Below are 114,439 nucleotides of genomic sequence, written 5' to 3' on the forward strand. Positions count from 1 at the left end.
GCAGGGCCTGCAGGAAGCGGTCGAACGCCATCACGGCGGCGTCCGGATCCTCGGCCTTGGCGAGCCCGGCGATCAGCGACGGCACGAACGCCTCGAACGCCTGCCGCGTGGTCTCGACCCGCAGCGCGCGATAGTCGCCCTTGAACCACTCCTGCAGCGTACCCGCGACCATCTTCGGGGTCTTGAAGCCAAGCGCGAGCAAGCGCTCCAGCAGCCGCGCGTCCTCCGCGCCCGCGCCGTAGTCGACCGTGGGCTCGGTGACCGAGTTGGCGGGATCGCCCTCGAACAGCTTGCTGTAGTGCCCCTGCACGCAATTGAGCTGCGCCAGCAGGTCCTGCGAGAAGTGATCGCGGCTCTCATAGCCGAAGAAGCGGGCAAAGCGCGCGATCGCTTCCGGCTCTTCCGGCAGCGTGTGGGTCTGCTCGTCCGCGATCATCTGCAGGCGGTGCTCGACCCGGCGCAGGAAGTCATAGGCCGCGGTCAGCTCGTCGCGGGCCTCGGTGGTGATCCAGCCGGTCTCGGCGAGGATGGCGAGGGCCTCCAGCGTCGGCCGCACACGCAGCTCGGGATGGCGGCCGCCGGCGATGAGCTGCTGGGTCTGGGCGAAGAACTCGATCTCGCGGATGCCGCCGCGGCCGACCTTGACGTTATGGCCCTCGACCGCGATCTCGGCATGGCCCTTGAACGCCTGCATCTGCCGCTTCATGTCGTGGACGTCGGCGAGCGCGGCGAAGTCGAGATGCTTGCGCCACACGAACGGCGCAATCTCCGCCACCAGCGCGTCGCCGGCGACGAGGTCGCCGGCGCAGGGCCGCGCCTTGATCATCGCCGCGCGCTCCCAGGTGCGCCCTTCCCGCTCATAGTAATGCAGCGCCGCCGCGGTCGAGATCGCGACCGGCGTCGAGGCGGGGTCGGGCCGCAGCCGCAGGTCGACCCGGAAGACATAGCCGTCGGCGGTGCGCTGCTGCAGGATGCGCGCCATCGCCTGGGTCGCGCGCACGAAGAACGGCTGCGGCTCGATGTCCGGCACCAGGGTCGGCGCCTCCAGATCGAAGAACACGATCAGGTCGATGTCGCTGGAGTAGTTGAGTTCCCCCGCCCCCATCTTGCCCATGGCGAGCACCACGAGGCCGCTGCCTTCCTCGGCATGGTCGGCGACCGGCGGCAGCAGGCGTCCCCGCGCTGCCTCCTGGGTGAGAACGAAGCGCAGCGCGGATTGCACCGATGTGACGGCGATGTCGGTGAGCGCCTGGGTCACCTGCATCACCGGCCACACGCCGCCGATATCACACAGCGCGATCAGCAGCGCGGCCTCGGACTTCATCCGGCGCAGCAGCTGCATCACGCCGGCCTCGTCCTCGGCGATCGGCGCGGCCGCAGCGGTGCGGGTGATCAGGGCGGCGAGGTGGTCTTGCGGCTCGCACTGCAGGAGCCGCAGTACGCGGGCCGCATCGGCACGGGCCAGATCGAACAGGTAGGGCGAAGCCTCGGCAATGCTCTCGAAAATAGTCCGCGCCGACGGACGGGCGGAAAACACCTGTCCGATCTCGGCCGCTGTCTCCGGCGCAACCTCCGCCAGCCAGTCGTCGAGACGCTGCCGCGCCGCCTCCGCATCGGAGAGGTGCGGCACGCTGACAAAACACGCTGCGAGACTGATCATCTCCGCGTCGGCCTTCGCGGCTGAAATCATGCCGTCTTTTGTTCCAGCGGCGACGGAATTGCAAGCTTGGCGACAGCCGCCGCCGGGATCACCAAGGTGGCGCGCAGGCCAGGCTCACTGTCGCCGAGCCTGAGTACGCCGCCGTGCAAGGTGGCGACCGCCGACGCAAGGCTGAGGCCCAGTCCCGAGCCAGGTTGGGTGCGGCTGGCCTCGAGGCGCACAAAGCGCTCCACCGCCCGCGCCCGGTCGGCTGGCGGAATGCCAGGGCCATGGTCGGTCACGCTGAGCAGCACGTCATCGCCCTGACGCGATGCCGAGATCACGATGTCGGGGCATGCCGGTGTCGCAGCGGACGAGGACTGCGCCGCTGCGGCGGGAGCGCCATACTTGATCGCGTTCTCGACCAGGTTCGCCAGTGCCTGGCTGACCAGCTCGCGGTTGCCGTGCAACGGCGCGGTTTCCGCCTCCACCGCCAGCGTCAGCCCCTTGTCCTCCGCCAGCGGCTCGTAAAGCTCGTGAATTCCGTGCACGACCTCGGCAGCATCGAAATCCACCATGCCGCCGCGGGCCTGGCCGGATTCGGCGCGCGCGATCATCAGCAGCGCGTTGAAGGTGCGGATCAGCCCGTCCGACTCCTCGATGGTGCGCTCCAGCGCCGCGCGATACTCGGCCTCGTTGCTGGCACGCGCCAGTGCCTCCTCGGCGCGGTTGCGCAGCCGCGTCAGCGGTGTCTTGAGGTCGTGGGCGATGTTGTCGGAAACTTCCTTGAGGCCCGCCATTAGCATCTCGATGCGCTCGAGCATGGCATTGAGATTTTCAGCAAGGCGATCGATTTCGTCGCCACTGCGCCCGACCGGGAGGCGTTCGCTGAGATCGCCGGCCATGATGCGTTGCGTGGTGCCGGTCATTGCGTCGATACGCCGCAGCACCCGCCGCGCGACGAAGATGCCGCCGGCAAGGCCGAGCACCACCACGATCAGTACCGACCACTGCGCGGCTGAGGCCACGATGCCGAAGATCCGCCGCCGCTCCTCGAGGTCGCGCCCGATCAGCAGGCGGAACCCGCCCGACATCTCGGACACCCGCACCAAGGCGCGGTGGTCGAAATTATCCTGCTCGTCGAGGCGGCGGTACATCGTCTCGGACCAGCCGAGATGGCTCATCACGCCGGGCGCCAGCGAGCCGACATTGCCGGCGAGCGCCTGCCCCGTCGACGTGGTGATCAGGTAGAGGTTGGCGCCCGGCCGCAGGGCGCGGTTTTCAATGGCGTAGATCAGCCCGCGCAGGCCTCCTCGCGTGTACTCGTCGTTCATCTCGATGAAATCGGAGTTCACCGTGCTGGTGATCTGCTCGGTGACCAGGCGGCGCGTATTCCAGGCGAAGTATCCGAGCAGCGACGCTGCGAACACTGCGAACAGCAGCAGATAGACCAGCGTCAACCGGAATGCGGTCGTCCTGATCAGCTTGCCGAAGGCAGTCACCGCAGCCCGTCGCGGATCATGTATCCCGCGCCGCGGATGGTGTGCAGCAGCGGCCGGCTGAAACCCTTGTCGATCTTGGAGCGCAGCCGCGAGATGTGCACGTCGATCACGTTGGTCTGCGGATCGAAGTGATAGTCCCAGACATTCTCGAGCAGCATGGTGCGGGTCACGACCTGCCCTGCATGCTTCATCAGGTACTCGAGCAGCCGGAACTCGCGCGGCTGCAGCGTCAGTTCGTCCTGCCCGCGCGTCACGCGGTGCGACAGGCGGTCGAGCTCGAGGTCCCCGACGCGATAGACCGTGTCCTCTGACGGCCCGCTGTTGCGGCGTGACAGCACCTCGACGCGGGCGAGCAGCTCGGCGAACGAATAGGGCTTGGGCAGATAGTCGTCGCCGCCGGCGCGCAAGCCTTTGACTCGATCGTCGACCTGCCCCAGCGCGGACAGAATCAGCGCCGGCGTGCGATTGCCCTTGCCGCGCAACGTACCGATCACCGACAGGCCATCGCGCTTGGGCAGCATGCGATCCACGATCAGGACGTCGTAGTCGCCGCTCTCGGCGAGCGAAAGCCCCTCCTCGCCATCGCCTGCGAGCTCGGCGACATGCCCGACCTCGCGAAACGCCTTCACGAGATAGTCCGCCGACTCGCGGTCATCTTCAATAATCAGCAGACGCATATGGGGTTCGGTCACGGTCAACAACGGTTCGCCTTCCTCACCATGGCGCGCGGATCGGCCTCATGCAAGACCGCGCCGCCCGACACCAGGACAACACATGCTGCGACAGGCAACGGGCGGCGAAGCTTGGGGGAACCTCACCGCCCGTCCCGGAGCTTCCGACGGAGGGGGGCAAGGTCCACCGGAAGGAATGTCGGTGGGGGACGGACTTGCGGCCCGTCCCCCGGGAAAGGACCGTCGGCGGGGGCGACTTTGCCGGCGATTCTCCCCAACTCGTTTCGCGTCGGCCCGACGCGAGCAGCTATTGGCGGCAGGATCAGCCGCGGCCGATCGGCAGGGCCACGAAGCGCGATCCGTCGCCCGAACGCACCCGGATCAGCACGCTGCTCTTGTTGTCCTTGCGGGCCTCGGCCAGGGCGTCGCGCACCTCGTTGGGGTTCGCCACCGCCTTGCCCGCCACCTCGAGGATGACGTCGCCTTCCTTGAAGCCGCGCTCGGCCGCGATCCCGCCCGGCTCGACGCCGGTGACCACGACACCTTCCTTGCCGGCGCCCGCCACCGAACTCGCCGGGGCGACGTTGAGGCCGAGCTTCGGCACCTCGATGCCGCGGGTGGCGCCGCCGCGATCCTGGTCCTGGTCCGCCGGACCACGGGCTTCCTTGCTGTTCGGCAATTCGCCGAGCGTCAGGTTGATGGTCTTGTCCTGCCCCTTGTGCAGGACGCTGAGCTTCACCGCGCTGCCCGGCGCAAGGCCGCCGACGGTGCGGGCGAGTTCGCGCGCGTCATGCACCGGCTTGTCGTTGACGGCCGTGATGATGTCACCGGATTCGACGCCGGCCTTCGCCGCCGGGCCGTTGGCCTGGGGCTCGGCGACCAGCGCGCCTTCCGCCTTCTTCAGGCCGAGGCTGTCGGCGATCTCGGCCGTCACCGGCTGGATCTGGACGCCGATCCAGCCGCGGCTGACCGAGCCCTTGTCCTGCAGCTGCTTGACCACCGACTTGACGGTCGCGGCCGGGATCGAGAACGCAATGCCGACGCTGCCGCCCGACGGCGAATAGATCGCAGTGTTGACGCCGACCACCTCACCGTCGACGTTGAAGGCCGGACCGCCGGAGTTGCCCTTGTTGACCGGCGCGTCGATCTGGATGAAATCGTCGTAGGGGCCATTGCCGATGTCGCGGCCGCGCGCCGACACGATGCCGGCGGTCACGGTGCCGCCCAGGCCGAACGGATTGCCGACCGCGAGCACCCAGTCGCCGATGCGCGGCTGCGCCTCGGACAGCTTGGCGAACGGGAAGTCGCTGCGGCCATCCACCTTGATCAGCGCGAGATCGGTACGCGCATCGGTGCCGATCACCTTGGCGGCGTAGGTCTTGCCGTCATCGGTGGTCACCTCGACCTTGTCGGCGCCGGACACGACGTGGTTGTTGGTCACGGCAAAGCCATCGGCCGAGATGAAGAAGCCCGAGCCCTGGCCGGTCACCATGCCACGACCGCCGCGCGGGCCACGGCCGCCAGGAATGCCATCAGGACCACCAAAGCGGCGGAAGAAGCGCTCCATCGGCGAGCCCGGCGGGAACGGCGAGTCGTCGCTGTCGTTCGAGGTGACCTTCTCGTTGATCTTGACGCTGACCGAGATCACCGACGGCTTCACATGCTCGACGATGTCGGCGAATCCCACCGGCTGCTGGGTATTGCGCAGGGTGTTGTTGACCTGCGCGTGTGCGGCGGTGGTCAGGATATCGACGTTACCCAACGCCGGGCCGAAGCCATAGGCGGCAACACCGAGGCCGGCGACCACCGAAGCCATCAGCGCAAGCTTGCGCACCGACAGCAACGAGCGGCGCGGCGGCGTGTAGGACGGCAGCGACGAAAAATCGACGGGACGATCAGTCATGAAAATCTCCAGGCCCTCGGCTGTGCGTGGTGCGGCTGCACCTTGGATGGCCTGAAGATGGCGGATGCGCCCTTACGGCGCTCTGTCGGCGGGATTAATCTTTGGTAATGAACAGCGGCGCCTTGTCGCGGGTGCCGGCGGCAGCGAGCGGGACGCGGCCAAAACGGCCGTTTCGCTGCGGCGGAGCAAGCTCCGGCAGCGCGCTGAAAACGTTCAGGACGACGGCGTCTCGGGCGATCCGTCGGCCGCCATCAACTGCTTGAGCCGCGCTTCCTCCGCCACGGTCAGGCCATCCACGGCGACCGGAGCCGCCTTGCCGGTGCCGACGGCTGGTTTACGGCGCACGTGCCACCACAGACCGAGACCACCGCCGAGCAGCACCAGCGGCGGCAGCAGCCACAGCAGCAGCGTCTCGTTGTTGAATTGCGGCTTCAGCAGGACGAATGCGCCGTAGCGCGCAACCAGGAAATCGATCACCTGGGCGTCGCTGTCGCCCGCGGCGATGCGCTCGCGCACCAACAGCCGCAGGTCGCGCGCCAGCGAGGCGTCGGAATCGTCGATCGACTGGTTCTGGCAGACCATGCAGCGCAGCTCGCGCGACAGCGCCCGCGCCCGCGCCTCCTGCGCCGGATCGGCCATGATCTCGTCGGGTTGCACGGCACGGGCAGCGCCCGTCACGACGAGCACGATCGCCACTACCAGCCCGCACATGGTCGCTGCCACCCGCACGCCGCCTACTCCGCCGCCTGCAGGGCCTGCGCGGTCTTGCGCGCCGCACGCGGCGCGCCGACCCGCAGCCGCCGGTCGGACAGCGACAGCACGCCGCCGGCCGCCATCACCGCGGCGCCAAGCCAGATCAGCAGCACCAGCGGCTTGTGATAGATGCGCACCGCCAGCGAGCCGTCGGTGTTGGAATCGCCGAGCGAGATATAGAGCTGGCTGACGCCGCGGGTCAGCAGCGCCGCCTCGGTCGTGGACATCCCGCGGGTGGTGAAGCTGCGCTTCGACGGTGTCATCACGCCGACGCTGCGGCCGTCGACGTCGATGATGAAGCGGCCGACCATCTCACGGAAGTTCGGCCCCTGCCGCTGGCCGAAGTCCGCGAGCGTCGCGTGGTAGCCACTGATCGCGACGCTGTCGCCCGGCTTCATCGCCACGATGCGCTCGCTGCTCCAGGTGGTCTCGCAGACGATGCCGATGAGGGCGACGCCGAGGCCGGCATGGGCCACGGCGGTGCCCCACGCCGCACGCGGCAGGCCGCGCGCGCGCCGCAGCGCAATCGAGAGCGGCGCGGAGAACAATGCGGTGCGCTCGGCAATGTCCGTGAGCGCGCCGAGAATGACGAACACCGCAAGCCCGATCGCAAGCGGCGCCAGCACCGCGCCCCCCCGCGTCCACGCCAGCAGCACCGCCGCCGCGACGAGCCCGACGCAACCGGCGGCGATCAGGCGCTGCGCCGCGCCGAGCAGGTCGCCGCGCTTCCAGGCCAGCAGCGGTCCGAACGGCACCGCGACCAGCAGCGGCAGGATCAGCGGCGCGAAGGTGAGGTTGTAGAACGGCGCGCCGACGGAGATCTTGTCGCCGGTCACCACCTCCAGCACCAGCGGGTAGAGCGTGCCCACGAACACCGTGGCGCAGGCCGTGGTCAGCAGCAGGTTGTTCAGCACCAGCGCGCCCTCGCGCGAGATCGGCGCAAACAGCCCGCCCTGCCGCAACGCCGGAGCCCGCCAGGCGTAGAGCGACAGGCTGCCGCCAATGAACGCACACAGGATCAGCAGGATGAACACGCCGCGCGTCGGGTCGGTGGCGAAGGCGTGCACCGAGGTCAGGACCCCGGAGCGCACCAGGAAGGTGCCAAGCAGCGACAGCGAAAAGGTGAGGATCGCGAGCAGGATGGTCCACACCTTCAGGGCGTCGCGCTTCTCCATCACCAGCGCCGAGTGCAACAGCGCGGTGCCGGCAAGCCAGGGCATCAGCGAGGCGTTCTCGACCGGATCCCAGAACCACCAGCCGCCCCAGCCGAGCTCGTAATAGGCCCAGTACGACCCCATGGCGATGCCGAGGGTCAGGAAGATCCAGGCCATCAGCGTCCACGGCCGCACCCAGCGCGCCCACGCCGCATCGATGCGGCCTTCGATCAGTGCCGCGACGGCGAAGGAGAACGAGATCGAGAAGCCGACATAGCCGAGATAGAGCATCGGCGGATGCACCGCGAGGCCGATGTCCTGCAGCACCGGATTGAGGTCGCGGCCCTCGATCGGCGGATTGGCGATGCGCGCGAACGGGTTCGAGGTGATCAGGATGAAGAGATAGAATGCGCTCGCCACCCACGACTGCACCGCCAGCACCAGCGCCCGGAGCGACAGCGGCAGGTTGCCGCCGAAGGCGGCGACGAGGCCGCCGAACAGCGCCAGGATCAGCACCCACAGCAGCATCGAGCCTTCGTGGCTGCCCCACACGCCGCTGATCTTGTAGAGCAGCGGTTTCAGCGAATGCGAATTCTCATAGACGTTGACGACCGAGAAGTCGGAGGTCATGTGCAGCGCGGTCAGCGCCGCAAACGAGGCGATCACGAAGATCATCTGAGCGAGCGCGGTGGAGCGCGCCACGCCCATCAGCACCGGGTCGCGCAACCGCGCGCCGAGCACCGGCACGCTCGCCTGGATCAACGCCAGCGCCAGCGCCAGCACCAGTGCATAATGGCCGGCCTCGGCGATCATTTCGCAGCTCCCTCGGCGTGCCCCGGCTTGCCGTAGTCGTCCTTCCAGTGGCCCTGCTTCTTCAGGGCATCGGCGACGTCCTTGGGCATGTAGGTCTCGTCATGCTTGGCAAGCACGGTGTCGGCGCGGAACACGCCGGTCGCGTCGATCGCGCCCTCGGCCACCACGCCCTGCCCTTCGCGGAACAGGTCCGGCAGGATGCCCTGATAAGTGACGGGCAGCGTCGCATTGCCATCAGTCACCTCGAAGCGGGCGGTTAGCTGGTCGCCGCGCACCACCGATCCCGGCTGCACCATGCCGCCGAGGCGAAAACGCCTGCCGGGCGGGATGTGCTTTTCCGCGGCCATGGACGGGGTCGAGAAGAACACGATGGAGTCGCGCAGCGCATTGAGCACCAGCGCCGTCGCCACGATGAGCACGGCCGCCGCCGCGCCGATCATCGTCAGTCGCCGCTGCTTGCGCGTCATGGCCGGCCTCCCGACCGGAGGCCGAAGGCGATGCGGTCAGCCATCAAGTCCGAGCCCCTTCAATGCGTCGTTCAACTGCTTCAGCCGTTCGGCATTCTGCCCGAGCGCCGCACGGGCATCGGCGAGCGCCGCGCGCGCCTTGTCGGGCTCGCCGAGCACCATATAGGCGCGCACCAGGCGCAGCCAGCCCTCGACGTCGTCGCCGTTCTGCTGCAGCCGTGTGGCGAGACGATCGACCATGCCGCGGATCATGGCGGTGCGGTCGCCTTCCGTCATGTCCTTCGCGGCGGCCATCGCGTCACCAGACAGCGCCGGCGCTACGGCGCCGCCGCCGACGCGCGCGAGCGCCGACTGCACCAGCGGCCGCCACGGCGCATCGGCCGGCGCGGCCGCCAGCATCGCACGCCAGATCGCCGCGGCATCCGCCGCTCGGCCGTCCTGCTCGGCGGCGAGGCCGAGGAAGTAGCGCGCCTTGGCTTCGTCGGCGCGCAGCGCCACCGCGCGCTCGAACTCCGCCTTCGCTTCCGCCGTGACCACGCCATTGGCTGCCGTCGCCAGTGCCTCGCCGAGGTCGGCATGGCGGCCGGCACTCTCGCCGTTGGTCGCCAGCGACTTGCGGAACGCCTGCACCGCCTCGTCGAAGCGCCCGAGCTTCATCAGCACCGGCGCCAGCACCTCCCAGCCGCGGCCGTCGGCCGGGTTCTTTTCGAGATGCGCCTCGACCTGGGCGACCAGAGTGTCGAGCGAGGCGGTCGCCACTGGCTGACGCGCGCGCTCGGCCAGCGGGAAATCCGGCAGCTGTGGCGAGCCGAGCCGCAGATAAAGCGTAACCGCGAGCAGCGGCAAGCCGACCAGCGCCAGCAGCGCGGTCGCGCGCCGCAGCGCCGGGCGCGGCGACACCGCAGCCTCCGCATCGGCATCGGACGCCGCGATCAGCCGCCGGCCGATCTCTACCCGCGCGGCTTCCGCCTCCGTGGCGCCGATCAGCCCGGCGGCGCGGTCACGCTCAATTTCCGCCAGTTGATCCCTGTAGACGACGCTTTCGCGGCCCCCTTGCGTGGAGCCGGTCCGACGCCCCAACGGCCACAGCACGGCAAGCACTGCCGCCGCAGTCATCAGGGCCAGAACAAACCAGAGCGACATCAACAAGGGTTCCAGAACACGCGCCGTCGGGCATCCGGGCGGGTTACATCATGACTGGAACCCACGTGCAATTGACATTTCCGGTAGAAAAAATCCCGCCACCGGCGCAGCCTCCGCAAGCGGAATCAGCAGCGGATCTCAGCCGGTGCGGGAACTCTTGCGTTCGCCGGACAGCGCGACGTCCGCGGCCTTGCGCATCAGCGAGGCATAGTCGTTGCCGAACAGCAGGTCGCAGAAGCGGATGGCGGTGTCCATCTGCATCTTGCGGAACGGACGCGTCTTGCTGTCGCTGGCGCGCAGCGATTCCACCAGCGCCTCGGTGGAGGCCTCGGTGTAGTGCTGCAGATCGGAGAAGGTGCGCAGCGTCACTTCGTTGATCGCAAGCTCGCTGGCATAGGTGCGGCAGATCGCGACGAAATCGATCAGCGCCGCGGTCTCGTCGATTTCGGTCGGGTCGAGCTTCGAGCCGGCATGAATGTCCTTGTCCGGACGCGGCCGCAACAGCCGCCGCACCCGCCCCGGCACACCTTCGATTTCCGACTTCAAGGTGTTGGAGATGTCGACCCGGATCGCCGACAAGCGCTTGCCCCACGACGACTCGGTGCGGATGTCGAGCTCGGCGCGCAGGCCGCGCAGACCGTCATGGATGGTCTTGAGATGGTGCGACAGGCTGTCCATCCGCCCCTGCTTGATGTCCTGGCGCAGGTCCGCGACCATCTCCGAGAGGTCGTGGATCACCATGCTGACGGCGACCCCGTAGGTGGTCGCCGCGACGCGGATTTCGTCGTCGGAACCGGCGACCGCGACCGCAAGACGGATCACCTGCCACGGCGACGCCAGGCGCTGCATCAGCAGCGACAGGGTGAATGGCAACGTCTGCGGCGTCTGTAGCGACGGCAGATTGATCACCGACTGCACGGCCGCGAGCTGGGTGTCGTTGAGGTTGCGGATGCTGCTGGACGTCCGTGTTCCGAACGCTTCCAGCGGCTCCCGGTTCTTGAGCACGGCGGCGATCGACACCAGGTCCTCGACCACGCTGGGGCCGCCGATCCGGCTCAGGGCGCGCTGGTCGCCGCGGCCCGCCGGCGACACGATCTGGTCCATCGCCGCGGTCGCCGCGATCTGGACTTTCCGGACGGCCTGGTCGACCGCCGGCCCTCCCGTGCGCAACGCTTCCAGCGCCTGGATTTCTGCGACGGCGCCCTCGCGCGCCAGCCACGCCCAGACCGGCCCGAGCGAAGACCGCCGGATCTGGCCCGGGCGCAACGCAGCGCTGCCCTCCACCAGGAACGACTCCAGCGGCCGGAACACCAGACGTGACGGTTCGTCGGTCCGCGCGCGCTCGTTGTCGTCGGACGTCCGCACGATCAGGCGCAACTGTTCCAGCACGAGCGAGGCCACAGCCATGTTCTCGCCGCGCTCCAGCGCCCGTTCGAATTCCCGCATCAGCAGCGCCTGGGATTTCAGCGGCAGCTGAGCCAAATACTCCCTCAAGCGCTCGGTGGACTGTGTCGATAGACCCATAAGCCGATGGTCCGGTCGAAAAGCATCATTTCCACGGGCAAGCAGCCGCTTTCCCGGCGGTTTTCACCCTTTGCCGACTCATACCAGCGTCGTTCTTAAGAACGCGTTGAGGAACAACGGTTTGGGAGCGGGATTCGAGCGCTTTGGACGCCCCCTGTCCTAGCCTTTCCGGCGCTGGCGGAAGGCCGCCACCTTGTGGCGGTTGCCGCAGGCCGCCATGCTGCACCAGCGCCGCCGGTGGGACTTGGTCCTGTCATAGAACCACAGGGAACAGGTCGGATCCTCGCATTTGCGGATCAGATCGAAGTCGCCGGTCGCCAGCAGCTCGGCCGCCGCTTCTGCCACCGGCGCCAGGAGGTCGGCCGGGGTCCGCACGCTGCGCCGCCGCAGCAGCCGGATCTCCCCACCATCCGCCACCAGCTCGAGATGGCTCGCCGCATGAGCCAGCAGAACATTGAGCTCCGCCGCATCGATCGCGGCGCCCTGCTTGCGCCGCACAACCAGCGCGCGGACGACCTCGCGCAGGGATCGCGCTGCCGTCACCAAACCGGTGCAATCCGCCGCGGCCACGGTTGCCGCGTCATGCCACCCCTGCCCGACGAGCCAGCCGGCCACGTCCACATCCGAGCGCCACAGCTCCAGCGGCTGGCCGTTCACCTGAGAAACAGTGTTCAGAAACTCCAGCACCGGGTGGTCCGCCGGGATCTGCAGGCGGAGCACCTGCTGGCGGAGCTGCTCGAAATCCAGGGAAGCGGATGCTGTCATCTCATGGATGTAACCTTTTAAATGCCGGTTGACAAGTTACTCGCTCGATGTAACCAATAAAAGTACATTTAGCGGTTTCATTGGAGCTAACCATCATGCCCGCCACGTCGCGCCTGCCCGCCATCCCCCGCACCACATTCCATTCCGTCGGCGCCGACGGCGTCGAGGTCTTCTATCGGGAGGCGGGGCCCCGCGACGCACCTGTGATCCTGCTGCTGCACGGCTTCCCGACCTCGTCGCACATGTTCCGCGATCTGATCCCGCGGCTTGCCGGACGCTACCGCGTGATCGCGCCCGACCTGCCCGGCTTCGGTTTCACCACCGTCCCGGCCGAGCGCGGTTACGTCTATTCGTTCGATGCGCTGGCACGCACGGTCGGCGCCTTCGTCGACACGCTCGGCCTCGATCGCTTTGCGATTTATGTGTTCGACTATGGCGCGCCGGTGGGGCTGCGGCTCGCGCTGGCGCGGCCGGCACAGATCACCGCGATCGTGTCCCAGAACGGCAATGCCTATGAGGAGGGCCTCAGCGATGTCTGGAATCCCCTCCGCGCCTACTGGAGCGAGCCGACACCGGCGAACCGCGATGCGCTGCGCGGTTTCCTCACCCTCGATGGCTTTCGCTTCCAGTACCTGACCGGGGTCGCCGACGAGGCAGCCGTCGCCCCGGAATCCTACACCCTCGACGTCGCGCTGCTGGAGCGTCCGGGCAACGCCGAGATCCAGCTCGACCTGATGCTGGACTACGCTTCGAACGTTCGCCTCTACCCCTCGTTCCAGGCCTATTTCCGCTCGGCCAAGCCGCCGCTGCTGGCGATCTGGGGGCGGCACGATCCGTTCTTCATCCCACCCGGCGCCGAGGCCTATCGCCGCGACAATCCGAATGCGCGGGTCGAGCTGCTCGACACCGGGCACTTTGCGCTGGAGACCCATGTCGAGGAGATCGCCGCGGCGATCGACGACCTCCTGAGCGCTGCGACAACGCGCTGAGCAGCCCGCAAACGCCTACGACCGGCACCGTATTCACGGTGCCGGTCGCAGAGCGTCGATCAGCAGAGCAAAGACGCGCTGGCGTCAGGACACCGGGGTCCAGGTACCGTCGGGATTGCGACAGGCCGTGCCGCGCGCAATCTCCGGGCTGCCGTTGATATAAATCGTGTGGGTATAGGAGCGGCACTTGGTGCCGCGCTGGTCATAGGCCGGCCCGGGCACGATGTTGCCGTAGCGACCGCTGTCGGGGTTGCGCCACGCCACCGCGGCGCCGGAACGGCCGCGCTCCAGCGCATTCATCTCCGCCTCATAGGCGTAGCGCTTGTCCTGGTCGTCGAGCGAGGCGCCGATGCGGTTGCCGATCAGGCCGCCGATCGCGGCGCCGGCAAGCGCAGCGCCCACCCGTTCACCAGTTCCGCCGCCGATGGTCGATCCGATCAGCGCGCCCGCCAGGGCGCCTCCGACCGTGCCGGCATTCTCCTTCGGCCCGCCGTCCGAGGCGCAGCCCGCCAGGGCAAGCGCCATGACCGAGGCCAGAACGATCTTCGTCTTCGACATAAGTCCCCCTTGTACAGCGCCCCTGCGGCCCGAAGTCTCGCAGGAACAGGAAGCCTTGCAGGAACAGAACGAATGCGGCGGAAAGTCGGCCGCGGCCAGCGGCAAGCTCAAGCGGCTGGCAGCACCAGCTCGGCCCGCAGCCCGCCGATCGGCGCACTGTCGAGGGCCAGGCGGCCGTGGTAGAGCGCCGCGAGGTCGATGACGATCGAGAGCCCGAGGCCCGATCCCGGCTTCGACTCGTCCAGCCGCTGTCCGCGCCGCGCCACCTGCGCCCGCTCCGCCGGCGCCAGCCCAGGCCCGTCATCGTCGACCACGATGCGGAACATCGGCGGCCGGTCGGACGTCGCAGCCTCCGTCAGAATTTCGATCGACACCCGCGAGTGCGCCCACTTGCAGGCGTTGTCGACGAGGTTGCCGACCATCTCCTCGAGATCCTGCCGTTCGCCTCGAAACTTCGGCTGCGCATCGCCCTCCACGTCGATGGCGATGTCGCGATCGCGATGGATCTTCTCCATGGTGCGGCGCAGGCCATCGATCACCGGCGCGACCTCGGTCACCGTGCCGACAACCGTGACGCGGGCCGCAATGCGCGCCCGCTCCAGATGATGGGCGACCTGGCTGCGCATCACTTCAGCCTGCTCCAGCACCTTGGCCGCGAACAGATCGTCACCATGGACATTGGCCTCGTTGACGATCACCGACAGCGGCGTCTTGATCGCATGGGCGAGATTGCCGACATGGGTGCGGGCGCGCTCGACGATCTCGCGGTTGGCCTCGATCAGTGCATTGGTCTCGCGCGCCAGCGGCGCGATCTCGACAGGAAACCGCCCCTCGAGCCGCTCCGCACGGCCGGAGCGGATCGCAGCCAGCGATTCCGAGATGCGCTTGAGTGGCGCGAGGCCGAACCGCACCTGAAAGATGGTGGTGAAGACCAGGACCAGCGTCAGCGTGAGGAAGGTGCCGCCGAGATAATAGTCGAAGGTACGGGTCTCGTCGAAGATCTCGGTGGCGTCGCCGGCCACGGTGACCAGGAACTTGCCGTCGCTGCCGAAGTCGACCTGCCGCTCGACGATGCGCAGCCGCTGCTCCTCCGGCCCATTGACATAGCCGAGGCGCACGCCGGCCGCGGTCAGGGTGCCGGTGGCATCGTCAAGCTTCGGCAACTGCTTGTCCCACAGCGAGCGCGACGAGCGCACGTCGGGCTTGTCACCATCGACCCGGCCGATCTGCCAATACCAGCCCGACAGCGGAATCTCGAACAGCGGCTCACCCAGCGACTGGAACTGGCGCTCGCCGGTGCTGTCCTCAGGCGTCGCCGCTTCCGCGATCAGGGTGCGCAGATAGAGATTGAGGCGACGGTCGAACGAACGTTCGACCGCCTGGCGATACACCGACGACAACACGAAGCCGGTGATCACCAGGATCACCACCACCCACGCGGTCGCCGACAGGAACAGGCGGGTGGCGAGCGAACTACCGCGCATCGACCGGAGGCGTCAGCATGTAGCCCAGCCCGCGCACGGTCTGGATGATGTCGACATCGAGCTTCTTGCGGATGCGGCCGACGAACACTTCGATGGTGTTGGAGTCGCGATCGAAGTCCTGGTCGTAGAGATGCTCGACCAGCTCGGTGCGGGAGACCACGCGGCCGGCGTGGTGCATCAGGTAGGCCAGCAGGCGATACTCGTGCGAGGTCATCTTGATCGGATTGCCGTCGACACTGACGCGGCCGGTCCGGGTATCGAGACGCACCGGACCGCAGGTCAGCTCGCTCTGCGCGTGCCCGGTGGCGCGGCGCAGCAGCGCGCGGATGCGCGCCAGCACTTCCTCGAGATGGAAGGGCTTCGGCACATAGTCGTCGGCGCCGGCATCGAAACCCTGCACCTTGTCGCTCCAGCGATCGCGCGCCGTCAGGATCAGCACCGGCATGGTCCGGCTGTTGCGGCGCCAGGCTTCCAGCACCGAGATGCCGTCCATCTTCGGCAGGCCGATGTCGAGCACGACCGCATCATAGGGCTCGGTGTCACCGAGGAAATGTCCCTCCTCGCCGTCGAAGGCGCGGTCGACCACATAGCCTGCATCGGTCAGCGCGGTGGTGAGCTGACGATTGAGATCGGGATCATCCTCAACGACAAGAAGGCGCAAGATCGTCTCCGCAACATTCGACCGGCGAGATTGCCGTATCCAACAAGACCCTTTCCGGGGTGAATGCCCGATGAACGGCGAATTGCACGCAACCTTACATTTTTGTCACGCAACGCTCTGTCGCGCGGCCGGCTTGTCAACGCGATCGCTTCGACCACGTCTGATCGAATCCCACCCTATCACGTCATCGGCGCCTGCGTCGTGCCAAGCGGCACGTTGACAGGCGGCAGCGGCGATGCTCTGTCCCCCAGTCATGCTTCGCCGCCTGCCGTTGCTCCTCGCCGCCGTCCTGTCGATCGCCTCGCCTGCCGCCGCCATGGTCGGCGGCGCCCCTGCCGACGCTGCCGCGACGGCGGTGGTCACCATCGTCGGTTCCCGCGGCAACTTCTGTACGGGCGCATTGATTGCGCCTGATCTCGTGATGTCGGCAGCGCACTGCACACTGCCGGGCGCGACCTACAAGATCGTCGACTACGATACCGGCAAGCAGCCGCGGCTGCGCGACGTCAGGCGCGTCGCGGCCCATCCGGACTTCAATGTGCAGGGGATTTTGGCACACCGCGCCAGTGCCGACGTCGCCTTGCTGCAGCTCGCCGCCCCGATGACCGGGCGCACTGCCGCCCCCTTCGGCGCACCTCGCCCGCCGCTCGCCGCCGGCAACGGCTTTACCGTCTCCGGCATCGGCGTCACCGTGCAGGGTGATGGCCGCAGCGGCGGCGTGGTGCGCAGCGCGGCACTGGTCGCCACCGGCCAGCCGGGCACACTGCAGATCCGCCTGGTCGATCCGGCCACCAACAATGCACGTCCGGGACTCGGTGCCTGCACCGGGGATTCCGGAGCACCGGTGTTCGAAAACCACAACGGACGCCCGACGATCGTCGGCGTGGTCAGTTCGTCGACGGGCGCCGACAATGTTGCCGGCTGCGGCGGCCTCACCGGGGTGACGCCGCTGACGCTCTACCGGGACTGGATTCAGCAGACCGCGCGCGGCTGGAACATCAGCCTGCCGGCGGTCCCCTGACCGGAACCGGCCGCCCTAGCCCTGCGGCTTCTGCGACGGCATGGAGGCCGCCTTGGCACGGAAAGCCTTGGCCAGCGTTTCCAGGATCTCGCGGTTGGCCACGAACATGTAGGGCCCCTGCTCGGTCTCGAACGCGATGCCGACCACGGTCGGATCCAGGGTGTTGTCCACCAGCTGGTAGCCCTTCAACGGCAGGGCCAGCCTGTCCTTCGGATTGTCCTGCACCTGTTCGCTCCCGCTTGGCTGGATGGATGATGGCGCGGACTTAGACAAGAAAGCCGCCGACGCCAAGCCCCTTGAGGACCGGCAGCGGCTGAAACGGGCCCGGCGGGGCCTATTCAGCCATATCGACCGACGGCTTCGGCGCATCGCCGAGCGGCCGCTCGAACATCAGCGCGATCGCCAGCGCACCGGTACCGAGCATCACGGCTGCGGCAATGAAAACGTAGCGGAACGCGGCGATCATCTCCGGTCGCGAGGTCGCACCGAGATCGGGATGCTCCAGCATCCCGGACGAGGCGCCACCGAGTGCGGCAAGCAGGATCGCGGTGAACAGCGCCACCGTCACCGCGGCCATCAGCGAACGGAAGAAGTTCATCGCGCCGGTCACGGTCCCTACCAGATGACGGGCGACTGCTGCCTGCACCGAAACCACCGCCACGGGGAATGTGGTGCCAAGACCGAGCGCGAGCACCGCCAGCAGCGTCAGCAACGCCCATAACGGCAGCGGCGTGATGATCGCCAGCAGCGCCGCCATCACCGCGCCGACCGAGAGGCCGAGCAGCGACACCCACTTGTAGTGCTTCATGTACATCATCACCCGGCCGGCGGCGGTGGCGCCGGGCACCGACAGCGCGACGATCGGGATCAGTGCCAGCCCCGCCTCGCTCGCGGTCAGGTGATAAACGGACTCGTAGTACATCGGCATGTGCACGGTGAGCCCGACCAGCACCCCGATGGCACACGCCGCCGCGGTGATCGCGTAGGGCACGATCGGCCCTGTCAGGAGCGGCAGCGGCAGGAACGGCTCGTCGGCGCGCCGCGCGTGCCAGACGAACACGCCCGACAGGCTGAGCACGGCGCCCATCAGCGCCAGCAGCGTCGGCGACAGCCATGCATACTTGTTGCCGCCCCAGGTCAGCACCAGCAGGAAGGTGATCGCCGCCGCCATCAGCAGCAGGCCGCCGACAAGGTCGAGCTTGCGCGGCCGATGGTGGATCGGCAGCTTCCTCATCTTCGGCAGCAGGATGCCGGCGGCGAGCAGCACCAGCGGCACGTTGATCCAGAAGATCACCGACCAGTGCAGATGCTCGGCGATGACGCCCCCCAGCACCGGGCCGCCGATGCCGGCGGACACCCACACCATGCTGAAGAACGCCTGATACTGCGCGCGCTGGCGCGGGGTGATGATGTCGGCGAGCACGGTCTGCACCAATGGCAGGATGCCGCCGCCGCCCAGCCCCTGCAGGAAGCGGGCGAGCACGAGAATCAGTAGGTTCGGCGCCAGCGCGCACAGCACCGACCCGACCAGGAACAGCCCGAGCGCCGTCATCATCATGGCGCGGCGGCCGTAGATGTCGCTGAGCGAGCCGAACACGGGGGCAACCGAGGTCGACGACAACAGGTAGGCGGTGATCACCCAGGACAGGTTGGTGACATCGAGGAACTGGCGCCCGATGGTCGGCAGCGCGGTGGCGACGATGGTCTGGTCGAGCGCCGTCAGGAACATCGCCACCATCAGGCTGATGACGATGGTGCGGACCTCGGCGTGAGAGAGCGAATGCAGCGCCGGCGCGGCGGCGCCGACGGACGGCGCGACCGCGAGCCTCGCCTCGCGCGAAGCTGCGCCGGCGGTGGGTGCGGCAATGCCGTCATCGTCCGCGGAAACGCGGTGGGCCCGAGCAAGATTGTCCATGGAACTCCGCGGCACACAGGGGCCGCAAACCACGTGAGAATACGTGCCCGATATCTAGCAAAGCCGTGCCTGGCCCATAAGGCGGTTTGCAGCATGGCCCTACCCGCCAGCCGCATCCCGGACACCGGATTGTGATCCCGTCCTACCTTCTGGGCGGCAGCTTGCGCGGCCGCCTGACGCCGCGGGCCCCCCTCGGCAGCAGGCCGGGCCAGCTCACGATATGGTCCTCGAGGTCGGCGTCGTCGACCTCGTCCTCGCTGGCCGGCACCCGTCCCCGCACCGAGACGCCGGCCTCGTGCACCGTGCCGGGATCGCCGGACACCAGGGGATGCCACCAGTACAGGTCACGCCCTTCGGCCACCAGACGATAGGCGCAGCTCGGCGGCAGCCAATTCAGGGCGCGCACATTCTCGGCCGTCAGGCGAACGCAATCGGGGACCCGGGCGGAGCGATTCGCGTAGTCCTTGCAAGCGCAGGTGTTCGCATCCAGCAGGGTGCAGCCGACATGGGTGAAGTAGATCCTGCCGGTGTCCTCGTCTTCCAGCTTCGACAGGCAGCAGCGCGCGCAGCCGTCGCACAACGACTCCCATTCGGCGTCGGACATCTCTTCCAACGTCTTGGTTTTCCAGAAGAAATTTTCCTGCCCCGAAACCGGGCCGGAGTCGTCCGCCATGGCCGTCGAAAATCCGTGCTGATGCGCTGTCCGCCTGTTCTAGGCAGCCCCGCGGCGAAGGGAAAGCGGCAACTGTCACGGCCTTCCAAAAACCGGGGACGGCGTGAACCGTATCCGCAGAATCTTCAAGTCGAGCATTGGTTTATGCCCGGCGCTCGGCTAGAAGGTGACGGCTTCCCGGCGGCGGGCGGTGCCGCCTTAGGGTTGCCTCATCGCATCCGCATCGTCTCACAGCGCCGTCGCCCGTGAGCGGCGCGAAGCTGATCGAAGGTTCCGGTGCGCGATCGTCAACGGAAGAACTGGAAGACGTGGATCCGGCATTTCCTGCTGGACCTCGACGCGCGCATCGATTCCACCCTGTTCTCCTCCGGCGCGGGCATCCGCGAGCTCTTCGAGCGGTTCTCGACCTTCATGGACCGCTTCTATGTCGGACGCTGGAAGCGCTGGGTGATCGTCGAGCCGCTGTCGGAGATGGCGACCATCGGCCTCGGCGGCCTGATCCTGATGCTGGCCCTCGCCGTGCCCGCCTTCCGCGAGACCGCCGACGAGGACTGGCTGAAGAAGTCCGACCTCGCCGTCACCTTCCTCGACCGCTACGGCAACGTCATCGGCAGCCGCGGCATCAAGCACAACGACTCGATCCCGCTGGAAGAGTTTCCCGACCACCTGATCAAGGCGACACTGGCGACCGAGGACCGCCGCTTCTACGACCATTTCGGCATCGACATCGCCGGCACCGCCCGCGCCCTCGTCACCAACGCCCAGGCCGGCGGCGTGCGCCAGGGCGGCTCCTCGATCACCCAGCAGCTCGCCAAGAATCTGTTCCTGTCGAACGAGCGCACCATCGAGCGCAAGGTCAACGAGGCGTTCCTCGCGATCTGGCTTGAGACCCGCCTGACCAAGAACGAGATCCTCAAGCTCTATCTCGACCGCGCCTATATGGGCGGCGGCACCTTCGGCGTCGATGGCGCGGCGCACTTCTACTTCAACAAGTCGGCGCGCGACGTGAACCTCGCGGAAGCGGCGATGCTCTCCGGCCTGTTCAAGGCGCCGACCAAGTATGCCCCGCACATCAACCTGCCGGCCGCCCGTGCCCGCGCCAACGTCGTGCTCGACAACCTCGTCGAGGCCGGCTTCATGAGCGAGGGCCAGGTGTTCGGCGCCCGGCGCAATCCCGCCACCGCCGTCGACCGCCGCGACGAGAACTCGCCGAACTACTACCTCGACTGGGCGTTCGACGAGATGCGCCGGCTGGTTGCGACCTTCCCGAAATCCTACACCGAGCGCGTGTTCGTGGTGCGCACCGCCATCGACATGAACGTGCAGCGCGCGGCGGAGGGCGCGATCGAGAACCAGTTGCGCCAGTTCGGCCGCGACTATCACGCCACCCAGGCCGCCACCGTGGTCGGCGATCTCGACGGCGGCGTGCGGGCCATGGTCGGTGGCCGCGACTATGGCGCCAGCCAGTTCAACCGCGCCGTCGACGCCATGCGGCAGCCCGGCTCGTCGTTCAAGCCCTACGTCTACACCACCGCACTGTTGAACGGCTTCAAGCCGACATCGACCATCGTCGACGGCCCGGTGTGCATCGGCAACTGGTGCCCGCAGAACTACGGCCGCTCGTACTCCGGCACGGTGACGCTGACCCAGGCGATCACCCGTTCGATCAACGTGGTGCCGGTGAAGCTGTCGATCGCGCTCGGCGGCAAGGACGGCCCGAAGGCCGGCCGCGCCAAGATCGTCGAGACCGCGCGCAAGTTCGGCATCAAGGCGCCGCTGCCCGACACGCCGTCGCTGCCGATCGGCTCGGACGAGGTCAGCGTGGTCGAGCACGCGATCGCCTACGCGACCTTCCCCAACAAGGGCAAGGCGGTGGCGCCGCATGCGGTGCTCGAGGTCCGCACCGGCGCCGGCGACCTGGTGTGGCGCTGGGATCGCGACGGCAAGAAGCCGTCGCAGGCGATTCCCGCCTCGGTCGCCGCCGACATGGCCGGCATGATGAGCCACGTGGTCGAGGAAGGCACGGCGCGGCGCGCCCAGCTCGACGGCATTCCCGCCGCCGGCAAGACCGGCACCACCAACAATTTCCGTGACGCCTGGTTCGTCGGCTACACCGGCAACTTCACCTGCGCGGTGTGGTACGGCAACGACGACTATTCGCCGACCAACCGCATGACTGGCGGCTCGCTGCCGGCGCAGACCTGGCACGACATCATGGTGGTGGCGCACCAGGGCGTCGAGATCCGTGATCTGACCGGCGTCGGCGCAGGCAAGAAGCTGCCGCCGGACGCGGCGAGCGCCTCCGCGAAGGCGCCCGAGGTCATGCCGGGGCCACCGCCGGTGCTGACCCGGCGCGGCGCCGACATCCTGGTGCGGGTCGAGAAGATGATGGACGATGCGGCGAAAACCGCCGCCCGGACATCGGAGAACGATCAGGCCAAACCGGCTGCCCCGCCCAGGCCATCGACGTCGAGCGCGCTGCCGTTCCCCGACAGCTTCGCCTCCGCAGCGCCGCCGACGCCACAGATCGGTGGCGGCGCGCCGCCTGCGGCGCGCAAGAACTGACCCGCCGATGACAACGGTGTGACGTGCGGCTGATCCTGTCCTCCCTGCTGGCCTTGATGCTCGCGACCGCGGTTGGCCTCGGCGCGACCTGGGTGACCGCGACGCGCGGCGTCAATGTCGGCACCCTGACCATCGGCGCATGGACCGCGAGACCGCGCACCGGCTCGAGCGATATCGACCCCTATGCTCGCGCCAGCATCGCGCGCAGCGGTGAGCTGCCGGTCGGCACCGGTGACGGCATCGCCTTCACCGCCCGCGCCGACGATGGCAAACGACCGCTCGACGGCCGCTGCGACGTGGTGGTCAGCGGCGTCACCCCGGCCGCCCGGTTCTGGACGCTGACGCTGTACGATCCCAAGGGCCAGCTCGTCGCCAACGGGATGAATCGCTACGGCTTCACCAGCCAGGAGATCGTGCGCGGCTCGGACGGTGCATTCGAAATCCGCATCACCTCCCGCGCCCGCGCCGGCAACTGGCTGCCGACCGGCGGCATCGACCGCTACGTGCTGATGCTGCGGCTGTACGACACCCCTGTGGGGGTCGCCACCCGCACCCAGCGCGACGCCCCGATGCCAGCGATCACCACCGTGGGGTGCCCATGATCCGCCTGCTGTTCACGCTGGTGGCCGGCCTGCTGCTTGGCGCTCTCGTGCATCTCGTCAGCGTGCTGGCTCTGCCGCGCATCGCCAGCCTCGATGCCTATTCGCGCCTCACTCCGATCACAGCGGTGAACAGCGTCACCCAGCTCCCCGCCGCCGAGCCGGGCAGCACCTTGATGCCCTACATGGATCCGGCGTTCGCCGTCGCGGCTTGCCGCTACGACCTGTCGAAGGGGTCGATCAAGCTCACCGTGCCGGTGAGCCAGGCCTACACCTCGGTGTCGTTCTACACCCGCAGCGACGTCGCCTATTACGCCATCAACGACCGCTCCGCCGGCCGCAAGGTGATCGAGCTCGACCTCATGACCGAGGCGCAGCATGCCGAAGTGCCGGAGGACGAGGAAGTCACCGCCGCCGACCGGCTGATCATCGATTCCCCGACCACCACCGGCCTGATCGTGCTGAAGGCCCTCGCACCCGAACCCGGCCTGATGACCCAGGCCCAGGCATCCCTCGCCGCCGCGACCTGCAAGCTGCAGACCACGCCCGTCGCCGCGCGCTGACCACGCCGCAATCAGGGCCGTCCACAGAGGCAGCGCTCATAATCCTCGGGATCATGGCTGTTGAAAATCACCACCTCGGCGTGATGTGACGCGTTGAGCTGGCGCAGCCGCTCCTGGTTGGCCACCCGCGCCGCACGATCGATGTCGGCCTTGCGCTGAAAAAATCCCAGCACCAGCGGCGTCGACAGCGGCGGATTTTGGATCTGGCCATGGAAGAAGTAGCTGTCGCCGGCGTGCAGCAGCCATTTGTCCTTGGCGCGCACCGCGATGCCGCAGTGACCCGGCGTATGCCCCGGCAGCGGAATCATCAGGATGTCCGGCTCGCGGTCGCCGAGCGCCCGGACGCCCTTGAAGCCGAACCAGTCCTCGCCGCCCTCGCCATAGAACAGCCAGTCCGGACCGTGCTGCCACTGGCCGGCGATGTATCGCCCCTTCGGCGCACCACGCTGCCGCACCGCCATCTCGTGCTCGGCGCGGTGGACATGCACTTTGGCGTGGGGAAAATCCGGCACCCCACCGGCGTGATCGCGATCGAGATGGGTCAACAGCAGGTGGCGGACATCCCGCGGCGCATACCCCAGCGCCTGCACCTGCCGCACCGCGGTTTCCGCCGGATCGAGCCGCGGCCGCGTCTGCCGTACCCAGCGCCGGCCGAGCCGATCGGCATCCGCGATGTCGTCGAGGCCGATGCCGGTATCGACCAGCGCGAGGCCGTCGGCGGTCTCGATCAGCAGGCAGTGGCACACCATTCGCGCGCGCTGGAAGATGCTGCCGGTGCCGTTGATCAGCCGCTGGCCGATAGGGCACATGGTGCCGGTATTGAGATGATGGATGCGCATGCCCTACCCTTTCCTGAACAGGCCGGCCCTGGCTTGCCATCCGCGGAACCATAGGTAAATTATTGTTATTCGATATCTGTCATAGGTATGGGCTATGGATATCCGCGAGTTACGCTATTTCGCGGCGGTCTTCCTCGAACGCAATCTCACCGCGGCAGCGCGGCGCTGCTTCGTGTCGCAGCCGTCGATCTCCACCGCGGTCGCCAGCCTCGAGGCGGAGCTCGGCACCACTCTCTTCATCCGTCACAAAAAGGGCGTCTCGCCGACCGCGGCGGCCGAGCAATTCTACGCCGTCGCACGGCGCATCATCGACGACACCGATGCCGCACGGCGGCTGTTCCAGGCGCCGGTGCCGCGGCCGACGCTGACACTCGGCCTGATGCGCACGCTCGACATCCCGCGCGTCGTCGCCCTGATCAAGCCGATCACCGCGGACGGCCGCATCCATCTGCGCCTCGTCGGCGCGGGTGACCGTGCGGATGCCCGCATCGTCACGCGCACCATGGTGAAGCCGCGCGAACACTTCCTGGCGCTGTGGTCGGAGCGCTATGTCGCCGCGCTGCCGCCGTCACATCCGCTGGCTCTGAAGGAGCGGTTGCGCACCACCGATCTCGCCGGCGTGCCGCTGATCGACCGTTGTCATTGCGAGCAGAGCGCATTCTTCCGCCGTCGCGGACGCCGGCAGCCGGCTGCCGCGATCGCGGAGTCCGAGGATTGGGCCATGGCGCTGGTCGCCGCGGGCATTGGCGTCGCCATCGTGCCCGAAGGTGTCGCGCGGGCCCAGCCGAACGTGGCGGTCCGTGACATCGCCGATGTCGACGTCACACGACAGGTTGGCCTCGCCTATGGCGCGGCGCGCGCGCCCACCGCCGCGCTGCAGACCCTGATCGGCCTGATCGCGCCGGCACGCAGGACGACACGGCGGCGCGCGGCCGCCTGACGTCACCAGCCGTCGCCGCCACCGCCGCCTCCGCCACCGCCCGACGAGCCACCGCCGTCGGAGCCGCCGCTGCTCGATGGATCGCTGCCGCTCGATCCCGGCGGCGTCGATGCGGATGAAATGGTCTGGGACAGATTATGGCCGAGATAGCTGGCGAAGCTGGCCGGATCGTGCGCGTGGTCGCTGCGCCCCTCGTACCAGTCGCGGGTAGTGGCGGCGAGCGCGGCGGCGGCCAGCACGCCGGCAAAACGCTTCGCCCAGGCGTTCTCGACGTCGAGTGCGACCGCATACGGCAGGAAGCGCTCGAACAGCTCCGGTGTCTTGCCCGGCGGATTGAGCGCGTTGAGGCGATCCTCCTCAGCGACGCCGAGATACTGGCGAAAACCTTCGATCTGATCGGTGATCGCCTGCCCTTCGGCGGTGTGCGCCTTCATCCAGCTGAACGCCGACGACGACAGCGGCACCAGCACCAGCGGCAGCGCCGCCGGCAACGCCTGCGTCCAGCCATGCACATTTTCAGTGATGAGCTGATAGCCGCCGCTGCCGACCAGGAACGAGAACACGCACCCGAAGATGAGCAGTGCGAACGCACCGATGCTGCGCGGCAGACCGGCAACCATCAGCAGCGTCAGCACGATCAGGGCCGGCACGAACGACAGCATGCCGACCAATGTCGCCGCGCCCTGGTCGATACCCCAGCCGATGAACACCGAGACCAGCACCGCCGCGATCACCGCCAGCGACGCCAGCAGGCCGCGGATCGACCAGCCGCGGTTGTCATGGAACATGCGCCCTTCGAACTGCGCCGTCAGTGCGCTCTTCAAGGCATCCCGCGCCGTCTGCAGGATGACGCAACTCGACTGATCGAGATCGACCGGAGAGGTCCGGTTGCCGAACATCGACGTCACGATCGCTTGCTCATCGGGAGACAGAGGTTTGCCCCCCGCGCGCGGCACAATTTGCAGATCCTTGTTCCTCTCCGCCAGCTTGATGTGGCCCTGCACGCCAAGATCGATCAGCGCCGCGGTGAAGGCCTTGTCGTCCATTGCCATGCGCGCGACATAGCGCACGGCCGCTGGCGACAAGCCTCTGGGCGGTCCGAACAGCGGCACGATGGTGCCGTGCCGCGGACCGCGCCCGACCTGTCGCCAGGCCGAGAGATAGTAGCCGGCGATCAGCAGAAAACCGAGCACGGTGGCGCCGAGCGGCAGGTTGTCGAGCAGCCAGTTCGTGGCTTTCGACGCCGTGCCCGGCGGAGTGACGATGCCCTTCTGCCAGCCGGCCGCGACCGTCAGGCCATTGCGCGGCGGCAGCGGCTGCGTGGTGCGAAACACGATCAGCCCCGGCTGCTGCTCGAGCACGAACGCATCCTTGCCGGTGGCGCCCTGCGGCCCGGTGTAGAACGCCGACTGCCGGATCGGCACCGCTTCAGGGAGGTGGATACGCGCTTCCGCCGCATCGATCGTAAAGCTCCAGCCGTTGCCGGTCGCATTCCAGTACAGTTCGTCGAAATCGCCGAAGAAGCCGACCTGCCGGGTGGTGCGATAGGTGATGACATAGGTGTGGCTGCCGTTCGCCAGCAGCGTGTCGGCACGGCCGATCCGCACCCGCATGCCGTTGCCGAACCGCTCGCTGCTATAGGGCTCCACCGCACCGTCCCGCGTCACCGCGCGGACGTCGAACCCGACCTCCACCCTGGTGCCGTCGCGGTTGGCATAGCTGGTCGGGAAGTCGCGCAGGATGCCGCGCTTGATCGACTGTCCCTCGGCCTCGACCGTGATGGTCTCGGTAACGTCGAGGTCGCCATTGCGCTGCACCGTGACATCGCTGACGAAACGGGTGATCCGCTCGCCGGCGGCCGCCGGCACGAGCGCCGCCGTCAGCCAGAGCGCAACGGCGATGACCGCCGACCTGCAGAGATGCGTCATCGTTCAGGCTCCCGACAAACTGACTTGCGGCACCGCCGCGGAGGCCGCATCAATCTCGAAGAAGTGCTCCTCGTGCCAGCCCAGCAGCCGTGCGATCACGACATCGGGAAACGACTGAACCGCGATGTTGAAGTCACGGACGGTGCCATTGAAATAGCGGCGGGCCATTTGCAGCTGGTCCTCGATCTCGGCCAGTTGCTCCTGCAGCGCCCGGAAGGTCTGGTCGGCCTTGAGCTGCGGATAACCTTCGGCGACCGCCAGCAGCCGGCCGAGCGATCCCTGCAGGGCGTGCTCGGCGGCAGCCTTCTGCACCGTGCCATCGGCGGCGAAACTCGACGCCCGCCTGGCGGTGATATCCTCGAACACGCCGCGTTCGTGAGCGGCGTAAGCCTTCACCACCTCGACGAGGTTGGGAATGAGGTCGCTGCGCCGGCGCAGTTGCACATCGATGCCGCTCCAGCCCTCGCGCATCAGATTGCGCTGGCGCACCAGGCGGTTGAAGATGACGACGGCGACGCCGGCAAGCGCCACCAGCGCAGCCAGCACGATCCACTCGGTTCGCATCGGAAAACTCTCGCCAGTGATCGTCCGTCGAAACCGCGCGGCGGCGGTCCGGCAGAACGGGTGTGCGAGCGTTAGTTGTCGCGGGCGGCTGCGAGGTTCAGCAGGATTTCGCTCTGCCGCTCAGCCCTTGACGGTGAGCACCTGGCCGATGACAGGGGTTGCGCCAAGGCCGGCGGCTGAGCGGGCCGCAAGCTCCGTGATCAGGCGATCGGCTTCCGCTGCCAGGCCGTCCGGCGCATGGATCACGAGGCGCTCCAGCGCCCAGCGGTAGGAGGCGACGCGCTGCTGAATACAGATCCCGACCCATTGCACGACCAGCGCATTCTCCTTCATCCGCGCCAGCGCGTCGGCGCGCTCGCGCGCCTCGAGGTCGGTGATGTAACGCAGGCTGGCGCCGCGCTTCTGGTCGAAGTCGGCGACACGCCCCGCAGTGGTGAAGAAGGGATCGAGCCGGGTCAGGTCGTTACGCACGTCGTTGATCAGCTGGCCATAGCGCGACGCGTGTGAGCGGTGCGGCTCGTCGATCAGCTGGCGGCCATAAAAGGTGGGATCGAAATGCACCTTGCGGCGCCAGGGCGCCGGAATCGGCTCATAGTCGCCGAACACGCCCTTCCAGTACGGGCGCGAGTGCGGCGGCTCGATGAAGGCATAGGCCTGATCGCGCAGCGTGCGCTCATAGTCGGTGAGCTGGAAGTCCGACGGCCGCCGCCCGATGCTGCCGGTGGCTTCCGCACCGACCCAGCGATGCATGTCATCATTGAGAGCGGAATCGCGGGTGCGCCCGAAATCACCGGTCGCGCAGCCACCCAGCATCATTGCCAGCACGACAACCGGCGCCAGCGGCGCACGCCTCACAGCGCGCGGGGGGCAGGGCCGAAGCCGCACAAAGCTCCTGGTTCGACAGGCACGCATGGCAGGAAATATCAGGACCGTGCGCGCCTGCGGCGGCGGCGGCCGGCGGTTGCCCCGTCGGCAGGATCACTACCACCGGAGGTCTCGTCGGCGTGTCGCTCGATCCGAACGACAGGAAGGATCAGCACCGTTCCCGTGCCTTCACGCGGCGCCTCATCCAACCAGGACCCCAGGCGACGCATGACCGCGTCTGCAGGGAAATCGATGATGGTGCCCATAGTCTGGTCTCCCCGCCCGCCGTCCTCACTCGCGCGACCCGAAGCGTGCAATGATTAAGAGCGGCTTATAGTTAATGACCTGTTAACATCCTGAATGATGTCAACAGGGTGCGGCAGGTGTGGCGCCGGGAGCGCAGTCGTGCCCGCCGAGCCGTGACGCGCCGGACAGAAGCGTGGCGATGACGGATTGAACCTCGGCATCCGTCTCGCCGTCTCATGGTGCATGGAACACGAACCACGGACGCGATCCGTCGCGATCCACGCGATGTGTGATGTGCGATCGAACGGAGACCTGTCATGGCGATCCTCGGCCTGTCCCAGTTCAAGTACACCACGGACTGGACCTACGAGACCTCCGAAGACACATCGGTCGGCCTGATCGGCACCTACTCCACCGGAACCGTGGTCCTCAGCAACAATGCCACAGGCGACGAGATGCGGATCAGCTACAAGGCGCTGTCCTGCTCGCTGAGCAAAGGCCTGCCCTTCGGCATCACGAAATCGCACTTCACCGATCCGAGCGGCGGCGTCGGGCCGGTCTGCAGCAACCGCTATTTCGATTCGATGTGCTTCCCCTGCCGCGGCTATATCCTGTCCGCGGGCGCCACCTTCGGCGAATCCGGTGAGGTTCTCGCCAAGATCTTCGACATGCCGCCGCCCAAACCCGGGCCGAACGGCGGCGGCGCAAGCATCTTCTATTTCGGCGCCTGGCCGTTCGCGGGCTTCCGCTGCTGGGGCCAGTTCACCGCGACCACTCCGGGCGGTGGCCTGAGCGCGGCGCTGGCGGGCTTCGGCATTGCCGATTGAGCCCCCTTTCCATTCGACCGCATTTGAACGAAATCGGTCAGGATCCCTTAGGGTTAAGTGCCTGTTAAAATGACGTCGCTAGTGTTGGCGGCCGGGAGGCCCTCTCGAGCGAATCGGGGATTCGGGAGACGGCTGCATATGAGCGATGACCACGTTTCCACCGATTCCAGGCCTTGACGGGCTGATCACACTCTCCCGCCGCGAAGGCGTCGACATCCGTCCGACGCTGCTGCGGGTGCTCACCGATCTCTATGTCCAGACCCCGTCGCACACGCCCGACGAGGAGCAACATTTCGTTGCGCTCACCTCCCGCCTGATCGACGAGGTCGACGATGCCACCCGTGCCGCCGTGCACGCCCGGCTGTCGATCTACCCGCGCACACCACGGGCGATCATGGACAAGCTCACCGCTCCCCCGCCAGCCGCACCGGCATGGACGATCCCGCAGGCACGCCGCGATGAGACCGGCGACCTCCAGGAGGCGCCAGCACTGGCGATGCAGCCTTCTGAGGCGTCCGAGCTGAACGAGATGTTCTTCAGGGCCGGCGCCGCCGAGCGCCTGCAGATCCTGCGCAGCCTCGAGGAAGCACCGCTGAAAGCCGCGCCGCGGATCGACGCGCGGCGCGCGGCGCGTGCGGTGACGGCGCTCGATCAGATGGCGCGGGAAGCGGACCTCATCGGCGTTACCGCAGAACTCACCGAAGTGCTGGTTCTGCCGAGCCGGCTCGCCCAGCGCATCGTCGAGGACCAGGGCGGCGAGCCGCTCGCCTGCGCGCTGAAGGCCATCGACATGCCCAGCGAGGCGTTTCAGCGCGTGCTGCTGTTTCTCGATCCTGAACTCGGCGCTTCGGTGACGCGGGTCTACACGCTGGCACGGCTGTACGACAAACTGAGCGAGCGCATGGCCCTGGTGATGCTGGCTGCCTGGCGTGGCACCTCGCTGGCGGGCCGCGCCAAACACCGCCCGATGCTCTATGATGACGAGCGTCAGCGCGCTCGCGCCACAGCCCAGCCGCGCGCCACCGTGCAGCCTGCGTCCACGCCGCTGCCGTCGCGGCAGCCGACGCGCGGCTGATATCCGCTATTTCGCGGCAAGCTCGAGGAAGTGCCGCCCTTCGCGGTCCTCGATCTCGACGATCCAGACGTCGGGATCGAACCGGATCTCCTTGGCGAGACGCTCCTCCACCGTGGCCTCCGGAACCGGCGCGGCCGAAAGCGGGGTGAAGACGCGCTCCACCGGGCGGCTGTTGTCATAGGCGGTCTGCGGCGCGGGGGTGAACAGCATGGCACTGCCGTCGAGCAGCGCCACCTTGACGAACACGGCCCCCGCCTCTTCGGCGCCGCGCCGGCGCACCGCGCCGAACACGCCATTGACCTGGCAGCGGCGCAGATACGCGGCCACCCAGATATTGGATTTCAGTCTCATGCCGCGACGATAAAGGAGCCCACCGATCGGACAAAGCCGTTTCTGCGACGCGACGGGCGCATGCCGTACATGCGCCGACGCCACGGTGGTGGACGGCTAGTCGATGGCGCGGCCGGTGACCGTGCCGAGCTCGCGCACCAGACGATCCGAGATCTGCCCCGTGACCGGGAGCCGACGCTCGCGCTCGAACTTCTGGATCGCCGTCTGGGTGTCGGTGCCGACGATGCCGGTCGGCTTGAGCTGGCCATAGCCGAAATCGGTCAGGGCGCGCTGCACGGCGGCGACACGGCGGGTCGAGACGATCAGGTCGCCGACCGGATCGCTGCGGGTGGCTGCGGGAATCGCAGCTGGCGGCCGCGCCACATTGGCGGCCGCAACCGGATGCGCAGCCGTCTTGATCGGCGCGGTGGTCGGCGCGGCCTCGGCCTCGACCGGCCGCGGCCGAGGCATCGGGCTCGCCGCCGGGACAGACGCGGTCTGCGCAACCGGCGCAGGGATGGACTGGGCTGCTGGCGCCGCCATTGCTGTCGGCGCGGCGGCCGGCGCATTCGCCGGCAATGCAAACGCGGTGTGGAACATCGGCGCAGGATGGCGGCCCGGCTGCAGGAACATGGCGTTGACGACAATTGCGCCGATCGCGACCGCCGCCACGCCGCCCGCCACCGTGTCCTTGGGGCTATGCAGCAGGACGCGCATCAGCAGATTGCGCTCGACCTCGACCTCCTCCACCACAGCCGGCTTGGCGCGGCCACGGCGGCGCGGCTGGATGTCGTCGTCGTCGATCACGAGGGCTTTAGGCACTTTTCTTCACCTGAATGTCTTGGCGTTCGGAACGTTGGGCCGGCGCGAGCGCCGTCACGTTGGAAGGTCTCGGCGTGGCCGCGGTGGCCTGGAGCGGCAGCAGGATGGTGACGGTCGTCCCCTCGCCCAGCCGGCTCGCAACCGTCATGTTGCCACCGTGCAGCTCCGCAAGGCTCTTGACGATCGACAGTCCAAGACCCGTGCCTTCGTGACGCCGCTGATAGGTCGTGCCGGCCTGGAAGAACGGCGCGCCGATCCGCTTGAGGTCGTCGCTGCTGATGCCGACGCCGGTGTCGGCCACCGACAGCACGAGGCGGGCGCCCTCGACCCAGGACGACACCGTCACGGCACCGCCGCGCTCGGTGAACTTGATGGCGTTCGACACCAGATTGAGCATGATCTGCTTGAACGCCCGCACGTCGCCGACGACCTCGGGCAGGTCGTCCGGCACCCGCGTGCGCAGTTCGAGCCCGCTCTCCCGGGCCTTCAGCGCCATCAGGTTGCAGCAGCTCACGATCGCCTCGCGCGGCATGAACGGATGCAGCGCGATCTCGAAATTGCCGGCCTCCATCTTCGAGATGTCGAGGATGCCGTTGACCACCGACAGCAGGTGCTGGCCTGACTCGTTGATCAGCGCAGCATATTCCTTGCGGCGCTCAGGCGTGATCATCAGGTCGTCCTCACGGACGATCATCTCGGAGAAGCCGATGATGGCGTTGAGCGGCGTACGCAACTCGTGGCTCATGGTGGCGAGGAAGCGGCTCTTTGCCGCATCGGCCCGCTCGGCCTCGACACGTGCCGCCTGCAGGGCCTCTTCCTGCAGCTTGCGCTCGGTGACGTCGCGCATCACGGCGACCACCTCGCCCTCCGCGTCGTCGGGCGCCACTTGCGAGCGCTCCATCGGACGGCAGCGCATTTCCACCCAAATCCAGCTTGCGCCGCCGGTGTCGCCGCGCGGCGCTTCGCGGCGCAGCCGGAACTCGACGCTGCGCGCTTCGCCGCCGCGCGCGGCATCCGACAGCGCCTTCAGATAGGCCGGGCGGTCGGCGACGTGAACGCGATCGAACAGCCCGTGCCCGTAGAGGCCGGCCAGTGGCCCGCCCAGCATCGCCTCGGCGGCCGGCGAGATGAACTGCACCGCGCCATTGCGGCGATGGCGGGAAATGACGTCGCTCATGTTGAGGGCAAGCAGGCGGAAGCGCTCCTCCTCCACCATCAACAGCTTGCTGCTGGTGCGCGCCAGCGATTCGGCGCCGAAAGCCAGCACCGCGGCGAACAGCGTCGCAGCCGCGATGCCGGCGGCCTCGAACGCCATGCCGGTGTGCGGCTGGACCTGCGAGGGCGGCAGCATGCCGGCGACTTCGACCAGCACCAGAACAGCCACGCAGGCGAGCGCGAGGCTGACAGCAAACCCGACCACGCGGCGTGACGCCGACAACGCCGCCTCGAGCGGCACCACGACCAGCCATGCCGCCGCGAACGACGAAATGCCGCCCGTCACCAGCGACACCGCCACCACCATGGTGGCGAGCGCGATCGACGACAGCACATGAGCGCTCTCGTAGCGGCCGGTGCGTGACAGAAAATAGGCGACGAGAATCGGAGCGATCAGCCAGGCATAGACCGCGACCTCGATCTCGGCCGGCGCGCCGCGTACGGCGAGGTAGATCGGCAGCGACGCAAGCGCCGCAAGGCTGCCCAGCAGGCGCGGCGCGATGAACGCGCGGTGCCGCGCGCTGGTCATCGCATCAAAGCGCGCCGACGGATGCAGCAGAGCGTCCAGATGCTCGCGAATTTTGTTCAGAACCGTCACGTTGTTCTCGCGCTTCGGCGTGGTCGTCACATGACGCGCCGGACCGCCCCCGTTATCGTTGCGCGATCGTGTCAGAGCGAGCTTAAGCGAACGCTAAAGCAGCGCTGCGCGGGTAGCAGGGCCGCGCCGCAAACGGACGTTGGCGGCGGAAAGCGGCGTCATTCGGCGCGAATGGTGAACGCAAGGTTTCCGCCCGTGGTCCGGTATGGTTTCGAAACCATGTACGCCCCGCGCGCGCATAGCGGCGCGCGCGGCGCAGGCCACGGCTGATGCCGGCGAATCGTTGTCGACAGATCGAATCGGATGCGCGGCAAAACAGCCGCGGACCATCAATCAAAAATTTACGGCGAACCAAATCATTCAAATTTTCGACAATTTGAACGGATCACCAAAACGCGGAATTTATCGACGGCTGGTACTGCTCGCCACAGATTGCGAGACCAATCGCAACGGGGTGAACGACAGTACGGGTGGCGAAATGTTTTTCCTGCTTCGCATGGCATTCTGGCTCGGGCTCGTGCTCGTGCTGCTGCCGACGGACAAATCTCAGGAGACTGCTGACATCAAGGCGCCGCAGCCGCAGGTGGGAGCCGCGGATGCGATCTCGGCGGCGACCGCAGCGGTGTCGGACATGAGCCAGTTCTGCACGCGCCAGCCCGGCGCCTGTGCGGTCGGCGGTCAGGCGGCGGCCGTGATCGGCCAACGCGCGCAAAACGGCGCCAAGAAGCTCTACAACATCATCACCGAGAAACGCGGCGACCACACCGGCTCGATCGGTCCGATGGAAGCGGCGCGCGGTGGTAGCGACACCCTCACCAGCGAAGACCTGCAGGCGGAATGGCGCGCGCCGGAGCCCGGCTCGACGCCCTCAGGCTAGGCGGAACCCGCTGCCCGCCCGCCGCCGCTGCGTTCCCGGCCTGGCCGAAAACGGCCCGGCGAGCGATCTTTTGCGTCGCCGAATATCGCTTTCGAGCGCCGGCGAACTCATATAAGTCTCGGATAAACGGATCCGGGACACGATGACGATCGACGAGATCAAGGACAATTTCGCCCTGCTGGACGAGTGGGATGACCGCTATCGCTATGTGATCGAGCTGGGACGCTCGCTCGCGCCGATGAGCGAACAGGATCATTCCGCCGAGAACAAGGTCCAGGGCTGCGCCAGCCAGGTCTGGCTCGCCCGCACCGTGCAGGCGGATGCGGCCGGCGGAACGCGGCTGCATTATGTCGGCGACAGCGACGCCCATATCGTTCGCGGTCTGATCGCGATCCTGCTGGCGCTGTATTCCGATCAGCCGGCGAAAGCCATTCTCGAAACCGATGCGGTCGCGCTGTTCGAGGAGCTGGGCCTTCGCGAGCACCTGACGCCGCAGCGCTCCAACGGTTTCCGCGCCATGGTCGAGCGCATCCGCCGCGATGCGCGTGAGGTGCTGGCGGCGGCCTGAGGCACATCCCGCCGGCCAGCCGCCGATCGCCTATCTTCGCCGCCGCCGCTGCTGGCCAAGCCCCATCTTCTTGGCAAGTTGGGAACGAGCCACCGCATAGCTCGGCGCCACCATCGGGTAGTCCGGCGGCAGCCCCCATTTCTCGCGATACTGCTCAGGGGACATGTTGTAGCGCGTGCGCAGATGGCGTTTCAGCGACTTGAACTTCTTGCCATCCTCCAGGCAGACCAGATAGTCCGAGGTCATCGACTTCTTGACCGGCACCGCCGGTTTTGCCGGCTCGGGCGCGGCCTCAGCATGGCCGGCCGCGACCCGCACCAGCGCCGCATGCACCTGATTGATCAGCGCCGGCAGCTCCGACGCCGACGTGGTGTTGTTGCTGACATAGGCCGAGACGATGCCGGCCGTCAGATCGATGAAGGTCTTGGCGGGGGCGTCGCTCATCGCTTGCATCTTCCATCACCAGCGGCCAATGCCGCGGCATTGCGAGATCAACCCGCGCGCGCGCTGGCCGAATACCTTCGATTATGTGCGTATGACTAAACGGGTGACAAGAACAACGCTGGCAACTGCGGGTTTTATTTGGAAACCCGCAGCGTTCGCCCGCCCCGCCGTGCGTCAGCCGCCTCGCTGCTCGAGATGCCTGCGCAGATCCTCGATCGACGCGAACCGCACCATGCCTTCTGGCATCTGCGCCTCGATCGAACCGTCCGAGTAGAGCGAGTAGGCCATGCCGTCGACCACGCCGGACTTCAGGACAGTCACCGGCGGCGCTTCGGCCGGGCGGCGGATCGGCGGCGGCATCGGGGCCGGCTTCACCTCCTCGGGCTCACGGCCGGTCCGGCGCGCCGCCCGCCCACGGTCGGGAACGGGCCAGGCATCGTCAAATGACGGATGCGGTTCCGTACTCTCCACCGGTTCCTCTGCGCTGGTCGCCTCGGCGTCCCCTTCGGGCGCCTCCCGCTCCCGTCGGGTCGACGTGAACAGCAGGTTCCGCCGCTTGCGTGCCGGCTCCTGGGCCGGCGGAGCCGGAACCGGCTCCGGAGCAGGCGCAGGTTCCGCAGCAGGCGTGGCACGGTCACGGACCGCGCGCTCGGCCTGCCAGGGCGGCAGGGCATCGGACGGACGGGATGGTTCAGGTCCGCGCGTCTCGGCGGCGGGGCGTGGAACGTTCGCGACAGGCGGTGCAGGGAACGGGTCTTGCCGGAGATCTGCGGGGGCGGCGGACGCCAGCGCCCGGGCGATCGACCGCAGTTCGCGCACCACGAGCCCGATCGCGATCAGCAGCGCGCCGGTGCAGGCCCCGAGTGCCCCCGTGACAATCAAGGTGTTGCCGAAACTGAACTCCTTCACCGGAATGCCGAAGCCGATCCCCAGAAGTCCAACAACAAGAATAACCAGTCCGGCTACAAAGAGCCCAAGCATTTGCAACTCCACGCCTACCGCCGCGGCAGCGCCCCTTGCCACGATAGCGTCATAATGTCGGAGGGAACAACCGACAATTGCGGACAATGCCTCTTTCTCAACACCGAGGGTTGTCCTCTCGTGTCAGTGAAAGACAACGCCGGCACACCGTGAGCGCGAGGTGGAACCGGACGCCTGCGACATTTCACCATGCCGCAAATGTTGCGCCGCATCAGGCCAATTGCGCCACAATTAGCAATTACTTGACGCGAATAGCGCGCTATATATGGCCCACTGGGGAAGATGAAGGCCTAAAATGGCAGAACGCTAAGGCCTCCGGGGGTCGCTGGGTTCAACAACTAATCATGTCATCGATAACGACTTCGGTCATTGAGTCGTCGCAGCGGCGCTCAATGGAACAGATTTGCGATGATCTGGCGTGGATCGCGCTCGGCATCGTCGCCATCATCGCCGGCCTGACCTTTCAGGACTACGGCCTGGGCTGGGACGACTATACCCACGCCGAGTATGCCGACCTGTTGCTGAGGATGTACGGCACCGGCTTCAAGGACACTGGCGCGCTGTCCTTCGCCAATCTCTACATGTATGGCGGCGGCTTTGACATGGCCGCGGCGCTCCTCAACAAGCTTGTTCCATTCGAGCTGTTCGAAACCCGACGCCTGCTCGGTGCCATCGTCGGCATCGTCGGTCTCGCAGTGACTTGGCGCGTCGGCCGGCGCGTCGGCGGCCCGATCGCCGGCCTCGCCACGCTGCTGCTGCTAGCGCTGTGTCCGACCTTCTACGGTCACATGTTCATGAACCCGAAGGATGCGCCGTTCGCCGTGGCGATGATCATCCTCGTGCTCGGGCTGGTGCGCCTCGCGCAGGAATATCCCAAGCCCTCGACGCACACGGTTCTGATCATCGGCCTCGGCGCAGGCCTTTCGATCGGCTCGCGCATTCTCGGCGGCCTCGCCCTGATCTACGCGCTGGTCGGCTTTCTGCCGCTGTGGATCGCCGATGTCCGCACCCAGGGCCTGCGCGAAGCGGCGCATCGCTTCGCCCATGTCTGTTATGTGCTTCTGCCAGGCCTCGTGCTCGGCTACCTGGTGATGGGCCTGATCTGGCCCTGGTCGATCATCGAAATCGGCAATCCGTTCCATGCGGTGACCTACTTCTCGCATTTCTTCGAGAAGCCCTGGAAGGAGATGTTCGACGGCGCGCTGGTGTCGGTGCCGGACATGCCGTGGTCCTACCTGCCGACCCTGTTCGCGCTGCAGCTGCCGGAGATTCTGATCGGGCTCGCAGCGGCCGGTGTCGCCGGAACCATGCTGGCACTGCTGCGCCCGGGCACCGCGCCGAAACGGCGAACGGTGCTGCTGGTGCTGACGCTGGCCGCGACGCTGCCTCTGGTCATCGCCATGGTGAAGCGTCCCGCGCTCTACAACGGCATCCGGCATTTCATCTTCGTCATCCCGCCGCTGACGGTGCTGGGCGGCGTGGCGTTCGGCTGGCTGATCGAGCGGCTGAAGACGCATGGCCGTGGCGCGCAGAGCGTCGCCGCCGCGGTGTTCGTGTTCGGCCTCACCCTGCCGCTGACCGAGATGGTCCGCCTCCACCCCTATCAGTACACCCACTTCAACCACATCGCCGGCACCGTGCGCGCGGCGGACGCCCGCTACATGCTCGATTACTGGGGCCTTGCCTTCAAGCAGGCCTCCGACGAGTTGCAGGAGCTGCTCGACGAGCGTGACGAGGAAGCGCCGAAGGGGCGCAAGTGGAAGGTCGCGGTGTGCGGACCGCAGCGCCCGGCACAGGTCGCGCTCGGCCAGGACTTCACCATCGGCTGGGACAGCAAGGGCGCCGACTTCGCGATGACCCTCGGCGAGTTCTACTGCAAGGGCCTCACCGCCCCGGTGCTGGTGGAGATCAAGCGCGACGACGTGGTGTTCGCCCGTGTCTACGACATCCGCGGCCGCAACATTTCCGACCTGCTGGCGATTCCCGCGCCCTGAAATAATCGGCGCTCCCACGCCCACGGCGCGCGTCAGGCATGACATTCTGCGCGCGCCGGCGACGCTGGCGGTGTTGCCGCCAGCCATCCGCGGCACTACGCTTCTGCCCTGACAACGCAAGGGAGAAACGCCATGTCGCCCGCCGAAGCGCGCCTGAGGGACATCCCATCCGACATGACCGAGGCGGAATGGACGCAACGCGTCAATCTCGCCGCCGCCTATCGCCTGGTCGCCCTGTACGGCTGGGACGACCTCGTCGACACCCACATCTCCGCCCGTGTGCCGGGACCGGAGCATCACTTCCTGATCAATCCCTACGGCCTGATGTTCGACGAGATCACCGCGTCGAGCCTCGTCAAGGTCGACCTCGACGGCAACCTGCTCACCAAGAGCGAATACAACATCAACCCGGCCGGGTTCACAATTCACTCGGCAATCCACGAGGTGCGCGAGGACGCCGGCTGCGTGCTGCACCTTCACACCCCTGATGGCACGGCGGTCGCCAGTTGCATGGAGGGGCTGCTGCCGCTCAACCAGACCGCCCAGCTCGTGACCGGGGATCTCGCCTATCACGACTATGAAGGCATCGCGCTCGACCACGACGAGCGGCCGCGCATCCAGAAGGATCTCGGCAGCAAGAACCACCTGCTGCTGCGCAACCACGGCACGCTGACGGTGGGTCGCTCGGTCGCCTCCGCGTTCGAGCGCATGTATCACCTGGAGCGAGCCTGCACCATGCAGGTGCGCACCCGCATGCTCGGGCCGACCGCCTATCCGGTCGAGAAGCTGGTTATCGAGAAGAACGAGCAGCTGGTATCGGACCTCGACCGCGCTGAGCGCCGCGCGACACGGCTGGTGTGGCCGCCGCTGCTGCGCAAGCTCGACCGCCTCGATCCCAGCTACAAGACCTGAGAGCGCGAGGGGCATCGGCATGGAAAAGCGCCGGCGCCGCCAAACGGCGGATGCGCCGGCCGGTCGAACGTGCTAAGGTTCGCCTACAAACCTCTACACCTTCTCGGGGTCCCGAGACACAAAACGCCGCCCAATCCCGGGCGGCGTTTTTCACATTCAGGGGTGTGCTCCCGCGCGCCTCAGGCGCGCGGCGCGTCCGCGAAGGCGGCCAGGATCCGCGCCCACGAGCGAATGCCCTTGTGGAAGCTCTGCAGGTCGTACTTCTCGTTCGGCGAGTGGATGTTGTCGTCGTCGAGCCCGAAGCCGATCAGCACCGTGTCGAGACCCAACGTGCGCTTGAAGTCCGCCACGATCGGGATCGAGGCGCCGGAGCCGATCAGCAGCGCCTCCTTGCCCCATTCATCGGTCAGCGCGCGCTTGGCCGCCGCCAGCGGCTTCATGGTCCAGTCGAGTGCAATCGCCGGCGCGCCGGCGTGGTCGATGAACTCGGCCCTGCAGTCGGCCGGCAGCCGCTCGGTGACGAAGGCGCGGAAGGCAGCGCGGATCTTTTCCGGATCCTGTCCCTCGACCAGGCGGAACGACACCTTCGCCGACGCATCCGCCGGGATCACCGTCTTGGAGCCTTCGCCGGTGTAGCCGCCGACAATGCCGTTGATGTCGCAGGTCGGCCGCGAGATCGCCTGCTCGATCATCAGCCGGTCGCTCTCGCCCGCCGGCACCGACAGCCCGATCGGCTTGAGGAAGGTCTCCGGCGTGAAGTCGAGTGCGGCCCACTGCGCGCGGATGTCGGCCGGCAGGTCCTTCACGCCGTCATAGAAGCCGGGAATGGTGATGTGGCCGTTGTCGTCATGTAGGCTGCCGAGGATGCGCGTCAGCACCCGGATCGGGTTGCGCGCGGTGCCGCCATAGACACCCGAGTGCAGGTCGCGGTTCGCGGCCTTGATGCGCACCTCGTCATAGACGAGGCCGCGCAGCGCGGTGGTGATCGCCGGCGTGTTGCGATCCCACATGCCGGTGTCGCACACGAGCGCGAAGTCCGCGGAAAGGTCGGCCTTGTTGCTGGCGAGGAACGGCCCGAAGTTCTTCGAGCCGATCTCCTCCTCGCCCTCGATCAGGAAGGTAACGTTGAGCGGCAGCTTGCCGGTCTCCGCCTTCCAGGCGCGGCAGGCCTCGACGAAGGTCATGAGCTGGCCTTTGTCGTCCTCGGCGCCGCGAGCGACGATGATCTTGCGGCCGTCGGCGTGATCGGTGACCACCGGCTCGAATGGCGGGCGGTGCCACAGCTCCAGCGGATCGACGGGCTGCACGTCATAGTGGCCGTAGAACAGAACGTGCGGCGTTCCCGGCGCATGCGCCTCCCTGCTCTTCGCCACGATCGCCGGATGGCCCGCGGTCGGACGAACCTCCGCGGCAAAGCCGAGCGACGCGAGATCCTGCGCAAGGTGGGCCGCCGTCGTCCTGCAATCCTCGGCGAATGCCGGGTCGGCGGAAATCGACTTGATCCGCAGCAGCGCGAACAGCCGTTCCAGGCTGTTGTCGAAGTCGGCATCGATGCGGTCGAGAACCGCGGGCAGTCGGGCGGTGTCGGACATTCAGGCTTTTCCTTGCGAACGGTTCCGGAAGCGGACGAAGGGGGGCGACGGTTATCTTTTCAACAGGCTGCCCAGCGCGCCACGCACAATCGCGCGACCGATCGACCCGCCCATCGATCCGCCGACCGACTTGCCGAGATCGGCCACCACCCCGCCGACCACCTTGTCGGTCACCGTGCGGGTGACGTCGCGCGCGATCTTCTGCCCGGCGGACAGCTTGCCGCGCGGCGTGTTGGTGCCGAAGATGGTTCCGACGATGGAGCCGATCTGGCCGAGCACGCCGCCCTCGCCCTCACCGCCCGCCGCACCACCGACGCGCTTCTGCAGCACCTCGTAGGCCGACTCGCGGTCGATCGCAGTATCATATTTCCCCTTCACGGGGCTCGCGGCGATGATCGCCTTGCGCTCCTCCGGCGTCACCGGCCCGATCCGTGCCGACGGCGGCCGCACCATGATACGCTCGACCATTGCCGGCGTGCCGTTGCCTTCCAGGAACGAAACCAGCGCCTCGCCCTTGCCGAGCTCGGTGATCACCTTGGTGGTGTTGAGCTTGGGATTCGGGCGGAACGTCTCCGCCGCCGCCGCCACCGCCTTCTGGTCGCGCGGGGTGAAGGCGCGCAGCGCGTGCTGCACGCGGTTGCCGAGCTGCGCCAGCACCTTGTCCGGCACGTCGATCGGGTTCTGGGTAACGAAGTAGACGCCGACGCCCTTGGAGCGGATCAGGCGCACCACCTGCTCGATCTTCTCCATCAGCGCCTTGGGCGGATCGCTGAACAACAGATGTGCCTCGTCGAAGAAGAACACCAGCTTCGGCTTCGGCGGATCGCCGACCTCTGGCAGGTGTTCGAACAGCTCCGACAGCATCCAGAGCAGGAAGGTGGCATAGAGCCTGGGGCTCTGCATCAGCTTGTCCGCCACCAGGATGTTGACCATGCCGCGGCCATCACGGTCGGTGCGCATCAGGTCCGACAGGTCGAGGGCCGGCTCGCCGAAGAATTTGTCGCCGCCCTGGTTCTCCAGCACCAGGAGCTGGCGCTGGATCGTGCCGACGGTCTGTTTTGAAACGTTGCCGAACTGGGTGGTCAGTTCGTCGGCGTGCTCGGCGACGAAGGTCAGGATGGCGCGCAGGTCCTTCATGTCGAGCAGCAGCAATCCCTGCTCGTCCGCGACGCGGAAAGCGATATTGAGCACCCCTTCCTGGACGTCGTTGAGATCCATCATCCGCGCCAGCAGCAGCGGCCCCATCTCCGACACCGTGGCCCGGACCGGATGGCCCTGCTCGCCGAACACATCCCAGAAGATGGTCGAGAACTGGTCCGGCTGGAACTTGAGGCCCATTTCCTGGGCACGCTTGAGGATGAAGTCCTTGGCCTCACCGACCTCGGCAATGCCCGACAAGTCGCCCTTGATGTCTGCGGCAAACACCGGCACGCCGGCCCGGGCAAAGCCCTCCGCCATGACCTGCAACGAAACTGTCTTGCCGGTGCCGGTCGCGCCGGTCACGAGCCCGTGACGGTTCGCCAGCGGCAAGGTCAGGTAGGCGGGCTGCTCCCCCTTGCCGATAAAGATGGAGTCGCTGCCGTCCGCTGCCGTCGCTGTGGCCATTGCCTTGCCTCGTCACATGCCGGCGCGACGACGCTGTCGTTCCGGCGGAAATCACTTGCGCGATCCTACTTCATTCCACACCGGCAATGAAACTCTCAAACAGGAACCGGAGTGAGGAATTCCTTACCGACAAAACCCGGAGTTGAGGACCACTGTTGCTCTGTCGTTCGCGCACACGCCAACCCGCATGCGACATAAAGCGTCAATCACCTTGCATCGCGGCAACAATTCGATCGGCCTCGCCTTGAATCGATCTTTCTCGCGTGCGCTTCGCTTGAATTTTTTCACTCGCAAGCTCAAGATGAATTTCATAATGAAGGGGCCGGCAAGCAACCGGTTGAGGCGGGGTGTTATGGACGAGTTGATCGAGCAGTTGTCTGCGAAAGTCGGTATTGATAAGACGATTGCGGAAAAGACGGTCGGTATCATTCTGGGCTTCCTTCGCACCGAAGGCCCCACCGACAAGGTCCAGGCTCTCATCGATCAGATTCCGGGTGCGGATGCGATCATCGCCGCCAATAGCGGATCCAGCCTGCTCGGTGGTCTGCTTGGCGGTGGCCTCATGGCACTCGGCGGCAAGCTGATGAGCCTTGGATTGGGGATGGGTGAAATTCAGGGCGTGGCGCGTGAACTTTTCAAATTCGGCCGCGACAGACTTGGAACGGACGCGATCGACGACATCATTGCCGGCACGCCGGGTCTGAGTCAGTTCGCTTGATACATTTAGTCCTGTTAGTCCCTGAGTCATGACATACCCCATCAGCAAGATCGATGGCCTGAACGTTCAGGCCGCTGCAAAGCTGAAGACCATCGGAATCCGCACCACCGAAGCGCTCCTGGAGGCGGCCAGGACGGTGAGAGGCCGCAAGACTCTCGCCGTCCAGACCGGTTTCACCGAACAGCAGCTGCTCGAGTGGGCGAATATCGCTGACTGCATGCGCATCAAGGGCATGGGCAAGGCGAAGGCCGAACTGCTCCGCGCGGCCGGCGTCACCACGGTGCGGGAGTTCGTCCACCGCAATCCGGAACGGCTGGCCCAGGCCATGAAGGAAGCCAACGCCAAGCGCAAGCTTGTCAACGTCCTGCCTTCGGAAGCGTCGGTCAAACGCCTGATCGAGCATGCCCGCAAGCTGCCCTTGAAAATTTCCTACTAGTGGAGCGGATTTGGCATTCGCTACCCACCTGGCCGCGCGTCCTGAAGCGAATGTCAAATCCAAAGCTCCACTAGAATCTTGGTATTTGCTAGTGGTCCTTTAATTCTAACATTCGCAAAGCGCCGTCTGAAACGGGATGCGAATGTTAGAATTGGACCACTAGCGACATCCCCTGCATCAGAACATTGTCGTTTCGCGCCTTGACTCCGCCCCGCGGACCGCGCAAAGCGACCGCATGACGCCTGCCCAGCGACCATCGCCTCCACCCCCTCCGGGGTTCGACCTGAGGTCCCTGCGGCATCGCCACGCCCCGGCGGTGATGGGCATCCTCAATGTGACGCCGGACTCGTTTTCGGACGGCGGGCAGTTCGAGACGCCCGAGCGGGCGCTCGTCCAGGCCCGGCGCATGGTGGCTGACGGCGCCGAAATCATCGACATCGGGGCGGAATCCACCCGTCCCTATGGCGGCATGCAGGCCGTATCCGCTGACGACGAGGTCGCCCGCCTGCGGCCGGTGCTGGCCGATGTGGTCGCACTGGGCACGCCGGTGTCGATCGACACCATGAAGGCGCGTGTCGCCGACTGGGCGCTCGGGCAAGGCGCCGCCATCGCCAATGACGTCTGGGGCCTGCAGCGCGATCCGGACATGGCGGCGGTGGTCGCCGCTCACGGCGTTCCGGTGATTGTCATGCACAACCGCGCCGACGTCGATCCCGTGCTCGACATCGTCGCCGACATGAAAGCGTTCTTCGCACGCACGCTCGACATCGCGGCAAAAGCCGGGATCGTCGCCGACAGGGTCGTGCTAGATCCCGGCATCGGCTTCGGCAAGACCCCGGAGCAGAGCATGACGGCGCTGGCGCGCCTCGCGGAGCTGCAGACGTTCGGCTGCCCGCTGCTGGTCGGCGCGTCGCGCAAGCGCTTCATCGCCACAGTGGTCCCCTCCGAGCCGCAGCAGCGGCTGGGCGGCTCCATCGCCGCGCACCTGATCGCAGCACGAAACGGCGCCCACATCATTCGCGCCCATGACGTGGCGGAGACTGTTCAGGCGCTGCGCGTCGCAGCCCGGATCGAGGAGCAACGATGACCGACACGATATTCATCCAGGGTCTCCTGATCCACGCCCGTCATGGCGTGATGGAGCACGAAGCCGAGGTCGGGCAGCGCTTCGTGATCGACCTCGAACTCTCGACCGACCTGTCGGAGTCGTCCCGCACCGACAAGCTCGCCGACACGGTGTCCTATGCGGACGTGGTGCAGGCCGCGACCGCCGCGTTCGCGGACAAGAACTATCGCCTGCTGGAGCGCGCTGCCGGCGCGGTCGCGGAAGCGATCCTCGACACCTTCCCGCGCATCCGTGCGGTGAAGGTCACGGTGCACAAGCCGCATGCGCCGATCGCCGCCATTTTCCACGACGTCGGCGTCACCATCACGCGCAGCCGTTCGTCCACCGGCCAGGACTGACACCATGGCCGACGCGCTGATCGCCCTGGGCGGCAATGTCGGCGACGTCCGTGACACTTTCGCCCGCGCGATCCCGGCGATTTGCAGCCGCGCGGGGGCGACCTTGCTGGCACGCTCCTCCGACTATTGGACCCCGCCCTGGGGCAAGGACGACCAGCCGCCCTTCATCAATGCCTGCATCCGCATCGAAACGCCGCTCCCGCCGCATGCATTGCTGCAGGTGCTGCAGGCGGTCGAAGCCGAGCATGGCCGCGATCGCCGCCGCGAGACCCGCTGGGGGCCGCGGACGCTCGATCTCGACCTGCTGGCCTATGACGACCTCACGCTCGCGGACGCGGATCTGAGCCTGCCGCACCCGCGGCTGCATGAACGGGCCTTCGTGCTCGTTCCGCTGGTTGAAATTGTTCCCGACCGTTCGATCGGTGGCCTGACGCCGCGGCAGTCCCTGGCCGAGCTGTCGACAGACGGCATTCGAGCCCTGCCGGATACGCCGAACCGGTGATTGGCAGGGCCGGCCCGCCGTGGCATTTTGCGCGGCAACGATAAGGCCTTTGCGGGAGACGACCCCCTTCCATGTCCGCCGAAACCGACGATCTGCCACTGGCGCGGGAATTTCCGCCGGCAACCCACGACGACTGGAAGACGCTGGTCGACGGCGTGTTGAAGGGCGCCCCCTTCGACCGTCTCGTCAGCAAGACCTATGATGGCTTGCACATCACGCCGATCTATGGCCGCGCAGCGAACGCCGGCCTCGTGGCGGGCCGTCCTGCCGCCACCCCATGGCGGATCATGCAGCGGGTCGACCACCCCGACGCCGCCACCGCCAACGCACAGGCGCTGACCGACCTGGAAAACGGCGCGAACGGGCTGGCGCTGGTGTTCGCCGGCGCCCATGGCGCCCATGGCTTTGGCCTCGAGCCGTCAGTGGCCGCGCTCGAGCAGATCTTCGCCGGCATCTATCCCGACGCCGGCATCGGCATCGAGTTCCAGATCGGCCCGCAGACCCGCGACATGCCGCAGCGGTTCGCCGATCTGCTCGCCAGGCGGAATATCCCTCCGGCCAGCGTGGACGCCCGGTTCGGTTTCGATCCGATCGGCGCGGGCGCCGCCGGCGGCAGCAGCCCTTACGACTGGTCCGAGATTGCCGCGCATTTCGGCCCGGCTGTCGCGCAGTTCGCGACCATCGGGTTCCGCGGCCCCTACGCGGTCGCGGACGGCCGCGTGATTCATGACGCCGGCGGCTCGGAAGCGCAGGAGCTCGCCTTCGTCGTCGCGACGGCGGTGGCGTATCTGCGCGCGCTGGAGGCTGCGGGGCTCGGGCTCGATGCGGCACGGCGCATGATCTATGCGCGGCTCAGCGCCGATGCCGACCAGTTCATGACGCTGGCGAAATTCCGTGCGCTGCGCGTGCTGTGGGCGCATGTCGAACGGCATTGCGGCCTCGAACCGCAGCCGCTGGTCATCGCCGCCGACACTGCGTGGCGGATGCTGACCCAGCGCGACCCTTATGTGAACGTGCTGCGCGCGACGATTGCGACCTTCGCGGCCGGTCTCGGCGGCGCCAACAGTATCACGGTGCTGCCCCACACGCTGGCGCTGGGATTGCCGGACGCCTTCGCGCGGCGCATCGCGCGCAACGCCCAGCTCATCCTTCTCGAGGAATCCAACCTCGACAAGGTCACCGATCCCGCCGCCGGCTCCGGCGGCATCGAGGAGCTGACCGCGGAGGTGGCCAAGGCGGCGTGGGCCCTGTTCCAGGAGATCGAGAAAGCCGGCGGCACCTTCGCCGCGCTCAGGCAGAACCTGATCCAGGATCGGGTCGCCGCCGTGCGTGCAGCCCGCGACAAGAATATCGCCCGCCGCAAGGACGTGCTCACCGGCGCCAGCGAGTTTCCCAACCTCCATGAGGCGCCGGCCGAGGTGCTGCAGGCGACGCCAGTCACGCTGCCGCCCTATGGCGAGCCGAAATTCACCTTCACCGCACTGGCCCCGATCCGCCTCGCCGAGCCGTTCGAACGGCTGCGCGACCGTTCCGATCGCGTGCTCGCGGAGCACGGTGCCCGGCCGAAAGTCTACCTCGCCAATGTCGGCACCGCGGCTGACTTCACCGCACGTGCGACCTTCGCCAGGAGCTTCTTCGAAGCCGGCGGCATCGAGGCCGTCGATGGCGATGGCGGCACGGACACTGCAGCGATCGCGGCCGCGTTCAGGAAATCCGGCGCCGCGCTGGCCTGCCTGTGCTCATCGGACAAGGTCTACGCGACACTCGCCGAGGCGACGGCCCGGGCACTTCAGTCGGCGGGCGCCGGACATATCTATCTCGCAGGCCGCGGCGGCGAGCACGAGGCTGCGCTACGGGCTGCCGGCGTCGGTGATTTCATCCATGCCGGGGGCGATGCGCTGGCGACGCTCGACGCTGCTTTTGCTCAAGCATTTGCCCAAGTGAGGGTGCCATGACCCGCGTTCCTGATTTCACAGGGGTTGCGTTCGCGCCCGCCGCAGCCGCGACCGTCGCCGGCGACGCGACGCCCTGGCAGACCCCGGAAGGCATTGCGGTGAAGCCCGCGTATGGCGAGGCCGATCTCGCTGGGATCGACTTCCTCGACACCTGGCCGGGGATCGCCCCCTACCTGCGCGGCCCCTACCCGACCATGTATATCAACCAGCCGTGGACCGTGCGCCAGTACGCCGGCTTCTCCACGGCGGAGGACTCCAACGCGTTCTACCGCCGCAACCTCGCGGCCGGCCAGAAGGGCCTGTCGGTGGCGTTCGATCTCGCCACCCACCGCGGCTACGACAGCGATCATCCCCGCGTCTCCGGCGACGTCGGCATGGCCGGGGTCGCGATCGATTCCATCTACGACATGCGCACGCTGTTCGCCGGCATCCCGCTCGACCAGATGAGCGTGTCGATGACCATGAACGGCGCCGTGCTGCCGATCCTCGCTTTGTTCGTGGTCGCGGCCGAGGAACAGGGCGTGCCGCCGGAAAAGCTGTCGGGCACCATTCAGAACGACATTCTGAAAGAGTTCATGGTGCGCAACACCTACATCTATCCGCCGGCAAGCTCGATGCGGATCATCTCCGACATCTTCGCCTTCACCTCAACGAGGATGCCGAAGTTCAACTCGATCTCGATTTCCGGCTATCACATGCAGGAGGCCGGGGCGACGCAGGACCTCGAGCTCGCCTACACCCTCGCCGACGGCGTCGAGTATGTCCGCGCCGGCCTCAAGGCCGGCCTCGACATCGATCGCTTCGCGCCGCGGCTGTCGTTCTTCTGGGCGATCGGCATGAACTTCTTCATGGAAGTCGCCAAGATGCGCGCCGCGCGGCTGTTGTGGGCGAAGCTGCTCAAGCCGTTCAACCCCAAGGACGCGCGCTCGCTGTCGCTGCGCACCCACTGCCAGACGTCGGGCTGGTCGCTGACCGCGCAGGACGTCTTCAACAACGTCGCGCGCACCACCATCGAGGCCATGGCCGCCACCCAGGGCCACACCCAGTCGCTTCACACCAATGCGCTCGACGAGGCGCTGGCGCTGCCGACCGACTTCTCGGCCCGCATCGCCCGCAACACCCAGCTGTTCCTGCAGCAGGAAAGCGGCACCACGCGGATCATCGACCCGTGGGGCGGCTCCTATTATGTCGAACGGCTGACGATGGATCTCGCTCGGAAAGCCTGGGGCCATATCCAGGAGGTCGAAGCGCTGGGCGGCATGGCCAAGGCGATCGAGGCCGGCATTCCCAAGCTGCGGATCGAGGAAGCCTCGGCCAAGACCCAGGCCCGGATCGATTCCGGCCGCCAGTCGGTGATCGGCGTCAACAAGTACCGCCCGGAGAACGAGGCGGCGATCGACGTGCTCAAGGTCGACAATTCGACCGTGCGGCGGCTGCAGATCGACAAGCTGGCGCGGCTCAAGAACGAGCGCAACGACCATGACGTCGCCGCGGCCCTGCAGGCGCTGAGCCGCTCGGCGGCGGACGGCACCGGCAATCTGATGGCGCTGGCGATCGACGCCGCGCGCGCCAAGGCGACCGTCGGCGAAATCTCCGACGCGATGGAAAAAGTGTTCGGGCGCCATCGCGCCGAGATCAGGTCCATCACCGGGGTCTACAAGCGCGAGGTTTCGGCCATGTCCGACAAGGTGGAGCGATTGCAGGCCCTGATCGAGCAGTTCGAGGAAGCCGAAGGCCGGCGGCCGCGCATCCTGGTCGCCAAGATCGGACAGGACGGCCACGACCGCGGCCAGAAGGTGATCGCCTCGGCCTTCGCCGACGTCGGCTTCGACGTCGACATCGGACCGTTGTTCGCGACCGCCGACGAGGCCGCCCGCCAGGCGGTGGAGAACGACGTTCACATGCTCGGCGTGTCGTCACTCGCCGCCGCACATCTCACGGCGGTGCCGGAGCTCAAGGCGGCGCTCAAAAAGCAGGGCCGCGAGGACATCATGATCATCATCGGCGGCGTGATCCCGCCGCAGGATTACGACGCGCTGTACAAGGCCGGCGCCGAAGCGATCTTTCCGCCAGGCACCGTGATCGCGGATGCCGCCGAGGAGCTGATCCACAAGCTCAACGTGCGGCTCGGCCACGCGAGCGCTGCAGCGGAGTAGATCAATGCAGCACGAACACACGATCACGCCGCGCGCGACGCCGGCGAAGACTCTCCATATCGCCGCGCGCGCGGCGGTCCTGTGGCTCGCCATGGCCGCGTCGGCGCCGGCTGTCGCCGCCGCCGATCCCGCCGCCTACGCGTCCAAGAGCAAGGTGGTCGAAACCACCGTCGGCCTTGACGCCACGATCAAGGCTGACGCGCCGCTCGCCGCCAACCTGCTGGCCGAGGGCAAGCGCTGGGCGGAGAAATCCCGCCGCGAGGCCGAGACCGAAGCAAAGGCATCGCCCGAGCTGTTCCGGGACGGCAATCCCTGGTCGTTCGAGCGCCGGTACACCACCGACGCCGTGATCGCCGACCGCTATGTCAGCATCACCCGGCAGGAGTACAGCTACACCGGCGGCGCTCACCCCAACACGGTCCTCGACACCATCCTGTGGGACCGCACGACCGGCAAGCGCATCAGCATCCGCCCGTTCTTCACCGAGCTCGCCGACGGCGGCCCGACCCTGACCGCGCTGCGCACAGCGATCATCGCGGCCCTCAAGGCCGAAAAGAAGGAACGCGGGGTCGAGGACGCCCCCGAGATGGACTGGTTCAAGGACATCGAGCCGAAGCTGCTCAAGATCGGGCCGGTCAGCCTCGCGCCATCGACCGTCTCCGGCAAGAGCTCCGGCCTCGTCTTCATCTACTCGCCCTATGCCGTCGGCTCCTATGCCGAGGGCAGCTATGAGGCCTACGTGCCGTGGGAAGCCGTCAAGTCGTTCCTGACCCCGGAAGGGGCCGCGATCTTCGGCGGCAGTCGTCCCGCCACCGACAAGCCCAAACAAGCGGCGGCTGTCTCGCGGCGCCTCAACTGGCCAGACGGCCGTTGCCCGACGTGCCCGACTGGTCGTCGTCCTCGGTGCAGACCCGGTTGCGTCCCAGCCGCTTGGCGAGATAAAGCCGCCGGTCCGCTTCCGCCACCAGCGCATCCCAGCTCTTGAGCCCGGGACGATAGGTCGCGACGCCGAAGCTCGCCGTCACCGACAGCACCGCCGGTGCCTCGGGCACCGACATCAGCCGCAGTGCGGTCCGCAGCCGCTCGGCGATCACACGGCCCTCGTCGTTGCGCTCGGCCTGCACCAGCACCACGAACTCCTCGCCGCCATGGCGGGCAAACGACGTCCCCGGCCGCAGGCGCGACTGCACGGTCGCGGCAACGCATTTCAACACGGCATCGCCGACGCCGTGACCATAGGTGTCGTTGATCGACTTGAAGTAGTCGATATCCAGCATGATCAGCGCCAGCGACCGTCCGGTACGGTCGGCTTCGGTCACGGCGCGGCGCCCGATCGTCTCCAGCGCCCGGCGATTCAACAGGCCGGTCAACGGGTCGGTCTCCGACAGCCGCTTGAGCTTGGCCGCCATCCGCTCCTGATCGAGCTCGGTATCCTTCTGTTGCCGCTGCTGCTGCCGGAGCACATCGAGGCTCGCGAACAACTCCTGCATTTCTTCGCTGCCCTGCCGGCTGTCCGGCGGCTCGGTCAGCACCCCCTGCGCGATCGCCACGATCTGCTCACGGGCCGCCATCAGCGGCAGGAACAGCAGGTGGTGCAGCGCCACGCCGATCAGCACCAGCGCAGACCATACCGACAGCATCAGCGCGGCGGTGAACGCCAGCATCCGCTGCGCCCGGTCGCGCGCTTCGGTGACCCGCCGATGGGAAATCTGACCGATCAGCTCACGCAGGGTTTCCGACGGCTTCATGCCGGGAACGTACTGCGCGGTGAAATCCGCCAGACTCATCCGGCCGCTCATCAGCGCGATGTTGTCCGCCACCTGACGGGCAAAAGGCAGGGCCTCACCGAAATATTTGTGATCCACGTCATCGAGCGTCTCACGCACGGATGCGTCGTCAAGCAGGGTGCTGGCGTAGTTCGAGAGCAGCGCGCGAAGCTCCGTCAGCCGCCCCTCGGTGCTGGTGATCCGATCATACAGCTCGCGATCAGGCTCGCCCGATGACGCCAGCATCATCACCACATAGGATCCAAGCCGCCCGGCATACTCGCGCATGCTGCTGCAGATGGTGCTGAGCAGGATTTCCCGGCCGATCTGGGGGTAATCGCGTGTGATGTCTCCGCCGAGGTCGTCGCGCAGCACCGCGGCGACATCCGCCGCCGCGAACATCTTCTCGATGGCGGTGCGGATTCGCGCACTGTCGCGCTGTTCCGGCGGCTCGGACGAAAGCGCATCCACTGCGGCGCGCCCGGCCGCGAGCTCCGCTCGGACCTTCGCCATCAGGCTCAGTTCGTCGCCGGCATGGCTGAGCGTCCGGCTGGAGAGCTTCTCCAGCGCATCGAGCGCATCGTCGGAGCGCCGCCGCGCTGCGGCGAGGTCGGCATCGAGCTGCAGCTGGGTCTCGCGTGTCGCCCCCATCCGACCGTTTGCCGGGCCACGCTCGGCCGAGACCCTGTTCGCAGCAGTCAGCGCCAGCTGAAAACGATCCAGCTCGGCCACGGCAGCGCGATCGCGCTGATAGGCCTCGAGGTTGGCCATGAACAGGATTCCGCCGAGCAGCAAGCAGCCGATCGCTGTCAGCCAGCCGGCCAGCCGGTAGAGCTTTCGAAGGCGAAGCGACGTCATGAAATGCGACCGATCCCAACCGTTCGGGCACACCAAACACGACCATCGCTTAGAGCGGGATTAAACGCCCTGTTGCAGTGCGACGGAACTGAGCGAGTGGTAAAAAGAGTATGATCCGCGCTCGGTCATTTTACCGATGTGCTATTTTTCGGCGTTCATTTTCAGCAATGCAACCGACGCGTTTGAAATCGCGGCGTGCAGGCGTGGGATGCCACAAGCCCGCCGCGGTTCGGCACGGCGCAGTCAGCGCGTTTCCGCTTCATGGCCGGAGCCCCTGCCCAGGATGGCGCGGACATGGCGCACGACATGATCCGCGACGATCGCATGGCCCTCGGCGGTCGGGTGCACGGCGCCGCTGTACATGCCGGCATAGACAGGCTGCAGGATATCGAACAGCGAGAAGCCGCTCGAATGCACGTTGGCGGTCAGGAACGCATCGTTCGGCGTGCGGAACAGCCGCCAGCGATGCTGATAGGGCAGGAAAGCCGCAGGCGAGTACGGCGAGAACCCCTCGCCGTCGGGCCAGCGACGCGGCATCGCCATCAGGTCACCATCGGCAACCACCCGCTTCGGATCCCGCGCACACAGGCCGCGGCGCGCGAATTCGACCTGATGATCGCTCACGAGCTGGAAGCCGGTACCGGCGCCGGTGGCGAGCGCCGGACAGCCTCCGGCCCTGGCATCGTCGATGCAGCGCATCCGGGCGAAAAAATCCTTGAGAAAATCGACGGTCTCGCCAAGCCGGATCCGATCGAGCCGCAGCTTGGGATGCACATCGAGCCCGAGCACCGGCTCGTTGCCGCACAGCGCGCCGGTCTCGTCGAACTGGATCGGCTCATAGGCCGTCTGCAGCACGCGCTGCGGCGCCACGCCAAAACCGTCCTGCAGGGCGTCACGCAGCGCCTTCATGCGCTCGTCGAGCTGCTCCATGTAGACCCGTGCCACCTGGGGCGAGAAGCGGATCTGCTGACCGATCGCGGAAGCGATCGGTGCGAGATCACCAGCGCTTTCCGTCATGGCGTAGAGCAGCAGCGCCGAGAAGCCAACGTCGTTACCGCCGATCGACAGCAGCACGGTATCGATCGGCCGCTTGCGGCTTTGCGGCGCGCACCAGCTCTTGGCGACCGCGCGGGTGGACACCTCGGTACTGCCACTTGCGTAGACCGGCAAGATGTAGGACGCAGCCATGGTCCGCGAACCACGGCACATCAAGTCGGCGAGCTGGTCGAGCTGCGCGCGGACCATGGCATTGCCAGTGCCTTCGCGCGCCTTCTTGTCGAAAAACAGACCCTCCGTGACCTCGGAGCCGGTGCAGGCAAGGCTGATCAATGTGATCGAGCGATGCGGGTTCTCCAGCGCGAGCTGCAGGCCAACGCGGAAGGGGTAGCCGTATTGCGAACGATGACAATCGGGACTGAGCCAGTGCGGGCCGCTCCTGGCGAAAGCCGCGGCAAACTCGGGCGAGCTCAGCCGATAGCTCAATCCCTTCGTTTCATCGTCCAGCAACCGCCGCGGCAGCACCTTCGGGTCGAAGCCCGGCGAGGAGGCCAGGCCGAACACCAGCGACCGGGTCGATGGCTCGGCGGAGGGGGCATGCGCCGCGACCTGGTCGTCACGGGCCTGCAACGGATCGTAGATCATCTGCCGCGAGGCGCTGAAGGTCACCGGCCGGTCCGGATTGCTTTCCCCCGACGCGAAGGAATCGCCCATCGCGACGATGAGCAGGTCGTCCACCGCGACGTTGCCGTCGGACAGCGTACGGCCATCAGGCAGCGCCACCTCGACCTTGACGCCGGAAGCGGCGCGGTCGAGCGAGAACGGCACGCGCGGAATGACAAGGGGCGTGGCGCAGGCGAGCTTGCGCGTTTCGGTGCGGCCACCCGCCTTGCGCGGCGTCCAGCTCCAGGCGCAGTCGCCCTGCGGCACGTCCGCGAGGCGCTCCGGCGCGAGGCGGATCACCACCGTGTGGGCCTCCGGCAGTACGTAATCCTCCTTGGCCACGCCCCAGGAGTAACGCCGCTCACACGTCACCGGATAGCGCCCCTGCCGGCTGTCGTAACAGACTGCGTCGATCGTCTGTGCCGCCCAGCCGAGCCGCGTGCTGGCATAGCGGGATCGTGCCGTAGCGGCGCAGGTATCGGGCGTGGTGATGTCACGGCAATCGGGATCGTTGAGCCGTCGTTCGGTGCGCCAGATCACGTCGGCGGGCGGCTGTGCCGTCCCGTCGCGTGCAGCCGGATAGCCGCGCTCATAGACGGCAAAGGTGCTGCTATTCCGGAAAAACCGGAAAGGGCTCTCCACCTGCCAGAGCAGGTCCGCGCAGGGCGCCGGACGTGCTCCGAGCAGGGCAAGGGCAAGCGGCAACACCGTTCGCGTGGCCGAGATCCGCACCATCAGCCCCTCCCGCACAACGACCTGAGCGTTAGTGGTGCCGACGGCGGCGATGGTTCACTTGGAGGAGCGCTATGCGGCAGCCCGTCGCAATCACCTTAAGATAATGGAAAATATAATATTTTCCAGAAAACGGGATCGCGTTCCCCGGCTCGGAGTGCGGCGGCCGGCAAAATCGATGTGATCAGGGCGGCCCACGGACGTGACGCGCCGTGCGGGCTCGATTATTGAACAGGCATGACTGCGCGTGACCTGACCAGCCTCGCCGATGACGTCCGTGGCGGCCACCGTGCCGCCCTCGCCCGCGCGATCACCCTGATCGAAAGCCGGCGGGCCGACCATCAGGTCCAGGCGCGTGACCTGCTGCAACGCCTGCTGCCCGCGACAGGCCATGCCATCCGCGTCGGCATCACCGGCTCGCCGGGCGTCGGCAAGTCCACCACCATCGATGCGCTCGGCATGTACCTGATCGGGTGCGGGCACAAGGTTGCGGTGCTCGCGGTCGATCCATCCTCGGCGCGCACCGGCGGTTCGATCCTCGGCGACAAGACCCGCATGGCCCGGCTGTCGGCGGAAAACGGCGCCTATATTCGTCCCTCACCGTCGGCCGGCACGCTCGGAGGCGTCGCCGCCAAGACCCGCGAAGCGATGCTGCTGTGCGAGGCAGCCGGCTTCGACGTCGTGCTGGTGGAAACCGTGGGCATCGGCCAGTCGGAAACCGCGGTCTGCGACATGACCGATTTCTTTCTCGCCTTGATGCTGCCCGGCGCCGGCGACGAATTGCAGGGCATCAAGAAGGGCCTCGTCGAGCTCGCGGACATGATCGCGGTCAACAAGGCCGACGGTGACAATCTCACCCGCGCCAAGGCCGCCGCGGCCGAATACAACGCCGCGCTGCACATCCTGGCGCCGCGCTCGGAGCACTGGTTTCCGCCGGTGCTGACCTATTCAGCGCTGACCGGCGCCGGGATCGCCGAGCTGTGGCAGAAGGTTCTCGCCCATCGCACCGCGATGATCGCATGCAGCGAGTTCGCCGGCCGCCGCCGCCGCCAGCAGGTCAAATGGATGTGGTCGATGCTGGAGGAGCGGATGCGCGCGCGTCTGCGTGCCGACCCGGCCATCCGCACCGCCGTCAAGGACACCGAGACGGCCGTGGCGGACGGACGCATCACCCCGGCGATCGCGGCGGACACCATCGCGAAGCTGCTCGATGCCAGCGCGTCCAAAGGATCGTGAAGCGGGGACGGCGATGGACAAGGTGCGGATCCTGATCACCGGCTTCGGCCCCTTTCCCGGCGCGCCCTACAATCCGACCGAACGACTGGTGGCCCGCCTCGGCCAGTTGCGCCGCCCGGCCCTCGCTGACGTGGCCGTGAGCCGCCACATCTTCCATGTCAGCTATGGCGCCGTCGACCGCGATCTCCCTGCGCTGCTCGCCCACAACAAGCCCGACGCGCTGCTGATGTTCGGACTGGCGCAGCGCACGCCCTACATTCGCATCGAGACGCGGGCGCGCAACGCCGTCACGACGCTGTGGCCGGATGCCGATCACGGCCGCGGCGAGGCCGCGCGGATCACACGTCACACCGCAACGGACCGCCATTTCGGCCCGCATACCCAACGGCTGCTGCGGGCGGCGCTGCAGACAGGTGTGTGGGCCCGCCCGTCCCGCGATGCCGGACGCTATCTCTGCAACTACCTCAGCTGGAAGGCGATCGAGGCCACTGCCATGCCGAACGGTCCCCGCCTCGCGGCCTTCGTGCACATCCCGCTGATCCCGCGCGATGCGACCGGCCGACGCCGCTCGCAGATCCGGCAGGTCGCATTCGAGGAACTGGTCGATGCCGGCGAAGCCATGCTGGTGACGCTGGCGACGCTCACCCGGCAGCGCCTGCGCGCCACAGCCGCCGGTTAACCACGCCCCGAACAATCGCGCTGCCAGACCGGCAGGCGCATGGCATCCGGCGCTATTCTGGAGCCTCACCCACCGCAGCGCCCGGACCTGCGCCATGGATATCGATCGCCGCCGCCTGTTCACCACCTCGGCCGCCGGCCTTGCCCTTGGCGCACTGCCGCCGGCAGCGGTGCAGGCTGCGCCGCTGCCGTCCGCGCTCGGCCGCGACGCCAGCCAGTACGGCCTGCGCGCCAACAGCCCCGACGACCAGACCCACGCGCTGCAGCGCGCGATCGACGATTGCGCGCGGGCGCAGGTGCCGCTGGCGTTGCCACCGGGCGTCTATCGCACCGGCCTGTTGCGGCTGCCGCATGGCGCCCAGCTCGCCGGCGTCGCCGGTGCCAGCCGCCTGCAACTCACCGGCGGCGCATCGCTGCTCGAAAGCCAGGGCGGCGACGGCATCCGTCTTGTCGGCCTCATGCTCGACGGCGGCGGCGTGCCGCTCCCGACCCGTCGCGGCCTCGTGCACTGTCAGCAGGGACAGGATCTGCACATCGTCGATTGTGAGATCATGGCGAGCAGCGGCGCCGGCATCTGGCTCGAGAATGTCAGCGGCGAGGTCCGCGGCAACCGCATCCATGACATCGCGACCACGGCCGTGATCTCGTTCGATGCGCGGGGGCTCGCTGTCAGCCAGAACAGCATCAGGGCCTGCTCGGTCAACGGCATCGAAATCCTGCGCAGCGCGATCGGTGACGACGGCACGCTGGTCACCGACAACCGCATCGCAACCATCAAGGCCGGCCCCGGAGGCTCCGGTCAGTACGGCAACGCCATCAACGCGTTCCGTGCCGGCAATGTCATCGTGCGCGGCAACCGCATCAGCGACTGCGACTATTCGGCGGTGCGCGGCAATTCCGCCGCCAACATCCAGATCGTCGGCAACAGTGTCAGCAATGTCCGCGAGGTCGCGCTCTACTCCGAGTTCAGCTTCGAGGGCGCGGTGATCGCCAGCAACACCGTCGACGGCGCCGCGACCGGCGTCTCGGTGTGCAACTTCAACGAGGGCGGCCGCCTCGCCGTGGTGCAGGGCAATGTCATCCGCAACCTGCTGCCGAAGCGCCCCGCCGGCACCGCACCCGACGATGATGCCGGTGTCGGCATCTATGTCGAGGCCGATACGGCCGTCAGCGGCAATGTCATCGAGAACGCGCCGTCGTTCGGCATCATCGCCGGATGGGGCAGCTACCTGCGCGACGTCGCGATCACCGGCAATGTCGTCCGCAACGCCCGCGTCGGCATCGGCATCTCGGTCACGCCTGGCGCCGGCACGGCTCTGGTCAACGGCAACATGATCTCGGGCGCCTCGCTCGGCGCCATCGTCGGCCTCGATCACGCCAAGCCGGCAAGCGGCGACCTCACCCTCGCAGGTGCGTCACGCTTTCAGCAGATTGCGCTCGGCACCAATACCGTGCGTTGAGAACATCACCGGCGGCAACAGCGGCGGTCGCTGGATATCAGCATTGTCGATACGCGGCAGGCTCGCCACCTGCCCCCTCTCCGGCAGCGGGATGACGGCCCCACCCGGTTCGGACCGCGGCAATGCCGGACGCCGGACATCGGCTTCATCGGCCTTCGGCAGGCTCGCCACCACGCCCCGCTCGCGCCGCGAAACGATCGCAGCACTCGGCTCCGACGCCATCGGAGGCGCCTGCATCTCGGGCTGCGGCACTGTCGGCACACGCCCGCTGGCCGGCTTGAACTGCTCGATCCGCCGCCACGCGTCCACGGCGGCCTTGGCCTCGCGCACGTTCAGCAGAAAGTCCGTTTCGGTGTGAAAGCGCCGCCAGCGACCGCTGTCAAACAGCTCGGTCAGATAGGCCAGCCGCTGCTCTGCGAGCGCGCGCCCACGCACTGCGGGCCGTGCGAAGTAGGTCAGGGTCTGAGTCTTGTCCGGGCGCTGCTGGAGCTCAGGTCGCTGGGTCATAAAAAGTCCGCAAAGAATCCAAGGCCGGACGCAGACGCAACGACGAATCAATCAGCCGATGCGACTATTTTGTGGAAAGATTGTGGGATGTCCAGATGCGAGAATTGACATTCCGCATTCGGACACGTCAGGCGGGGGAAGGCGCAGATACCGCTCGCGGAGTGCGACCAGCATCGCAGCCGCCGCTCATATGGCATTGGTTGATGACCGATTTTTGAAATGCCGATGTTTCGACGGAATTATCTCACCTGCAGCCTGATCGCGGCCCGGAACGAACCGCGGGCAGCATCGGCCGGCGGCAGCAGCGGTCCGGATACGGCCGGTGTGCCGGTGTTGGTGGTGCCGGACAGCGCCGGCGGCCCGGACGGCGCAGCGACCACGGCGATCGAGCGCGACAGTGCGGCGGTGTAGTCCGGCACCGAGGTGAAGGCACTCCTGGTAAAATCGTGCCGGATGGCGTCGCCACCGTCGGCCCGCACCGCACAGACGGCCACCACCGTCTCCGTCCCCTTGTCCTTCATCCGGTACTGGAAGGGCGCGCCGATGCCGGGAAACTGCACGGGGACGCCGGCCCGGACACGGTTGTCCTGCTGAAACTTGTTCGGCAGCAGCACCGTGCCCTCGCCCTTCTCATCGACGTCGGTCAGGGTGAGGAAGCAGTCGCGCGGCGTCACCACGGTGAAGATCGGGCTGTCTCCCAAACGATAGCTGTCGGCATCCGAGGTCAGCGACAGATCGGTGAGCGAGATCGGCTGCGCGAGACTCTGGGTGAACGCTTCCGACTGCCGCGCGCTTGCAAGCCGCACCGGCCTTAGATCAGTCAGCTCGGCGGCCAGATCCCGAAACATCACCTCGAGCTGATCGCGCGGCACCGAGCCCTGCGACAACCGCCGGATCAGCGGCCGGATCTTCGGCTTGGCGTCCGCGGCCGCCGCGGTGAAGTCCTTGACCGAGATGCCGAGCTCGGCGGCAGCCTGTGCGAGGTCGAGATCGTCCTCGTAGCGCTTGAACAGCGCATTGATCATCTCGACGCCATTCAGCTTGAGCGCCGGATCGAGGCCCGCGCGCGCCATGGCGTCGGCAAACCGCTTTGCATCCGCAGCAATCGTCGCGTCCATCCGATCGTGCGGCGGATACAGCCCCTCGACCGCATTGCGCACCTCCAGCGCAAACGCGCGCGCGCCGAGCACGCTGTCGCGGATGTCGTCCTTGGCCTTGCGCAATCCCTGGTCGTGGCAGCCCATGCAGGACACACCGTTGGTGACGGCGAAATCCTTGCGGGAGGCATCCCGGACGATCGACGTCGGCCCCTTGTCGAGCCGCTCGCCATTGGCCTTGTTCAGGTAGTAGCCCTGGAAGCCGTTCGGCAGGCTGAAAACGGTCTCGCCGCCATCGTGATAGAAGCCGTCGCCGCCTGGACCGAGCGGAAAATCGAACAGGTTCTGGCGATCGCGGTTGCCGGCGAAATCATATGATGTCCAGAAATAGCCGCTGCGCGACGGGTGCCGCTCGATCAGGCGGTTGTTCTGGCTAACGCCGGACTTCTGAAAACCGGCGCGCTGCGCGACGAAACTGCGGATGTCGTTCTCGACATTCACGCCGTGGTCCCGTGTCAGTTCCTGGAAGGTGGCGGGCAGCCGCAGCAACTGATGATAGAGCGGCGGCTGGGAGGCGGCGAACGCGAACCAGTCCGCGCGCAGATACGGCAGCGCCGAGCCCGTGGCGCTCGCCAGTGCCCCCTGGCCCGGCTGATCCGACTGGACGTTGTAGGGATAGACGGTCAGCAGACCGTCCCAGTCCGCTGCACTCCAGCCGAGGTCGGCGAGGTTGACACGCAGGATGCTCGCCTCGGGACCGATCGTCTCCAGCGTCACCACACCAGGCGAGCGGCTGAGCGAGTTCAGGAGCTTCACCGCGCCCTGGCGATAGACCTTCATCGCCGCGGCATCGGTGCAGCTGTTGGCGAGATGGGTCAGCGTCAGGTAACGCGTCATCGGCCGGCGCGCGGCCGGCTGACGCGCAAGGTCCGCGGCCATGGCATCGATCATTGCCACTGGCGTGATCAGCTTGTGACTTTCGCACGATGCCGTCGCCCGATTGCCGAGCGCGGTGACCCAGGCCTCGAGGGCCTTCAGATCGGCTTCCGAGACGTTGCCAAAGCGGGTCTCGCCCTCGTAGTTGACGTCATAAGGCATTTCCCTGTCGGCGATCTGGCGAAACAGCTTCGACCCCAGCGGATTGCCGGGCAACACATAGCTGGGGTTCGCGGCGATCTGGTCGAGCCTGAGGATGTTGCCGAAGTTCTTGGCGGGACGCTCGCGATTGACCAGGCGTCCTTCCTGGTGACAGCGCGCGCAATTGCGCTCCAGCACCGCAAAGGCGGCTTTCGCGACGGGATCGGTCGGCGGCAACACCGCATCCTGCGCCCGCATCGCGGTGCCGCCGAGCAGCATGCCAAGGCCGGCGACGACCGCGATCCGAACCGCCTCGCGGCGCATAACGTCCAACCGGCCGGGCATGCACATGTCTTTCCAAAAACCTCGATCTATCCGAACGCGTTTTCTTCACGCCAACCGGCGTCCGCTTCGCTCGATAACGCGCTAACGCGCCGCCGTCACGGTGGTGTTGACGATCTGGACGCGGCGATTTTCCGCGGCGAGCGGATGAGCCGGATTCTTCAGCCGTTCCTTGCCGAAGCCGACGGCGATCAGCGTATCGGGCGGCAGACGAAACTGGTCGATCAGCGCGCGGCGCACGGCCTCCGCGCGCCGCTGCGACAGCTTCTGGTTCACGCCTGCACTGCCCTTGGCATCGGTATAGCCGTTGATGAAGAACACCTCGCCCCTGAATTCGGGACGCGACAGCGCCTGCCCAAGAGCTGCGAGCATCGGCGCGGCCTTGGCGCCGATCCCTGCCGAACCGGACTCGAACAGGATCTCGAGGTCGATCGCCGGTCGTGCGCTGGCGATCGCATAGACCTGCTCACGCTCCGCGGCGGTCGGCGGGGCCACCGGCTCGACGGCGATGGAGCGGCTGCGCAGCGCGTCGACGAACTGCTTGTCCGCCGCGGCCCTGGGATCGGGTGCCGCGGAGCCGAAGCTGCGGGTCAGCCGCGATGGCGACCGCAATGCGGCGCTGATGTCGTCTGCAAGAGATTGAGCAGGAGATTGCGCGAATGCGCAGGTCGGAACGATCACAATAAGGTGCAGGATCGCATGTCCCGCATCACGGAACATCCGGCGCCGAAAGGCCCACAGAAACGACCGAATGGCTGCCACGCACCTCATCGCGAATCCGATTTAAAAAGACCCGCCCGGGGGGACAACCGGGCGGGTCCAGCCGTTTCGGCACGTGGGTGGATGGGCGCTCGCGCCGAACAGCCCGGGAGGGTTGCCCCTCCCACAACAGGTAGTCGCGGCAGGGCGCCGGACGTTCAAATCGGGATGCGATTTTTTTGGGAAGTCCGGCAATCACGATGGCATGTCGCGCGGCCAGCAATCTTCATACACATTCACGGCTGGGATCGTTGAGCAGCATCAGCCGCGGCGCGCGGCTGTCACGACATCACCGCCCAGCGCGCCGACGGCGTCGCGGCCAAGGTCGGCAACAGGGCCGGCAAACTCAGCGTTCGGTCGGCTGCGCCGGGCCACCCGCGGGCGCGGGCCCCGTGGCCGTCGCGACGGGCGCGCCGACCGCCGTGACAGCACCGAACGCGTCCGCGCGGCCTGCGCCGAACTGATCGTCGCGGCCGGGGGGACCAAGGTCCTGCGCGGTCTTGCTGAGGATGCCCCGCACCTCGTCCGCGGTCAGCGCCGGATTGCGTTCGATCATCAGTGCGACCAGACCGCTGATATAGGCGGCGGCGAATGACGTGCCGGATGTCACCTGATATTTCGCGTCCGGAGCGGCGGTCAGGATGTCGACGCCGGGCGCGGCGATCGCGATATGGCCGCCGCGGTTGGAGGCGGGAAACAGCCGGTCGGCCGCGTCCGTCGCGCTGACCGCGATGACGTTGCGATCCGCGGCGGGATAGAGCGGCGGCGATTTCGGGCCGGCGTTACCGCTGGCCGCAACCAGGATCACGCCCTTGGCGGCGGCCGCCGCCAGGCTCTTGCCGATCAGCGGATCCTCCGGTCCGGCAAAGCTCATGTTGATGATGCGGGCTCCATGCGACACCGCATAGTCGATGCTGCGCAGGAGCACGAACGAAGTGCTCTCCGCGCCGCCGCCCGCCACGCCGAACGCACGGATCGCCAACAGGCTCGCCGATGGCGCGGTACCCATCAGGCGGGCATGGGCCGCGATCACGCCGGCGATGCCGGTGCCGTGGGTATGCGGCCCCTCCTTGCTGCCCAGCGCATCGAACGTGCCGCCGATCACGCCGGCAAGCTCGGGATGGCTGACATCGATGCCGCTATCGATCACCGCGACGGTGATGTTGTCGCCATGGGCCAGTGTATGCGCCTGCGGCAACCGCAGCTTGGCGAGCGCGTACTGCGCCGGATCGCCTTCCGCCGCCGCCTGCTGCAGCGTGAAGCGATAGTTCGGCTGCGCCGACTTGATGACGTTGTCGGCCACAAGCTCGCGCACCACGGCGTTCACCGAGCGGTTGTCGGGAATCCGCCAGCGATACATGGTGCTGCCGATCAGCGGAAAACTCTGCGACTGCACGCGCGTCAGGCGATGGCGGCGGGCGATCGCATCGGCTTCCGCGTCGGTCGGATTGCCCTCGACCTCGATCACCAGCTCGCGCGGCACGAAGCGACGGTCGCTGTCGACGACCACGTTCTTCTTGCTGCGGCGGGACGTGCCCCGGCCATTGCCGGACTGATCCGGCGGTCCGCCGGACGCGGACGTTCCCTGCCCTCGCGCCGACGGATCCTGATAGTTCAGGTTCGGCGAATAGCGCACGTTCGGCGCAAGACTCGGGCCGAGATTGACGGTCGGCATACGCGGACCGACGTTCGGACTCACACTCGGTGTGACCGTCGGTGCGATGCGTGGCCCGACATTGATATTGTTGACGTTGGGCCCACGGCTCATGATCGACTGGGCGCGCGCAGCGGCGAACGACACGACGAGTGCGGCGGCGGCCACCAGCAGGCCGAACGCTGGTCCACGCCGCTTGCTGGCTGCGCCGTTCCGGTGCTTCCCCATCGGATCCTCCATGCCTGATGTGCCAACCGCACCTCAGACGCCTCAGCCGCTCACCCGCGTCGCGCGCGGCAGACGGCGTTCGGCCTCAAACCATCGGATGCGCGCCGGCGACCTTTCGCACGGCTCACTCCGCCGCAGCGACGAACCCGACGATCTTGTCGGCCTGGATCTGCGACGTCAGCCGCGCCAGTTCGTCCTTCGACAGCGCACTGTCGCCGAACCGGACGCGGAACATGCCGGCCTTCGGGCCGTCCACGATCGACGCCTTGTGGGTGCCGAGGAAGGTATTGATGTCGGCGATCCGCGCCTCCGGCGCAAACCGGATCAGCATGACGACACCACCCGCCGCCGCCGAGGCACCCTGATAGGACGCGGTCTGGTAGCCGCTGCGGTCCTTGACCAGCACGGTGCCGATCACCCCCGCCTGCAGCAGCACGAGCAGTGCCGCCGCGGTCGCGGACAGCGCCAGCGTGCGCGGCGACAGGCTGGCAACGAATTCGGTGATGCGCGCCGACAGGCTCAATGCCACCGACGGCTTGCGGGCCGGCTCGGCATCGATCGCCGTGAACAGCTTGTGCATCACGCGCGCCGATGGTGCTCCGAGGCTTTCATTGAGATGAATGGTCGCAGCGTACTCGTCCTGGATCACGGCGTACTGACGCGCCAGCGCCGGATCGCGCGCCAGAGCATCGTCGACCCGCCGTGCGTCACGCGCATTGAGGGTGCCGTTGGCGTGCCAGGGCAGCAAGGCCTCGAGCTCGCCGGGCTCGTCCTCTGTCATTTTTTTGCTTGTCGCGGTCATGGCCAACCTCGTTCGACGCCGGCTGCTTTCAGCAGCTCGGCGAGCTTCTTGCGCGCGTAAAACAGCCGCGTCTTGACCGTGTTTTCCGGAATACCGACAATCTCGGCCACCTCTTCCACGGACTTTTCGTGGTAGTAGACGAGATCGACGATCTCCCGGTGCTCGGGCGAAAGTGCGGTCAAACATTTTTTCAGCGTCTCGCCCTTGTCCTTCTTCTGGATGGAGACTTCGGGATCATCGGACGTATCCTCGATCGACGCCGCCGTCTCGTCGTCCAGTGCCTCATCTCTCCGCTTGCGCAGCGCCGACAGGGCCTTGAAGCGCGTAATGGCGAGAAGCCAGGTCGAGACCGCCGAACGGCCCTCGAACTTGCCGGCCTGCCGCCACACATCGAGAAACACCTCGCTGATGAGGTCTTCCGCGATCTGCTCGTTCCGCACCAGCCGCAACGCAAAACGAAACACCCGCACATGGTGCCTTCCATAAAGCACCTGCATGGCGAGCCGGTCGCCGGACGCAATCCGGGTGATCAGGACCTCGTCCGAAGCCGCCTGGACGGCGCTCAACGGCCAACTCGCTGGGTTGGTCGGATCGATTGGAGGGGAGGTTCGAATGCCACGGGAAAATCTTCGCTAAATGCCTGGAAAATCGAGAGCCGGGTCCGGCCCATGCAAATTGTCCCTGAATCGCGGCTCAGGGCAAGGCATGCGGCCTCTATTTGCCTTATAGGTAATTAAACACCGCATTTGGTTCAAAAGAGATCAGACTATCGGGTTCCCGCCGCGCTAAAAGCGCAGCATCCGCGTGCCGGCGAAGGCCCCCACCAGCGCCACGAGGGTGGTCGCCAGCGTATACCAGGTCGCCACGAACAGGGGGGAGTCGTCGGTGCAGTGCGACGCATAGAGCGTCGCCGCAAACCCCGCCGAGATCAGCCCTGCGACAGCCCCGGCCAGCGCCGGCCGGGTCGGAGCGCCATGGCGCAGCGCCAGGAGGGACGCCGCGAGCAGCGGCAGCGACATGGCCGGGATCGCGGTCATGCAGACACGGGCATTGTTGCCGACCAGCCGGGCACTCCAGCTCAGGCGCTGCGGCACCATGGCTTCCGCGACGATACCGCCGACCAGGAGCCCCACCGGCAGCGCCAACAGCCAGAACCGCCCGCCGATGGTCGCACCGGGCCGCGCCAGCCGCAGCCCGATGGCGAGCGCGGGAATGGCCAGCCCCAGCGTCACAGCGAATTTGAGATCGAAGAGCGGATTGTGCACGGCTGTTCCGACGTCGGGCCGCACATGCAGCGTCATCATGAACATCATGGAGGAGATCGTTCCCGCGACGATCAGGCCCACGGTCAGCCAGACGCGGACAGACGACGAGCGCCAGTCGTTATCGGCGGCAAGAGTGTGGATCAGGCGATCGGTATCCATCTCAATCCTTCCGGAACCTGGCGGCGAGGCTGGCGAGACCACGATGCAGCGCCACGCGCACGGCCCCCTCGCTCATCGCGAGCTTTGACGCCGTCTCCTTGATCGACGCGCTATCCACGGCGATGGATTGCAGCACGTCGCGCTGGCGCGCCGGCAGGCTATCGAGGTGGCTCGCCACCTCGACCGACGGCAATGTGTCCTCGGCCGGCTCGCCCGGGATCACCTCGGCGAAGTCGTCGATGTTGACGAACACCCGCCGTCCACGCCGGCGCAGCGCATCGATCAGCTTGTTGCGGGCGATCGCGAACAACCAGGGCGCGAACGGCGCGTTGTCGTCCCAGGTGTGCTTCTTCAGGTGAACGGCAAGAAGAATGTCCTGCACGACGTCCTCCGCTTGATCGACCGGCTGGCCCGCACGCGCCAGCCCGCGGCGCGCAACCGCACGCAATACCGGCGCCACATCCCTGAGCAACGTCTGATAGGCGGCGTTGTCTCCGGCCTTGGCCGCCCGCATCAGGCCGGTCCACTCGCTGTCACGTCCGCGCACAGGCGCTCCCTTCGAATTCGCCCCTTCTCGTACTTTGTTACGGGCCATTCCTGCAATCACGCAATCGTGAACAAAACTGATTTTGGAGGCCCAGACAGAGGGTTAGCCGCTGCGGTCCCCTGCCCCGCTTTTGCCCCGCACAAGGCCGAAGATTCCCTTTTTTGGCCCAATGACGGTCACGACCGGGGGCTCCCTTGCCCGGCTGGGGGCAGGCAAACGGGGATATTGCCAATGCAGATCAAGGCCAACGGGCGTTCGGCCGTCATCGTTGCAGCGGGACTTCTGGCGATCTGGGCGTCGCCAGTGCGGGCCTGCGATACAATCGACTGTCGGCGGATCGTGCTGGCGCAGGCAAGCGAGGCGGAAGCCGCCCCCGCCGCGGCCGCTGCTCCCGCCGCGACTGCGGACGCTGAACAGCCGGTCACCCGGAAGAAGAGCCGCCACAGCCAGCATTCGTCGCGCAAGACGGACAAGCCTGCCGCCAAGACGAACGGCGCACCGAAGAGGGAGCCGGACAGCAAGACGTCCAGCGCCGAGAAGCCCGCCGAACCGACGAGCGGCGCACCAGACGATGGCAAGCGGGCCGACGCCAAAGATGGCGTCAAGGACGGCGTCTCGCCGACCGTCGCCAACGCCCATGCGCAGATGATCGGGAGCGCCGGTTCCACTGAAACGCAGAACCTTTCGCCGTTCGCAACGCCGGCGACGACGGCCGGCGACACGCTGACGGCCGTCGATCAGGGCGCGATGGCGACGCCAGCAACCGGCTCCAATGCGGACAGCCAGATCGTCGCCTCCGACGAGCTCAACGAACTCGATCGCGCGGCCGGCGACAAGCCTGCACCGAAGGTGCTGCATCCAATCTCATCGTCAGCTCATGCCAGCATCAGTTCCGACGACACCTGGGGACAGACCTCGCTGATCGGCAAGATTTTCATCGCCGTCGGCGGCCTGCTGACGCTGGCATCCGCCGCGCGGATGTTCATCGCCTGAGATACCGCGCGCCGGCCCGACGGGCCGGCGGTCAGCGCCATCGCGACTGGTGCAGCGGCTCGCTCAGCGGTCTCGTGAAGTGGTCTTGCGGCCGTTGCGGGCAACAGGCAGATTGCGGCCCATCCACGGTCGCCTGGTGTGGTGGATCTGACATTCGCAAGCAGCCCGCCACAGGGATTGCGCATGTGAGAAACACGGCATCGGCGACCCAGCCTCAAACCTGTGACGGGATGGACCATGAGCACGTACGAGCACATCATTGTTGAACGCAAGGGCGCGGTGGGCGTCATCCGGCTGAACCGGCCGAAGATGCTCAATGCGCTGTCGTTCGGGGTGTTCAGCGAGATCGCCACCGCGGTCGACGCGCTCGAGGGCGACGCAGCGATCGGCTGCCTGCTGATCACCGGCAGCGAGAAGGCCTTCGCCGCCGGCGCCGACATCAAGGAGATGCAGCCGAAGGGCTTCGTCGACATGTTCAACACCGACTTCCATTCCATTCGCGGCAGCCGCGTGGCGGAGTGTCGCAAGCCGACCATCGCCGCGGTCAGCGGCTACGCGCTCGGCGGCGGCTGCGAGCTCGCGATGATGTGCGACATCATCGTTGCGTCCGACACCGCCAAATTCGGCCAGCCCGAGATCACGCTCGGCACCATTCCGGGCATCGGCGGCACGCAGCGCCTGACCCGCGCCATCGGCAAGTCGAAGGCCATGGACCTCTGCCTTACCGGACGGATGATGGACGCTGCGGAAGCGGAGCGCTCAGGCCTTGTCAGCCGGATCTTCCCGGCGGACAAGCTGCTGGACGAAGCCATGGCCATGGCGGAGAAGATCGCGTCGATGTCGCAGCCGGCGGCCGCGATGGCCAAGAGCGCGGTCAACCGCGCGCTCGAAACTCCGCTCGCCGAAGGCATGAACGTCGAGCGCGACCTGTTCCACGCGACATTCGCGCTGGAAGATCGCTCCGAAGGCATGGCTGCCTTCATCGAGAAGCGTCCGGCGAAGTTCAGGAATCGCTGAGCACGCGCGATTGCGGCGCGCCACGAGGCGCGCCCATTCATGTCAGCATCAGGCCGCGCGGGTGCGCACGAGCGCCCCGCCGACCAGCACCCTGAAGACGCGATCGGCAAAGCTTTTCGGCTGGTCGAAGCCGAGGCGAGCAAGGCACGCCTTGTCGTCGGCCGTCGGCGCAGCCCCCAACAAGCCCTCCCGTGCGAGACCGAGCAAGGCGAGCGGCGATGCGGACGCCTCCTTCAGCAATTGCAGCGCCGGGATCAAGCGCTGCTCGACATCCGTGAAGTCGCTCCCGAACGGAAACATCGGCAGCAGCCCCGCCTCGCGCGCCGGCCTCAAGGCCGCCGCGATCCGCTCCGGCAGATTCGCGCGATGCGCGGCGGGGATTTCATAGGCGCGCGGCAACTTGCCGGCGTCCTTGGCCCGCGCCATCAGTTCCCCCTGGAAGCGGGAATCCGTCACCGCCAGCATCGCCGCGATGACGTCAGCGTCCGACTTGCCGCGGAGGTCGGCGACGCCGTACTCGGTGACGATCACGTCGCGCAGGTGGCGCGGAATGGTCTGGTGGCCGTAGGACCACAGGATATTCGAGATGGTTTTTCGCCCCGTGCCGCGCGTCGCCTCCAGTGTCAGGATCGAGCGCGCGCCCTCCAGCGCGAAGGCCTGCGCGACGAAATTGTACTGGCCGCCGACGCCGCTCACCACCTGGCCGTCGTCGAGCCCGTCGGAGATCACCGCGCCGAGCAGCGTCGCCATCATCGCGTTGTTGACGAAACGCGCGTCGATGCGCGCCCGGCGCTTCAACTCCTCGTCGCCATAGAGCTCGTTGGTGAACGACACTGGCATCATGCGGATGCGATCGAGGTCGGCAGGCGCCATCGCGCGCAGCGCGCGGTAGAACGCTTTCGGCCCGAGGAAAAATGCGGCGTGCAGCCGTGCGCCATCGGCCTCGCGCGTCAGGATGCCGGCCTCGATCAGCGCCAGGAACGCCTCGAAGAACATTTCGCTGACGCCGTAGAGCCCTTTGTCGAAGCGGCCGGTCTCGGGCGGCGGCGGCAGTCCCGGCGACAGCCGCGCTGCCAGCTCGCAAAACCGCTCCGGTGCGCGGTGGCGGACGATCAGGCTCTGCGCCAGCGCGTCGCCGACCTGGCCGATGCCGATCTGCAGGCTGCCGCCGTCACGCACGAGACCCGCGGCGTGCAGGCCGATGGCGTATTTGGTGTCGCTGACCGGCTCCGACGGCGGCGCGAACAGCGGGAATTCAGATGCAGGACCTTCCAGCACCGCATCGAACTGATCCGCCGCAAGGTCGCCCTCGCCCGGCATGAACGGCAGCTCGGAGTTGACCTGCGCGATCAGCTTCGGCAGTGCGCCGCCGCGGGCGCGCACGGCGCGCAGCACATCGAGCGTGGTGTCGGTGTTGCAACTCAGGCTATAGCGCGGAACGCCATCGACCACCCTCTTCGCCACCAGCTGCGCGATGACATTGAGGCCGCGCGCCTGCAGGTAGGACGCGGCATGGGTATAGTTGGTCGAGATGTAATTCTGCTGTGCCCGTGCGTTGCGCAGCCAGCGGCCGGCGAGAAAGAAGAACTCCAGCACCTCGATGTTCGGCGGCAGTGTACCGTCGTGCAGTGCGCGGGCATAGGCGAGATCCGGATAACCGCCGAACAGGCGGTCGATCACCGGGGTGATGAAGCGGCGCTCGATCTCGGTCGACGGCCGCGGTTTCTCCAGCGTCAGTGCGGCGAAGATGGTGAGATGAACGCTGCGGTCGGCGGCCGCGCGATCGAACAGCGCATTGACGACATGGTTCGCCTTGCCAAGCCCGAGCGGCAGGCCGACGACAAGACGGGGCCCGACATCACGGATGATCTCTTCCGCAAGAGCATCCGGATCAGAAAACATCTTCGGCATCGACAGGCTCGCAGTAGGCAACAGCAGGAGAAAACGTCAGGCGCCGGCGGCGCCGACCGTCATGCCGCCGCAGACATAGAGCACCTGGCCGGTGATGAAACCGCTGTCCTTGTGCAGGAAGAACGCGATCGCATTGGCGATGTCGTCGGGCGTTCCGAGCCGGCGCACCGGCACCGTCTCGATGATCGCTTTGGTGCGCGGGCTGTCCGGCGGGTTGGCGCGATCGAACAGCTCGGTCTTGATCGGCCCGGGGCCGATGGCGTTGGCGGTAATGCCGTGCTCGCCGAGCTCCAGCGCCCACACCTTGGCCATGCCCTGCAGCGCGGCCTTGGAGCCGGCATAGGCCGTGCGCAGCTCCTTGCCGAGCGCGGCGCGCGACGAGACATTGACGACGCGGCCGAATTTCGCCGCCTTCATGCCCGACAGCAGCGCTTGCAGGCATTGCATGGCGCAGCGGGCGTTGAGCTGCATCACCGCGTCGAAGTCTTCCAGTGTCTGCTCTGCCAGAGACGCCGGGCGCACCACGCCGACATTGTTCACCAGACGGGTGATCGGTCCGCCTTCCAGGGCCTGCGCCAGCGCCGCGGCGGTGGCCTGCGGATCGGACAGATCGGCGATCAGGCCATCGCCGACCCGGTCGATGCTGACGACCTCGTAGCCGTCGGCACGGCATCGCTCGACCGCCGCGCGGCCGATTCCCGATGCCCCACCCGTCACCAGAACGCGTTCTCGCGCCATCGTTTTTTTCTCCCGGCAGCGAATGTCAAATCCGCTCAGATGCGGCCAATGTCGCCATCGGGCATGGGGTGGTCAAGCGAATTGCGCACCTTCACGCGCATGGCTGCGTGCCTGCGGCGCACCACCACGCACAGCGCGGCGGCCGCCGGGCCGTGCTGTTGTTCCGGTCAGTGGAAATCGCGCGACGCCGGCAGAATGCGGACATTGCGGGGATGGCGGTGTTTCGGCGCCGGCAGGCTGGCGTCTTCGCGCTCCACGGCAAGCGGCGACCCCGGTGTCGCCGCAGCCGGCAGCAACGGCCGGCGCACCAGCGCATCGTTGGCGAGCCCCACCAGATCCTGCGAGCGATCGACCAGCCGCTCGGCCACGAGATGGGTCACGCCCTCCGCGCTCTGGATGCGCCCCTCGATCAGCACAAGGCGCGCGCCCATCACTTCCTTGCGGAAGCGCTCCATCGCCTTCGGCCACACCACGATATTGGCGATGCCGGTCTCGTCCTCGATGGTCAGGAACACGACGCCCTTGGCGCTGCCCGGCCGCTGACGCACCAGGATGACGCCGGCGATCGCGACCGCGGCCCCATTCGGTCGCGCCGTCGCTTCGCGGCAGGACAGCACGCGCTCGCGGGTGAAACGCTCTCGCAGGAACTGCATCGGATGTCCCTTCAGCGACAAGCGGATGGTCTGGTAATCAGCGACCACATGCTCCGACAGCGCCATGTCCGGCAGCGGCTGCGCCGCCTCGTCCGGCTGCTCGCGCGCGGTAGCCGCGGCGAACAACGGCAGCGGCACGTCATCCGGCAGGCGGCGCACCGCCCACAGCGCCGAACGGCGGTCGAGGCCGAGCGAGCGGAACGCATCGGCGTCGGCGAGCAGGATCAGCGCCCGCTTGGGCAGGCCGGTGTCGCGGGCAAAATCCTCCAGCGACGTGAACGGCCGGCGTGCGCGGGCCCGCGCGATCCGCATGTCCCAGGCATCCGCCTGCCGCGCCCGCATCGCCGCCTCGTTCTCGTCCCTGACATCGGGATCGAACACGTGGAAGCCATCGATCTGGCGGAAGCCGAGCCGGAGCGCATGATAGCGGCCGCAGCGATCCTCCAGCGTGTTCTGTCCTTCGCTGAACGACACGTCGATGTCGCGGACCACGACGCCGTTCTTGCGGGCGTCGCTGACGATCTGCGCCGGCGCATAGAAACCCATCGGCTGGGAGTTGAGCAGGCCGCAGGCGAACGCGTCGGGATGGAAATGCTTCAGCCAGGACGACACGTAGACCAGTTGCGCGAAGCTCGCGGCATGGCTTTCCGGAAAACCATATTCGCCAAATCCCTTGATCTGGTTGAAGCAGTTTTCGGCGAACTCCTTGGGATAGCCGCGCGCGGTCAGATTGCCGATCATCTTCTGTTCGAAGGTATGGATCGTGCCCATGTGACGGAACGTGGCCATGGCGCGACGCAACTGATTGGCCTCGTCCGGCGTGAACCTGGCCGCCTCGATGGCGATCCGCATCGCCTGTTCCTGGAACAGCGGCACGCCAAGGGTGCGCCCTAGCACTTTTTCCAATTCATCTGCCGGGCCATGCTCGGGCGACGGCGATGGATACACCACCTTTTCGATGCCATTTCGCCGCTTGAGATAGGGATGCACCATGTTGCCCTGGATCGGCCCCGGCCGCACGATGGCGACCTCGATCACGAGGTCATAGAATTTCTGCGGCCGCAATCGCGGAAGCATGTTCATCTGGGCGCGGCTCTCGACCTGGAATACGCCAAGAGATTCGCCGCGCGACAGCATGTCGTAGACAGGTTTCTCTTCGGGTGGGATCGTCGCCAGTTCCCAGCGCTTTCCCTTGTGATCGTCGATGAGATCGAAGCACTTGCGGATGCAGGTCAGCATGCCCAGCGCCAGAACGTCGACCTTCATCATGTTCAGCGCATCGATGTCGTCCTTGTCCCACTCGATGAAGGTGCGGTCGTCCATCGCGGCATTGCCGATCGGCACATAGGTGTCGAGCCGGTCCTGGGTCAGCACGAAACCACCGACATGCTGCGACAGGTGCCGGGGAAAGGTGATCAGTTCGCCGGCGAGTTCGACCGCGCGCCGGATCATCGGATTGGCGGGATCAAGACCGGCCTGCCTGATCTGCATGTCGCTGAGGCCGTCGCCCCAGCTGCCCCACACCGTGTCGGCGAGGGCCGCGGTGACGTCTTCGGTCAACCCCAGCGCCTTGCCGACATCGCGGATGGCGCTGCGCGGCCGGTAATGGATCACGGTAGCGACGATCGCGGCGCGGTGACGGCCATAGCGGTTGAAGACATACTGCATCACCTCTTCGCGCCGCGAGTGCTCGAAATCGACATCGATGTCCGGCGGTTCGCTGCGCTCCTGCGACAGGAATCGCTCGAACAGCAGGTCGACCTTGGTCGGATCGACCGAGGTGATGCCGAGCACGTAGCACACCGCCGAATTGGCGGCCGACCCTCGCCCCTGGCACAGAATATTCTGCGACCGCGCGTAGCGCACGATGTCGTGGACGGTCAGGAAGTAGTGCGCGTAGTCAAGGGTCGCGATCAGCGCCAGTTCCTTGTCGATGGTTTTTTGCACCTTCGGCTCGATGCCGCCGGGATAGCGCTGCGCAATGCCGTCCCGCACCAGGTCCTGCAGATGCTGTTGCGCCGTCTTGCCCGGCGGGATCGGCTCGTCGGGATACTGGTACTTCAACTCGCTGAGCGAGAAGGTGATGCGATCGGCAAAACGCAGGGTCTCGGCGACGGCATCCGGCAGGTCACGAAACAGCCGCGCCATCTCCGCCGCCGGCTTGAGATGCCGCTCGGCATTGGCCGCGAGCCGCCGGCCGACCGCCTCGATGGTGGTCTTCTCGCGCACGCAAGTCAGCACGTCCTGCAGCGGGCGGCGGCCGGGATCGTGGTACAGCACCTCGTTGGTGGCGAGCAGCGGCACATGGGCGATCGCGGCAATGTGCTGCAACTGGGCCAGCCGCCGCCGGTCGTCGCCGCGATACAGCAGGCTCGCGGCAAGCCAGACGCCATCGGCGCCGCTGGCGCGCAATGTCGCCAGCAAGGCCCGGGCCGCCGCAGCGTCGAAACGATGCGGCAAAGCCAGCACCAGCAACTGCCCCTCGGCAAAATCCAGCAGGTCCGGCAGCGCGAGATGACATTCGCCCTTGCCGGCGGAGAGCTTGCCCCGGCTGAGCAGCCGGCAGAGCCGGCCATAGGCGGCGCGGTCGCGCGGATAGACCAGGATATCGGGCGTGCCATCCATGAAGACCAGCCGCGCGCCGACCAGGAGTTTCGGCTTGTGCGTGACCTCGTGGTTGTCGAGTTCGCTGTAGGCGCGCACCACGCCGGCAAGCGTGTTGCGGTCGGCAAGGCCGATCGCCGGCAGGCGCAGACGGCTCGCCTCATGGACATATTCCTGTGGATGCGAGCCGCCCTGCAGGAACGAGAAATTGGTGGTGATGCCGATCTCGGCGTAGGCGGGGACGCTCATGCGAACAATCCATGCATGAACCACTGCGGCGAGACAGCCTTGCCGTCGGCATCGTGCGTCTCGCCGTAGAGACCGTCACGGTAGAGCCAGAAGCGAAGGCCGGATTCATCTTCGACACGAAAATAATCCCGTGTCGGCAGCGCCTCGTCCTGCCGCCACCACTCCATGGCGATGCGCTCCGGCCCTTCCACATGCACCACCGCATGGGTGGCGCGCCGCCACTTGAAGCGCGCCGGTGGCCCGTCCGGCACCTCGGCGATGGCTTCCACCGGTTCGGGGGCCTCGAACAGCCGCAGCGGCCGCAGTGGCGGCTCGGCCGCGATGCGTGCCGGCCATGTCGCTGCCCCTGCGGCGTCCAGGCGATGCTGGGCCGGCACGGCGATCTCCGCACGCTCGGGGATGTGCGTGTCCTGCGGCAGATGCACGACGACACGATGGCCGCCGATGCGCGCGGCAATGCGGTCGACCAGCGCCGACAATTCATCCGCATCATGGGCGTGGGCGTCGAGGTCGCGCTGCTCCTGCACCACCGTCTCGACATGGCTCGCCGACAGCCGGATCAGGTCAAAGCCGAAACCGGGATCGAGCGGATCGGCGAGCGCGGCGATGCGCTCGCGAAACAGCCGCTCGACCACCGCCGTCCGGGTGATGGGACGTCCGGCCTCGACCGCGAGCGTGCGCACAGCGCCGTCGGTGCGGAAGAACGCCGCCGTCAGCCGGCGCGCGCCCTTGCCATGACGCTCCATGGTCGTCACCAGCATGCGCGCCAGCGCATCGAGCGTGCCCATGATCGCCACGTCTGACGCCACCGGTTCGGGAAAACGTTTCTCCGCCATGTAGTCGGGCAGCGGGTGGCGCGGCGAGATCGGCGCGTCGCTGCGCCCCAGCGCCTGCTGCAGCGTCGCGGTGAAGGCAGCGCCGAAGCGGGCCGTGATCTCGTGCGGCGCGCGCGAGGCGACATCGCCGATGGTCTTGAGGCCGGCGCGGCGCAGGCCGCGCGTCACCGCATCATCCGCGCCGAGTGCATAGACCGGCAGGGGATGAACCGCGGCGGCCTCCTCGCCCGGCGCCACCACACGTCCGCGCCCGGCAAGCGCCACCGCTCGGGCACAGGCCGGCGTGCCGGCGATCGCCGCGCTGATAGCGAAGCCCTGCCGGGCGAGCGCGGCACACAGCGTGTCGATCAGCGCCGTTTCCCCGCCAAACAGGTGGGCGCAACCGGAGACGTCGAGCAGCAGCCCGTGCGGCGGATCGAATGCCACGAGGGGCGTGAAGCGGTCGCACCAGTCGGCGATGGCACCGAGCGCTTGCGCATCGGCCGCCTCGTCGGCGTCGAACACCTGCAGGTCCGGACAGATGGCGCGAGCATTCGCCAGCGGCTGTCCGATCTCAAGACCGCAGGCCGTCGCGACCTCGTCGAGCGCGGTGATCACCAGGGCATTGACCACCTTGCCGACCACCACCCACGGGACGGACGGCGACGGCGCGACGTCAGCCGGCGCGGCGGTGCGCGACAGCCGGCGGCGCAGGCGGTCGATAGGAAGGCGTGGCAGCCGCAGGCTGAGAATGCGCCGACGGTTCACGGAAAAGGCACTCATCACACATCCATTCCATGATCCACTGGCCGGTCTGGCCATGACGATTGCGAACCAGTGCGACGTCGAGCTGCGGCGCCCCCCATGCGTCCCAAGGGGATCGCGTGCGCGAGCGCGCCGAACGAACGATCCAGCGCGTCTCCGCGGTGTTCGCCACCGGCACGGCCGCGGTTCGCAGCACCAGGCAGGTGATGCCCGACGCCTGCGCCGCCAGCGTCAGCTTGCGGCTCGCCACGCTGTCGAACTGGCGCGCGCCGCCCCACACATCGAGCACCACGGCCCCGAGCGCGGAACAGGCGAGCGCATCGGCGGTGACGCGCAGCGCCATGTCGATATCGGTGGCCTGCACCATCACAATACGGCGCGGATCGAGCCCGAGCTCGGCGAGCCCGCCCATCGACAGCGCACCGGTTTCTCCCGGGCCAAAATCCTGCCGCACCCACAACAGCGGACGCGACATCGCGCAGCGCCAGGCGAGGCCGGCGGCGAACGCGGTGGCGGATGCGGTCTGACGGGTCTCCGGCGCAAACACCTCGTGCAACGCACTGCGCACGACCCCGCCTTGCAGCGTCGCATCCGCCCCGCGATGGCCGAGTTCGACGCGCGCCACCGCATGGCGCGTCTCGCCCGCCTCGAGGCGTTCGATCGCTCCACGCAAGGTCGCAAGCGTGCTCGTGCGCGCGCCGCTCATGCGCCGCTCCTGAAAACTCTGGCCTGACATCATTCGCCTGGATTGAACGAATGACCGCGCCATTTGTTCATGATACGTTCCAGTGAAGCAAAGCCGGCTGCCGGAGTCAATGCGACTTTTCCCGATGCTATTTTCCTGAATAAAAACAGAGACCTGATCGAATGGACGTGCGACGCAAGCTCGAAATCCTGGCCGATGCCGCCAAGTACGATGCCTCCTGTGCCTCCAGCGGCACCGAGGCGCGGGACTCCTCCGACGGCAAGGGCCTCGGCTCGACCGCCCCCGGCATGGGCATCTGCCATTCCTATGCGCCGGATGGGCGCTGCATCTCGCTGCTGAAAGTGCTGCTGACCAACGCCTGCAGCTTCGACTGCCTCTACTGCGTCAACCGCGCCTCCAGCAACGTGCCGCGCGCCCGCTTCACCGTGGACGAGGTGGTGAAGCTGACCATCGCCTTCTATCGCCGCAACTACATCGAGGGCCTGTTCCTGTCGTCGGGCATCATCCGCAGCCCCGACTACACCATGGAGCAGGTGGTGCGGGTCGCGCGCAGCCTGCGCGAGGACCATCACTTCCGCGGCTACATCCATCTCAAGACCATCCCCGACGCCGACGAGCGGCTGATCACCGAGGCCGGCAAATATGCCGACCGCCTCAGCATCAACATCGAGGTCCCGACCGAAACCAGTCTCGCGACGCTCGCTCCCGAAAAGGACGTGCGCGCCATCCGCCGCACCATGGGACGGCTGCGCCTCAAGCTGGACGAAGCCCGCGAAGGCAGGAGCCACCGCGGCAAGACGGCGCCGCGCTTCGCCCCGGCGGGCCAGAGCACCCAGATGATCGTCGGTGCCGACGCCGCCAGCGACAGGACCATCCTGCAGACCAGCGTCAACCTCTATGGCTCGTACAATCTCAAGCGCGTCTACTATTCCGCCTTCAGCCCGATCCCCGACGCCAGCCGGGCGCTGCCGCTGCAGGCACCGCCGCTGGTGCGCGAGCACAGGCTCTACCAGGCCGACTGGCTGCTGCGCTTCTACGGTTTCGACCTCGCCGAGCTGACGAGCCCGCTCGAAGACGACATGCTGCCGCTCGACATCGATCCGAAGCTCGCCTACGCGCTGCGCCACCGCGATCGTTTTCCGGTCGACGTCAACCGCGCCAGCCGCGAGGAGCTGCTGCGCGTGCCCGGCTTCGGCACGCGCACCGTCGCCAGCATCCTCGACGCCCGCCGCCTGACACGGCTGCGCGTCGCCGATCTCGCACGGCTGCATGTGCCGCGACGCAAGGCGCTGCCATTCATCACGCTCGCCGATCACACGCCCGCGCCGACCCAGCTCGACGACAACCGCCTGCGCGAGCGCCTGCGGCCGCCCGCCGCACAGCTTGGTTTCGTGTTCGAGTGAGGAGGCCCGACCATGCATCATATCCTGCTTGCCAGCGACACCGATTTCGAAGGCTGGCGCACGGCGGCGCGTGCATTGCTGCGCGCCGACGTGGCGCCGGCAGACATCGCCTGGGATGTCGAGGGCCGCGCGGCCGTGCTGTTCGCGCCGACGCCGCTGCCACAGCCGGACGGCGATTCCGCCGCCGTGCATGTTCCCGCAGCCTTCATGAATCTGGCGCGCAGCGCCATTCTCAACCGCGAGCCGCAGCGTTTTGCCCTGCTCTACCGTCTGCTGTGGCGCCTGCGCGCCGAACCCGAGTTGATGCGCCTCGCCACCGACGAGGATGTCATGCGGATCGGCAGCCTTGCCCGCGACGTCCATCGCGATGAACACAAGATGCAGGCCTTCGTCCGCTTCCGCGAGATCGGCCGCGAACGCGAGTCGCGCTACGTCGCCTGGTTCGAACCGGCGCATTACATCGTCGAGGCGACCGCGCCATTCTTCGCGCAGCGTTTCGCCGACATGGCCTGGTCGATCCTCACCCCCGACCGCTGCGCCCACTGGGACGGCTCCCACACCGTGTTCACCGAAGGCGCGACGAAGGCCGACGCGCCGGCCGGCGATCCGCTGGAAACCGTCTGGCGCACTTACTACGCCAGCATCTTCAATCCGGCACGGCTCAAGGTCCGGGCGATGAAGGCGGAGATGCCGGTGAAGTACTGGCGGAACCTGCCGGAGGCTTCGCTGATTGACCCGCTGATCCGAAAAGCCGGTCAGCGGACGCAGGACATGGTTGCCCAGCCGCCGACCGCGCCGCACGGATCACCGCAGCGAAAGGAAGCCGTGATGGACAAGGTTCCGGCGACCAGTGACGCGCTGGCGCATCTGCGCCACGAGGTGATGGCCTGCCGCGCCTGCCACCTGTGGCAGGATGCGACCCAGACCGTGTTCGGCGAAGGCCCGTCCCACGCGCCGGTGATGCTGGTCGGCGAGCAGCCCGGCGACAAGGAGGATCTCGCGGGCCGGCCGTTCGTCGGCCCGGCCGGACAGATGCTCGACCGCGCGCTCGCGGAGGCCGGCATCGACCGCGACAAGGTCTATGTCACCAATGCGGTGAAGCACTTCAAGTTCGTGCCCCGCGGCAAGATCCGCCTGCACCAGAAGCCGAACGCCGGCGAGATCAAGGCGTGCCGCCCGTGGTACGTGCGCGAGCGCGCGCTGGTGAAGCCGACCCTGGTGGTCGCGCTGGGGGCGACGGCGGCCCACTGCGTGTTCGGCAAGGCGACGCCGATCGGCAAGAGCTGCGGCCGGCTGATCGATCTCGACGACGGCGCGCAGGCGATCGTCACCGTGCATCCGTCCTATCTGCTGCGGCTGCCCGATGACAACGAGAAGGCCGCGCAATACGCGGCCTTCGTCGCAGATCTCAAACTGGTCGCGAGGGCGCTGCGTCAGGCGGACGCCGCCTGATCAGGCCGGCAGCGTGCCCTCGACCAGCTTCACCCAGTACGACGAGCCGTGCACGATCGCTTCGTCGTTGAAGTTGTAGGCGGGGTGATGCAGGCCGGCGCTGTCGCCATTGCCCATGAAGATGAAGGCGCCGGGGCGCGCCTCCAGCATGTAGGCGAAGTCTTCCGCGCCCATGATCGGCACCGCATTGTCGCTGACATTGCTCGCGCCCGCGACCTCCGCGGCGGTCTTGAGCGCGATGTCGGTCTGGTCGGGATGGTTGACCAGCACCGGGTAGCCGCGGTTGTAGTCGAGCTCGATGGTGGTGCCGGTGGCCTGCGCCACGCCCGCCACCACCTCCTGCACGCGCTGCTGCACGAGGTCGCGCATCTTCGGCTTCAGCACGCGCACGGTGCCCAGCATCTCCGCGGCCTGCGGGATGACGTTGGTGGTGTGACCGGCATGGAAGCTGCAGATCGAGATCACCGCCGACTCCAGGGGATCGACGCTGCGCGACACGATGCTCTGCAACGCGGTGACGAGCTGCGCGCCGGCGAGGATCGGGTCGATGCCCTTGTGCGGCATCGCCGCATGGCTGCCCTTGCCCTCTACCCTGATGGCAAGCTTGTCCATCGAGGCCATCAGCGGCCCCTGGCGGATCGCGAAGCTGCCGACCGCCATGCCCGGAATGTTGTGCATGCCGTAGACCTGATCGATGGCGAAGCGGTCCATCAGGCCGTCCTTGATCATCGCCGCGGCGCCGGCGCCGCCCTCCTCCGCCGGCTGGAAGATCACCACCGCATCGCCGGCGAAGTTGCGCGTCTCGGCGAGATAGCGCGCTGCGCCCAGCAGCATCGCGGTGTGGCCGTCATGGCCGCAGGCGTGCATCTTGCCCGGCGTGGTCGACTGATAGGACACGCCGGTCTCTTCATGCACCGGCAGCGCGTCCATGTCGGCGCGCAGGCCGATGGTGCGGACGTTGCGTCCATCCGCCGGCTTGCGGCCCTTGATGACGCCGACGACGCCGGTCTTGCCGAGACCCGTGACGACCTCGTCGCAGCCGAATTCCTTGAGCCGCTCCGCCACGAACGCTGCCGTGCGGTGCACGTCGTACATCAGCTCGGGATGGGCATGCAGGTCCCGCCGCCAGGCCGTGATGTCGGGGTGAAATTCGGCGATCCGATTGACGATGGGCATGACGACGTCCTACCAAAACCACAACATGGGCGACGCCCACATGGCGGCGCTCATTCTGATCCGCCGAACCTACCATGGCCCGGGGGTGCGGCCCAATATCCGCGATGCGGCAAAAGCAGTCATAAGGGCCGCCCAATCGCCGCGAACTCAGGCATTTCGCACAATGGATATGGCTTTTCCGCACGTTCCCCGGAACGGAGAAAAATGCTCTAAAAACCATGACAACCAGATGAAATGTGACGGGGTGGCATGACCAGGCAGCTCGAGGGGGATTTCGACTACATCGTCGTGGGTGCCGGCACCGCCGGCTGCATCGTGGCCAACCGCCTGTCCGCCGACCCGCGCCGGCGGGTGCTGATTCTGGAGGCTGGCGGCCGCGACAACTGGATCTGGTTTCACATCCCGGTCGGCTACCTCTTCGCCATCGGCAATCCGCGCTCCGACTGGATGTTCCGCACCGAGCCCGAGGCCGGCCTCAACGGGCGGGCATTGGCCTACCCCCGCGGCAAGGTCATCGGCGGCTCCTCCGCCATCAATGCCATGATTTCGATGCGCGGCCAGGCCGCCGATTACGACCACTGGCGCCAGCTCGGCCTCGCCGGCTGGGGCTGGGACGACGTGCTGCCGGCGTTCAAGCGGCTGGAGGATCACTTCCTCGGCGCCAGCGCCATTCACGGTGCCGGCGGCGGCTGGCGCATCGAGCCGCCGCGGCTGTCCTGGGACGTGCTCGACGCGGTCGCCGATGCCGCCGCGCAGATGGGCATCCCGCGCACCGCGGATTTCAACACCGGCGACAACGAAGGAATCGGCTACTTCCATGTCAACCAGAAGCGCGGCCGGCGCTGGTCGTCCGCGCGCGGCTTCCTCAAGCCGGCGCTGGGCCGCCCCAACCTGCGGCTCGAAACCCATGTGCTGGTCGATCGTCTGATCGTCGAGAACGGCCGCGCCGTCGGCGTGCGCTTCACGCAAGACGGCGAGACCATCGAGGCGCGCGCCCGCGGCGAAGTCGTGCTGTGCTCGGGATCGATCGGCTCGGTGCAGTTGCTGCACCGCTCGGGCATCGGCCCGCGCGAGTGGCTGGCGCCGCTCGGCATCGACACCGTCGTGGCGCGTGACGGCGTTGGCCGCAATCTGCAGGATCATCTGCAGCAGCGCGCGATCTACAAGGTCAGCGGCATCCGCACCCTCAACGAGACCTACTATTCGCTGCCGCGCCGCGGCCTGATGGGCCTCGATTACCTGCTGCGCCGGCGCGGGCCGCTGACCATGGCGCCCTCGCAGCTCGGCATCTTCACCCGCTCCGATCCGCACCAGGAGCGCGCCAACATCCAGTTCCATGTGCAGCCGCTGTCGCTCGACAAGTTCGGCGAGCCGCTGCACCGCTTTCCGGCAATCACGGTCGCCGCCTGCAACCTGCGTCCATCCTCGCGCGGCGCGATCCGCCTGCGCGATGCCAATCCCGGGACGCCCCCGATCATCGCGCCGAATTATCTCGATACGCCCGACGACCGCCAGGTGGCGGCGGATGCGATCCGGGTGACGCGGCGGCTGATGAAACAGGCGGCGCTCGCGCCCTACCGGCCCGACGAATATTTGCCCGGCGCTGAGGTCGGCGATGACGATGCGTCGCTGGCGAAGGCGGCCGGCGATATCGGCACCACCATCTTCCATCCGGTCGGCACCGCGAAGATGGGCCGCGCCGACGATGCCATGGCGGTGGTGGACGAGCGGCTGCGCGTCTTCGGCATCGACGGCCTGCGGGTGATCGACGCTTCGGTGATGCCGACCATCACCTCGGGCAACACCAACACGCCGACCGCGATGATCGCAGAAAAGGGATCGGCGATGCTGATCGCGGACGCGCGCTGAGACCGCGCGCCATACGACCGGGATAAACGCGAATGGCCGGGACGAGCCCGGCCATCACGTATTCTGCGGACGCGGCCCGCAGGCCGCGTCGACGTCCTGTCGTATGTGACGATCAGCCGGCAGCGACCGCCGGTTTCCGCGCCGGCACCACCAGGTTGACGATCACCGCCACCGCGATGTTGAGCGCGAGCGCCAACAGGCCGGTGTAGAGCGTGATCGCGGTGTCGCCGAGATGCAGTGTGTGCAGCGGCTTCAGCCCGTCGGCAAAGGCAAAATAGGTGCCGCCGAAGAAGCCGACCGCCCAGCCCGCGAGTAGCGCCGGCGCCCGGAACCAGCCCACGAACAGCCCGAACACCAGCGCCGGCAGGGTCTGGATGATCCACATGCCGCCGAGCAGCTGCAGGTCGAGCGCGAACTGGATCGGCAGGAACACGATCGCGGCGAGCGCACCGATCTTCACCACCAGCGACGTGACCTTGGCGACCTGCGCTTCACCCGCCTCGCTCACGTCGGGATTGACGTAGGCCCGCCAGAAGTTGCGGGTGAACAGGTTGGCCGCGCCGATGCTCATCACCGCGGCCGGCACCAGCGCGCCGATCGCGATCGCCGCGAACGCAAAGCCGGCGAACCAGCCCGGGAACAGCGTCTGGAACAGCGCCGGCACCACGTCGTTGTTGGTGGCGACCTGCAAATGCGCCGCGATGCCCATGTAGCCGAGCAGCGCCAGCAGGCCGAGCAGCAAGGTGTAGGCCGGCAGCAGGATGGCGTTCTTGCGGATGGTGTTGGCACCATTGCTGGCGAAGATGCCGGTCAGCGTGTGTGGATACATGAACGCCGCCAGCGCCGAGCCGAGGGCCAGCGTGGCGTAGGCCACGTACTGGTTGCTGCCGAGCAGGATGCTGCCCGCGCCCTTGGCCTTGAACGCGGCGTCAGCCGCCTCGAACACGGCCGCATAGCCGCCGAGCTTGGACGGAATCAGCGCCACCGCGGCGATCACCGCGATGTAGATCATGATGTCCTTGACGAACGCGATCAGTGCCGGCGCGCGCAGCCCCGACGAGTAGGTGTAGAACGCGAGCACCAGGAACGCGATGATCAGCGGCGCCTCGCCGGTCAGGCCCAGCGCCTTGATGACGGTCGACATGCCGATCAGCTGCAGCGCGATGTAGGGCATGGTGGCGATGACGCCGGTGATCGCCACCGCAAGTTCGAGCGCCTTCGAGCCATACTGGCCGCGCACGACGTCGCCGGCCGTGATGTAGTTGTGCTTCTTGGCGACGTCCCACAGCTTCGGCATCACCGCGAACACGAAGGGATAGACGATAATCGTGTAAGGCAGCGCGAAGAAACCGTAGGCGCCGGCCGCATAGACCACCGCAGGCACCGCGATGACGGTATACGCCGTGTAGAAATCACCGCCGATCAGGAACCAGGTGATCCAGGTGCCGAAGCTGCGGCCACCGAGCCCCCACTCGTCGATGCGGGCGAGGGTTTCCGGCCGCCGCCACTTGGCGGCCACGAAGCCCATGATGGTGACGACGATGAAGAAGAAAATGAAAACGCCGAGCGCGACGGGATCGATATCAGTCTTCATGTTTCACTCCCCGGTAGGCGAGCCAGATCAGGAGTGAGGTGATGGGCACCCAGGCGAGCTGGTACCAGTAGAAGAACGGAAAGCCGAGCAGCACCGGGTCGTGAACGTTGTAGAACGGGACCCAGAGCAGTCCGACATAGGGAAGCACCAGCAGCCACAGCCACCGGTTTTGCGTGCGTGTTTTCATGGCGATCCGGCCTTGCGTCGATTTGTCGCTCAAAAAATGACCGGATGTGGATAGCCAGACCGCGCCAGCGGGTAAAGCGCGCCGTTCGTCGAACGGGCGGTGCATGAGCGAAGGTCAGCCATGCGCCGAACGCACGTGCAGCGCCGAAAATCAGGGCCGAACCGCCATCGTCACCGGCCCGGGCGTGCGCACCGGCTCTGCGAGGCGGGCGAAATCACATAGCAGTGATCGGGTCTTCCGCGGATCCACGATCTCCTCGACCCAGAACTTTTCAGCCGTGCGGAACGGCGAGCGCAGCTTGTTGAGTCGCGCCTCGATCTCGGCAAGCTTGGCCCGCGGATCGTCGGCGTCATCGATCTCGGCGCGATAGGCCGCCTCGATGCCGCCTTCGAGCGGCAGCGATCCCCAATAGCCCGATGGCCAGGCGTAGCGCAGCGACAGCCGGCCCGCCGGCTGGTTGGCGGCCCCCGCAACACCGAACGCATTGCGGATGATCACCGTGCACCACGGCGTCTTCGTCTGGTTCATCGCCGCCATGGTGCGCACGCCATGCCGAATGGTAGCCGCACGCTCCGCCTCGAGCCCGATCAGGAAGCCCGGGCAGTCGGCGAGATAGACCACCGGCAGATGGAAGGTTTCGGCGAGATCGACGAAGCGCACGATCTTCTGGCAGGCGTCCGCAGTCCAGGCGCCGGCATAGTGATAGGGATCGCTCGCCATCAGCGCCACCGCGCGGCCATCGAGCCGGGCGAGGCCCGTGATGATCGAACGCCCGAAATTCTGGCCCATCTCGAAGAACGAGCCGCGGTCGACCACGCTGTCGATGATCGGCCGCATCTTGTAGACCTGCCGGCGATTGCGCGGCACCGCTTTCAACAGGCTGTCGTCGGCGCGCTCGGGATCGTCGTCGCAGGGAAGCGTTGGCGGCAGCTCATGGACCGACGACGGCAGATAGGACAGAAAACGCCGCGCGCAGGCGAACGCCTCCTCTTCCGTATCCACCGCATGATCGACGGCACCGCTGCGGGTCTGGATCTCCCAGCCGCCCAGCTCCTGCTTGTCGAGCTTTTCGCCGAGCCGCGCCACCACGGGCGGACCCGCCACGAACATCGCCGAGGCCTTGGTCATCACTGAGTAGTGGCTGGAGGCGAGCCGCGCCGCGCCGAGGCCAGCCACCGATCCGAGCCCGAGGCCGACCACCGGCACGCGCGAGAGATTGGTGGTGGTGAAGTAGAAGCCCATGGTGCCGCCGATGCCGCCGGGCAGGTTCGCCGCCCCACGGGTCTCGATGGTTTTCACCGAGCCGCCGCCACCGGAGCCCTCGATCACACGGATGATCGGCAGCCGGAAATCCGCCGCCATGGTCTCCGCCATCAGCGGCTTGTGCGGCAGCGAGGCGTCGGCCGAACCGCCGCGCACAGTGAAGTCGTCGCCGACCACCACCACCGCGCGGCCGTCGACCCGCCCCCGGCCGAACACGCAGTTCGCCGGGGTCAGGCTGATCAGGTCGCCGTTGTCATCGTATTCGCCGCTGCCGGCGATGCCGCCGATCTCATGGAAGCTGCCGGCGTCGAGCAGCCTGTCGATCCGCTCGCGGACCGTCAGGCGCCCGCCTTCATGTTGCCGCCTGACTTTCTCGGCGCCGCCCATCTGCTGCGCGAAGGCTTGCCGCCGCGTCAGCTCGTCCAGCTCCGGCTTCCAGTTCATTCCGCATCTCCCTGACGCCGGCGACGATCGATGGCCCCTTTCGGATCGGACGCGCCGATGGAGTCTCCACAAAGGGATTGTCCTCGACGCTGTCGGACATGCCGATCACCGCCCGCGACAGCTTGAGCAATTCCGGCGCGACTTCGACACGCATGCGCGCCTCGTCATACATGCCGGCCAGCAGACCGACCGTGATCACCAGATAGTCGCGGTATTGCGGTGACCAGATCGGCACGGAGATGCCGTTGATGTGCGGGTTCCACAGCCCGCACGAGATGACGTAGCCGTTGTCGCGCAGCGAGCGGCGGTTGGCCTCGATGCGAGGCTGCAGCAGCTTGGCCTCCTGCGGAATCTCGCGCTCCATGTCGGCCATCAGCGCCGCATAAGCGTCGGGATGCAGCGCCGCAGTGTAGGCATGGCCCGCCGCGGTGCGCGCGATCTCGATCCGGCTGCCGGTGGTCGACTGCAGGCCGACAGCGTCATAGGCGCGGGCGTATTCGAGATAGACCATGTGGAACCGATCCGGCGCGACGAGGCCGATGGTGCCGGGAATGCGTTCCGCCACTTCCTGCATCCGCATCCGCACCAGCGCGCGGAAGCGCAGCCCGCGCATCATCTGCGAGCCCATGGCGACGGCGCCCGGCCCGAGCCGGTACTTCTGGTCCTGCGGCAGGTAGACCAGCTGCCCCATGCGGGTCAGCGTGTGGGTGAGCCGCGAAACCGTGGAGCGCGGCAGCCGGCAGCGGTTGGCGATCTCGAGATTGCCGAGCCGGGCCTCATAGCCCTCGAAGCAGCGCATCACGTCGAACGCACGCGACACCACCTGGATCACATCGTTTTCCACGGTGCCATCAACAGCGACATTGCCGTGCCGGCCCAGGCGTTCGGATCGACGTCCCATCAGGCAGCCCCCCACACGCGCGTGACCAGATGGGCGTTCCCGAGACTTGCTGGATGTCGCATGCTCACTCCCTCTTAATTTCGCTGTGCGGAATGAAATTCCACTTGTGCGATACGCTACCTCAGGCAATCTCGGGCGACAACCGGCAAAGGCGCTGGAGCAGCAAACTTGCGTAGCGTGTGTGCGCAAGACAGCCATGTGGCTCAGGGAGGTGACGTGGGAGACATCAAGATCACGACAGAAGTCGCAGGCCGCATCTGCGATTTGCTGATGAAAGCCGGCGAAAGCGTCGCAGAAGGCGACGACATCGCGCTGGTGGAAGCCATGAAAATGGAAATCCCCGTCGCGGCGACGGCGGCCGGCACGATCAAGTCGGTGCTCGTCGGCATCGACGACATGGTCGCCGAGGGACAAACGATTGCAATCGTTGAGACTTAGCAGGGATGACGTGCTCCGTCAGCGCACGAACCAGATCGGAATCAAATCCGGACTTTCAAACATCCGTTTGAAACAGTAAAATGCCTGTGTTCCCCTGTCATGCCCGGCTAGCGCCACAGCTGTCCGGTTCAGCGTGTCCCGCAGAGGAGCCGTCGTCTGAGATACGCGGCGCCTCGATATTTTTTGCGTCATCACCGGGCCGGCGCGCAGCGCCGTGACCCGGTGATCCAGCTTAAAAGCTCATGAAAAACCGCGAACAAGCTGGATGCGCGGGTCAAGCCCGCGCATGACGCCGTGAGTATGGCTCGCGCGCGCCGTGCTGCAAGCCTTACAACTTGACAAGCTGAACCGCTTGACCTTTTTCACGTTCCCAAGCGCGCGCGAATTCCAAGACCTCTTCCACCGTCTCATCTGGGTGGAACGAAATCGTGATGAAGCGACTTGGATCTGAACCATCACCGACGACAAGCTCGTCTATGATGTCGTCGACTTTACTCGCGGCGCGTTGACAGAACCAGCCCGTCTTGAATTCGCACACCAACCGTCCCGCCGATTTTCGCTCTGCAATAGCCATCTTCTTGACTGAGCTACTGCGGCAGCGACTTCGGCGAAGTGATCGCAAAATCCAACTCAGAGCGCATCGACAACTCCGGCCGCGCCGCCAGCTGCAGATCGCCCCTCACTCAGGAAACTCATCTAGCGAGACCAACAATTCCACCGCCGCTCCGATGTTTTCCGGATCAAGATACTGATGGCCCCGCCCCGTAAAAACCAGCGCATTGATCAGCGCCACATATTTTTTTTGGGCATCTCGTGAAGTAAGCTGCACAAGGACACAATCATCGGTCGTTTCGATATCCGAAGCAGTAGAACGCCTGAATATGACATCGATCAAACCGTCGAAGAACTTCACATCCTCAAGTTCGCTAATTCGAAACTCAGCCTTCGCGTCAGCCTCATCTCCCAAACCGACACATTCGATCCGCTTCGACAACAACTGAAGTTGTGTTCGATCAGAGGCAACAGCAACTTGCATCCGCCCGTCATCTTCGGCCAGTTTGACGATCCTGGTCACCATTCCGGCAGGCTCCTTCGGCTCAGTGCCCCTCACACGTCGCGACTGACGAGCACTAAATCATCTTCTGGCTGCGCGTAGTGGATCAGGCCAAATTTCGGAAACGCAACAACAACGCCCCGCCCGAGATAGCTCCATTGGGCTTTAGGATACTCCAGCGAGTATTCATCGGCATCAATATTGCACACAACAACGCCTTCGGATGCGTCGCCTAATCTGACCAAATCTCCCAATCGAACCTGCTCGCCGGAAGAGTATTTCACAAACGTCCTCCGCATGTGGCAACCAAGCCTTTACGCAGCTCAGTCAGCCCCGCGCTATACACTCGAGAGCCCTCGAGCTATCGTCAGAGCCAGGATTTGATCATAGGTCATATTGTAGGAGGTGACGGCTGCGGGATCTGCACCAGCCTGAATGAGATAGGCGTTGACGTCGGGAAAGTTTCCGCCGACTGCCGACCAATGCAGCGGGTTCGTCGCATGATCATCGGCAGCGCGAACATGCGCACCATGCTCGACGAAGAAGCGAACAATATCTAATTTGCCACCTCGTGCCGCGATCATCAGCGGGGTCATGCCCGTCGTGTCCGGCAGATCGACGTTCGCACCAGCCGCGTGGAGAGCCGTAACAATCTCAACTGATTGATCAGCTGCTTTGTGGACCGCATTCTGCCCAAAATCAGGATCGCGCATATTGGGATCAGCGCCAAACTGAAGAAGCGTTCTTACAAATTCGACATTTCCAATCAATGACGCCCAATGGATGGGCGCTCCTCTGGCGCAGATGTAGTTCAAGTCCATGCCCGGTCGAAGCAGGCGGCCGAAGGCTTCCCGATCCTGTTCAATAATCGCGCTAATGAGGGCGTCCATTGATCGCCTCTACTTATGGAGCAACAACGACACGGCGAGGCCGGCGAACTGGTACGATAAGATGCTCGCAAAACTCATCGGGAGCGGCCGATTAGCTCGGCCGTGCCGCCAGTTCGCGCAGCGCGGTCTTCAGCACCTTGCCGTAGTTGTTCTTCGGCAACTCGGCGAGCGCGACATAGCTCTTCGGCCGCTTGAAGCGGGCGATGTTGGCGAGGCAGTGGGCATCGAGCGCCGCAGTGTCCAACGTCGCGCCCGGCGCGAGCACGAGATAGGCGACGACATTCTCGCCCCACTCCGGATCGGGCACGCCGATCACCGAGACCTCTGCCACCGACGGATGCGCCAGCAGCACCTCCTCGACCTCGCGCGGATAGATGTTGGTGCCGCCGGAGATGATGACGTCCTTGGAGCGGTCCGACAGGGTGAGGAAGCCGTCGGCGTCGAGCCGGCCGACATCACCGGTGCGCAGCCAGCCATTGACCAGCGTCTCGGCCGTGGCCTTCGGATTGTTCCAGTAGCCAAGCATTACCGGCGGGCCCTTGACCTCGATCTCGCCGACCGCATCCGACGGCAACGCCTCGCCGTCCGCCCCGGTGATGCGCACACGCACCGCGCTGTGCGCGGCGCCGACCGAGCGAAGCCGATCGAGATAGCGCGGGTGATCCGTCTCGCCATGACATGACCGCGACAGCGCCGTGATGGTCATCGGCGACTCGCCCTGGCCGTAGATCTGCACGAAGCGCTGGCCCAGCACCGCCATCGCCTCCTTGATGTCCTCAAGGTACATCGGGCCGCCGCCGTAGACGACGGTCTTGATGCCCTCCCCGGTCTCGCCGCGCGCGCGTGCAGCCGCGACCAGGCGCTTGACCATGGTGGGGGCCGCGAACATCGACACCGATTTGAGTTCGCGCGCGAGCGTCAGCACCTCGTCGGCATCGAACCCGCCGGATACCGGCACCACATGCCGGCAGCCGCGACGGACATGAATGAAATTGTAGAGGCCGGCGCCATGGGACATCGGCGCGGCATAGAGCGCCGCGTCTTCCGGATGAACCTCGTCGACGTCGGCGAGGTAGCACAGCGACGCCGACAGCAGGTTGCCGTTGCTCAGCATCACGCCCTTCGGACGCCCGGTGGTGCCCGAGGTGTAGAACAGCCAGGCGAGATCGTCGATCTCACGTGCCACCGGCGGCGCGAATGACAGGGATTGGCGCAACGCCGTGTAGGCCGCGCTGCCGACCGTGATCAGCGGCAGGCCCGCGGGCAGATCGGCTCGTGCGGCCTCCAGCAGCGGCGCGGTGTCGGCATCGACAAAAGCGAGCTTCGCCTGCGCGTTGCTGCAGATCCATGCCGCCTCGCGCGCGTGCAGCTTGGCGTTGATCGGGATGGCTACCGCGCCTGCCCACCAGATGCCATAGAGGCATTCGAGATAGTCGGTCGAATTGAACAGGAACAGCGCTACACGGTCGCCGGGCGCAAGCCCCTGCGCGGCGAGGTTGGCGGCGATCGCCGCCGCGCGCCGCGCGAAGGTAGCATAGTCGGCCTCGACCTTGGTCCCGCCGAGCAAAGCGGGAGCGGCCGGCACCAGCCGGGCGCTCGCCGCCAGCCACTCCGCGATGTTCATGTCAGCGCCCTGTCAGCGCGATGGCTCGAGGATCGAGACGTAGTTGGCGACCGCCGCGCCGCCCATGTTGAAGATGCCGCCGAGCTTGGGGCTCTTGAGCTGCATGCCCTCCGGCGCCTCGCCGGTAAGCTGCATCGCGGACATCACATGCATCGACACGCCGGTGGCGCCGATGGGATGGCCTTTGGCCTTGAGGCCACCGGAGGCGTTCACCGGCAGCTTGCCGCCGATGTAGGTCCAGCCTTCCTTGATGGCGCGCGCGCCCTGCCCCTTTGGCACGAGGCCCATCGCCTCGTACTCGATCAGCTCGGCGATGGTGAAGCAGTCGTGGGTCTCGACGAAGGACAGGTCCGACAGCGTGATGCCGGCCGCCTCCAGCGCCCGTCCCCACGCCACCGAGCAACCCTCGAAATCGACAATGTTGCGCTTGGACAGCGGCAGGAAGTCCTGCGCATGGGCAACGGCGCGGATCGCGACCGAGCGGCGCATGCCCTTCGCGGTTTCAGCGTCGGTCAGCACCAGCGCCGCGGCGCCGTCGGACACCAGCGAGCAATCGGTGCGCTTCAAGGGACCGGCGACGAACGGGTTCTTCTCGCCCTCCGAGCGGCAGTACTCGAAGCCGAGATCCTTGCGCATCTGGGCATAGGGATTGGCGACGCCGTTCTTGTGGTTCTTCGCCGCGATGAGCGCCAGCGCGTCGGACTGGTCGCCATAGCGCTGGAAATACTGCTCGGCGATCTTGCCGAACACGCCGGCGAAGCCGCCCTTGGTCTCGCCGTCCTCCGGCAGGTAGGAGGCGCGCAACAGGTTGCGGCCGATCTCCGGCCCCGGGGTCTTGGTCATCTGCTCGACGCCAACCACCAGCACCACCTTGGCCGCGCCGGAGCGGATGGTCTTGATCGCCTGATGCACAGCGGCCGAGCCGGTGGCGCAGGCGTTCTCGACCCGCACCGCCGGCTTGAAGCGCAGCGCCGGATCGGCCTGCAGCACCAGCGACACGGTGAAGTCCTGGGGCGAGAAGCCGGCATTGAAGTGGCCGAGCACGATCTCGTCGACATCGCCTGGTCCAACGCCAGCGTCCGCCAGCGCCTCCGTCGCCACGCGCACGATGAGGCTCTCGACGGTTTCGGCCTCGAGCTTGCCGAACGGCGTATGCGCCCAGCCAACGATCGATGCTGCTGTCATGATTGGTCTCCCGACATCCGTTGTTATCGGACCGGATCGGCCGGCCCGCGCGGCATTGTGCACCGCAGTCGGCCGACTTAACCATTGTCGCCGGGGGACATCAATATCGGCGGGGGAACTGGCAGGCATGCCGGCTGGGTAGTCGACGGCGGTATCGGGGACGCGGCCGAGACTGTTCCTCAGTCTGGCTGGAAAAGGCGTCAAGCCGTCTTGGAAGATGACGCTTGCCATTTTCTCTGTCGTGGCCGGGCTCGTCCCGGCAAGTCGGATATATCCGACTTGCGCTCTTTTTAGAACGCAACTCGGCATAGCCGAGTTGCTATGCACCGCGCTTAGGGACGCAGTGCCTTCCTTGCCGGGGTCGCCGGGACGAGGCCCGGCGACGACAAACACTAGGGTTGGTGGACAAAGGCAAAGCGCCCGGCGAGCTGGCGGGCTCACCGGGCGCCGTTGTCATCCAGCCACGGTCTACACCACCGTGCGATGCCGCTCGATGCACGTCCGCAGCACCTCGTCCATCGGCTTCGCCCACCAGTCGTGGGAGAAGATCTCGATCTCCGAGTAGCCGTCGAAGCCCTCCGCCTCGACCGCCGCGCGCAGCGAGGGAATGTCGATGGCGCCATCGCCCATCATGCCGCGATCGTTGAGGATATCCTTGGTCGGCACCATCCAATCGCAGACATGAAACGCATGCAGGCGCTTCTTGCCGGCACGCTTGATCTGCGCCATCACCTCCGGATCCCACCAGATGTGATAGACATCGAGCGCGACGCCGAGCATGCCCGACGTCTCCGGATCGAGCCGGTCGCAGATGTCGAGCGCATGCTTCGTGGTGTTGACGCAGGCGCGGTCGGCCGCATAGGCCGGATGCAGCGGCTCGATCGACAGTGGCAGGCCGACCGAACGCGCATACTCCAGCATCTCGGCGATGGCGTCCTCGACCTGTTGCCGGGCGCCGGCGATGTCCTTCGACGGCGCGCTGCCAGGCCGCGAATACTGCGGCAGGCCGCCGACCACCAGCACGATGCAGGGCGCCCCCAGCGCCTTGGCCTCGTCGACGGCACGGCGGTTGTCGTCGCGCATCGCCTGGCGATGGGCGTCGTCAGCCGGGAACATGCCGCCGCGGCAGTAACCTGACAGGTCAAGGCCGGCGTCACGCACCGCCTTCACCGCGCGCTCGAGCCCGACCGCCGCGACCTGGTCGCGCCAGGGATCGATGGCGCGGATGCCCATGCGGGCGCAGGCGTCGACGATCTCGACGAGATTGCCCTGCTGGCGGACCGTCGCCGTATTCAGCGACAACCACCGGTGATCCCTCGAAAAGTCGCGCATGTCAGCTATCGATGCCCCGTGTTGCCAGCACCGCCTTCATGCGGGCGGTCGCGCGCGCCGGATCGGCGAACAGACCGGCCTTGTCGGCGAGCCGGAAAATCTCGGCGAGATGCACGGTCGAGCGCGTGCTCTCCTGCCCGCCGATCATGGTGAAGTGGTCCTGATGGCCGTTGAGATAGGCCATGAACACGACGCCGGTCTTGTAGAACCGGGTCGGCGCCTTGAAGATGTGGCGTGACAGCGGCACCGTCGGCCCCAGCACGTCGTGGAACGTGGCGAGATCACCGGCCGCAAGGCGTGACACCGCATAGGAGGCCGCCGGCGCGATGGCATCGAAGATGCCGAGCAGCGCATGCGAGAACCCCTGCGCGTCGCCGGCGATCAGCTCGGCGTAGTTGAAGTCGTCGCCGGTGTACATCTTGACGCGCTTGTCGAGGCGGCGGCGCATGTCGATCTCGCGCTGCTTGTCGAGCAGCGAGATCTTGACGCCGTCGACCTTGGCCGCGTTGGCGTTGATGATGCCGACCGCGGTGTCCATCGCCGCGTCGAGGTCGTTGGTGCCCCAATAACCCGTCAGCGCCGGATCGAACATGTCACCGAGCCAGTGAATGATGACGGGCTCGCGCACCTGCGACAGGATCCGGTCGTACACCTCGACATAATCGTCGGCGTTGCGGCCGATGCGGGCGAGCGCCCGCGACGCCATCAGGATGATGCGGCCGCCCGCGGCCTCGACCGCGCCGACCTGCTCCTCATAGGCGCGGATGACGTCGTCGATCGACTTCGCGTCCTCCGGCGCGAGATGGTCGGTGCCGGCGCCGGACGCGACCAGCGCGCCGCGCGGCTTGGCGGCGGCAACCGAACGCCGGATCAGCTCCAGCGACGTCGGCCAGTCCAGCCCCATGCCGCGCTGGGCGGTGTCCATCGCTTCGGCAACGCCGAGGCCAAGGTCCCAGACATGCTCGCGGAACGCGATGGTACGGTCCCAGTCGATCGCCGCCGTCAGCCAGGGATCGACATCGGCGCGCGGATCGGCGACGACATGGGCCGCCGAGTATACCACGCGGTTCAGCGAGCCTTCGAGGCGCGCGGGAAACGCCCGCGGCGACGACGGGTGGTAGGTCTCCAGCGTGCCATCGGCCCGCGGCAGTTGCAGCGAGAGCCCCGTCACCGAGGCCGCATGCTTGTTCATGGCTTCCTCCCTCAGGCCTTGATTGCGGGCACGTCCACCCAGCGGCGCTCGCGCCAGCTCTGCAGCGCGCACTCGACGAGCTGCACGCCCTTGGCGCCTTCGAGCAGCGTGTACTTGTAGGGCGCGCCGTCGCAGACGTGGCGGATGAACATCTCCCACTGCTCCTTGAAGCCGTTGTCATAGACGGCGTTGTCGGGCACTCGCTGCCAGTCGGCGTAGAAGTCGTGGGTGCGCTTCTCGTCCGGATTCCACACCGGCCGCGGCGTCGCCTGGCGCGCCTGGATCATGCACTCGGTGAGGCCCGCCACCGCCGAGCCGTTGGTACCGTCGACCTGGAAGGTGACGAGGTCGTCACGATAGACACGCGTCACCCAGGACATGTTGATGTGGGCGATGACGCCGCCCTTGAGGCGGAAGGTGGCGTAGGCGGAATCGTCCGCGGTCGCCTTGTACTTCTTGCCCTGCTCGTCCCAGCGCTCGGGAATGTCGGTGGTGCCGAAGCAGGTCAGGCTCTCGATCTCGCCGAACAGGTTGTCGAGCACGTAGCGCCAGTGGCAGATCATGTCGAGGATGATGCCGCCGCCGTCCTCGGCGCGATAGTTCCACGACGGCCGCTGGGCGTCCTGCCAGTCGCCTTCGAACACCCAGTAGCCGAACTCGCCGCGCACCGACAGCATGCGGCCGAAGAAGCCGGAATCGCGGAGCATGCGCAGCTTCTTGAGGCCGGGCAGGAACAGCTTGTCCTGCACGGTGCCGTGCTTGACGCCCTTGGCGTTGGCGAGCTTCACCACCCGAATCGCTTCCTCGAAATTGGTCGCGATCGGCTTCTCGCAATAGATGTGCTTGCCGGCGTCGATCGCCTTGGCGAGCAGGCCTGGGCGCGCCTGGGTCGTGGCGGCGTCAAAGAAGATGGTGTCGTTGGGATCGGCCAGCGCACGGTCGAGATCGGTCGTCCAGCGCTCGACCTTGAGCGACTTCGCCAGCCGCTCGATCTTGTCGGCGTTGCGGCCAACCAGGATCGGATCGGGCACCACGCGATCGCCGTTGCCGACCACCACGCCGCCCTGCTCGCGGATCGCAAGGATCGAGCGGACCAGATGCTGGTTGAGGCCCATGCGGCCGGTCACGCCATTCATGATCACGCCAAGACGCTGTGTCGCCATAACTCAATGCTCCTGAAGATTTCTGTCGTGTGTGGGATCGCGAAGAGATGAAAGGGATGAGAAGTCCGGGTGCGTGCCGGACGCAAAGCCACGCTGGTGCAACGAGGCGACCGACAGCGCACCCGTCCCGGTCGCGAGGCGAATGCCATCAGCACCATCGGCATAGAGATCGGGATGCGCGCGAAGGAACGCGCCCGCCTCCCGCGACGGCGCATCGCCGAAGCCGGCGGCATAATGATGGCCGTTGCGCTCGGCATGCGCGAGACCGAGCAGCGCGCCGAGCGCGAGGTCCTGCTGTACGCCGAGCCCGGCCTGGCAGGTCAGGTCCTCGCCGGTGACGAAGAACGCGGGCCCCTCGGCGTTCCAGCGCGCGGCACGAGCCGAATTCAGGATCGACTTGTAGAGGCCCTTGCAGGATTTCGACGACACGCCGCGATAGCCCAGCGCCTTTGCCGCGACGAATGCGCCGTAGGAATCGTCGGCTTCGTCGATGATGACATTGCGCCGCGCCAGGCCGCCGAGCGGCGTCTGCGCCGTGATGTCGCGCGGCATCGGCTGCTCGAGATAGAGCAGCCGCTGTGCGATCGGCGCCAGCGCCGCATCGTTGTCGAGACGTTCCATCAGCGCGGTGAGCGCGGCCAGATCGGCATACTGCTCGTTGGCGTCGAGCGTCACGCGAATGTCGCTGCCGACCGCATCGAATTCGCGACCGATGGCGGCGAGCCGCACGGCATCGACGTCCGGCTGACCGCCGAGCTTGAGCTTGAAGAAGCGCGTGCCGCCGTCAGCCGCGATCGCACCAATGCCGCGCGGCCCCTGCAGTTCGTCATCGAGGCCGACCGTGTGGCGGATCGCCACCGCATCGCTCGGCGTCCGGGCGGCCAGAAAGCCTGTGATCTCGTCCACCGTCAGGTCGGGCGTCAGACGGGCATCCAGCCCCGCGACATTGCCGGCCATCGCGGCGAAAAAGTCCGTCCCCAGCGCCCGCAACAGCGCATCGAGGATCGCCTTGTCGATTTCCGCCGGCCCGAACGCCGCCGCCAGCGGCGGGATATTCTCTCGCGTGCAGCGGGCCAGCTGTGCGCCGATCCGGCCCGCATGCCATCCGAACGCGGTGTCGTCACCATCGGCCGCAAGATAGAGCTCGCGCGCGATCGCGAGCGACCGACGCAACTCATCGACCGTCGCGGCCGGCGAGAGCTGCGGCCGCTTGTCGAACCATTTCGGCATCATCATTTCGGCGCTGGCGCCGACAGCCACGCCTTGGCCCCCGACCACGATCTCCACCCGCACGAACGCCTGCGGGGCGGCATCGACCGTCACCGCGCCGAAGCGGAACGGTTTCGCGAACCGCACCTGTCGCTCGAACAGGGCAATGTCGCGCACGGCCAGTCGTGGGGTCATCTTTTGCGGTGCTCATCTGCCGCGCGTCACGGTCCAGCCGGACCGGATGGGCGGTCGTTACGTTCATGCGCCCGTTCAGTCGAGCGCGCCCTCAGCGAGGAAGTGCCCTCGGATCTTCTGGGTCAGCGCGATGAACCGGGAATCCGCCATGATATCGAGCGTGCGCGGCCGCGGCAGCGGCACGTCGTAGATTGCCGCGATCGCACCGGGGCGCTCGGTCATCACCAGCACGCGATCGGCGAGGAACACCGCCTCGGGAATCGAATGGGTGATCAGCAGCACCGTCTTGCGCGTCTCGCTCTGGATGCGCTGCAACTCGACGTTCATGCGCTCGCGCGTCATGGCGTCGAGGGCGCCGAACGGCTCGTCCATCAGCATGATCTTGGGATCATGCACCAGCGCGCGGCAGATCGAGGCGCGCTGCTGCATGCCGCCCGACAGCTGCCAGGGCAGCTTCTTCTCGAAGCCTTCCAGGCCGACCATCTTCAGCAGTTCCTTGGCGCGCGGCAGGTACTTGTCGCGCGGCAACCGCTTCATATCGATCGGCAGCATGACGTTGCCGAGGACGGTGCGCCACGGCAGCAGCAGCGCGTTCTGGAATACGATGCCGACATTGCCATGCGGCTGCACCACCTTCTCGCCGTCCACCAGCACCTCGCCGGTGGTCGGCGGCAACAGCCCCGAGATCAGCTTGAGCAGCGTGGACTTGCCACAGCCCGACGGCCCCACCACGACGAAGAACTCGCCGTCGTTGATGTGGAAGTCGAGCGGGCGCAGCGACGGCACGTCGCCGTCGCGGCTGCGATAGGTTTTGGAAACACCGGAAATCCGGATTCCCGACGTTCCCCGCATCTCCGGCTGCACCAGATAGGGACGAGACTGAACCTTGGACGTGGTCGCGTTCATGATGTCGTGCAGAGCCTCAAATCACGGCGTCTTCGGCGGCAGATAGTCGTTGGTGTAGAAAGCCTGCGGGTTCTCCAGCGCCTTGGAGTCCAGCCCGCCATACTCGACCATCAGGCTGACCGACTCGGTCATGTTGCGGTCGGAGACACGGAACGGCCGCTCGCCCTTGGTCTCCGGCGTGCGGTAGAGAGGGATGGTCAGCTCGAAGCCCTGCGTCAGCGTCTCGATCTTGCCGCCCTTCGGATTGGCGTTGAGGATCGACTGTGCCGCGGCCTTGGGGTCCTTCTCGGCGGCTTCCACGGCCTTGGTGGTGGCGGCCATGAAGCGCTTCACGATGTCGGCGTTCTGCTTGACATAGTCGGTGTTGGCGATGATCCCGGACGAGATCATGTTGATGCCGTAGTCGGCGAACTTGATCGGGTAGACGTCCTTGCCGGTGGCGTCCTTGATCTTCATCGACTGGTCCATGACATAGCCCAGCAGCAGATCGGCCTGGCCGTTGATGACCGCGTTGAGCTTGGTCTGGCCGTCACCGGCGACCGTCTTGAAATCGGCTTCCTTGAGGCCGGTGCGCTTGAGGAACAGCGGCCAGATCTGGGTCATGGAATCGGCCGGCGTGATCGCCACCGTCTTGCCCTTGATGTCCTCCGGCTTGCGGATGTTCTTGTCGGCAAAACCCATCACCGACATCGGGCTGGTCTGCAGCAGCACGCCGGTGGCGATGACCGGAGCGCCCTTGATCGCCGCGCGCATCATGGTCGGCACATCGACGTAGCCGAAATTGGCGGTCTTTGCCGCCACCGCCTGGGTGGTCGCCGCCGAGCCGCGGCCTTCCTGGATGTCGAGGTCGATGCCTTCGGCAGCGAAGATGCCCTTCTCCTTGCCATAGTAGAACGGCGCATGCTCGCCATAGACGTACCAGTTCAGCATCAGCACGACCTTGTCGGCCGCGGCCGCCGGCGTGATGGCCGACAGGCCTGCCCACGCGCATACGGTGATCGTCGCGATCAGCTTTTTCATTGCTTCTCCTCCAGTTCGTCGCAGCCTTGAACCCGCTGCTTGTTGCTTGGTGCGTGTCTTGCCCGCCTCGCCTCAGGCGGCGATGACGAGGTCGTTGCGCTGGCTGACGTGCCAGGGGATCACGAAGCGCTCGATACGGTCGACCAGCCAGAACAATATCACGCCCATCAGCGCGAGGATCACGAGCGCCGCGAACATGGTCGGCAGGTCGAACGTGCCGATCGAGCGCTGCAGCACATAACCGATGCCGGAATTGGCGCCGACAAATTCGCCGACCACCGCGCCGACGACGGCAAGCGTCACCGACACCTTCAAACCGGAAAAGATCGCGGGCATCGCATGCGGCAGGTTGACGGCGCGGAAGACATGGAAACGGCTGCCCTGCATGGCGCGGGCGAGATCCACCATGTCGGGATCGACCGACTTGAAGCCCTGCACCGCCGACACCACCACCGGGAAGAAGCCGAGCAGGAAGGCCGAGATGATCTTCGGGAAAATGCCGAACCCGAACCACACCACGAACAGCGGCGCGATCGCGACCTTGGGGATCGACTGCGAGAACACCAGCAGTGGATAGACGTAGCTCTCGACCGTCTTGGAGCCGGCGATCAGCATCGCGACGGGGATGCCGAACAGCGCCGACAGCACGAAACCCCAGAGGGTCGCATAAGTCGTCGGCCACGCCTGCGCCAGCAGCTCGGGCCAGGACTCCCACAGCACCACGACGACGTCACGGGGCGCCGGGATCTGGTAGGCAGGAATATGGAACAGGCGGATCGACAGGTCCCAGGCCAGCACCAGGAACGCCAGGAACAGAAACGGCCGCACCCACGCGCTGCGCAGCAGCGCGGCGATGCCGCGTCGGCCCTTGCGGTCGTCCATCTGCGTTCTCCCAACGTCGCGCCGTTTCGTCGGCAACAATTTAACTCGTTGGATAAATACTACGCCGCCTTGGCCGAATGTCAAATGACAGGCTCGCGTCGCAAGGCCGCAGGCCCCGGCGTCGCCGCAGATGCATCGGAAAGTCGAGGAAAATCAGGCGGTCGTGGTCGCCAGCGACCGCGCCTTGGTGGCTTTCTTCTTGCCGGGCTGGGCGGCAGGCTTGCCGGTCAGCGCGGCCAGCACAAGGCCCACGACATGCGCAAGCCGCTCGTCCTTGGCCTCCGGCGACAGCAGATTGCGACCGAAGATGACGCTCAAGGTCGCACTGTTGGACAGGTAGAAGAAACACAGCGCGGCGATCGAGATGTAGAGCTGCACCGGATCCATCGCGACCTGGAAATCGCCGCTCGCGACGCCGCGCGAGACCACCGTGCGGATCATCTCGACGAACGGCGAGTGCATCGACTTGACCTTGGTCGAGCGTTTGAGATGCGCGGCGCGCTCGAGGTTCTCGGTGTTGAGCAGCGCCAGGAACTCGGGATTGCGGATGAAGTAGCTCCAGGTGAAGCTGATCAGCCGCTCGATCGCCTCGGGCGGATCGAGGTGCTCGAGGTTCAGCTCGCGCTCCTCCGCGCGGATGTCCTCATAGGCGCCCTCGAGGACCGTGAGGTAGAGATCCTCCTTGTTGCCGACGTGATAGTACAGCATCCGCTTGTTGGCGCCGGCTTCGGCCGCGATGCGGTCGACGCGGGCGCCGGCCAGGCCATAGGCCGAGAATTCACGCTTGGCCGCCGCCAGAATCCGCAGCCGCATCCCTTCAGGGTCGCGCTGCCATTTCGCGGGGCGGTTGGCTTTGGCCAAGTGAGACGTCCTCTGCGAGCGATTGAGTCACCGATGACATCTAGCATGAGGCGATCGGCTTGAGAACGTCCAGCAGACCGCGCCCCGCGCCGCCGTGAGGCTGTGCAGGCGGTGCGAACGGCACCGGCGCGGCTAGTGAATCTCGGGCTCCGGTGTCGGCGCCTGCTCCGATGGGATTTCGAGAAAATCAAAATCGCAGCCCTTGTCGGCCTGGCTGACGTGCTTGAGGTACAAAAGCCCGTAGCCGCGCTCGAACTTCGGCGGCGGCGGAACCCATGCCGCCTTGCGGGCGGCGAGCTCGGCGGCGGAGATCAGCACGTTGAGTTTGCGCGCGGCGACATCGAGCTCGATGCGGTCGCCGTCCCGCACCAGCGCCAGCGGGCCGCCGACCGCGGCTTCCGGCGTGACATGCAGCACGCAGGCGCCGTAGCTGGTACCGCTCATGCGCGCGTCGGAGATCCGCACCATGTCGCGCACGCCCTGCTCCAGAAGCTTCTTCGGGATCGGCAGCTGCCCCCATTCCGGCATGCCGGGGGCGCCATGAGGACCTGCGTTCTGCAGCACGATCACGCAGTCCGCGTCGATGTCGAGCGCAGGATCGTCGATGCGCCTCGCCATGTCGTTGTAATTCGTGAACACCACCGCCCGTCCGACATGGCGGTGCAGCCGCGCCTCCGCCGCCGGCGGCTTGATCACCGCGCCGTCGGGAGCGAGGTTGCCGCGCAGCACGGCAAGGCCGTCGCATGGCACCAGCGGCCGGTCACGACCGCGAATCACATCGTCGTTGAAGACTTCGGCACCCGCGATGTTTTCGCCGAGCGTCCGGCCATTGACGGTGCGCTCGCCGCCGGCAATCAGGTCGCCGAGCTGGACCAGCAGCGCGCGCAGGCCGCCGGCGTAATAGAAATCCTCCATCAGGTACTTGCCCGACGGCCGCAGATTGGCGAGCACCGGCACACGGCGCGCCAGCTCGTCGAAGCGATCGCTGGTGAGCGCGATGCCGGCGCGCCGCGCCAGCGCGATCAGGTGAACGATCGCGTTGGTCGATCCCGACAGCGCCAGCACCGTGGTGATGGCGTTGTCGAACGCGCGCGGGGTAAGGATGTCGCGCGGGGTAAGGTCCTCCCAGATCATGTCGACGATGCGCCGGCCGGACAACGCCGCCATCTGGCCATGGCGGGAATCGGACGCCGGAATCGACGCCGCGCCGGGCAGCGTCAGCCCCAGCGCCTCGGCGGCGCTCGTCATGGTCGAGGCCGTGCCCATGGTCATGCAGTGGCCGGCGGAGCGCGCGATGCCGTCCTCGACGCCCTGCCAGTCGGCCGGCGTGATCTTGCCGGCGCGCAGGTCCGCCCAGTATTTCCAGGTGTCGGAGCCGCTGCCGAGCGTCACGCCGTTCCAGTTGCCGCGCAGCATCGGCCCCGCCGGCACGAAGATCGCCGGCAGATTCATCGAGATCGCGCCCATGATCAGCGCCGGCGTGGTCTTGTCGCAGCCGCCCATCAGCACCGCACCATCAGCCGGGTACGATCGCAGCAGCTCCTCGGTCTCCATCGCGAGAAGGTTGCGGTAGAGCATGGTGGTCGGCTTCTGGAACGGCTCGGACAGGCTGATCGCCGGCATCTCGACTGGGAAGCCGCCCGCCTGCCAGATGCCGCGCTTCACCTCCTCCACCCGCTGCTTGAAATGGCTGTGGCAGGGGTTGATGTCGCTCCAGGTGTTGATGATCGCCACCACCGGCTTTCCGGCGTATTCGGAGCGGTGATAGCCCATCTGTGCGGTGCGGGAGCGGTGCCCGAACGAGCGCATGTCCTGCACGCCGTACCAACGGTGGCTGCGCAGCTGCTCGGGCGTCTTGCGGGGCTTGCTTGTCATGGCGCGGACCATCCAGGTAGGTTCAGCCTGCCTAGCGCAGGCCAGATGCTGCAGCAAGGCGAGGGAGCAGCGCCCTGCCCTTGATCGCCGAGCCGCTCCGCCCGCGACGGTAGAGTCGAAAGCCTGCAACCATTGGTTTAGGCATCAAGGAGAAGTGATCTCGTGGCTCGGATGGCGCGTCAGATTGGCTGGGGTTTGTTGCTTAACGTAAGCAACATTCAGAAATACCAAAAACGCATTACATTTTTGCAAGAAACGACGTTCGCCATTTCGTATTGCAACGCAATCAGGCTTAATGCGCCAACCGGTTAAATGCAGATGCCTTGAACGAGAAAGACGGTTTATGACGGCTCGACGCTGGATCTTTGTCGCCCTCACGCTCGCGGTCTGCGGGGGCCTCTACTTCGGATACGGCCGGCTGTACGGCAAACCGGAGCAGGCTGCCAACGCCGCCAAGGCGCGCTCCGCCGCCGTGCCAGTCACCATCATGACGGCCAAGGCCACCTCCTTCCCCGTCGTTCTCAACGGGCTCGGCACCGTCCAGGCGTTCAACACGGTCACCGCACGCACCCGGGTCGACGGTGAGGTGGTCAAGGTCCTGTTCAAGGAAGGCCAGACCGTGCAGCAGGGCGACCTGCTCGCCCAGATCGATCCGCGCCCCTATCAGGCTGCCGTCGACCAGGCCACCGCCAAGATGGCGCAGGATCAGGCGACGCTGCACAACTCCGAGCTCGACCTGCAGCGCTACTCCACCTTGGCCAAGCAGGACTTCGCCTCGCGCCAGCAGCTCGACACCCAGACCGCGGCGGTCGCCCAGAACACCGCGCTGGTGCAGGCCGACCGCGCCGCGCTCGACAACGCCAGGACCCAGCTCGACTACACCAACATCCGCGCGCCGATCACCGGCCGCGTCGGATTCCGCCTCGTCGACCAGGGCAACATCGTCAACGCCGCAAGCCAGACCGGCATCGTCACCATCACCCAGGTGCAGCCGATTTCCGTGGTGTTCACCCTGCCCGAGAGCCAGATCGGCGACATTAACAGCGCCATGCAGAAGGGCACGGTCGCGATCGCGGCCTACAGCGCCGATGGCAAGCGCAGGCTCGCGGACGGTACGCTCACGGTGATCAACAACCAGGTCGATCCGACCACCGCCACCATCCAGCTCAAGGCCACCTTCGCCAATACCGACAACGCACTGTGGCCGGGCCTTGCCGTGGTCACCCGAGTGCCGATCCAGACCCTGGATAACGTCGTGGTGGTGCCGCAGTCGGCAGTCCAGCACAGCCAGCAGGGCCTCACCACCTACGTCGTCGACGACAACCAGAAGGCGCGGCTGCGCCCGGTCGAGATCGGCGACGGCAACACCGACAACGTGGTCGTGACCAAGGGCATCGCGCCCGGCGAGCGCGTCGTGGTGGCCGGGCAGTACCGGCTGCAGAACGGCGCCACCGTCGCCGTGAACGAAGCTGCGAACGAGACCGTCGGCCGGAGTGCCCAGCAATGAGCGACGGCGGCCTCTCCGCACCCTTCATCAAACGGCCGATCGCCACCTCGCTGATGATGGCGGGCGTGCTGTTCGTCGGCCTGATCGCCTATCCGCAGCTGCCGGTGGCGCCGCTGCCGCAGATCGACTTCCCGACCATCTCGGTATCGGCGAGCCTGCCCGGCGCCAGCCCCGACACCATGGCCTCGTCGGTGGCGCAGCCGCTGGAGAACCAGTTCGCGCAGATCGCCGGCGTCTCCGAACTGACGTCGACGAGTTCGCTGGGCTCGACCTCGATCACCATCCAGTTCGATCTCAACCGCAACATCGACGGCGCCGCCAATGACGTGATCGCCGCGATCAATGCCGCCAGCGGCCAGTTGCCGAAAAACCTGCCGAACCCGCCGACCTACCGCAAGGTCAACCCGGCGGATTCGCCGATCCTGCTGCTGTCGGCGACCTCCGACTCGATGCCGCTGACCGAGCTCGACGACAATATCGAGATCAAGATCTCACAGCAGATCAGCCAGCTGCCCGGCGTCGGCCTCGTCACCATCGGCGGCCAGCAGAAGCCGGCGATCCGCATCCAGCTCGATCCGGCGAAGCTCGCCACCAAGGGCCTGTCGCTGGAGGATGTCCGCGCCCAGCTCGCGGTCACCACCGTCAACAGCCCCAAGGGCGCCCTCGACGGCACCACCCGCAGCTACACCATCTACGCCAATGACCAGTTGACCGTCGCCAAGGACTGGAACGACGTCATCGTTGCCTACCGCAACGGCGCGCCGCTGCGCATCCGCGACATCGGCACGGCGGTGGCCGGCCCCGAAGACCTCAAGCAGGCGGCCTGGGCCAACGGCAAGCGCGGCGTCTTCCTGGTGATCTTCAAACAGCCGGGCGCCAACGTCATCGAGACGGTCGACCGCATCAAGGCGGCACTGCCGCGGCTCGAGCTGGCGCTGCCGCCGGCGATCAAGATCGACATCCTGAGCGACCGCACGCAAACCATCCGCGCCTCCGTCGCCGACGTGCAGTTCACCCTGCTGATCACCATCGCGCTCGTCGTCCTCGTGATCTTCCTGTTCCTGCGCAACGTCTGGGCGACCATCATTCCCAGCATCACCGTGCCGCTGGCGCTGCTCGGCGCCTGCGCCCTGATGTGGCTCGCCGGCTACACACTGGACAACCTGTCGCTGATGGCGCTGACCATCTCGGTCGGCTTCGTGGTCGACGACGCCATCGTGATGCTGGAAAACATCACCCGCTACATCGAGGAGGGCGAGAGCCCGATGCGGGCGGCGTTCAAGGGCGCCGGCGAAATCGGCTTCACCATCTTCTCGATCTCGCTGTCGCTGGTCGCGGTGCTGATCCCGCTGCTGCTGATGGGCGGCATCATCGGCCGGCTGTTCCGTGAGTTCTCGGTGGTGCTGGCGATGACCATCGCGGTCTCGGCATTCGTGTCGCTGACGCTGACGCCGATGATGGCGTCGCGCTTCCTCAAGCCGCACAGCGAGGACAAGCATGGCCGTTTCTACAACGCCAGCGAGCGGGTGTTCGACGCCATGCTCGACGGCTACAAGCGCGGCCTCGACCTTGCGCTTCGGTTCCGGCGGGTGACGCTCGGCATCTTCCTGGTGTCGCTGGCGGCAACCATCGCGCTGTTCGTGATCATTCCGAAGGGTTTCTTTCCGCAACAGGACACCGGCCTGATCGTCGGCCAGTCGGAAGCGGCGCAGGACATTTCGTTCCAGGACATGCAGCGCAAGCAGGAGAAGCTCGGCGCCATCATCCAGCAGGATCCCGCGGTGGCCAGCGCCGCCATGGCGATCGGCGGCGGCGGCGGCAACTCGATGAACACCGGACGCTTCTTCATCACGTTGAAACCGCGTGACGAGCGCGACGTCAACGCCGACCAGATCATCGCGCGGCTGCGGCCGAAGCTGGAGGCGGTCGAAGGTGCCCGCCTCTACCTGCAGGCAGCCCAGGACGTGCGCATCGGCGGCCGCATCTCGCGCACCCAGTACCAGATCACGGTGCAGGACCCCGACCTCGACGAGCTCAATGCCTGGGCGCCGAAGATCGTGGACAAGCTGCGCACGCTGAAGGAGCTGCGTGACGTCGCCACCGACCAGCAGACCCAGGGCACGACGCTGACGCTGACGATCGACCGCGACCAGGCGTCGCGGCTCGGCATCCAGCCGCAGGTGATCGACGACACGCTGTATGATGCGTTCGGCCAGCGCCAGGTGACCCAGTACTTCACCCAGACCAACACCTACCGTGTGATCGTCGAGGTGCTGCCGGAGCTGCAGGGCGACCTCGCCACCCTCGACCACATCTACGTCAAGTCGCCGACCACCGGGCAGAACGTGCCGCTGTCATCGTTCGTGCACTGGACGACGCGGCCGGTGCAGCCGCTGTCGGTCAGCCACCAGGGCCAGTTCCCGGCGGTGACGGTCAGTTTCAATCTCGCCCAGGGCACCGCGCTCGGCGAGGCGACCCAGGCGATCGAGCAGGCCCAGCGCGAGCTGCAGGTGCCCGGCGCCATGACCATGCGCTTCCAGGGCACCGCCCAGGCGTTCCAGCAGTCGCTGAGCACCATCCCGCTGCTGATTGTGGCGGCGCTGATCGTGGTCTACCTGATCCTCGGCATGCTCTACGAGAGCTACATCCACCCGCTGACCATCCTGTCGACGCTGCCGTCGGCGGCGCTGGGTGCGCTCGCCACGCTGATGCTCGGTGGCTACGATTTCAGCCTGATCGCGCTGATCGGCATTATCCTGCTGATCGGCATCGTGAAGAAGAACGGCATCATGATGGTCGACTTCGCCATCGTCGGCGAGCGCGACCATGGCCTGTCGAGCGAGGAGAGCATTCGTCAGGCGGCGATCCTGCGCTTCCGCCCGATCATGATGACGACGATGGCCGCCCTGCTCGGCGCGGTGCCGCTGATGCTCGGCCACGGCACCGGCTCGGAGCTGCGCCAGCCGCTGGGATGGTCGATGGTCGGCGGCCTGATCGTCAGCCAGGCGCTGACGCTGTTCACCACGCCGGTGATCTATCTCTACCTCGACAAGCTATCGAACTGGATGAGCCCGCCGAGCCATGCCGCGACGCCGGACGCGCCGGAAGAAGAACAGCCCTATCATCCGGAAAAGCTGCGCTCGGCAGCAGGAGGCTGACCCCGGCATTGTTCGTGCTCTCGACGCCAAGAGCCCGGCATTGCCGGGCTCTTTTTTGTCGGATCACGATCGTTGCGGGTCAGACGCCGATGCGATCCGCTTGGCGGTCCACGGCGAAATCGCGCCACTGCACGCAGGGAATGTCCGCGGCGGGATGCACGTCCTTCACGAGGCGCAGCTCCCGCCAGTCGTCCGGTGTCTGCGTAAAGCGGAAGCCGGCCTTGCGTGCCAGTGCCTGCATCTCGAGATTGGTGCGCAGCGTGTCGCCCAGGAGGCGATGCGCACCGAGCGCCGCCGCACGGCACTCCAGGTTCGACAGCAAGGCAAAACCGATGCCGAGCCCGCGAAAGGCATCGCCGACCGACAGCCCGAACTCGACGCTGCCGGCCGCCGTGTGCAGCATATAGCGCGCCTCGCCGACGATCACCGGCGCACCGTCGATCATCATCTCGGCCACCACCGCAAAGCGGTCCCCCTCGCCGAGACGCAGCAGGCGATCGAACTCGCCGTTGGACAATCCGCTGCTCGCACCGGTAAAGCGGTTGTAGCGCGCCGGGGTCGACATCCCAGCGAAATAGCCTTGCAGTGCACCGCGGTCCGACGGTGTGACGAAACGCACCGTCAGCTGTCGCCCGTCCCGCAGCCGCAGCACATCGGAGAAGCGGCCGAAATCGCCGTGGCTGTCCTCGAGCAATTCCATGATCGTGGCCTGGCCCATGACGCGATCCTCCCTGGTGCGGCCGGATGGCGGCTCAGGCCCGCCAGAACGGCTTGTCGATCTCGTCGGCGACGTCGTCCCGCGACAGGCCGACATCGTTGAGGTCGCGTTCGGTCCATGCGGCGAGCTCGCCCCGCTCGACAAAACGACGATGCCAGGTGTGGATCACCTGGCCGATCCGCTCGAGAGCCCCCTGATCATGATGATTTGTCATCTCGTGATGGCTGCTGACAGGCATTTTGACCTCCTTATTGCTCAGTTGTCAGGTTTATCTGCCCGAGAAGCCGCGTTGACAAACGACACTTTGTCTCCGAATATATGACAATATCTCATGTATTCGGGTATAACAGGGATCAGGCATGACTGCACGCCTGCCGTCGCTGAACGGCCTGCGAGCCTTCGAGGCCGCCGCCCGCCACCTCTCGTTCACCCAGGCCGCGGCCGAGCTGAACGTCACCCAGACAGCGATCAGCCATCAGATCCGGCGGCTGGAAGACGAACTCGGGCTGCAGCTGTTCATCCGGAGAAACCGCACGCTGGCACTGACGCCGGCCGGCCGCGACTACCTGCCGGGCATTCGCGCGGCGTTTCAGGATCTGCGGCTCGCGACCGACCGCCTGCTGCGGCGCGACACCGGACCGGTGCTCACCGTGAGCACGCTGGCGTCATTCGCCGCCAAATGGCTGCTGCCGCGGCTCGCCACGTTCCAGGAGGCGCATCCGAGCATCGACGTGCGCATCACCACCTCGACAGAGATGGTCGATTTCCGCAAAGACGACGTCGATGCTGCGATCCGCTATGGCCGCGGCCACTGGCCTGGCGTGCACGCCACCTGGCTGATGGCCGACCAGCTGTTTCCGGTGTGCAGTCCGGCGCTGCTCGAGGGCGCACGCCCGCTGCGGCGGCCTGAAGATCTCGCTGACCATGTGCTGCTGCACACCAGCCTCGGCAGCGAGGACGACTGGCGGTTGTGGCTGACCGCGGCCGGCCTGCCTATTGGCATCGCCAGCCACACACTGACCTTCGACTTGACCTTCATGACGGTGCAGGCCGCGATCGATGGCCTCGGCGTCGCCATCGGCCGCACATCCTATGTCCAGGACGATATCGACAAGGGCCGCCTCGTCGTGCCCTTCGACATCACTCTGCCCGCCGACGCCGGATTTTATCTGGTGGCGCCGCAGGCCACCGCCAACGCGCCGAAGCTCAATGCCTTTCGTGACTGGCTGGTCGCCGCGGCGAAACGCGGCGACCAGCCATCCCGACCTCATCCGACAACCTTGGAGAAGTCCGGCTGACGACGCTCGGCGAACGCCGCGAAGGCCTCGCGCGCCTCCGCCGTCTTCAGCCGCTCCTGGAAGATCACGCCTTCGCGGCTCATCTGCTCGGCGATCCGCTCACGATCGCGCATCAGCCCCTTGGTGTGCGCCAGCGCACCGAGCGGACGCTTCGCCAGCGCCTCGGCCGCCGCCCGCGCCCTGGCGCGCAGCTCCGCCGCCGGCACCACCGCATTGGCGAGCCCGATGTTCACCGCCGTCGCCCCGTCCACCGGCTCGCCGAGCGCGAACATCGCATAGGCGCGGGCATGACCGACGCGCGCCGGCAACAGCAGGCTCGAGGCGGCCTCCGGCACCAGAGCGAGATTGACGAACGGCGTCAGCAGCCGCGCGGTGTCGGCGAGATAGACGAGGTCGCAGTGCAGCAGCATGGTGGTGCCGACCCCCACCGCGTTGCCCTGCACCGCGGCGACGATCGGCCGCGTCGCCTTCGCCAGCGACCTCAGGAAGCGGAACACCTGCTTCTCGCCCTTGAACGAGCCGGTCGACTGCGCGGCGAAGTCGGCAAGATCATTGCCTGCGGTGAAGCTGTCGCCATCGCCTTGCAGCAGGACGACGCGAACGGCGGCATCGCTCTCTGCCCGGTCGAGGGCGTCGGCGAGCGCACCGTACATCGCGTCCGTCAGCGCGTTCTTCTTGTCGGCGCGGGCGAGCGTCACGGTCAACACGCCGCCATCGAGTTCGGTCTTCACATGCTCAGTCATCGGGTCTTTCCTTCCTGGTCCTTGGAGATATCTTTGGGAAACTTGTCCTGCAGGCTGGTGAGCCAGCGTACGACCACATCGATTTCCTTGTCGGAAAAGCCTTCCATCAGCCGCGCGTTGAGCGCCTGCGTGCGCGCCACGGCGCGCTTGCGCACCGACAGCCCGGCTTCCGTCAGGTAGAGTCGCCAGGCACGACCATCGGCGCTGTCCGGCCGGCGCTCGACGAGGCCGGCACGCTCCATGCGATCAGCCAGTCCCGACATCGCCGACGGCACGAGATCGAGCGCAAGCGCAACGTCGCCGATCAGCGCGCCATCGCGGCCGCCGAGATAGAACAGCACGCCGGACTGCGCCGACGTCAGCCCGTTCTCGGCCGCCATCTGCTGCTCCACCCAGCGCTGCAGGCGGCGCTGGGCGACATTGAGCAGGAAAATGAGACGACGGTCGGGAGCGGACATGGCGGGAGAATATATTTCGCATGCGAAATATCAAGGTGTTTTTTGCCACCCGTCCCGCCCGGCTTCAGCCGGCCGCTCCGCCATCCTGCGGATCGGCAGAATCACGATCGCCACCCCCGCAACAATCAACGCCATCCCGCCCAGGCGCGCGGGAGCGAACACCTCCCCGAACGCCAGCGCCGAAGCCAGCACGCCGACACAAGGCGACAGCAGAGCAAAGGGGGCGACGGCCCCTGCTGGAAAACGCTGGAGCAGCCGTCCCCAGATCGCATAAGCCATTGTCGCCGCCGCACCGAGGTAGACCGCACCACACACGGCGATCCACGATGCGCCCGCCCCCGCATCCCACAGCGGAGGTTCGCCCTTGACCGCGGACAACGCCAGCGCCGGCAACGGCGGAACAAGGCTCGCCCAGACGATCAGCGGAAACACCGGCACGCCGGGAAGACGTTTGACGAGCACGTTCCCCACCGCCCAGCTGAAGGCGCCGCCGAGAGCAAGCGCCAGCGCGACGGGCCGCAGATCATCGCCGACCGTCAGGCCGATGAGGAGCAGGCCGCCAAACGCCACGACCATTCCAATGCACTGCCGCACGCCGGGCAGATCGCCCAGCCAGACGGCCGCCAGCGCCACGGTGAAGAACACCTGCATCTGCTGCGTCACCGATGCGAGGCCCGGCGACAGCCCCTGCTCGAATGCAAAGAACAACAGGAGGAACTGTCCGGTAAACAATGTCAGGCCGACGGTCACCAGCATCGGCCAGCCGATCGGCGGGCGCGGCACGATCAGAACAGGCAGGCTCGCGATCAGAAACCGCAGCGCGGTGAGCTGGGACGCCGAGAAGCTCTGCAAAGCCAGCTTGGTTGCGACAAAGGCCAGCCCCCATACGACTGATGTCAGCGCCGCCATCGCCATGTACCGCAGCTTCATGCAAGCCCTCCCCCCGCCGCGTCGGCCAGAACATCGGCCTCGTTCGGCCGGCGATGGCGGGAGCGAGGCTAGCGTGATAGTGGTATGGTCTGAACGTCCAGTTCCGAATTTCGGGCAAACCACTTTGCCATGGGCCGCCTCTCCGCACGTCCCGCCGCCAAACCCGCCTCCCGCCCGCGAGCGGATTGGTCGAGCCTGTACGACTGGCAAACGATCGACCGCACGACCGACACGCCGGTCGTCCATCAGATCTATTTGCAGATCCGCTCGGCGATTCTGACGCGACGGCTACAGCCCGGAACCCGGCTGCCATCGTCCCGCGCGCTGGCGACCCGTCTGCAGGTCGCGCGCAGTTCGGTCATCGAGGCTTGTGAACAGCTGCACGCCGAAGGTTATCTCATGAGCCGCATCGGCTCCGGCACGTTCGTGTCGTCCGATCTGCCGGCCGCCATCGAGCGCCCGCGACGCGCCGATGCGCGGCAAGCCGCACCCGTGATCGATAAAACCCGCCGCGTCGATGCCATTCTCGACAATCCGACGCCCTGCGAAACCCGCCCCTTCAACACGGGACGCACCACGCTCGATCCCCGCACCCGCGAGGTGTGGCGCAGGCTGTCCCATCACGCGGTCCGCACGCTCGGCGCCGACGACCTCGGCTATTCGGATCCGCGGGGACTGCCGGAATTCAGGGAGGCCGTATCGGACTATCTGCGTGCAGCGCGCGCGGTGGACTGCACCGCCGACCAGATCCTGATCACCGCGGGCACGCAGCATGCGATCGACATCATCATTCGCGTGCTGCTGCGCCCGGACGACAAGGTGTGGGTCGAGGACCCCGGCTACCCGTTGACGCGACAAGCGCTTGCGATAGCCGGCATCCGCGCCCAGCCGGTCCCGGTCGATCAGCACGGCCTGCGCGTTACCGACGGCACCACGCTGGCGCCGCGCGCCCGCGCAGCATTCGTGACGCCGTCACACCAGTATCCCACCGGCCGGGTGATGGCGATGCCGCGCCGGATCGAACTGTTGTCGTGGGCGCGCAGCCAGCAGAGCTGGATCATCGAGGACGACTATGCCAGCGAATTCCGCTATGCTGGCCGCCCGCTATCGTCGCTGCAAGGGCTCGATCGCGACGGGCGCGTGATCTATGTCGGCACGCTGAACAAGGCACTGTTTCCGGGATTGCGCCTCGGCTATGCGGTGCTGCCGCAAGCGCTGGTCGACCGGTTCGTCACGATGCGGACAGTGATCGACCGCCAGCCGCCCAGCCTGCAACAGTCGATCGCCTCGGCATTCATGCGCGATGGGCATTTCGCGGCGCATATCCATCGCACACGGGTCCGCTTTCGGTCACAGCGCGACGCGCTGGTGCATGCACTCGCCCGACACTGCGCGAACGAACTGGCCGTGGACATTCCCGAGCAGGGCATGCATCTCGTCGCCGACTTCCGCGACGGCCACTCCGACACCGCGGTCGAGCGCCTCGCCCGCGCCGACGGCATCATCGTCCGCGCGATCAGCCCGCTCTATGCCGGCGCGCCAAAACGCAGCGGCCTGATCCTGGGCTTCAGCGGCTACGAGCCCAGGGCGATCGAGATGGCGACGGCGCGTCTCGGCGCCATCCTGCGCCGGGCCGACAAGCCCGGCGCTCGTCGTCGCTAGATGAAGACCGCGATGTTCTGGCGGGAGACGGCAACCGGCTCGCCGGCCGCATTCCACAGTGTGATGGCCTGGCCGGAATAACCGTCGGCGACATGCTCTGCCTGCGAGCGCACCAGCCACCAGCCGTCGGTGGTGTCGAGCCGCTCGGTGAGAATATCGATGTCCCAGGTCATGGTGCTGATCGGCGCATGGTTGCGGAACATCACCATGGCGGCGGGCGGCAGCGCGTCCGCCAGCGCCACCAGCGACGTGATCGATGCCGGCGCTTCGCCGCGATGACGCAGCCACACCAGCAGAGTCGGATCGTCGCCTCCCTGGATCAGTTCGCCGGGACCCGCGCGCCCACTGTCGAAATGCCGCGCGAATGCGATCGGCGGATTTTCGGGAAAGAACCGCGGACACGCATCCCAGCGCGCCACGTCGGGCATCGCCACCTGGGCATAGGACAGCACGGATGCGCGCGCGGCGCCGAAACAGAGAATCGCGCGCGTGGCGAGACCACCCTCGCCCACCAGGTCGGCGGCGACGAAGGTGGTGGATTTCCCGCGCCGCAGAATGGTCGGCTGCACGGTCAGCCGGCCCGTCGCCGGACCGATGAAGGCGAATTGCGCCGAGCGCAGCGGCGGCAGGTCCGGCCACAGGCGCAGCGCGCTCTCGACGCAGATCGCCGCACCCAGGCCGCCATAGATCGTCCGCCCCTGCAGCCAATCCTCGGTCACCGTGATGGCATGGCCATCGCCGTCTGCCGTCAGTCCGCTC

Annotated in this window: 102 protein-coding genes and 1 pseudogene (2 of these 103 cut by a window edge); 34 read left to right on the forward strand and 69 right to left on the reverse strand. The window is 66.8% G+C overall.

The window, feature by feature from the left end:
- The 10 genes from AB4Z37_RS14505 to AB4Z37_RS14550 form a co-directional block, all read right to left on the reverse strand.
- A protein-coding gene (locus AB4Z37_RS14505; RefSeq protein WP_441517434.1) for a bifunctional [glutamine synthetase] adenylyltransferase/[glutamine synthetase]-adenylyl-L-tyrosine phosphorylase crosses the window boundary here: on the reverse strand, positions 1-1,690 show its 5' portion. It extends 1,277 nt beyond the left edge of the window; the window shows 1,690 of its 2,967 coding nt (coding positions 1-1,690); its start codon is at positions 1,688-1,690; the stop codon falls past the left edge of the window.
- Positions 1,687-3,141, reverse strand: a complete 1,455-nt coding sequence (locus tag AB4Z37_RS14510; protein WP_441517435.1) for a sensor histidine kinase — start codon at positions 3,139-3,141, stop codon at positions 1,687-1,689. Before AB4Z37_RS14510 ends, AB4Z37_RS14505 begins: the two co-directional genes overlap by 4 nt.
- The gene (locus tag AB4Z37_RS14515) at positions 3,138-3,818 is read right to left on the reverse strand and encodes a response regulator transcription factor (protein WP_441517436.1); all 681 of its coding nucleotides are present in this window, start codon (positions 3,816-3,818) and stop codon (positions 3,138-3,140) included. The genes AB4Z37_RS14510 and AB4Z37_RS14515 overlap by 4 nt, the downstream gene beginning before the upstream one ends.
- 316 nt (positions 3,819-4,134) lie before the next feature.
- Complete coding sequence (locus AB4Z37_RS14520; protein ID WP_441517437.1) at positions 4,135-5,715, reverse strand: Do family serine endopeptidase; 1,581 nt, start codon at positions 5,713-5,715, stop codon at positions 4,135-4,137.
- A 213-nt stretch (positions 5,716-5,928) separates the two neighbouring features.
- Positions 5,929-6,426, reverse strand: a complete 498-nt coding sequence (locus AB4Z37_RS14525) for a cytochrome c-type biogenesis protein (RefSeq protein WP_441517581.1) — start codon at positions 6,424-6,426, stop codon at positions 5,929-5,931.
- Between the two features lie 23 nt (positions 6,427-6,449).
- A complete protein-coding gene (locus tag AB4Z37_RS14530) occupies positions 6,450-8,435 on the reverse strand; it encodes a heme lyase CcmF/NrfE family subunit (RefSeq protein ID WP_441517438.1) in 1,986 nt (661 codons plus the stop codon).
- A complete protein-coding gene (gene ccmE, locus AB4Z37_RS14535; RefSeq protein ID WP_441517439.1) occupies positions 8,432-8,902 on the reverse strand; it encodes a cytochrome c maturation protein CcmE in 471 nt (156 codons plus the stop codon). The genes AB4Z37_RS14530 and ccmE overlap by 4 nt, the downstream gene beginning before the upstream one ends.
- A 36-nt stretch (positions 8,903-8,938) precedes the next feature.
- Entirely contained in the window at positions 8,939-10,045 is a 1,107-nt protein-coding gene (ccmI, locus tag AB4Z37_RS14540) for a c-type cytochrome biogenesis protein CcmI (protein WP_441517440.1), read from the reverse strand.
- Between the two features lie 138 nt (positions 10,046-10,183).
- The gene (locus AB4Z37_RS14545) at positions 10,184-11,569 is read right to left on the reverse strand and encodes a hypothetical protein (RefSeq protein ID WP_441517441.1); all 1,386 of its coding nucleotides are present in this window, start codon (positions 11,567-11,569) and stop codon (positions 10,184-10,186) included.
- 159 nt (positions 11,570-11,728) lie between these two features.
- Entirely contained in the window at positions 11,729-12,334 is a 606-nt protein-coding gene (locus tag AB4Z37_RS14550) for a CGNR zinc finger domain-containing protein (RefSeq protein WP_441517442.1), read from the reverse strand.
- 95 nt (positions 12,335-12,429) lie between these two features.
- On the opposite strand from AB4Z37_RS14550, the gene AB4Z37_RS14555 reads away from it, so the two are divergent.
- Entirely contained in the window at positions 12,430-13,323 is an 894-nt protein-coding gene (locus AB4Z37_RS14555; RefSeq protein ID WP_441517443.1) for an alpha/beta fold hydrolase, read from the forward strand.
- An 84-nt stretch (positions 13,324-13,407) separates the two neighbouring features.
- Here the strand turns inward: AB4Z37_RS14555 and AB4Z37_RS14560 are convergent, their stop codons facing one another.
- The 3 genes from AB4Z37_RS14560 to AB4Z37_RS14570 form a co-directional block, all read right to left on the reverse strand.
- A complete protein-coding gene (locus AB4Z37_RS14560) occupies positions 13,408-13,881 on the reverse strand; it encodes an RT0821/Lpp0805 family surface protein (RefSeq protein WP_441517444.1) in 474 nt (157 codons plus the stop codon).
- A gap of 107 nt (positions 13,882-13,988) precedes the next feature.
- Positions 13,989-15,365 carry an ATP-binding protein gene (locus AB4Z37_RS14565; protein ID WP_441517445.1) on the reverse strand — a complete coding sequence of 459 codons (1,377 nt, stop codon included), beginning with the start codon at positions 15,363-15,365 and terminating at the stop codon, positions 13,989-13,991.
- Entirely contained in the window at positions 15,355-16,026 is a 672-nt protein-coding gene (locus tag AB4Z37_RS14570) for a response regulator transcription factor (RefSeq protein WP_441517446.1), read from the reverse strand. Before AB4Z37_RS14570 ends, AB4Z37_RS14565 begins: the two co-directional genes overlap by 11 nt.
- A 253-nt stretch (positions 16,027-16,279) precedes the next feature.
- Here AB4Z37_RS14570 and AB4Z37_RS14575 point away from each other — a divergent pair, with 253 nt between their 5' ends.
- A complete protein-coding gene (locus tag AB4Z37_RS14575; RefSeq protein ID WP_441517582.1) occupies positions 16,280-17,047 on the forward strand; it encodes a S1 family peptidase in 768 nt (255 codons plus the stop codon).
- Positions 17,048-17,062: 15 nt separating this feature from the next.
- Here AB4Z37_RS14575 and AB4Z37_RS14580 read toward each other — a convergent pair whose 3' ends face one another.
- The 3 genes from AB4Z37_RS14580 to AB4Z37_RS14590 form a co-directional block, all read right to left on the reverse strand.
- Positions 17,063-17,272: a hypothetical protein gene (locus AB4Z37_RS14580; RefSeq protein WP_441517447.1), complete on the reverse strand. Its 210-nt coding sequence runs from the start codon at positions 17,270-17,272 to the stop codon at positions 17,063-17,065.
- A 109-nt stretch (positions 17,273-17,381) separates the two neighbouring features.
- Entirely contained in the window at positions 17,382-18,962 is a 1,581-nt protein-coding gene (locus tag AB4Z37_RS14585) for an MFS transporter (protein ID WP_441517448.1), read from the reverse strand.
- A gap of 142 nt (positions 18,963-19,104) precedes the next feature.
- Complete coding sequence (locus tag AB4Z37_RS14590; protein WP_441517449.1) at positions 19,105-19,635, reverse strand: YcgN family cysteine cluster protein; 531 nt, start codon at positions 19,633-19,635, stop codon at positions 19,105-19,107.
- A 276-nt stretch (positions 19,636-19,911) separates the two neighbouring features.
- Between AB4Z37_RS14590 and AB4Z37_RS14595 the strand changes: the two genes are divergently transcribed.
- From AB4Z37_RS14595 to AB4Z37_RS14605, 3 genes are read left to right on the forward strand one after another with little or no spacing between them, the layout of a single operon-like run.
- Positions 19,912-22,200, forward strand: coding sequence for a PBP1A family penicillin-binding protein (locus AB4Z37_RS14595; RefSeq protein ID WP_441517450.1), 2,289 nt, complete (start codon positions 19,912-19,914; stop codon positions 22,198-22,200).
- Positions 22,201-22,223: 23 nt separating this feature from the next.
- Entirely contained in the window at positions 22,224-22,802 is a 579-nt protein-coding gene (locus AB4Z37_RS14600; RefSeq protein WP_441517451.1) for a DUF1214 domain-containing protein, read from the forward strand.
- Positions 22,799-23,362 carry a DUF1254 domain-containing protein gene (locus tag AB4Z37_RS14605; RefSeq protein WP_441517452.1) on the forward strand — a complete coding sequence of 188 codons (564 nt, stop codon included), beginning with the start codon at positions 22,799-22,801 and terminating at the stop codon, positions 23,360-23,362. Before AB4Z37_RS14600 ends, AB4Z37_RS14605 begins: the two co-directional genes overlap by 4 nt.
- An 11-nt stretch (positions 23,363-23,373) precedes the next feature.
- Here AB4Z37_RS14605 and AB4Z37_RS14610 read toward each other — a convergent pair whose 3' ends face one another.
- Positions 23,374-24,201: an MBL fold metallo-hydrolase gene (locus AB4Z37_RS14610; protein ID WP_441517453.1), complete on the reverse strand. Its 828-nt coding sequence runs from the start codon at positions 24,199-24,201 to the stop codon at positions 23,374-23,376.
- Between the two features lie 94 nt (positions 24,202-24,295).
- Here AB4Z37_RS14610 and AB4Z37_RS14615 point away from each other — a divergent pair, with 94 nt between their 5' ends.
- Positions 24,296-25,141, forward strand: a complete 846-nt coding sequence (locus tag AB4Z37_RS14615) for a LysR family transcriptional regulator (protein WP_441517454.1) — start codon at positions 24,296-24,298, stop codon at positions 25,139-25,141.
- Positions 25,142-25,143: 2 nt separating this feature from the next.
- Here AB4Z37_RS14615 and AB4Z37_RS14620 read toward each other — a convergent pair whose 3' ends face one another.
- The 4 genes from AB4Z37_RS14620 to AB4Z37_RS14635 form a co-directional block, all read right to left on the reverse strand.
- Positions 25,144-27,069: a DUF2207 domain-containing protein gene (locus AB4Z37_RS14620; protein ID WP_441517455.1), complete on the reverse strand. Its 1,926-nt coding sequence runs from the start codon at positions 27,067-27,069 to the stop codon at positions 25,144-25,146.
- 3 nt (positions 27,070-27,072) lie between these two features.
- On the reverse strand, positions 27,073-27,633 hold the full coding sequence (locus tag AB4Z37_RS14625; RefSeq protein ID WP_441517456.1) for a LemA family protein: 561 nt from the start codon (positions 27,631-27,633) through the stop codon (positions 27,073-27,075).
- 120 nt (positions 27,634-27,753) lie between these two features.
- Positions 27,754-28,446: a hypothetical protein gene (locus AB4Z37_RS14630; RefSeq protein ID WP_441517583.1), complete on the reverse strand. Its 693-nt coding sequence runs from the start codon at positions 28,444-28,446 to the stop codon at positions 27,754-27,756.
- Positions 28,447-28,556: 110 nt separating this feature from the next.
- On the reverse strand, positions 28,557-28,763 hold the full coding sequence (locus AB4Z37_RS14635; RefSeq protein WP_441517457.1) for a hypothetical protein: 207 nt from the start codon (positions 28,761-28,763) through the stop codon (positions 28,557-28,559).
- A 297-nt stretch (positions 28,764-29,060) separates the two neighbouring features.
- Between AB4Z37_RS14635 and AB4Z37_RS14640 the strand changes: the two genes are divergently transcribed.
- Entirely contained in the window at positions 29,061-29,570 is a 510-nt protein-coding gene (locus AB4Z37_RS14640) for a hypothetical protein (protein WP_441517458.1), read from the forward strand.
- Positions 29,571-29,715: 145 nt separating this feature from the next.
- Positions 29,716-30,645 (forward strand): DUF2336 domain-containing protein, encoded by a 930-nt coding sequence (locus AB4Z37_RS14645; RefSeq protein WP_441517459.1) that lies wholly within the window; start codon positions 29,716-29,718, stop codon positions 30,643-30,645.
- 6 nt (positions 30,646-30,651) lie between these two features.
- Here AB4Z37_RS14645 and AB4Z37_RS14650 read toward each other — a convergent pair whose 3' ends face one another.
- The 3 genes from AB4Z37_RS14650 to AB4Z37_RS14660 all read right to left on the reverse strand — a co-directional run bounded on the left by AB4Z37_RS14650 (position 30,652) and on the right by AB4Z37_RS14660 (position 33,610).
- Positions 30,652-30,996, reverse strand: a complete 345-nt coding sequence (locus AB4Z37_RS14650) for a DUF1491 family protein (RefSeq protein ID WP_441517460.1) — start codon at positions 30,994-30,996, stop codon at positions 30,652-30,654.
- Positions 30,997-31,092: 96 nt separating this feature from the next.
- The gene (locus AB4Z37_RS14655; protein WP_441517461.1) at positions 31,093-31,797 is read right to left on the reverse strand and encodes a peptidoglycan-binding domain-containing protein; all 705 of its coding nucleotides are present in this window, start codon (positions 31,795-31,797) and stop codon (positions 31,093-31,095) included.
- Positions 31,790-33,610, reverse strand: a complete 1,821-nt coding sequence (locus AB4Z37_RS14660) for a PAS domain-containing sensor histidine kinase (protein WP_441517462.1) — start codon at positions 33,608-33,610, stop codon at positions 31,790-31,792. Before AB4Z37_RS14660 ends, AB4Z37_RS14655 begins: the two co-directional genes overlap by 8 nt.
- Before the next feature lie 478 nt (positions 33,611-34,088).
- Here AB4Z37_RS14660 and AB4Z37_RS14665 point away from each other — a divergent pair, with 478 nt between their 5' ends.
- Together AB4Z37_RS14665 and AB4Z37_RS14670 are read left to right on the forward strand one after the other, a co-directional pair.
- The gene (locus tag AB4Z37_RS14665) at positions 34,089-34,487 is read left to right on the forward strand and encodes a DUF5330 domain-containing protein (protein WP_441517584.1); all 399 of its coding nucleotides are present in this window, start codon (positions 34,089-34,091) and stop codon (positions 34,485-34,487) included.
- Between the two features lie 142 nt (positions 34,488-34,629).
- Complete coding sequence (locus tag AB4Z37_RS14670; protein ID WP_441517463.1) at positions 34,630-35,055, forward strand: SufE family protein; 426 nt, start codon at positions 34,630-34,632, stop codon at positions 35,053-35,055.
- Between the two features lie 30 nt (positions 35,056-35,085).
- Here the strand turns inward: AB4Z37_RS14670 and AB4Z37_RS14675 are convergent, their stop codons facing one another.
- Complete coding sequence (locus AB4Z37_RS14675; protein ID WP_441517464.1) at positions 35,086-35,499, reverse strand: MucR family transcriptional regulator; 414 nt, start codon at positions 35,497-35,499, stop codon at positions 35,086-35,088.
- A 174-nt stretch (positions 35,500-35,673) separates the two neighbouring features.
- A complete protein-coding gene (locus tag AB4Z37_RS14680; protein ID WP_441517465.1) occupies positions 35,674-36,480 on the reverse strand; it encodes a DUF308 domain-containing protein in 807 nt (268 codons plus the stop codon).
- A 344-nt stretch (positions 36,481-36,824) separates the two neighbouring features.
- Between AB4Z37_RS14680 and AB4Z37_RS14685 the strand changes: the two genes are divergently transcribed.
- Both AB4Z37_RS14685 and AB4Z37_RS14690 read left to right on the forward strand, forming a co-directional pair.
- On the forward strand, positions 36,825-38,474 hold the full coding sequence (locus tag AB4Z37_RS14685) for a glycosyltransferase family 39 protein (RefSeq protein WP_441517466.1): 1,650 nt from the start codon (positions 36,825-36,827) through the stop codon (positions 38,472-38,474).
- Between the two features lie 132 nt (positions 38,475-38,606).
- Positions 38,607-39,386, forward strand: coding sequence for a class II aldolase/adducin family protein (locus AB4Z37_RS14690; protein WP_441517467.1), 780 nt, complete (start codon positions 38,607-38,609; stop codon positions 39,384-39,386).
- Positions 39,387-39,565: 179 nt separating this feature from the next.
- Here the strand turns inward: AB4Z37_RS14690 and AB4Z37_RS14695 are convergent, their stop codons facing one another.
- The gene (locus AB4Z37_RS14695; protein ID WP_441517468.1) at positions 39,566-40,978 is read right to left on the reverse strand and encodes a M20/M25/M40 family metallo-hydrolase; all 1,413 of its coding nucleotides are present in this window, start codon (positions 40,976-40,978) and stop codon (positions 39,566-39,568) included.
- A 51-nt stretch (positions 40,979-41,029) separates the two neighbouring features.
- Entirely contained in the window at positions 41,030-42,583 is a 1,554-nt protein-coding gene (locus AB4Z37_RS14700) for a helicase HerA-like C-terminal domain-containing protein (protein ID WP_441517469.1), read from the reverse strand.
- 352 nt (positions 42,584-42,935) lie between these two features.
- On the opposite strand from AB4Z37_RS14700, the gene AB4Z37_RS14705 reads away from it, so the two are divergent.
- From AB4Z37_RS14705 to AB4Z37_RS14740, 8 genes and pseudogenes are all read left to right on the forward strand, one after another.
- On the forward strand, positions 42,936-43,301 hold the full coding sequence (locus tag AB4Z37_RS14705; protein WP_441517585.1) for a DUF2267 domain-containing protein: 366 nt from the start codon (positions 42,936-42,938) through the stop codon (positions 43,299-43,301).
- 28 nt (positions 43,302-43,329) lie between these two features.
- Positions 43,330-43,737 (forward strand): DUF4332 domain-containing protein, encoded by a 408-nt coding sequence (locus tag AB4Z37_RS14710; protein WP_441517470.1) that lies wholly within the window; start codon positions 43,330-43,332, stop codon positions 43,735-43,737.
- Between the two features lie 235 nt (positions 43,738-43,972).
- Complete coding sequence (folP, locus tag AB4Z37_RS14715; RefSeq protein WP_441517471.1) at positions 43,973-44,824, forward strand: dihydropteroate synthase; 852 nt, start codon at positions 43,973-43,975, stop codon at positions 44,822-44,824.
- Positions 44,821-45,201: a dihydroneopterin aldolase gene (gene folB / locus AB4Z37_RS14720; RefSeq protein WP_441517472.1), complete on the forward strand. Its 381-nt coding sequence runs from the start codon at positions 44,821-44,823 to the stop codon at positions 45,199-45,201. Before folP ends, folB begins: the two co-directional genes overlap by 4 nt.
- Positions 45,202-45,205: 4 nt before the next feature.
- Positions 45,206-45,703: a 2-amino-4-hydroxy-6-hydroxymethyldihydropteridine diphosphokinase gene (folK, locus tag AB4Z37_RS14725; RefSeq protein ID WP_441517473.1), complete on the forward strand. Its 498-nt coding sequence runs from the start codon at positions 45,206-45,208 to the stop codon at positions 45,701-45,703.
- A gap of 71 nt (positions 45,704-45,774) precedes the next feature.
- A complete protein-coding gene (locus AB4Z37_RS14730) occupies positions 45,775-47,658 on the forward strand; it encodes a methylmalonyl-CoA mutase family protein (protein ID WP_441517474.1) in 1,884 nt (627 codons plus the stop codon).
- Positions 47,655-49,814 carry a methylmalonyl-CoA mutase gene (scpA, locus tag AB4Z37_RS14735; RefSeq protein ID WP_441517475.1) on the forward strand — a complete coding sequence of 720 codons (2,160 nt, stop codon included), beginning with the start codon at positions 47,655-47,657 and terminating at the stop codon, positions 49,812-49,814. The genes AB4Z37_RS14730 and scpA overlap by 4 nt, the downstream gene beginning before the upstream one ends.
- Before the next feature lie 91 nt (positions 49,815-49,905).
- Positions 49,906-50,553, forward strand: a pseudogene (locus AB4Z37_RS14740) (PdaC/SigV domain-containing protein); the annotation flags it as partial.
- Between the two features lie 112 nt (positions 50,554-50,665).
- Here AB4Z37_RS14740 and AB4Z37_RS14745 read toward each other — a convergent pair.
- Together AB4Z37_RS14745 and AB4Z37_RS14750 are read right to left on the reverse strand one after the other, a co-directional pair.
- Entirely contained in the window at positions 50,666-52,438 is a 1,773-nt protein-coding gene (locus tag AB4Z37_RS14745; protein ID WP_441517476.1) for a diguanylate cyclase, read from the reverse strand.
- 243 nt (positions 52,439-52,681) lie between these two features.
- Positions 52,682-54,832 carry a hypothetical protein gene (locus AB4Z37_RS14750; protein ID WP_441517477.1) on the reverse strand — a complete coding sequence of 717 codons (2,151 nt, stop codon included), beginning with the start codon at positions 54,830-54,832 and terminating at the stop codon, positions 52,682-52,684.
- A 234-nt stretch (positions 54,833-55,066) separates the two neighbouring features.
- Between AB4Z37_RS14750 and meaB the strand changes: the two genes are divergently transcribed.
- From meaB to AB4Z37_RS14765, 3 genes are all read left to right on the forward strand, one after another.
- Positions 55,067-56,065 carry a methylmalonyl Co-A mutase-associated GTPase MeaB gene (gene meaB, locus AB4Z37_RS14755; protein ID WP_441517478.1) on the forward strand — a complete coding sequence of 333 codons (999 nt, stop codon included), beginning with the start codon at positions 55,067-55,069 and terminating at the stop codon, positions 56,063-56,065.
- Positions 56,040-56,744 carry a pyroglutamyl-peptidase I family protein gene (locus AB4Z37_RS14760; protein WP_441517479.1) on the forward strand — a complete coding sequence of 235 codons (705 nt, stop codon included), beginning with the start codon at positions 56,040-56,042 and terminating at the stop codon, positions 56,742-56,744. Before meaB ends, AB4Z37_RS14760 begins: the two co-directional genes overlap by 26 nt.
- Positions 56,745-56,838: 94 nt before the next feature.
- Positions 56,839-58,203 (forward strand): TIGR03808 family TAT-translocated repetitive protein, encoded by a 1,365-nt coding sequence (locus AB4Z37_RS14765; protein WP_441517480.1) that lies wholly within the window; start codon positions 56,839-56,841, stop codon positions 58,201-58,203.
- Here AB4Z37_RS14765 and AB4Z37_RS14770 read toward each other — a convergent pair.
- The 8 genes from AB4Z37_RS14770 to AB4Z37_RS14805 all read right to left on the reverse strand — a co-directional run bounded on the left by AB4Z37_RS14770 (position 58,159) and on the right by AB4Z37_RS14805 (position 66,640).
- Complete coding sequence (locus AB4Z37_RS14770) at positions 58,159-58,710, reverse strand: TIGR03809 family protein (protein ID WP_441517481.1); 552 nt, start codon at positions 58,708-58,710, stop codon at positions 58,159-58,161. The two genes, AB4Z37_RS14765 and AB4Z37_RS14770, sit on opposite strands and share 45 nt — an antisense overlap.
- A 239-nt stretch (positions 58,711-58,949) precedes the next feature.
- Positions 58,950-61,229, reverse strand: coding sequence for a DUF4384 domain-containing protein (locus AB4Z37_RS14775; protein ID WP_441517482.1), 2,280 nt, complete (start codon positions 61,227-61,229; stop codon positions 58,950-58,952).
- An 81-nt stretch (positions 61,230-61,310) separates the two neighbouring features.
- Positions 61,311-61,838 carry an OmpA family protein gene (locus AB4Z37_RS14780; RefSeq protein ID WP_441517483.1) on the reverse strand — a complete coding sequence of 176 codons (528 nt, stop codon included), beginning with the start codon at positions 61,836-61,838 and terminating at the stop codon, positions 61,311-61,313.
- Between the two features lie 493 nt (positions 61,839-62,331).
- Positions 62,332-63,867, reverse strand: a complete 1,536-nt coding sequence (locus AB4Z37_RS14785) for a S8 family serine peptidase (RefSeq protein WP_441517484.1) — start codon at positions 63,865-63,867, stop codon at positions 62,332-62,334.
- Positions 63,868-63,991: 124 nt separating this feature from the next.
- Positions 63,992-64,669, reverse strand: coding sequence for a hypothetical protein (locus AB4Z37_RS14790; protein ID WP_441517485.1), 678 nt, complete (start codon positions 64,667-64,669; stop codon positions 63,992-63,994).
- Positions 64,666-65,235, reverse strand: coding sequence for a sigma-70 family RNA polymerase sigma factor (locus tag AB4Z37_RS14795; protein WP_441517486.1), 570 nt, complete (start codon positions 65,233-65,235; stop codon positions 64,666-64,668). Before AB4Z37_RS14795 ends, AB4Z37_RS14790 begins: the two co-directional genes overlap by 4 nt.
- Before the next feature lie 219 nt (positions 65,236-65,454).
- Positions 65,455-66,093, reverse strand: a complete 639-nt coding sequence (locus AB4Z37_RS14800; protein WP_441517487.1) for an NrsF family protein — start codon at positions 66,091-66,093, stop codon at positions 65,455-65,457.
- A 1-nt stretch (position 66,094) separates the two neighbouring features.
- Positions 66,095-66,640: a sigma-70 family RNA polymerase sigma factor gene (locus AB4Z37_RS14805; RefSeq protein WP_441517488.1), complete on the reverse strand. Its 546-nt coding sequence runs from the start codon at positions 66,638-66,640 to the stop codon at positions 66,095-66,097.
- Positions 66,641-66,706: 66 nt separating this feature from the next.
- Between AB4Z37_RS14805 and AB4Z37_RS14810 the strand changes: the two genes are divergently transcribed.
- Entirely contained in the window at positions 66,707-67,633 is a 927-nt protein-coding gene (locus AB4Z37_RS14810) for a hypothetical protein (RefSeq protein WP_441517489.1), read from the forward strand.
- Between the two features lie 237 nt (positions 67,634-67,870).
- Positions 67,871-68,650, forward strand: coding sequence for an enoyl-CoA hydratase (locus tag AB4Z37_RS14815; protein ID WP_441517490.1), 780 nt, complete (start codon positions 67,871-67,873; stop codon positions 68,648-68,650).
- A gap of 48 nt (positions 68,651-68,698) precedes the next feature.
- On the opposite strand, the gene AB4Z37_RS14820 is transcribed toward AB4Z37_RS14815, so the two are convergent.
- From AB4Z37_RS14820 to AB4Z37_RS14840, 5 genes are all read right to left on the reverse strand, one after another.
- The gene (locus AB4Z37_RS14820) at positions 68,699-70,561 is read right to left on the reverse strand and encodes an acetyl-CoA hydrolase/transferase C-terminal domain-containing protein (protein ID WP_441517491.1); all 1,863 of its coding nucleotides are present in this window, start codon (positions 70,559-70,561) and stop codon (positions 68,699-68,701) included.
- A gap of 36 nt (positions 70,562-70,597) precedes the next feature.
- Positions 70,598-71,299: an SDR family oxidoreductase gene (locus AB4Z37_RS14825; protein ID WP_441517492.1), complete on the reverse strand. Its 702-nt coding sequence runs from the start codon at positions 71,297-71,299 to the stop codon at positions 70,598-70,600.
- Positions 71,300-71,466: 167 nt separating this feature from the next.
- Complete coding sequence (locus AB4Z37_RS14830) at positions 71,467-74,805, reverse strand: error-prone DNA polymerase (protein ID WP_441517493.1); 3,339 nt, start codon at positions 74,803-74,805, stop codon at positions 71,467-71,469.
- A complete protein-coding gene (locus AB4Z37_RS14835) occupies positions 74,802-76,403 on the reverse strand; it encodes a Y-family DNA polymerase (RefSeq protein ID WP_441517494.1) in 1,602 nt (533 codons plus the stop codon). Before AB4Z37_RS14835 ends, AB4Z37_RS14830 begins: the two co-directional genes overlap by 4 nt.
- Positions 76,297-77,091 (reverse strand): ImuA family protein, encoded by a 795-nt coding sequence (locus AB4Z37_RS14840; protein WP_441517495.1) that lies wholly within the window; start codon positions 77,089-77,091, stop codon positions 76,297-76,299. Before AB4Z37_RS14840 ends, AB4Z37_RS14835 begins: the two co-directional genes overlap by 107 nt.
- A 161-nt stretch (positions 77,092-77,252) precedes the next feature.
- On the opposite strand from AB4Z37_RS14840, the gene AB4Z37_RS14845 reads away from it, so the two are divergent.
- Positions 77,253-78,494 (forward strand): putative DNA modification/repair radical SAM protein, encoded by a 1,242-nt coding sequence (locus AB4Z37_RS14845; protein ID WP_441517496.1) that lies wholly within the window; start codon positions 77,253-77,255, stop codon positions 78,492-78,494.
- A 12-nt stretch (positions 78,495-78,506) separates the two neighbouring features.
- Positions 78,507-79,946, forward strand: a complete 1,440-nt coding sequence (locus AB4Z37_RS14850; RefSeq protein WP_441517497.1) for a UdgX family uracil-DNA binding protein — start codon at positions 78,507-78,509, stop codon at positions 79,944-79,946.
- Here AB4Z37_RS14850 and AB4Z37_RS14855 read toward each other — a convergent pair whose 3' ends face one another.
- A complete protein-coding gene (locus AB4Z37_RS14855) occupies positions 79,947-81,122 on the reverse strand; it encodes a M20 aminoacylase family protein (RefSeq protein ID WP_441517498.1) in 1,176 nt (391 codons plus the stop codon).
- Here AB4Z37_RS14855 and AB4Z37_RS14860 point away from each other — a divergent pair.
- Positions 81,121-81,375: a hypothetical protein gene (locus tag AB4Z37_RS14860; protein WP_441517499.1), complete on the forward strand. Its 255-nt coding sequence runs from the start codon at positions 81,121-81,123 to the stop codon at positions 81,373-81,375. The two genes, AB4Z37_RS14855 and AB4Z37_RS14860, sit on opposite strands and share 2 nt — an antisense overlap.
- Entirely contained in the window at positions 81,372-82,991 is a 1,620-nt protein-coding gene (locus AB4Z37_RS14865) for a GMC family oxidoreductase (protein WP_441517500.1), read from the forward strand. The genes AB4Z37_RS14860 and AB4Z37_RS14865 overlap by 4 nt, the downstream gene beginning before the upstream one ends.
- Before the next feature lie 112 nt (positions 82,992-83,103).
- Here the strand turns inward: AB4Z37_RS14865 and mctP are convergent, their stop codons facing one another.
- The 4 genes from mctP to AB4Z37_RS14885 all read right to left on the reverse strand — a co-directional run bounded on the left by mctP (position 83,104) and on the right by AB4Z37_RS14885 (position 87,380).
- Positions 83,104-84,585 carry a monocarboxylate uptake permease MctP gene (mctP, locus tag AB4Z37_RS14870; RefSeq protein WP_441517501.1) on the reverse strand — a complete coding sequence of 494 codons (1,482 nt, stop codon included), beginning with the start codon at positions 84,583-84,585 and terminating at the stop codon, positions 83,104-83,106.
- Positions 84,575-84,772 (reverse strand): DUF3311 domain-containing protein, encoded by a 198-nt coding sequence (locus tag AB4Z37_RS14875; protein ID WP_441517586.1) that lies wholly within the window; start codon positions 84,770-84,772, stop codon positions 84,575-84,577. Before AB4Z37_RS14875 ends, mctP begins: the two co-directional genes overlap by 11 nt.
- A 150-nt stretch (positions 84,773-84,922) precedes the next feature.
- Positions 84,923-86,479, reverse strand: coding sequence for an acyl-CoA carboxylase subunit beta (locus tag AB4Z37_RS14880; protein WP_441517502.1), 1,557 nt, complete (start codon positions 86,477-86,479; stop codon positions 84,923-84,925).
- The gene (locus tag AB4Z37_RS14885) at positions 86,388-87,380 is read right to left on the reverse strand and encodes an IclR family transcriptional regulator (protein WP_441517503.1); all 993 of its coding nucleotides are present in this window, start codon (positions 87,378-87,380) and stop codon (positions 86,388-86,390) included. The genes AB4Z37_RS14880 and AB4Z37_RS14885 overlap by 92 nt, the downstream gene beginning before the upstream one ends.
- A 216-nt stretch (positions 87,381-87,596) precedes the next feature.
- Between AB4Z37_RS14885 and AB4Z37_RS14890 the strand changes: the two genes are divergently transcribed.
- On the forward strand, positions 87,597-87,818 hold the full coding sequence (locus AB4Z37_RS14890; protein ID WP_441517504.1) for an acetyl-CoA carboxylase biotin carboxyl carrier protein subunit: 222 nt from the start codon (positions 87,597-87,599) through the stop codon (positions 87,816-87,818).
- A 328-nt stretch (positions 87,819-88,146) separates the two neighbouring features.
- Here the strand turns inward: AB4Z37_RS14890 and AB4Z37_RS14895 are convergent, their stop codons facing one another.
- The 15 genes from AB4Z37_RS14895 to araD form a co-directional block, all read right to left on the reverse strand.
- Positions 88,147-88,392 carry a hypothetical protein gene (locus AB4Z37_RS14895; protein ID WP_441517505.1) on the reverse strand — a complete coding sequence of 82 codons (246 nt, stop codon included), beginning with the start codon at positions 88,390-88,392 and terminating at the stop codon, positions 88,147-88,149.
- A gap of 105 nt (positions 88,393-88,497) precedes the next feature.
- Complete coding sequence (locus tag AB4Z37_RS14900) at positions 88,498-88,896, reverse strand: hypothetical protein (RefSeq protein WP_441517506.1); 399 nt, start codon at positions 88,894-88,896, stop codon at positions 88,498-88,500.
- Positions 88,897-88,925: 29 nt separating this feature from the next.
- Entirely contained in the window at positions 88,926-89,156 is a 231-nt protein-coding gene (locus AB4Z37_RS14905; protein WP_441517507.1) for a hypothetical protein, read from the reverse strand.
- A 54-nt stretch (positions 89,157-89,210) separates the two neighbouring features.
- Positions 89,211-89,762: an ankyrin repeat domain-containing protein gene (locus tag AB4Z37_RS14910; RefSeq protein WP_441517508.1), complete on the reverse strand. Its 552-nt coding sequence runs from the start codon at positions 89,760-89,762 to the stop codon at positions 89,211-89,213.
- A gap of 91 nt (positions 89,763-89,853) precedes the next feature.
- Positions 89,854-91,386 (reverse strand): AMP-binding protein, encoded by a 1,533-nt coding sequence (locus AB4Z37_RS14915; protein ID WP_441517509.1) that lies wholly within the window; start codon positions 91,384-91,386, stop codon positions 89,854-89,856.
- Between the two features lie 12 nt (positions 91,387-91,398).
- Entirely contained in the window at positions 91,399-92,571 is a 1,173-nt protein-coding gene (locus AB4Z37_RS14920) for an acetyl-CoA acetyltransferase (RefSeq protein ID WP_441517510.1), read from the reverse strand.
- Positions 92,572-93,039: 468 nt separating this feature from the next.
- Positions 93,040-93,903, reverse strand: coding sequence for a sugar phosphate isomerase/epimerase family protein (locus AB4Z37_RS14925; protein WP_441517511.1), 864 nt, complete (start codon positions 93,901-93,903; stop codon positions 93,040-93,042).
- A 1-nt stretch (position 93,904) separates the two neighbouring features.
- Positions 93,905-95,095 carry a dihydrodipicolinate synthase family protein gene (locus tag AB4Z37_RS14930; RefSeq protein WP_441517512.1) on the reverse strand — a complete coding sequence of 397 codons (1,191 nt, stop codon included), beginning with the start codon at positions 95,093-95,095 and terminating at the stop codon, positions 93,905-93,907.
- 11 nt (positions 95,096-95,106) lie between these two features.
- Positions 95,107-96,258: a Gfo/Idh/MocA family protein gene (locus tag AB4Z37_RS14935; protein WP_441517513.1), complete on the reverse strand. Its 1,152-nt coding sequence runs from the start codon at positions 96,256-96,258 to the stop codon at positions 95,107-95,109.
- A 3-nt stretch (positions 96,259-96,261) separates the two neighbouring features.
- A complete protein-coding gene (locus AB4Z37_RS14940) occupies positions 96,262-97,662 on the reverse strand; it encodes a hypothetical protein (protein WP_441517514.1) in 1,401 nt (466 codons plus the stop codon).
- Between the two features lie 75 nt (positions 97,663-97,737).
- A complete protein-coding gene (locus tag AB4Z37_RS14945; protein ID WP_441517515.1) occupies positions 97,738-98,568 on the reverse strand; it encodes an ABC transporter ATP-binding protein in 831 nt (276 codons plus the stop codon).
- A gap of 21 nt (positions 98,569-98,589) precedes the next feature.
- The gene (locus AB4Z37_RS14950) at positions 98,590-99,588 is read right to left on the reverse strand and encodes an ABC transporter substrate-binding protein (RefSeq protein WP_441517516.1); all 999 of its coding nucleotides are present in this window, start codon (positions 99,586-99,588) and stop codon (positions 98,590-98,592) included.
- A gap of 72 nt (positions 99,589-99,660) precedes the next feature.
- Positions 99,661-100,470 (reverse strand): ABC transporter permease, encoded by an 810-nt coding sequence (locus tag AB4Z37_RS14955; protein ID WP_441517517.1) that lies wholly within the window; start codon positions 100,468-100,470, stop codon positions 99,661-99,663.
- A 153-nt stretch (positions 100,471-100,623) separates the two neighbouring features.
- Positions 100,624-101,331, reverse strand: a complete 708-nt coding sequence (locus tag AB4Z37_RS14960; RefSeq protein ID WP_441517518.1) for a TetR/AcrR family transcriptional regulator — start codon at positions 101,329-101,331, stop codon at positions 100,624-100,626.
- A 132-nt stretch (positions 101,332-101,463) separates the two neighbouring features.
- Positions 101,464-103,206 carry an L-arabinonate dehydratase gene (araD, locus tag AB4Z37_RS14965; protein ID WP_441517519.1) on the reverse strand — a complete coding sequence of 581 codons (1,743 nt, stop codon included), beginning with the start codon at positions 103,204-103,206 and terminating at the stop codon, positions 101,464-101,466.
- A gap of 343 nt (positions 103,207-103,549) precedes the next feature.
- Here araD and AB4Z37_RS14970 point away from each other — a divergent pair, with 343 nt between their 5' ends.
- Positions 103,550-104,713 (forward strand): efflux RND transporter periplasmic adaptor subunit, encoded by a 1,164-nt coding sequence (locus tag AB4Z37_RS14970; protein WP_441517520.1) that lies wholly within the window; start codon positions 103,550-103,552, stop codon positions 104,711-104,713.
- A complete protein-coding gene (locus tag AB4Z37_RS14975; RefSeq protein ID WP_441517521.1) occupies positions 104,710-107,871 on the forward strand; it encodes a multidrug efflux RND transporter permease subunit in 3,162 nt (1,053 codons plus the stop codon). Before AB4Z37_RS14970 ends, AB4Z37_RS14975 begins: the two co-directional genes overlap by 4 nt.
- Before the next feature lie 79 nt (positions 107,872-107,950).
- On the opposite strand, the gene AB4Z37_RS14980 is transcribed toward AB4Z37_RS14975, so the two are convergent.
- Together AB4Z37_RS14980 and AB4Z37_RS14985 are read right to left on the reverse strand one after the other, a co-directional pair.
- Positions 107,951-108,589: a GNAT family N-acetyltransferase gene (locus AB4Z37_RS14980; RefSeq protein WP_441517522.1), complete on the reverse strand. Its 639-nt coding sequence runs from the start codon at positions 108,587-108,589 to the stop codon at positions 107,951-107,953.
- Positions 108,590-108,623: 34 nt separating this feature from the next.
- Entirely contained in the window at positions 108,624-108,827 is a 204-nt protein-coding gene (locus AB4Z37_RS14985) for a DUF1127 domain-containing protein (RefSeq protein ID WP_441517523.1), read from the reverse strand.
- A 121-nt stretch (positions 108,828-108,948) separates the two neighbouring features.
- Here AB4Z37_RS14985 and AB4Z37_RS14990 point away from each other — a divergent pair, with 121 nt between their 5' ends.
- On the forward strand, positions 108,949-109,887 hold the full coding sequence (locus AB4Z37_RS14990) for a transcriptional regulator GcvA (RefSeq protein WP_441517524.1): 939 nt from the start codon (positions 108,949-108,951) through the stop codon (positions 109,885-109,887).
- Here AB4Z37_RS14990 and AB4Z37_RS14995 read toward each other — a convergent pair.
- Genes AB4Z37_RS14995 through AB4Z37_RS15005 form a run of 3 tightly spaced genes read right to left on the reverse strand, consistent with a single transcriptional unit; the run spans position 109,857 to position 112,018 of the window.
- Entirely contained in the window at positions 109,857-110,630 is a 774-nt protein-coding gene (locus AB4Z37_RS14995; RefSeq protein WP_441517525.1) for an enoyl-CoA hydratase-related protein, read from the reverse strand. The two genes, AB4Z37_RS14990 and AB4Z37_RS14995, sit on opposite strands and share 31 nt — an antisense overlap.
- Positions 110,627-111,088, reverse strand: a complete 462-nt coding sequence (locus tag AB4Z37_RS15000; RefSeq protein ID WP_441517526.1) for a MarR family winged helix-turn-helix transcriptional regulator — start codon at positions 111,086-111,088, stop codon at positions 110,627-110,629. The genes AB4Z37_RS14995 and AB4Z37_RS15000 overlap by 4 nt, the downstream gene beginning before the upstream one ends.
- Positions 111,089-111,118: 30 nt before the next feature.
- Positions 111,119-112,018, reverse strand: a complete 900-nt coding sequence (locus AB4Z37_RS15005) for an EamA family transporter (RefSeq protein ID WP_441517527.1) — start codon at positions 112,016-112,018, stop codon at positions 111,119-111,121.
- A gap of 129 nt (positions 112,019-112,147) precedes the next feature.
- Between AB4Z37_RS15005 and pdxR the strand changes: the two genes are divergently transcribed.
- Entirely contained in the window at positions 112,148-113,680 is a 1,533-nt protein-coding gene (gene pdxR, locus AB4Z37_RS15010) for a MocR-like pyridoxine biosynthesis transcription factor PdxR (protein ID WP_441517528.1), read from the forward strand.
- Here pdxR and AB4Z37_RS15015 read toward each other — a convergent pair.
- Positions 113,677-114,439, reverse strand: the 3' portion of a protein-coding gene (locus AB4Z37_RS15015; protein ID WP_441517529.1) for a thioesterase family protein. The gene runs 23 nt beyond the window's last position; 763 of the gene's 786 nt are visible here — the last part of the coding sequence; its start codon lies off the right edge, out of view — the gene reads right to left on this strand; it ends in the stop codon at positions 113,677-113,679. The genes pdxR and AB4Z37_RS15015 overlap by 4 nt on opposite strands.

The sequence above is a fragment of the Bradyrhizobium sp. 2TAF24 genome (assembly GCF_052115025.1).
Lineage (GTDB): Bacteria > Pseudomonadota > Alphaproteobacteria > Rhizobiales > Xanthobacteraceae > Bradyrhizobium_A.

Bases quoted from the DNA above. Each gene is read 5' to 3' on its own strand.
- AB4Z37_RS14515 (WP_441517436.1), bottom strand. From the start codon at position 3,818: ATGCGTCTGCTGATTATTGAAGATGACCGCGAGTCGGCGGACTATCTC.
- AB4Z37_RS14520 (WP_441517437.1), bottom strand. From the start codon at position 5,715: ATGACTGATCGTCCCGTCGATTTTTCGTCGCTGCCGTCCTACACGCCG.
- AB4Z37_RS14525 (WP_441517581.1), bottom strand. From the start codon at position 6,426: ATGTGCGGGCTGGTAGTGGCGATCGTGCTCGTCGTGACGGGCGCTGCC.
- AB4Z37_RS14530 (WP_441517438.1), bottom strand. From the start codon at position 8,435: ATGATCGCCGAGGCCGGCCATTATGCACTGGTGCTGGCGCTGGCGCTG.
- ccmE (WP_441517439.1), bottom strand. From the start codon at position 8,902: ATGACGCGCAAGCAGCGGCGACTGACGATGATCGGCGCGGCGGCGGCC.
- ccmI (WP_441517440.1), bottom strand. From the start codon at position 10,045: ATGTCGCTCTGGTTTGTTCTGGCCCTGATGACTGCGGCGGCAGTGCTT.
- AB4Z37_RS14545 (WP_441517441.1), bottom strand. From the start codon at position 11,569: ATGGGTCTATCGACACAGTCCACCGAGCGCTTGAGGGAGTATTTGGCT.
- AB4Z37_RS14550 (WP_441517442.1), bottom strand. From the start codon at position 12,334: ATGACAGCATCCGCTTCCCTGGATTTCGAGCAGCTCCGCCAGCAGGTG.
- AB4Z37_RS14555 (WP_441517443.1), top strand. From the start codon at position 12,430: ATGCCCGCCACGTCGCGCCTGCCCGCCATCCCCCGCACCACATTCCAT.
- AB4Z37_RS14560 (WP_441517444.1), bottom strand. From the start codon at position 13,881: ATGTCGAAGACGAAGATCGTTCTGGCCTCGGTCATGGCGCTTGCCCTG.
- AB4Z37_RS14565 (WP_441517445.1), bottom strand. From the start codon at position 15,365: ATGCGCGGTAGTTCGCTCGCCACCCGCCTGTTCCTGTCGGCGACCGCG.
- AB4Z37_RS14575 (WP_441517582.1), top strand. From the start codon at position 16,280: ATGCTTCGCCGCCTGCCGTTGCTCCTCGCCGCCGTCCTGTCGATCGCC.
- AB4Z37_RS14585 (WP_441517448.1), bottom strand. From the start codon at position 18,962: ATGGACAATCTTGCTCGGGCCCACCGCGTTTCCGCGGACGATGACGGC.
- AB4Z37_RS14590 (WP_441517449.1), bottom strand. From the start codon at position 19,635: ATGGCGGACGACTCCGGCCCGGTTTCGGGGCAGGAAAATTTCTTCTGG.
- AB4Z37_RS14605 (WP_441517452.1), top strand. From the start codon at position 22,799: ATGATCCGCCTGCTGTTCACGCTGGTGGCCGGCCTGCTGCTTGGCGCT.
- AB4Z37_RS14610 (WP_441517453.1), bottom strand. From the start codon at position 24,201: ATGCGCATCCATCATCTCAATACCGGCACCATGTGCCCTATCGGCCAG.
- AB4Z37_RS14615 (WP_441517454.1), top strand. From the start codon at position 24,296: ATGGATATCCGCGAGTTACGCTATTTCGCGGCGGTCTTCCTCGAACGC.
- AB4Z37_RS14620 (WP_441517455.1), bottom strand. From the start codon at position 27,069: ATGACGCATCTCTGCAGGTCGGCGGTCATCGCCGTTGCGCTCTGGCTG.
- AB4Z37_RS14625 (WP_441517456.1), bottom strand. From the start codon at position 27,633: ATGCGAACCGAGTGGATCGTGCTGGCTGCGCTGGTGGCGCTTGCCGGC.
- AB4Z37_RS14630 (WP_441517583.1), bottom strand. From the start codon at position 28,446: ATGCTGGGTGGCTGCGCGACCGGTGATTTCGGGCGCACCCGCGATTCC.
- AB4Z37_RS14635 (WP_441517457.1), bottom strand. From the start codon at position 28,763: ATGGGCACCATCATCGATTTCCCTGCAGACGCGGTCATGCGTCGCCTG.
- AB4Z37_RS14640 (WP_441517458.1), top strand. From the start codon at position 29,061: ATGGCGATCCTCGGCCTGTCCCAGTTCAAGTACACCACGGACTGGACC.
- AB4Z37_RS14645 (WP_441517459.1), top strand. From the start codon at position 29,716: ATGACCACGTTTCCACCGATTCCAGGCCTTGACGGGCTGATCACACTC.
- AB4Z37_RS14650 (WP_441517460.1), bottom strand. From the start codon at position 30,996: ATGAGACTGAAATCCAATATCTGGGTGGCCGCGTATCTGCGCCGCTGC.
- AB4Z37_RS14665 (WP_441517584.1), top strand. From the start codon at position 34,089: ATGTTTTTCCTGCTTCGCATGGCATTCTGGCTCGGGCTCGTGCTCGTG.
- AB4Z37_RS14670 (WP_441517463.1), top strand. From the start codon at position 34,630: ATGACGATCGACGAGATCAAGGACAATTTCGCCCTGCTGGACGAGTGG.
- AB4Z37_RS14675 (WP_441517464.1), bottom strand. From the start codon at position 35,499: ATGAGCGACGCCCCCGCCAAGACCTTCATCGATCTGACGGCCGGCATC.
- AB4Z37_RS14680 (WP_441517465.1), bottom strand. From the start codon at position 36,480: ATGCTTGGGCTCTTTGTAGCCGGACTGGTTATTCTTGTTGTTGGACTT.
- AB4Z37_RS14685 (WP_441517466.1), top strand. From the start codon at position 36,825: ATGTCATCGATAACGACTTCGGTCATTGAGTCGTCGCAGCGGCGCTCA.
- AB4Z37_RS14690 (WP_441517467.1), top strand. From the start codon at position 38,607: ATGTCGCCCGCCGAAGCGCGCCTGAGGGACATCCCATCCGACATGACC.
- AB4Z37_RS14695 (WP_441517468.1), bottom strand. From the start codon at position 40,978: ATGTCCGACACCGCCCGACTGCCCGCGGTTCTCGACCGCATCGATGCC.
- AB4Z37_RS14700 (WP_441517469.1), bottom strand. From the start codon at position 42,583: ATGGCCACAGCGACGGCAGCGGACGGCAGCGACTCCATCTTTATCGGC.
- AB4Z37_RS14705 (WP_441517585.1), top strand. From the start codon at position 42,936: ATGGACGAGTTGATCGAGCAGTTGTCTGCGAAAGTCGGTATTGATAAG.
- AB4Z37_RS14710 (WP_441517470.1), top strand. From the start codon at position 43,330: ATGACATACCCCATCAGCAAGATCGATGGCCTGAACGTTCAGGCCGCT.
- folP (WP_441517471.1), top strand. From the start codon at position 43,973: ATGACGCCTGCCCAGCGACCATCGCCTCCACCCCCTCCGGGGTTCGAC.
- folB (WP_441517472.1), top strand. From the start codon at position 44,821: ATGACCGACACGATATTCATCCAGGGTCTCCTGATCCACGCCCGTCAT.
- folK (WP_441517473.1), top strand. From the start codon at position 45,206: ATGGCCGACGCGCTGATCGCCCTGGGCGGCAATGTCGGCGACGTCCGT.
- AB4Z37_RS14730 (WP_441517474.1), top strand. From the start codon at position 45,775: ATGTCCGCCGAAACCGACGATCTGCCACTGGCGCGGGAATTTCCGCCG.
- scpA (WP_441517475.1), top strand. From the start codon at position 47,655: ATGACCCGCGTTCCTGATTTCACAGGGGTTGCGTTCGCGCCCGCCGCA.
- AB4Z37_RS14745 (WP_441517476.1), bottom strand. From the start codon at position 52,438: ATGACGTCGCTTCGCCTTCGAAAGCTCTACCGGCTGGCCGGCTGGCTG.
- AB4Z37_RS14750 (WP_441517477.1), bottom strand. From the start codon at position 54,832: ATGGTGCGGATCTCGGCCACGCGAACGGTGTTGCCGCTTGCCCTTGCC.
- meaB (WP_441517478.1), top strand. From the start codon at position 55,067: ATGACTGCGCGTGACCTGACCAGCCTCGCCGATGACGTCCGTGGCGGC.
- AB4Z37_RS14760 (WP_441517479.1), top strand. From the start codon at position 56,040: ATGCCAGCGCGTCCAAAGGATCGTGAAGCGGGGACGGCGATGGACAAG.
- AB4Z37_RS14765 (WP_441517480.1), top strand. From the start codon at position 56,839: ATGGATATCGATCGCCGCCGCCTGTTCACCACCTCGGCCGCCGGCCTT.
- AB4Z37_RS14770 (WP_441517481.1), bottom strand. From the start codon at position 58,710: ATGACCCAGCGACCTGAGCTCCAGCAGCGCCCGGACAAGACTCAGACC.
- AB4Z37_RS14775 (WP_441517482.1), bottom strand. From the start codon at position 61,229: ATGCCCGGCCGGTTGGACGTTATGCGCCGCGAGGCGGTTCGGATCGCG.
- AB4Z37_RS14785 (WP_441517484.1), bottom strand. From the start codon at position 63,867: ATGGGGAAGCACCGGAACGGCGCAGCCAGCAAGCGGCGTGGACCAGCG.
- AB4Z37_RS14790 (WP_441517485.1), bottom strand. From the start codon at position 64,669: ATGACCGCGACAAGCAAAAAAATGACAGAGGACGAGCCCGGCGAGCTC.
- AB4Z37_RS14800 (WP_441517487.1), bottom strand. From the start codon at position 66,093: ATGGATACCGATCGCCTGATCCACACTCTTGCCGCCGATAACGACTGG.
- AB4Z37_RS14815 (WP_441517490.1), top strand. From the start codon at position 67,871: ATGAGCACGTACGAGCACATCATTGTTGAACGCAAGGGCGCGGTGGGC.
- AB4Z37_RS14820 (WP_441517491.1), bottom strand. From the start codon at position 70,561: ATGCCGAAGATGTTTTCTGATCCGGATGCTCTTGCGGAAGAGATCATC.
- AB4Z37_RS14825 (WP_441517492.1), bottom strand. From the start codon at position 71,299: ATGGCGCGAGAACGCGTTCTGGTGACGGGTGGGGCATCGGGAATCGGC.
- AB4Z37_RS14830 (WP_441517493.1), bottom strand. From the start codon at position 74,805: ATGAGCGTCCCCGCCTACGCCGAGATCGGCATCACCACCAATTTCTCG.
- AB4Z37_RS14835 (WP_441517494.1), bottom strand. From the start codon at position 76,403: ATGAGTGCCTTTTCCGTGAACCGTCGGCGCATTCTCAGCCTGCGGCTG.
- AB4Z37_RS14840 (WP_441517495.1), bottom strand. From the start codon at position 77,091: ATGAGCGGCGCGCGCACGAGCACGCTTGCGACCTTGCGTGGAGCGATC.
- AB4Z37_RS14845 (WP_441517496.1), top strand. From the start codon at position 77,253: ATGGACGTGCGACGCAAGCTCGAAATCCTGGCCGATGCCGCCAAGTAC.
- AB4Z37_RS14850 (WP_441517497.1), top strand. From the start codon at position 78,507: ATGCATCATATCCTGCTTGCCAGCGACACCGATTTCGAAGGCTGGCGC.
- AB4Z37_RS14860 (WP_441517499.1), top strand. From the start codon at position 81,121: ATGACGACGTCCTACCAAAACCACAACATGGGCGACGCCCACATGGCG.
- AB4Z37_RS14855 (WP_441517498.1), bottom strand. From the start codon at position 81,122: ATGCCCATCGTCAATCGGATCGCCGAATTTCACCCCGACATCACGGCC.
- AB4Z37_RS14865 (WP_441517500.1), top strand. From the start codon at position 81,372: ATGACCAGGCAGCTCGAGGGGGATTTCGACTACATCGTCGTGGGTGCC.
- mctP (WP_441517501.1), bottom strand. From the start codon at position 84,585: ATGAAGACTGATATCGATCCCGTCGCGCTCGGCGTTTTCATTTTCTTC.
- AB4Z37_RS14875 (WP_441517586.1), bottom strand. From the start codon at position 84,772: ATGAAAACACGCACGCAAAACCGGTGGCTGTGGCTGCTGGTGCTTCCC.
- AB4Z37_RS14880 (WP_441517502.1), bottom strand. From the start codon at position 86,479: ATGAACTGGAAGCCGGAGCTGGACGAGCTGACGCGGCGGCAAGCCTTC.
- AB4Z37_RS14885 (WP_441517503.1), bottom strand. From the start codon at position 87,380: ATGGGACGTCGATCCGAACGCCTGGGCCGGCACGGCAATGTCGCTGTT.
- AB4Z37_RS14895 (WP_441517505.1), bottom strand. From the start codon at position 88,392: ATGGCTATTGCAGAGCGAAAATCGGCGGGACGGTTGGTGTGCGAATTC.
- AB4Z37_RS14900 (WP_441517506.1), bottom strand. From the start codon at position 88,896: ATGGTGACCAGGATCGTCAAACTGGCCGAAGATGACGGGCGGATGCAA.
- AB4Z37_RS14910 (WP_441517508.1), bottom strand. From the start codon at position 89,762: ATGGACGCCCTCATTAGCGCGATTATTGAACAGGATCGGGAAGCCTTC.
- AB4Z37_RS14915 (WP_441517509.1), bottom strand. From the start codon at position 91,386: ATGAACATCGCGGAGTGGCTGGCGGCGAGCGCCCGGCTGGTGCCGGCC.
- AB4Z37_RS14920 (WP_441517510.1), bottom strand. From the start codon at position 92,571: ATGACAGCAGCATCGATCGTTGGCTGGGCGCATACGCCGTTCGGCAAG.
- AB4Z37_RS14925 (WP_441517511.1), bottom strand. From the start codon at position 93,903: ATGCGCGACTTTTCGAGGGATCACCGGTGGTTGTCGCTGAATACGGCG.
- AB4Z37_RS14930 (WP_441517512.1), bottom strand. From the start codon at position 95,095: ATGAACAAGCATGCGGCCTCGGTGACGGGGCTCTCGCTGCAACTGCCG.
- AB4Z37_RS14935 (WP_441517513.1), bottom strand. From the start codon at position 96,258: ATGGCGACACAGCGTCTTGGCGTGATCATGAATGGCGTGACCGGCCGC.
- AB4Z37_RS14940 (WP_441517514.1), bottom strand. From the start codon at position 97,662: ATGACCCCACGACTGGCCGTGCGCGACATTGCCCTGTTCGAGCGACAG.
- AB4Z37_RS14945 (WP_441517515.1), bottom strand. From the start codon at position 98,568: ATGAACGCGACCACGTCCAAGGTTCAGTCTCGTCCCTATCTGGTGCAG.
- AB4Z37_RS14950 (WP_441517516.1), bottom strand. From the start codon at position 99,588: ATGAAAAAGCTGATCGCGACGATCACCGTATGCGCGTGGGCAGGCCTG.
- AB4Z37_RS14955 (WP_441517517.1), bottom strand. From the start codon at position 100,470: ATGGACGACCGCAAGGGCCGACGCGGCATCGCCGCGCTGCTGCGCAGC.
- araD (WP_441517519.1), bottom strand. From the start codon at position 103,206: ATGACAAGCAAGCCCCGCAAGACGCCCGAGCAGCTGCGCAGCCACCGT.
- AB4Z37_RS14970 (WP_441517520.1), top strand. From the start codon at position 103,550: ATGACGGCTCGACGCTGGATCTTTGTCGCCCTCACGCTCGCGGTCTGC.
- AB4Z37_RS14975 (WP_441517521.1), top strand. From the start codon at position 104,710: ATGAGCGACGGCGGCCTCTCCGCACCCTTCATCAAACGGCCGATCGCC.
- AB4Z37_RS14980 (WP_441517522.1), bottom strand. From the start codon at position 108,589: ATGGGCCAGGCCACGATCATGGAATTGCTCGAGGACAGCCACGGCGAT.
- AB4Z37_RS14985 (WP_441517523.1), bottom strand. From the start codon at position 108,827: ATGCCTGTCAGCAGCCATCACGAGATGACAAATCATCATGATCAGGGG.
- AB4Z37_RS14990 (WP_441517524.1), top strand. From the start codon at position 108,949: ATGACTGCACGCCTGCCGTCGCTGAACGGCCTGCGAGCCTTCGAGGCC.
- AB4Z37_RS14995 (WP_441517525.1), bottom strand. From the start codon at position 110,630: ATGACTGAGCATGTGAAGACCGAACTCGATGGCGGCGTGTTGACCGTG.
- AB4Z37_RS15000 (WP_441517526.1), bottom strand. From the start codon at position 111,088: ATGTCCGCTCCCGACCGTCGTCTCATTTTCCTGCTCAATGTCGCCCAG.
- AB4Z37_RS15005 (WP_441517527.1), bottom strand. From the start codon at position 112,018: ATGAAGCTGCGGTACATGGCGATGGCGGCGCTGACATCAGTCGTATGG.
- pdxR (WP_441517528.1), top strand. From the start codon at position 112,148: ATGGGCCGCCTCTCCGCACGTCCCGCCGCCAAACCCGCCTCCCGCCCG.